The sequence below is a fragment of the Lysobacter enzymogenes genome (assembly GCF_023617245.1).
Taxonomy (GTDB): Bacteria; Pseudomonadota; Gammaproteobacteria; order Xanthomonadales; family Xanthomonadaceae; genus Lysobacter; species Lysobacter yananisis.
In genome coordinates this window covers 5,208,319-5,323,661 of sequence record NZ_CP067396.1, presented here as the reverse complement: position 1 = coordinate 5,323,661, position 115,343 = coordinate 5,208,319, and the positions used below count along the sequence as shown (strand labels likewise).

Annotated in this window: 93 protein-coding genes and 1 riboswitch (2 of these 94 only partly in view); of the genes, 46 read left to right on the top strand and 47 right to left on the bottom strand. The window is 71.1% G+C overall.

The window, feature by feature from the left end:
* Positions 1-145, top strand: partial view of an OmpA family protein gene (locus JHW41_RS22000; protein ID WP_250447190.1) — the 3' end only. It extends 515 nt beyond the left edge of the window; 145 of the gene's 660 nt are visible here — the last part of the coding sequence; its start codon lies beyond the left edge, outside the window; it ends in the stop codon at positions 143-145.
* On the top strand, positions 142-888 hold the full coding sequence (locus JHW41_RS21995) for a DUF2894 domain-containing protein (protein WP_250447173.1): 747 nt from the start codon (positions 142-144) through the stop codon (positions 886-888). The genes JHW41_RS22000 and JHW41_RS21995 overlap by 4 nt, the downstream gene beginning before the upstream one ends.
* Positions 889-933: 45 nt before the next feature.
* On the opposite strand, the gene JHW41_RS21990 is transcribed toward JHW41_RS21995, so the two are convergent.
* On the bottom strand, positions 934-1,566 hold the full coding sequence (locus JHW41_RS21990) for a TetR family transcriptional regulator (protein WP_057946096.1): 633 nt from the start codon (positions 1,564-1,566) through the stop codon (positions 934-936).
* Between the two features lie 95 nt (positions 1,567-1,661).
* Here JHW41_RS21990 and JHW41_RS21985 point away from each other — a divergent pair, with 95 nt between their 5' ends.
* A complete protein-coding gene (locus tag JHW41_RS21985; RefSeq protein ID WP_250447170.1) occupies positions 1,662-2,357 on the top strand; it encodes an O-methyltransferase in 696 nt (231 codons plus the stop codon).
* A gap of 25 nt (positions 2,358-2,382) precedes the next feature.
* Here JHW41_RS21985 and JHW41_RS21980 read toward each other — a convergent pair whose 3' ends face one another.
* The 3 genes from JHW41_RS21980 to JHW41_RS21970 are packed head-to-tail and all read right to left on the bottom strand — an operon-like array spanning position 2,383 to position 5,644.
* Positions 2,383-3,753: an FAD-binding oxidoreductase gene (locus tag JHW41_RS21980; RefSeq protein WP_250447167.1), complete on the bottom strand. Its 1,371-nt coding sequence runs from the start codon at positions 3,751-3,753 to the stop codon at positions 2,383-2,385.
* A 13-nt stretch (positions 3,754-3,766) separates the two neighbouring features.
* Complete coding sequence (locus JHW41_RS21975; RefSeq protein WP_250447149.1) at positions 3,767-4,837, bottom strand: GNAT family N-acetyltransferase; 1,071 nt, start codon at positions 4,835-4,837, stop codon at positions 3,767-3,769.
* Positions 4,838-4,897: 60 nt separating this feature from the next.
* Positions 4,898-5,644, bottom strand: a complete 747-nt coding sequence (locus JHW41_RS21970; RefSeq protein ID WP_057946100.1) for a class I SAM-dependent methyltransferase — start codon at positions 5,642-5,644, stop codon at positions 4,898-4,900.
* Positions 5,645-6,029: 385 nt separating this feature from the next.
* Here JHW41_RS21970 and JHW41_RS21965 point away from each other — a divergent pair, with 385 nt between their 5' ends.
* Entirely contained in the window at positions 6,030-6,638 is a 609-nt protein-coding gene (locus JHW41_RS21965; protein WP_250447145.1) for a hypothetical protein, read from the top strand.
* Positions 6,639-6,674: 36 nt separating this feature from the next.
* On the opposite strand, the gene JHW41_RS21960 is transcribed toward JHW41_RS21965, so the two are convergent.
* Positions 6,675-7,409 carry a hypothetical protein gene (locus JHW41_RS21960; RefSeq protein ID WP_250447142.1) on the bottom strand — a complete coding sequence of 245 codons (735 nt, stop codon included), beginning with the start codon at positions 7,407-7,409 and terminating at the stop codon, positions 6,675-6,677.
* Positions 7,410-7,748: 339 nt separating this feature from the next.
* Here JHW41_RS21960 and fabV point away from each other — a divergent pair, with 339 nt between their 5' ends.
* The gene (gene fabV / locus JHW41_RS21955) at positions 7,749-8,957 is read left to right on the top strand and encodes an enoyl-ACP reductase FabV (protein WP_250447139.1); all 1,209 of its coding nucleotides are present in this window, start codon (positions 7,749-7,751) and stop codon (positions 8,955-8,957) included.
* A gap of 157 nt (positions 8,958-9,114) precedes the next feature.
* Here fabV and JHW41_RS21950 read toward each other — a convergent pair whose 3' ends face one another.
* The 9 genes from JHW41_RS21950 to JHW41_RS21910 all read right to left on the bottom strand — a co-directional run bounded on the left by JHW41_RS21950 (position 9,115) and on the right by JHW41_RS21910 (position 21,998).
* Entirely contained in the window at positions 9,115-10,395 is a 1,281-nt protein-coding gene (locus JHW41_RS21950) for an acyltransferase family protein (RefSeq protein WP_250447123.1), read from the bottom strand.
* A 234-nt stretch (positions 10,396-10,629) separates the two neighbouring features.
* A complete protein-coding gene (locus tag JHW41_RS21945; RefSeq protein ID WP_138884609.1) occupies positions 10,630-12,852 on the bottom strand; it encodes a carbohydrate binding family 9 domain-containing protein in 2,223 nt (740 codons plus the stop codon).
* A complete protein-coding gene (locus tag JHW41_RS21940) occupies positions 12,842-14,455 on the bottom strand; it encodes a glycosyltransferase family 87 protein (RefSeq protein ID WP_250447120.1) in 1,614 nt (537 codons plus the stop codon). The genes JHW41_RS21945 and JHW41_RS21940 overlap by 11 nt, the downstream gene beginning before the upstream one ends.
* 86 nt (positions 14,456-14,541) lie before the next feature.
* Positions 14,542-15,318, bottom strand: a complete 777-nt coding sequence (locus JHW41_RS21935) for an HAD family hydrolase (RefSeq protein ID WP_078997694.1) — start codon at positions 15,316-15,318, stop codon at positions 14,542-14,544.
* Positions 15,315-17,423: a hypothetical protein gene (locus tag JHW41_RS21930; RefSeq protein WP_250447117.1), complete on the bottom strand. Its 2,109-nt coding sequence runs from the start codon at positions 17,421-17,423 to the stop codon at positions 15,315-15,317. Before JHW41_RS21930 ends, JHW41_RS21935 begins: the two co-directional genes overlap by 4 nt.
* The gene (locus tag JHW41_RS21925) at positions 17,420-18,007 is read right to left on the bottom strand and encodes a phosphatidylinositol-specific phospholipase C/glycerophosphodiester phosphodiesterase family protein (RefSeq protein WP_250447114.1); all 588 of its coding nucleotides are present in this window, start codon (positions 18,005-18,007) and stop codon (positions 17,420-17,422) included. Before JHW41_RS21925 ends, JHW41_RS21930 begins: the two co-directional genes overlap by 4 nt.
* Positions 18,004-19,197, bottom strand: a complete 1,194-nt coding sequence (locus tag JHW41_RS21920; protein WP_250447111.1) for a glycosyltransferase — start codon at positions 19,195-19,197, stop codon at positions 18,004-18,006. Before JHW41_RS21920 ends, JHW41_RS21925 begins: the two co-directional genes overlap by 4 nt.
* On the bottom strand, positions 19,191-20,849 hold the full coding sequence (locus tag JHW41_RS21915; protein ID WP_250447108.1) for an NTP transferase domain-containing protein: 1,659 nt from the start codon (positions 20,847-20,849) through the stop codon (positions 19,191-19,193). Before JHW41_RS21915 ends, JHW41_RS21920 begins: the two co-directional genes overlap by 7 nt.
* A 48-nt stretch (positions 20,850-20,897) precedes the next feature.
* Complete coding sequence (locus tag JHW41_RS21910; protein ID WP_284499508.1) at positions 20,898-21,998, bottom strand: class II aldolase/adducin family protein; 1,101 nt, start codon at positions 21,996-21,998, stop codon at positions 20,898-20,900.
* A 351-nt stretch (positions 21,999-22,349) separates the two neighbouring features.
* Between JHW41_RS21910 and JHW41_RS21905 the strand changes: the two genes are divergently transcribed.
* The 10 genes from JHW41_RS21905 (at position 22,350) to JHW41_RS21860 (ending at position 41,431) form a co-directional block, all read left to right on the top strand.
* Positions 22,350-25,706, top strand: a complete 3,357-nt coding sequence (locus tag JHW41_RS21905; RefSeq protein ID WP_250447074.1) for a non-ribosomal peptide synthetase — start codon at positions 22,350-22,352, stop codon at positions 25,704-25,706.
* Positions 25,703-29,044 (top strand): non-ribosomal peptide synthetase, encoded by a 3,342-nt coding sequence (locus tag JHW41_RS21900; RefSeq protein WP_250447071.1) that lies wholly within the window; start codon positions 25,703-25,705, stop codon positions 29,042-29,044. The genes JHW41_RS21905 and JHW41_RS21900 overlap by 4 nt, the downstream gene beginning before the upstream one ends.
* Before the next feature lie 208 nt (positions 29,045-29,252).
* Positions 29,253-33,773, top strand: a complete 4,521-nt coding sequence (locus JHW41_RS21895; protein ID WP_250447068.1) for a non-ribosomal peptide synthetase — start codon at positions 29,253-29,255, stop codon at positions 33,771-33,773.
* On the top strand, positions 33,770-35,137 hold the full coding sequence (locus JHW41_RS21890; protein WP_078997702.1) for an MFS transporter: 1,368 nt from the start codon (positions 33,770-33,772) through the stop codon (positions 35,135-35,137). Before JHW41_RS21895 ends, JHW41_RS21890 begins: the two co-directional genes overlap by 4 nt.
* Before the next feature lie 301 nt (positions 35,138-35,438).
* Positions 35,439-36,227, top strand: coding sequence for a DUF6875 domain-containing protein (locus JHW41_RS21885; protein ID WP_057946117.1), 789 nt, complete (start codon positions 35,439-35,441; stop codon positions 36,225-36,227).
* A 9-nt stretch (positions 36,228-36,236) separates the two neighbouring features.
* A complete protein-coding gene (locus JHW41_RS21880; RefSeq protein ID WP_057946118.1) occupies positions 36,237-37,586 on the top strand; it encodes an FAD-dependent oxidoreductase in 1,350 nt (449 codons plus the stop codon).
* A 72-nt stretch (positions 37,587-37,658) separates the two neighbouring features.
* Positions 37,659-37,910: a hypothetical protein gene (locus JHW41_RS21875; protein WP_250447065.1), complete on the top strand. Its 252-nt coding sequence runs from the start codon at positions 37,659-37,661 to the stop codon at positions 37,908-37,910.
* Positions 37,911-38,055: 145 nt separating this feature from the next.
* Positions 38,056-38,949 (top strand): alpha/beta hydrolase, encoded by an 894-nt coding sequence (locus JHW41_RS21870; RefSeq protein ID WP_250447062.1) that lies wholly within the window; start codon positions 38,056-38,058, stop codon positions 38,947-38,949.
* Positions 38,950-39,065: 116 nt separating this feature from the next.
* Positions 39,066-39,809, top strand: coding sequence for an AraC family transcriptional regulator (locus JHW41_RS21865; protein WP_250447060.1), 744 nt, complete (start codon positions 39,066-39,068; stop codon positions 39,807-39,809).
* A gap of 110 nt (positions 39,810-39,919) precedes the next feature.
* Positions 39,920-41,431 carry a S41 family peptidase gene (locus tag JHW41_RS21860; protein WP_250447056.1) on the top strand — a complete coding sequence of 504 codons (1,512 nt, stop codon included), beginning with the start codon at positions 39,920-39,922 and terminating at the stop codon, positions 41,429-41,431.
* Between the two features lie 20 nt (positions 41,432-41,451).
* On the opposite strand, the gene JHW41_RS21855 is transcribed toward JHW41_RS21860, so the two are convergent.
* A complete protein-coding gene (locus JHW41_RS21855; protein WP_250447053.1) occupies positions 41,452-43,086 on the bottom strand; it encodes an ABC-F family ATP-binding cassette domain-containing protein in 1,635 nt (544 codons plus the stop codon).
* A gap of 269 nt (positions 43,087-43,355) precedes the next feature.
* Between JHW41_RS21855 and JHW41_RS21850 the strand changes: the two genes are divergently transcribed.
* Positions 43,356-43,703, top strand: coding sequence for a DUF6678 family protein (locus JHW41_RS21850; RefSeq protein ID WP_250447036.1), 348 nt, complete (start codon positions 43,356-43,358; stop codon positions 43,701-43,703).
* A gap of 662 nt (positions 43,704-44,365) precedes the next feature.
* Here the strand turns inward: JHW41_RS21850 and JHW41_RS21845 are convergent.
* Positions 44,366-47,230, bottom strand: a complete 2,865-nt coding sequence (locus JHW41_RS21845) for a type 2 lanthipeptide synthetase LanM family protein (protein WP_250447033.1) — start codon at positions 47,228-47,230, stop codon at positions 44,366-44,368.
* A 150-nt stretch (positions 47,231-47,380) separates the two neighbouring features.
* On the bottom strand, positions 47,381-47,989 hold the full coding sequence (locus JHW41_RS21840; protein ID WP_250447031.1) for a DUF6229 family protein: 609 nt from the start codon (positions 47,987-47,989) through the stop codon (positions 47,381-47,383).
* Between JHW41_RS21840 and JHW41_RS21835 the strand changes: the two genes are divergently transcribed.
* The 4 genes from JHW41_RS21835 to JHW41_RS21820 all read left to right on the top strand — a co-directional run bounded on the left by JHW41_RS21835 (position 47,988) and on the right by JHW41_RS21820 (position 52,473).
* Entirely contained in the window at positions 47,988-48,401 is a 414-nt protein-coding gene (locus tag JHW41_RS21835; protein WP_250447028.1) for a hypothetical protein, read from the top strand. The genes JHW41_RS21840 and JHW41_RS21835 overlap by 2 nt on opposite strands.
* Positions 48,402-48,571: 170 nt before the next feature.
* On the top strand, positions 48,572-50,242 hold the full coding sequence (locus tag JHW41_RS21830) for an AMP-binding protein (protein ID WP_250447024.1): 1,671 nt from the start codon (positions 48,572-48,574) through the stop codon (positions 50,240-50,242).
* Between the two features lie 66 nt (positions 50,243-50,308).
* On the top strand, positions 50,309-51,025 hold the full coding sequence (locus JHW41_RS21825) for a GNAT family N-acetyltransferase (RefSeq protein WP_250447020.1): 717 nt from the start codon (positions 50,309-50,311) through the stop codon (positions 51,023-51,025).
* Positions 51,026-51,078: 53 nt separating this feature from the next.
* Positions 51,079-52,473 carry an aspartate aminotransferase family protein gene (locus tag JHW41_RS21820; protein WP_250447017.1) on the top strand — a complete coding sequence of 465 codons (1,395 nt, stop codon included), beginning with the start codon at positions 51,079-51,081 and terminating at the stop codon, positions 52,471-52,473.
* An 81-nt stretch (positions 52,474-52,554) separates the two neighbouring features.
* On the opposite strand, the gene JHW41_RS21815 is transcribed toward JHW41_RS21820, so the two are convergent.
* The 3 genes from JHW41_RS21815 to JHW41_RS21805 all read right to left on the bottom strand — a co-directional run bounded on the left by JHW41_RS21815 (position 52,555) and on the right by JHW41_RS21805 (position 55,987).
* A complete protein-coding gene (locus JHW41_RS21815) occupies positions 52,555-53,856 on the bottom strand; it encodes an iron-containing redox enzyme family protein (RefSeq protein WP_250447014.1) in 1,302 nt (433 codons plus the stop codon).
* A 504-nt stretch (positions 53,857-54,360) separates the two neighbouring features.
* On the bottom strand, positions 54,361-55,191 hold the full coding sequence (locus JHW41_RS21810; protein ID WP_250447011.1) for an alpha/beta fold hydrolase: 831 nt from the start codon (positions 55,189-55,191) through the stop codon (positions 54,361-54,363).
* 94 nt (positions 55,192-55,285) lie between these two features.
* The gene (locus JHW41_RS21805; protein WP_057946130.1) at positions 55,286-55,987 is read right to left on the bottom strand and encodes a pirin family protein; all 702 of its coding nucleotides are present in this window, start codon (positions 55,985-55,987) and stop codon (positions 55,286-55,288) included.
* 111 nt (positions 55,988-56,098) lie between these two features.
* Here JHW41_RS21805 and JHW41_RS21800 point away from each other — a divergent pair, with 111 nt between their 5' ends.
* Complete coding sequence (locus JHW41_RS21800; RefSeq protein WP_057946131.1) at positions 56,099-57,019, top strand: LysR family transcriptional regulator; 921 nt, start codon at positions 56,099-56,101, stop codon at positions 57,017-57,019.
* A gap of 60 nt (positions 57,020-57,079) precedes the next feature.
* Here JHW41_RS21800 and JHW41_RS21795 read toward each other — a convergent pair whose 3' ends face one another.
* On the bottom strand, positions 57,080-57,694 hold the full coding sequence (locus tag JHW41_RS21795) for a response regulator (protein WP_158229877.1): 615 nt from the start codon (positions 57,692-57,694) through the stop codon (positions 57,080-57,082).
* Between the two features lie 250 nt (positions 57,695-57,944).
* On the opposite strand from JHW41_RS21795, the gene JHW41_RS21790 reads away from it, so the two are divergent.
* A complete protein-coding gene (locus tag JHW41_RS21790) occupies positions 57,945-58,208 on the top strand; it encodes a DUF2188 domain-containing protein (protein WP_057946133.1) in 264 nt (87 codons plus the stop codon).
* A gap of 314 nt (positions 58,209-58,522) precedes the next feature.
* On the opposite strand, the gene JHW41_RS21785 is transcribed toward JHW41_RS21790, so the two are convergent.
* Complete coding sequence (locus JHW41_RS21785; protein ID WP_250447008.1) at positions 58,523-59,737, bottom strand: M23 family metallopeptidase; 1,215 nt, start codon at positions 59,735-59,737, stop codon at positions 58,523-58,525.
* A gap of 379 nt (positions 59,738-60,116) precedes the next feature.
* A riboswitch (cobalamin riboswitch) is annotated at positions 60,117-60,336 on the top strand.
* 172 nt (positions 60,337-60,508) lie between these two features.
* Here JHW41_RS21785 and JHW41_RS21780 point away from each other — a divergent pair.
* The 7 genes from JHW41_RS21780 (at position 60,509) to JHW41_RS21750 (ending at position 67,428) form a co-directional block, all read left to right on the top strand.
* Positions 60,509-62,023 (top strand): CoA-acylating methylmalonate-semialdehyde dehydrogenase, encoded by a 1,515-nt coding sequence (locus tag JHW41_RS21780; protein WP_250451174.1) that lies wholly within the window; start codon positions 60,509-60,511, stop codon positions 62,021-62,023.
* Positions 62,024-62,034: 11 nt separating this feature from the next.
* Positions 62,035-63,213: an acyl-CoA dehydrogenase family protein gene (locus JHW41_RS21775; RefSeq protein ID WP_428995414.1), complete on the top strand. Its 1,179-nt coding sequence runs from the start codon at positions 62,035-62,037 to the stop codon at positions 63,211-63,213.
* The gene (locus JHW41_RS21770; RefSeq protein ID WP_250447005.1) at positions 63,210-64,004 is read left to right on the top strand and encodes an enoyl-CoA hydratase; all 795 of its coding nucleotides are present in this window, start codon (positions 63,210-63,212) and stop codon (positions 64,002-64,004) included. The genes JHW41_RS21775 and JHW41_RS21770 overlap by 4 nt, the downstream gene beginning before the upstream one ends.
* On the top strand, positions 64,001-65,218 hold the full coding sequence (locus tag JHW41_RS21765) for an enoyl-CoA hydratase/isomerase family protein (protein WP_250447002.1): 1,218 nt from the start codon (positions 64,001-64,003) through the stop codon (positions 65,216-65,218). Before JHW41_RS21770 ends, JHW41_RS21765 begins: the two co-directional genes overlap by 4 nt.
* Positions 65,215-66,114 carry a 3-hydroxyisobutyrate dehydrogenase gene (gene mmsB / locus JHW41_RS21760; protein ID WP_250446999.1) on the top strand — a complete coding sequence of 300 codons (900 nt, stop codon included), beginning with the start codon at positions 65,215-65,217 and terminating at the stop codon, positions 66,112-66,114. The genes JHW41_RS21765 and mmsB overlap by 4 nt, the downstream gene beginning before the upstream one ends.
* Positions 66,111-66,803, top strand: coding sequence for an epoxyqueuosine reductase QueH (locus JHW41_RS21755; RefSeq protein WP_250446982.1), 693 nt, complete (start codon positions 66,111-66,113; stop codon positions 66,801-66,803). The genes mmsB and JHW41_RS21755 overlap by 4 nt, the downstream gene beginning before the upstream one ends.
* A 91-nt stretch (positions 66,804-66,894) precedes the next feature.
* Positions 66,895-67,428 (top strand): GrpB family protein, encoded by a 534-nt coding sequence (locus JHW41_RS21750; RefSeq protein WP_057946140.1) that lies wholly within the window; start codon positions 66,895-66,897, stop codon positions 67,426-67,428.
* A 39-nt stretch (positions 67,429-67,467) separates the two neighbouring features.
* On the opposite strand, the gene JHW41_RS21745 is transcribed toward JHW41_RS21750, so the two are convergent.
* Entirely contained in the window at positions 67,468-67,893 is a 426-nt protein-coding gene (locus JHW41_RS21745; RefSeq protein ID WP_057946141.1) for a hypothetical protein, read from the bottom strand.
* Positions 67,894-67,901: 8 nt separating this feature from the next.
* A complete protein-coding gene (locus tag JHW41_RS21740; protein WP_250446965.1) occupies positions 67,902-68,297 on the bottom strand; it encodes a hypothetical protein in 396 nt (131 codons plus the stop codon).
* 320 nt (positions 68,298-68,617) lie between these two features.
* Between JHW41_RS21740 and JHW41_RS21735 the strand changes: the two genes are divergently transcribed.
* Together JHW41_RS21735 and JHW41_RS21730 are read left to right on the top strand one after the other, a co-directional pair.
* Complete coding sequence (locus JHW41_RS21735; protein ID WP_250446962.1) at positions 68,618-69,091, top strand: hypothetical protein; 474 nt, start codon at positions 68,618-68,620, stop codon at positions 69,089-69,091.
* Positions 69,092-69,221: 130 nt separating this feature from the next.
* On the top strand, positions 69,222-70,409 hold the full coding sequence (locus JHW41_RS21730; RefSeq protein WP_250446959.1) for a hypothetical protein: 1,188 nt from the start codon (positions 69,222-69,224) through the stop codon (positions 70,407-70,409).
* Positions 70,410-70,502: 93 nt separating this feature from the next.
* On the opposite strand, the gene JHW41_RS21725 is transcribed toward JHW41_RS21730, so the two are convergent.
* From JHW41_RS21725 to JHW41_RS21675, 11 genes are all read right to left on the bottom strand, one after another.
* On the bottom strand, positions 70,503-71,432 hold the full coding sequence (locus JHW41_RS21725) for a lysylphosphatidylglycerol synthase domain-containing protein (RefSeq protein WP_250446956.1): 930 nt from the start codon (positions 71,430-71,432) through the stop codon (positions 70,503-70,505).
* Positions 71,419-72,618 carry a glycosyltransferase family 4 protein gene (locus JHW41_RS21720; protein WP_250446937.1) on the bottom strand — a complete coding sequence of 400 codons (1,200 nt, stop codon included), beginning with the start codon at positions 72,616-72,618 and terminating at the stop codon, positions 71,419-71,421. Before JHW41_RS21720 ends, JHW41_RS21725 begins: the two co-directional genes overlap by 14 nt.
* 5 nt (positions 72,619-72,623) lie before the next feature.
* Positions 72,624-73,676: a glycosyltransferase family 2 protein gene (locus JHW41_RS21715; protein ID WP_250446934.1), complete on the bottom strand. Its 1,053-nt coding sequence runs from the start codon at positions 73,674-73,676 to the stop codon at positions 72,624-72,626.
* 97 nt (positions 73,677-73,773) lie between these two features.
* A complete protein-coding gene (locus JHW41_RS21710) occupies positions 73,774-75,837 on the bottom strand; it encodes a hypothetical protein (RefSeq protein WP_250446931.1) in 2,064 nt (687 codons plus the stop codon).
* 313 nt (positions 75,838-76,150) lie between these two features.
* The gene (locus JHW41_RS21705; RefSeq protein WP_250446928.1) at positions 76,151-76,489 is read right to left on the bottom strand and encodes a sensor histidine kinase; all 339 of its coding nucleotides are present in this window, start codon (positions 76,487-76,489) and stop codon (positions 76,151-76,153) included.
* 70 nt (positions 76,490-76,559) lie between these two features.
* A complete protein-coding gene (locus JHW41_RS21700) occupies positions 76,560-76,952 on the bottom strand; it encodes a hypothetical protein (protein ID WP_198944632.1) in 393 nt (130 codons plus the stop codon).
* A gap of 33 nt (positions 76,953-76,985) precedes the next feature.
* Entirely contained in the window at positions 76,986-80,219 is a 3,234-nt protein-coding gene (locus JHW41_RS21695; RefSeq protein ID WP_250446924.1) for a winged helix-turn-helix domain-containing protein, read from the bottom strand.
* A gap of 285 nt (positions 80,220-80,504) precedes the next feature.
* Entirely contained in the window at positions 80,505-80,828 is a 324-nt protein-coding gene (locus JHW41_RS21690) for a hypothetical protein (RefSeq protein ID WP_250446885.1), read from the bottom strand.
* A gap of 1 nt (position 80,829) precedes the next feature.
* A complete protein-coding gene (locus JHW41_RS21685) occupies positions 80,830-81,627 on the bottom strand; it encodes an ETX/MTX2 family pore-forming toxin (protein ID WP_158229880.1) in 798 nt (265 codons plus the stop codon).
* Between the two features lie 206 nt (positions 81,628-81,833).
* Positions 81,834-83,084 carry an MFS transporter gene (locus JHW41_RS21680; RefSeq protein ID WP_250446882.1) on the bottom strand — a complete coding sequence of 417 codons (1,251 nt, stop codon included), beginning with the start codon at positions 83,082-83,084 and terminating at the stop codon, positions 81,834-81,836.
* Entirely contained in the window at positions 83,081-83,539 is a 459-nt protein-coding gene (locus JHW41_RS21675; RefSeq protein ID WP_250446879.1) for a hypothetical protein, read from the bottom strand. Before JHW41_RS21675 ends, JHW41_RS21680 begins: the two co-directional genes overlap by 4 nt.
* Before the next feature lie 17 nt (positions 83,540-83,556).
* On the opposite strand from JHW41_RS21675, the gene JHW41_RS21670 reads away from it, so the two are divergent.
* From JHW41_RS21670 to JHW41_RS21605, 14 genes are all read left to right on the top strand, one after another.
* Positions 83,557-84,201 (top strand): hypothetical protein, encoded by a 645-nt coding sequence (locus JHW41_RS21670; protein WP_078997732.1) that lies wholly within the window; start codon positions 83,557-83,559, stop codon positions 84,199-84,201.
* The gene (locus JHW41_RS21665) at positions 84,173-85,522 is read left to right on the top strand and encodes an XVIPCD domain-containing protein (protein ID WP_250446876.1); all 1,350 of its coding nucleotides are present in this window, start codon (positions 84,173-84,175) and stop codon (positions 85,520-85,522) included. The genes JHW41_RS21670 and JHW41_RS21665 overlap by 29 nt, the downstream gene beginning before the upstream one ends.
* 614 nt (positions 85,523-86,136) lie before the next feature.
* A complete protein-coding gene (locus tag JHW41_RS21660) occupies positions 86,137-86,943 on the top strand; it encodes a TetR/AcrR family transcriptional regulator (protein ID WP_082644286.1) in 807 nt (268 codons plus the stop codon).
* A 225-nt stretch (positions 86,944-87,168) separates the two neighbouring features.
* Entirely contained in the window at positions 87,169-87,741 is a 573-nt protein-coding gene (locus JHW41_RS21655) for an RNA polymerase sigma factor (protein WP_057946152.1), read from the top strand.
* Between the two features lie 141 nt (positions 87,742-87,882).
* Positions 87,883-88,977, top strand: a complete 1,095-nt coding sequence (locus JHW41_RS21650; RefSeq protein ID WP_250446873.1) for a FecR family protein — start codon at positions 87,883-87,885, stop codon at positions 88,975-88,977.
* A gap of 278 nt (positions 88,978-89,255) precedes the next feature.
* Complete coding sequence (locus JHW41_RS21645) at positions 89,256-92,669, top strand: TonB-dependent receptor domain-containing protein (protein WP_250446842.1); 3,414 nt, start codon at positions 89,256-89,258, stop codon at positions 92,667-92,669.
* Between the two features lie 168 nt (positions 92,670-92,837).
* On the top strand, positions 92,838-93,419 hold the full coding sequence (locus tag JHW41_RS21640; RefSeq protein ID WP_057946154.1) for a hypothetical protein: 582 nt from the start codon (positions 92,838-92,840) through the stop codon (positions 93,417-93,419).
* A gap of 215 nt (positions 93,420-93,634) precedes the next feature.
* Positions 93,635-94,549 (top strand): hypothetical protein, encoded by a 915-nt coding sequence (locus JHW41_RS21635; protein ID WP_250446838.1) that lies wholly within the window; start codon positions 93,635-93,637, stop codon positions 94,547-94,549.
* Between the two features lie 56 nt (positions 94,550-94,605).
* The gene (locus JHW41_RS21630) at positions 94,606-95,589 is read left to right on the top strand and encodes a hypothetical protein (RefSeq protein ID WP_250446835.1); all 984 of its coding nucleotides are present in this window, start codon (positions 94,606-94,608) and stop codon (positions 95,587-95,589) included.
* On the top strand, positions 95,586-96,599 hold the full coding sequence (locus JHW41_RS21625; protein ID WP_250446832.1) for a hypothetical protein: 1,014 nt from the start codon (positions 95,586-95,588) through the stop codon (positions 96,597-96,599). The genes JHW41_RS21630 and JHW41_RS21625 overlap by 4 nt, the downstream gene beginning before the upstream one ends.
* A gap of 364 nt (positions 96,600-96,963) precedes the next feature.
* On the top strand, positions 96,964-97,428 hold the full coding sequence (locus JHW41_RS21620; protein ID WP_057946158.1) for a roadblock/LC7 domain-containing protein: 465 nt from the start codon (positions 96,964-96,966) through the stop codon (positions 97,426-97,428).
* 109 nt (positions 97,429-97,537) lie between these two features.
* On the top strand, positions 97,538-97,897 hold the full coding sequence (locus tag JHW41_RS21615; RefSeq protein WP_250446829.1) for a roadblock/LC7 domain-containing protein: 360 nt from the start codon (positions 97,538-97,540) through the stop codon (positions 97,895-97,897).
* A gap of 163 nt (positions 97,898-98,060) precedes the next feature.
* Complete coding sequence (locus JHW41_RS21610; RefSeq protein ID WP_250446812.1) at positions 98,061-99,017, top strand: hypothetical protein; 957 nt, start codon at positions 98,061-98,063, stop codon at positions 99,015-99,017.
* Positions 99,014-99,562, top strand: coding sequence for a GTP-binding protein (locus JHW41_RS21605; protein WP_123645481.1), 549 nt, complete (start codon positions 99,014-99,016; stop codon positions 99,560-99,562). The genes JHW41_RS21610 and JHW41_RS21605 overlap by 4 nt, the downstream gene beginning before the upstream one ends.
* A 91-nt stretch (positions 99,563-99,653) precedes the next feature.
* Here the strand turns inward: JHW41_RS21605 and JHW41_RS21600 are convergent, their stop codons facing one another.
* The 12 genes from JHW41_RS21600 to JHW41_RS21545 form a co-directional block, all read right to left on the bottom strand.
* On the bottom strand, positions 99,654-100,676 hold the full coding sequence (locus tag JHW41_RS21600; protein WP_250446809.1) for a DUF2268 domain-containing protein: 1,023 nt from the start codon (positions 100,674-100,676) through the stop codon (positions 99,654-99,656).
* 76 nt (positions 100,677-100,752) lie between these two features.
* Entirely contained in the window at positions 100,753-102,405 is a 1,653-nt protein-coding gene (locus JHW41_RS21595; RefSeq protein ID WP_250446806.1) for an FAD-dependent oxidoreductase, read from the bottom strand.
* On the bottom strand, positions 102,402-102,809 hold the full coding sequence (locus JHW41_RS21590; RefSeq protein WP_057946163.1) for a hypothetical protein: 408 nt from the start codon (positions 102,807-102,809) through the stop codon (positions 102,402-102,404). Before JHW41_RS21590 ends, JHW41_RS21595 begins: the two co-directional genes overlap by 4 nt.
* 123 nt (positions 102,810-102,932) lie before the next feature.
* The gene (locus JHW41_RS21585) at positions 102,933-103,760 is read right to left on the bottom strand and encodes an energy transducer TonB family protein (protein WP_250446803.1); all 828 of its coding nucleotides are present in this window, start codon (positions 103,758-103,760) and stop codon (positions 102,933-102,935) included.
* Positions 103,757-105,265, bottom strand: coding sequence for a surface lipoprotein assembly modifier (locus tag JHW41_RS21580; RefSeq protein ID WP_250446800.1), 1,509 nt, complete (start codon positions 105,263-105,265; stop codon positions 103,757-103,759). Before JHW41_RS21580 ends, JHW41_RS21585 begins: the two co-directional genes overlap by 4 nt.
* Before the next feature lie 92 nt (positions 105,266-105,357).
* The gene (locus JHW41_RS21575) at positions 105,358-106,098 is read right to left on the bottom strand and encodes a Slam-dependent surface lipoprotein (RefSeq protein ID WP_057946165.1); all 741 of its coding nucleotides are present in this window, start codon (positions 106,096-106,098) and stop codon (positions 105,358-105,360) included.
* A 148-nt stretch (positions 106,099-106,246) separates the two neighbouring features.
* Positions 106,247-109,294 (bottom strand): TonB-dependent receptor, encoded by a 3,048-nt coding sequence (locus tag JHW41_RS21570; RefSeq protein ID WP_250446798.1) that lies wholly within the window; start codon positions 109,292-109,294, stop codon positions 106,247-106,249.
* A gap of 225 nt (positions 109,295-109,519) precedes the next feature.
* Positions 109,520-110,530 carry a FecR family protein gene (locus JHW41_RS21565; RefSeq protein WP_250446795.1) on the bottom strand — a complete coding sequence of 337 codons (1,011 nt, stop codon included), beginning with the start codon at positions 110,528-110,530 and terminating at the stop codon, positions 109,520-109,522.
* Positions 110,531-110,611: 81 nt separating this feature from the next.
* Positions 110,612-111,112, bottom strand: a complete 501-nt coding sequence (locus tag JHW41_RS21560; protein ID WP_250446792.1) for a sigma-70 family RNA polymerase sigma factor — start codon at positions 111,110-111,112, stop codon at positions 110,612-110,614.
* 138 nt (positions 111,113-111,250) lie between these two features.
* A complete protein-coding gene (locus tag JHW41_RS21555) occupies positions 111,251-111,574 on the bottom strand; it encodes a hypothetical protein (RefSeq protein ID WP_057946168.1) in 324 nt (107 codons plus the stop codon).
* Between the two features lie 76 nt (positions 111,575-111,650).
* Positions 111,651-112,571 (bottom strand): NAD(P)/FAD-dependent oxidoreductase, encoded by a 921-nt coding sequence (locus tag JHW41_RS21550; RefSeq protein WP_250446789.1) that lies wholly within the window; start codon positions 112,569-112,571, stop codon positions 111,651-111,653.
* Positions 112,564-113,025 carry an Rrf2 family transcriptional regulator gene (locus tag JHW41_RS21545; RefSeq protein ID WP_057946170.1) on the bottom strand — a complete coding sequence of 154 codons (462 nt, stop codon included), beginning with the start codon at positions 113,023-113,025 and terminating at the stop codon, positions 112,564-112,566. Before JHW41_RS21545 ends, JHW41_RS21550 begins: the two co-directional genes overlap by 8 nt.
* 351 nt (positions 113,026-113,376) lie before the next feature.
* Between JHW41_RS21545 and JHW41_RS21540 the strand changes: the two genes are divergently transcribed.
* Positions 113,377-115,343 carry the 5' end (the start) of an isopeptide-forming domain-containing fimbrial protein gene (locus tag JHW41_RS21540; protein ID WP_250446786.1) on the top strand. The gene runs 10,039 nt beyond the window's last position, so only the first 1,967 of its 12,006 coding nucleotides appear in the window; its start codon is at positions 113,377-113,379; the stop codon falls past the right edge of the window.

Here is a 115,343-nt window from a genome sequence, read left to right as displayed (position 1 = left end):
GGCGGTGTTCGCCGCCGCGTTCGGTTCCCAGCAGCCGGTGGATTCCAACGCCGAGGAAGCCGGCCGCGCGCGCAACCGGCGCGTGGAGATCGCGCCGATGCCGCGCCCGGCCCAGGCCGCCGCGGCGCCGCGCGGATCGCGATGAGTCCCGTCCCGGCGAGCGCGGACGCGGCCGATCCGCGGACGACGCTGGAGGGCTGGCGCGCGCGCGGCGACGACCGCTGCGATCGCGCCGGCTTCGCCCGCATCGACGCGCTGGAGCGCCGCGCCGCGGCGCAGGACGGCGAGCTGCGGCGGGTGCTGGACGCGCGGGTGCGCGAGTTGATCGGCGTCTACGCCGGGGCACTGGAGCGCAGGCACGCGCAGGCGAGCGAAACGGCCGCGCGCGAGGCCGGCGCGCAGGCGAGCGCGGTCGATGCGGCGACGGCCGCCGCCGCGCCCGCCAAGCGCGCCGCGCGCAAGGGCGCGAAGCGCAAATCCGGGACGAGCGCGGAAACCGCGGCGCCGGCGCCGACCCTGATCGAACTGACCCAGCGCCTGCAAGCGACGGCGGCGACGCGCGAGGCGGGCGACGGCGATGCGCCGCGGGCCGCGTTCCCGCAACTGGCCGCGCTCGACGAGTTCCGCATGCGCTTCTCGCGCCTGCGCATGGACCGCCAGCTGCGCGAGTCGCTGGAACCCTCGTCCACCGACGCCGGTCCGCTCAATTCCGGCCGGCTCGTGCACCGCGCGCTGAGCACCATGCAGGCGCTGGCGCCGGAGTACCTGCAGCAGTTCATGGCTTATGTCGACGCGCTGGCGTGGATGGAGCGGCTCGGCGCCGGCGCCGGCGAGGCCGAGGAACCGGCCGCGGCCGCCGGCAAGCGCGGCCGCAAGCGCCGCGAATAGCGCCGGCGAAAGCATCGCCGCGCGCGCGGCGGGCGCTGCGGCCTGTCAGCGCCGCCCGACCGAACGCAGGTAGGCGCAGAACATGTCGGCCATGGCCTGCGCGTAGGTCTCGATCTCCTGCGCCGTGCGCGGCGTCTCCGAGAATTCCTTGCCGACCTGCGACAGCGTGGTGATGACCAGGTCGCCGGCGACCGTGCGCGCCGCGTCGTCGGCGCGCGGCAGCGCTTCGCGCATGAACGCTTCGAACGCGCGCTCGCTGGCGCTGTGGGCCTGGCGCGCCTCGGGCGCGTCGCGGTACAGCGGCGCGGCGTCGGCCAGCGCCACCCGCATCGCCGCCTCCTCGCATTCCGAACGCACGAACGCATGCACCAACTCGCGCAGCCGGCGCAGCGGCGGCTTGCGCGCGTCTTGCAGGATCGCGCACAGCAGCGCGGTGGTCTGGCCCCATTCTTCGGTCTGCAGGCGGAACAGGATCGCCGCCTTGTTGGGGAAGTACTGGTACAGCGAGCCGACGCTGACGCCGGCGCGCTCGGCCACGCGCGCGGTGGTGAAGCGCTGCGCGCCTTCCTTGGCCAAAACCTGAGCGGCGGCCTCCAGGATCACCGCGACCGAGTCGCTGGAGCGCGCCTGCTTGGGCTGTTTTCGCTGGGAAATCTGCGGTTTCTTGGGGTCGGTCATGGGGGCGGCGCCAATGCGAATAGCGAACATGACGAATCAGTCGCATTCTGATTCTACCCCCCAACGACGCCCGCATACGGGCCGGAGACGCCGCAATGAATACCTCCGCTGCAAGCCATGGCGCGGCCAGCACGCTCACCGCCGCGCCGCTGTCGGCGCTGATCCAGCGCTTGTTCGACGAAGCCGACGCGACCTCGCCGATGGACCTGCCCGAAGTGGCCGCGATGCCGCGCGACGAACACGAGCGGCTGATGCGCAGCACCACCGAATACCTGGATTTCTACGGCCGGCTCAAGGACATGCCGCTGGCGGTCTCGCGCGAGACCGGCATCCTGCTGTACCAGCTGGCGCGCAGCACCGGCGCGCGCAGCATCGTCGAGTTCGGCACTTCGTTCGGCATCTCGACCCTGCACCTGGCGGCGGCGCTGCGCGACAACGGCGGCGGCCGCCTGATCAGCAGCGAGTTCGAGCCGTCCAAGGTCGAGCGCGCGCGCGCCAATCTCGCCGCCGGCGGCCTCGCCGACCTGGTCGAGATCCGCGAGGGCGATGCGCTGCGCACCTTCGCCGCCGACCTGCCCGAATGGATCGACCTGGTCCTGCTCGACGGCGCCAAGGCGCTGTACCCGCAGGTGCTGGACCTGCTGGAGCCCAGGCTGCGCCCCGGCGCGCTGATCGTCGCCGACAACGCCGACTACAGCCCCGACTACCTGCAGCGCGTGCGCTCGCCGCAGCGCGGCTACCTGTCGGTGCCGTTCGGCGACGACGTGGAACTGTCGATGCGCCTGGGCTGAGCGGCGCCGCATCGGCCGGCGCGGGTCAGCGCCGGCCGATGCGCACGTCGTGGAACACGCCGTCGGGATCGCAGCGGCGGCGCAGTTCGCGCAGCCGCGCCCAATTCGCCGGGGCGAAGCAGCGCTCGACCCGGTCCGAGCGTTCTTCCAGGTCGAACTCGTTGATGTAAGCGCCGCTCGCGACGCCGGCCAGTTCGTCGTACAGCGCCTTGAGCCAGCGCCGGTTGGCCTCGTCGTCGCGTTCGGCGTCCCATTGCGCGTAGGTCGAGACGAACCAGCGGCCGCGCGCCGAGAACGCCGCGTCGGGCAGTCGCGGTTCGCCGCGCCAGATCAGCAACGGCACGGTCGCCGGCGACGGCCGCGCGGGCAGGTGCGCGGCGAGGATGCGCGCGGCCTCGCCGGCGCGGTCGGTGAGGATGTTGTCGCTGCGGTAGCGGCGCGAGACCAGCATCGCCTCGCTCTGGCGGTAGATCGCTTCGAAACCGCTGGGCTGGTCCTGCGCCGGCGGTTCGAGCAGTCCCGCCGGCAGGCGCGCGAACAGCGAGGCGTGCAGCGCCTGCGCCTGGCGCGGCGTGTCGGCGAAGGCGAGCGCGCTCAGCGATGCCTGCAGGCCGTCGCCGTCGGGCACCACCGCGACCATGACCTGCAGCGCCGGCTCCGGGTCGGCGCGTTCGATCGCCTGCAGCAGTTCGCCGAGCCGGTCCAGGCCGGTGCGCGCGCTCGTCGAGGTGATGCAGCGCGGCAGCGGCCGGCAGTCGAGATAGAACTTCACCACCACGAAGCCCAGTCCGGGGCCGCCGCCGCGCGCGGCCCAGAACAGCTCGGGGTGGTGTTCGGCGTCGGCGTGCAGCAAGTCTCCGTCGGCGCCGATCAGGTCGATCGCGCGGACATTGAACGCGCTCATCCCGCCCCAGGCGCGGACGTTGATGCCGAGCCCGCCGCCGAGCAGGAAACCGCTGAGCCCGACGTCGCCGCCGTGGCCGGTCGGAAACGCCAGCCCGTGCGGCGCCAGCGCCTGGGCCAGTTGCCGGCTGCTCGCGCCGGGTTGCACCGCGGCCAGGCGCGCGGCCGCGTCGACGTCGATCCGGTCCAGCGCGGCCAGATCCAGCAACAGGCCGTCGTCGCGCAGGAAGCAGCCGGCGTAGCTGTGGCCGCGGCCGCGCACGCTCACCGGCAAGCGGTGGCGGCGGGCGAAGTCGATGCTGTGGGCGACGTCGGCGACCGACTGCGCGCGCACGATGTACTCGGGGAAGCGCTCGAAGCGGCGGCCGTTCCAGCAGGCGCTGCGGTGCCAGCCGGCGTATTCGGCGTGATGGCGCGAGCGCGCCTTGCCGTCGAGGTGGCGCGGGAAGATGCGGAAATCGTCGGCGTCGATGGGATCGCGGCGCGGGTCCATGGCGGAGCTCCTGTCAGTCGAGGGCGGCGGAGGCGGGCACGCGCGCGGGCGGCGGGGCGGTTCGCGGCAGCGGCGCGAGACGGGCGATCGCGCATTGCAGCGGCACGGGCGACAGGCCCAGGCGCCGCTTGATCCGTTCGTTGAGGCGGCCGCCTTCGAAACGCTGCAGGCCGTGGGCGAAGGCGTGGCGAAAGGCGGCGGCGAAGCAGATCGTGTACGGGCTGAAGTCGCTTTGGTCGTAGGTCACGCCGGCCGACCACAGGCAGAACGTGTCGCGCCGTTGCCAGCCGATCATGCCGCTGATCACGCGCCCCTGCGCCTGGATCAGCACCAGCCGCGCCAGGTCGCCGCACAGGCGCACGAAGCGCGCCAGCGGCGCGGCCGGGAAATAGTGCGGGGTGCCGCGGCGGGCGGTGGTGCGGAAGCACAGCTCGCAGACCTGCTCCAGACGGTCGTCGAACGGCGGCGCCAGCACCTGCGCGCTCGCGCCGCTGGCCTCGAACTTGCGCAGCTGGCGCCGCATTTCCGCGCGTCCGTCGCTCGGCAGCGCGCGCACGTAGTGATCGAAGTCGTCGAACGGGCCCAACTGCGCGTCGTAGCGTTCGACCAGCGGGTGCAGTCGCAGGCGGCTGCCACCCGCCCGCGCCGCTTCGCCGAGATTGAGCAGGCCTGCATAGGCGGCGCCCTCGCGCGCGGCGACGTCCAGCAGCGCGTCGAGCAAGGCCTCGCGCACGCCGCCGGCGGTTTCCAGGCAGGGCACGCTGCTGTCCCAGCAATGCATCATGTGGCTGAACAGACCCGATTCCCCGCCGGCATCGCGAACCTGCGCGGCGCGCGCCAGCAAGCCCAGCGGGTCCACCGCCGCCAGGCGCTGCAGATAGGCGGGCAGGCATCCGGCCAGTTCGTCGCCGTCGTACGCGCACAGGTACAGGGTCTTCTGCGTCGGCAGCAGCGGCGAGCGCTCGGCGGCGAGCAGGAAACGCCAGTCGTAGAACAGCGACGCGCGGCTGGCGTCGTGCAGGGTCTGGTAACTGCGCCGGTCGATCCGCTCCAGCGAGTCGAACACCTCGATCCTCGGTTTCACCACGGCCTCCTCGCGCGCGAACGGGCCTGCGCCGGCCGCGGCCGGCGGCGTTGCGGCGCGTCAGCCGCGCCGGCACTCGACGATGGCGGCGTGCGGCCGGCGCACATAGGCCTGCAGCTCCGGCGGCGCGTCCGCCGGCGCGTGCAGCTGCGGCGGGTGCCAACGCACCGCCGTGGCGCCGGCGCGGTGCAGCGCGGTTTCGATCGCGCTGCGGCTCCAGTACCAGGCGTGCACGCTGGCGTCGTAGCGCTGCTGATAGAACAGGTCCAGGCGCAGGCGCGCGCCGTCGCGATGCGGCTCGCGCGGATCGTCGGGCGTCATGCGGAAGCCGAACGGCTCGTAGTACGACGGCGCGGGTTCGTAATCGGGATGGATCGGCAGCGCGATCAGGCGTCCGCCCGGGCGCAACGGCGCGAGCATCTGGAAGCACATGCGCTCCAGGTCAGGAAGCGCCTGCGCATACGGCAACACGTACACCGCCAGCACCAGGTCGAAGCGGCCGGCCTGGTCGGGCCCGAGCGCGGATACGAACTCCACGTCCAGGCGCTCGGCCGCGGCGCGGCGGCGGGCGCTGGCCAGCATGCCTTCGGCGAGGTCGTAGCCGACTACGCGGCGCGCGCCGGCGCGCTTGAACATCCGCGCATACGTGCCGGCGCCGCAGCCGAAGTCGAGCACGTCGGCGCCGGCGACATCGCCGATGCGCGCGAGCACGCTCGGCGTCTCGATGTATTTGCGGAACGGCCAGTCGCTGATGTCCTCGTACAGATCGGCCAGGGCTTCGAACTGGGCGGCGTTGTGCTGGGTCATCGGTCGGGTCCTCGACGAAAGCGGGCGATGCGGCGGACGCGGCGGTGCGACGGCTTGCGCGGCGACGCGTGCGGACGCGTTCGCCGATGCGGATGGAGTGCGCGCGTCTTCCCCGGCGTGCGGCGGTACTAGTACGTCCGAAGCCGCCCGCGCGAACGTGATGGCGAATGCACAAATGCGGCCGTTAACGCACGCTCACGCGCGTGCGGCGCGCGCGGTCACAGCGCGGGGGCGAGGGTGATGGAGCGTGAGCCGTTTTCGCCGCGCCCTGCGAGTGCATCGATGGGCGGCCCGCTCTCCCGGCGCGACCGCATCGCCGCCGCCCGCACCACGCAGGCATTGGCGCCACGTCGGGATTCACCTGTCTTTCGAAGGGATATCGATCATGAAACTCAAGTCGTTCGCGACACTCTCGCTGTCGGCCTCGCTGCCGGCGCTGGCCTTGCTGGCCGCGTCGCTTCCCGCCGCGGCCGGCTCGGTGACGGTGTCGCCGGCCGGTTCGACCACGCTGGCCGGCGATGCCACCATCACCGTGATGGGCCTGGACGGCCGGCTCGAGCGCCAGGTGCGCTGCGCGCTGAGCCTGAGCATCGCGCTCGCCGGCAACGGCGCTTTCAGCGTCGGCGCGATGGAGTTTTCGCCGCAGTGCCAAGACCAGACCGGCACGCCGTTCAGCGCGGTCGCGCAGAACCTGCCGCAATGGCGTGGCACCACGTCGGCCTACGACGCCCGTTCGGCGCAGTCGGCGCTGACCAATCCGTGGATCGTGCTGATGGAGGACAGCGGCCTGGGGCCGCCGTACTACGCCGAGTGCCGCGGTCCCTCGTTGAAGGGTTTGTACTGGGTCGGCCTCGCCGGCGGTCCGCCGACGCCGGCCACGCGCCTGTACACGCCGGGCAACCAGTCGATCGGCGCGACCTCGAGCGGGCGCAAGTGCTACATCGACCTGGACCTGCGGCCGGCGTCTTACCAGTATTTCAACTACCGGCCCTGAGCCGCGCGCCCGCCGCACGCGCGGCGGGCGCATTCCTCAGTGCGCGGCGAGCCAGACGGGCCACCACAGGATCAGGCCTTCGCCGGCCTGCCATGGCTTGCGGGCCAGAACCCCATTGCGCAGATGCACCAGCGTCCAGCCTGCATGGGGCATGGGAAAGCTGTGCGTTCCGCCGCCTTCGACCGAGACCGTCGCCTGGCGTCCGTCGAAGACCAGGACGAACCGCGACAGCGACGGCTTCGGCGAGAGATCGGCGACGGCAAGGGCCTGGGTTTCGCCCAAATCGTCGGATGGACCGGCCAGCGACCAGTCCGGTCGCCCGGGCGCGTACAACTGCGCGAGTACCCGGGTCGGCCCGGCCCCTGCGTCCTTGCTGTCGTCGCTTCGCCACAGGCTGAGGACGAGCAAGCGCAACTCGCCGGTCTTGCTCGACTCGAACGTCCATTCGATCAGGGCCTCGCCATCGACGAAGTTCTGCGGCCCCACATCCACCTCCAGACGGACCGGAGCGGCCGTTGTAGCGGGCGGCCGGCGCAACGTGTCCCATTGCAGATCGTGCAGGCGCAAGCCGCCGGCGGGATCGAGCGGACTGGGGCGGTCGCGGAGCAGATCGACCTGGCAGCGGCCGCCGGCATAGTCGTCGCCGGACCGGGTCAGCAACGGGACCTCGACGATGCCGTCGCAGAAGTCGTTGCCGCCCGCGGCGACGGCTGGGAGGGCGGGGCCGGCGCAAAGCAGGCCGGCGAGGGCGAGGGAAGACAGACGATGCATGCGACCTCCTTGTTGAGCAGACCGCGCAGCGGGCACGATGCCCGGATGCGCTGGCGTCGGGGGATATGCGCGCCGTTACCGGCGAGCAGGGTTGGCGGCGAAGCGGCCCCGCCGCCGGCGCGAGCGGGCGCCGGCGGCGAATCAGTCTGCCATCGGCGGCGCATGCCATCCGCGGGGATCCGCGGCGCTTGCGGCGCCGATGCCGGATACTCGCGATCCAGCCCCGAAACGGCTCACGCTCGTGGCTGAATGCGCCCATTCGTGCCCGTACGGCGCCGGGATTTCAGCATCGGCGCGGCAGCGCCTAAAATGCGTGGCCCCAGCCGACGAGATTCGACATTGATCATCCATCCCAAGGTCCGCGGTTTCATCTGCATCACCACCCACCCCGTGGGCTGCGAGCTCAACGTGCGCGACCAGATCGCCGTCGCCCGCGCGCACGGCGTGCGCAAGGACGGCCCGAAGAAGGTGTTGGTGATCGGCGCGTCCAGCGGCTACGGGCTAGCCGCGCGCATCGGCGCCGCGTTCGGCTTCGGCGCCGATACGCTGGGCGTGTTCTTCGAGAAGCCCGGCAGCGAGAAGAAGCCCGGCACCGCCGGCTGGTACAACGCCGCCGCGTTCGACAAGTTCGCCAAGGCCGAGGGACTGTACGCGCGCTCGATCAACGGCGACGCGTTCTCCGACGAGGTCCGCGCTAAGGCGATCGAGCTGATCAAGAACGAGATGGGCGGGCAGGTCGACCTGGTGATCTATTCGCTGGCGTCGCCGGTGCGCAAGCTGCCGTCGACCGGCGAGGTCAAGCGCTCGGCGCTCAAGCCGATCGGCGCGGCGTACACCTCCTCGGCGATCGACACCAACAAGGACCAGATCGTGCAGGCCACGATCGAGCCGGCCACCGAGCAGGAGATCGAGGACACGGTCACGGTGATGGGCGGCCAGGACTGGGAGCTGTGGATCGACGCGCTCGAGCGCGCCGACGCGTTGGCTCCGGGCGCGCGCACCGTCGCCTTCAGTTACATCGGCACCGAAATCACCTGGCCGATCTACTGGCACGGCGCGCTGGGCCGGGCCAAGGCCGACCTCGACGCGACCGCGCTGCGCCTGGACGCGCGCCTGCGCGCGCACGGCGGCGGCACGGCCAACGTGGCGGTGCTCAAGTCGGTGGTGACCCAGGCCAGCTCGGCGATCCCGGTGCTGCCGCTGTACATCTCGCTGGTGTTCAAGGTGATGAAGGAAAAGGGCCTGCACGAAGGCCCGATCGAACAGCTCGACCGCATGTACCGCGAGCGCATGTACCGCCAGGACGGCCAGCCCGCGCAGACCGACGAGCAAGGCCGCCTGCGCCTGGACGACTGGGAACTGCGCGAGGACGTGCAGGCGCAATGCAGCGCGCTGTGGCCGCAGGTGACCAGCGAAAACCTATTCGCGCTCAGCGACTATGCCGGCTACAAGCACGAGTTCCTGAAGCTGTTCGGCTTCGACCGCGACGACGTCGACTACGACGCCGACGTCGACCCGGACGTGAAGTTCGATTGCATCGAAATGTGATCGCGAAAGGCCGGCGCAAGCCGGCCTTTTCGTTTCCAGCCGCCGCGGAAATCCGGGCGCCCCCTGTAGGAGCGGCGCGAGCCGCGACCATGAAACCTCGCTTGCGTCGTCAGCGCGATGTCGCGGCTCGCGCCGCTCCTGCAGTCGGGAATCCGGTTTACGAATCCGCGGCCACCGCCAGTGGCGCCACGGCGGCGCGGCGCGCGCGCAGCCGCTCGGTCAGGCGCTTGCCGGCGCGGATGCCGGGCTCTTCGATCCAGCGGTAGCTCAGCAGCGAGCCCGCGCACAGCGCCAGCGCGCAGCCGATGTTGACGATCCAGAACGGCAGCGTGCCGCTGAGCGCGTAGGCCTTCACCCCGGGAATCGCGAACACCGCCACCAGCGCCAGCCCCTGCGCCAGGTAGATGCTGTAGCTCATCGCGCTGAGCCGGCGCGAAGCCGGCCACGACAGCGCGCCGAACAGGTCGTTGCCCGAGCACAGCACGAACAGGAACGTGCCCAGCAGCGGGCAGAACGCCAGCAACTGCAGCATGCCGACATCGCGCGCGCCCAGCATCGCCGCGAACGCCAGCGCGATCGCCAGCAGCGCCAGCGCGCCCCAGCGCGCCTCGTGCAGGCGCACGCGTTCGCCGATGCGTTCGTGCAGCAGCGAGGCGACCAGCATGCCGGTGGCGAGCGTCGCGATCAGCTCGGCCAGCACCGCCAGCAACAGCGCCGGCCGCGGCTTGACCCCGGGCACGAAGCCGCCGTTCCAGGTGCCGGCGAGGATGACCAGCAGACAGGCCGCGACCACGCCGGCGCTGAACGCCAGGTGCCGTCCGCGCCGCACGAACAACGCCCACAGCGGCAGCGAGAAATAGAACAGCCACTCGAACAGCAAGGTCCAGGTGACGCCAGCGAGGATGGTGCCGGTGTCGGCGTAGCCGTTGATCGCCGGCGGCGGCGGCAGGATGCCCAGCGCCAGCCACGCCAGCGCCTGGCCGATCACCTGCAGCGGCGGCTGCCGCCATTGGAAGCCGGTGCGGTAGGCGACGATGGCGATCATCGTCGCCACCACCGCCACGTACATGGGCCCCAGCCGGAACACGCGGCCGATGTAGAGCGCCTTCCAGTCGGGCCGGCCGCCGGCCTTGAGCAGCTTGTTCCAGAACAGGAAGCCGGTGAGCATGAAGAACAGCGCCACCGAGATCACCGCGGCGACGTTGTAGAAGCGCGCGGACGATGGCTTCCACACGCCGCTGAGCAGATAGTCGTAGTGCACGACCGCGTGCACCGCGAACACGCCCAGTGCCAGGAAGCCGCGCAAGCCGTCGAGGGTGTCGGTGCGCCGGCCGCTGCCGCCGCCGGCGTCGGCGCCGCGGAACGCGGGCAGCGCGGCCAGCCCCAGGCAGGCCAGCAGGATCGCGAAATACGGCCATACCGTGTGGATATCGACCATAACGCTGCGCGCCGCGGGAGTGGGGTGGCAGCAGGCTAGCGGCCCGGCCGCGCGGCTTCTGCCGTCGGGATCACGCTTCCCGGGCGACGCCGGCGGGCAAACGTGGACTGGGTTGGCTTTCCGGTTTTTTCCGCACGTCGCAGCCGGGACGGGCGGCCCCGGTCCGAGCGCCGCGGATACGACGAAGGCCGGCTTGCGCCGGCCTTCGTGGACGTTGCTCTGGCCGCGCCGCGGTCAGAAGTTGAACAGATAGCTGAACTTCATGAAAAGCTGCTTGCCCGTATGCATGTCCAGCCCGCGCGTGGGCACGACGATGTTCGGGTTCTCGTTGATGCGCAGGTTCTCCTGCTGGTCGGTGTAGCCCAGGTAGAACGCGGTACCCGGGTTGGGCGAATAGCTCACCAGCAGGTCGGTGACCAGCTTCTTGCCGCGCGGGATCGCGAACAGGTTCTGGTTGGAGTCCAGCGCGCGGTAGTCGAAGATCACGTGCGCGGCCCAGAAGCGGCTGAACTGGTACTTGATCTTGGTGCGCGACTGGGTGGTGCTGAATACCCGCGAATCCGAATCCTGGCCGGCCAGCGAATGCTGGGTGCGCAGTTCGTCCCAGATGAAGGACTGGTCGATGCGCAGCTGCGCGAACGGGCTGATGGTCAGTTTGATGATCGCCAGGCGCTGGTCGCCCATGAACGGCTCCAGCCCGGCCGCAGGCGTGTAGTTGATCTTGTCGCGCACGGTGATCTTCGCTTCGGCGGTCAGCCACCTCCACCACTCGGTGCTGGCGCCGATGGTGAAGCCGCTCATGTAGAAGTCCTTGCCGGCGAAGGTCTCGTAGTTGCGGATCAGGTTGCCTTCGAACTTGGTCTGCAGCAGGCCGTTGACCACGAAGCCCGGCTCGACGCTCCAGTCCTGCACGTCGTTGCCCTGGTCGACGGTGTACTGCGCCGTCAGGGTCGGGCCCATGCTGATCAGCCACGGCGCCTCGGGGAACTGCTTGAGGTAGGACGACTTCTGGTAGAGCTGGCGGATGTCCACGCGCGGCAGGTAGGCCAGTTCGGCCTCGAAGTCCTTGCTGGCGTCGAAGTACTGGCCGTCGAAGTTGAAGTTGCGGCCGCCGCGGATCGCCTGCAGGAAGAACAGGCGGCCGTCGCGCTTGTAGCCTTCGGCTTCCTCGGAGTTGCTGTGCGCGGCCTGGGCGTTGAGGCTCCAGCTGTCGTTGAGCTTCATGCGCGAATCGACGCTGAAGACGCGGTTGTACTGGTCGCCGACGCTGCGGTCGGACAGGAACACGCCGAGGTTGGACTGCTGGCCGATGTCGCGCTGGACGCGGGCGATGCCGATCTTGCCGGTCTTGCCGGCGTCGTCGCCGCCGACGGTCGCGCCGGCGTACTCGTCGTCCATCAGCAGGCCGCCGACGGCCCAGCGGCCGAGCCGGCCGGACACGCGCGCGCCGTACTGCGGGTTGACGATGCGGCGCGAGTAGAACATCGACACCGGCGAGGTGAAGATGCCGCTGTTCTCCAGGAAGAACGGTCGCTTCTCCAGGATGTTCTGCTCGTAGCGCTCGTTGACGATGACCTGCGGCTCGTCGGTCTCGACCTCGCCGAAGTCGGGATTGACGGTCAGGTCGACCGCGATCGAATCCTTGATCACGAACTTGGCGTCCACGCCGAGCTCGCTGCGGCGGTGGCCGCGCATGTCCGGGCGGCCGGCCGAGTCGACGCCCAGGGTCTGCGCGTCGCGGTAGGTCATGTGCGGAATGACCTGGATGTTGCGGCCCGGACGCAGGTCGTCGTCGATGCGCGCGGTGGCGAACTGGGCGACGAAGCCCTCCTTGCGCTCGGTGATGTAGGGCCAGTACACGAACTCGTTGGTGCGCGGGACGATGCGGTTGACGGCGATGCCCCAGTCCTGCTTGGAGCCGCGTTCGAAGCGCAGGCTCTTGAACGGGATCTGCATCATCGTGACGTAGCCGTCGTCGGTGATCTGGCCGTCGGAGACCCACTGGGTGTCGAAGTTGAAGTCGTAGCCCGGGCCTTCGGTGTAGCGGCTGTCCATCTGCGCGCCGTAGGGGTTCACCGTGAACACGAACGCGCGCTGCTTGTCGTGGTAGGTGTCGAGCATCAGCTGCACGCCGTCGTCGCCGAACACCGCGTCGCGGCGGGCGATGCGCGCGCGCACCTGCTTGGGATCGTCCTTGCATACGAACACCACGTACAGGTTGTGGTCGTCGTACGACAGGTAGGCGCGGGTCTCCAGGGTCGAGGGCACGCCGTCGCCGGGTTTGTTCTGGCGGAAGTCCTTGACCTCCGCGCCCGCATTGGCGGGGATCTTGCCGATGTAGTCCTCGAGCCGCGGCGCATGCTCGGTGCGCGGAATGTCGAGAACGTCTTGAGCGTGGGAGCAGAACGAAGCGCTCAACAGCCCCAGCATCGCCAACCACAGAGATTTACGCCGCATCGCTAACCACCTTCGTATTGAGAAAAAAGGATTCCTTTCCGGCGGCCGCGGCGGCTGCCGAATCGTCGTTGCTCCAAGAACTCTTGCCGTGGCCCGCGCCTGCGCGCAGCGCGTGCGGCTTGCGCAGCACCGCCCACACGCACAGCCCCAGCGCCACCGCCTGGATCGCGCTGGCCAGCAGGATCCGCGCGTGCAGTTCCGGCAGTTCCACCCCGCCGACCGGCATCACCGCCGTGCACGCCAGCCAGCCCAGCGCCAGCAGGGCCAGGTTGCGCGCCGACGGCAGCGCGGCCGCGGCGATCAGGCTCCACAGCCACATCGGCGCGATCAGGCCGCTGTGGTCGGGCAGGAACGGGCTGCGCATGGTCGCCAGGCCCAGCACCGCCACCCACACCGCGGCGCGTTCCAGCCGCGTCATCGAGGCGTTGCGCGCGGCCGCGACCAGCGTCAGCGCGATCGCCAACGCGGTCCACACCCACGACACCGTCCCCATCACCGCGCGGGTCATGCCGTCCAGGCCCAGCGCCTTGGCCTTGAGCACCGCGCCGGGCACCGACTGGTTGAGCGCGCTGACCCACTCCAGCCCGGGGATTTCCAGGAACGCCCAGGCGTCGCCGCTGGCGATGCGCGGCGCCTGGTAATGCAGGAAGGCCTCGAACGGCGCCTTGCCGAACCAGGCCAGCGCCACCAGGCTGTAGAAGACCGAGAACGCGAAGGTCCAGATCGCCGCGCGCCAGCGCTTGGTCGCCAGCAGGTAGATGCCGAGCAGGCCCGGGAACAGCTTGAAGATCGCGAAGCCGAGCATGGCCCCGCCGGCGACGTTGCGGCCGCGTTCGAACTGGATCATCGCCAGCACCGACAGCGAGATCGCGGCGAGCTGGAAATTGCCGACCTGCAGAGTCACCACGATCGGGCTGGACACCATCACCAGCGGCATCAGCAGCCAGGCGCGGCGGCCCGCGCCCTGGCCGATGTAGGCCGCCAGCGCCCACAGCCCGGCCAGCACGATCGCCGCCTCCACGCCGAACCAGGCCGCGCGCAGGCTGTAGAAGTCGCCGCCGAGCAGCAGGCCGAGTTCCGGCAGCAGCACGAACTGCGGCAGGTACATGAACTCGTCGAGCTTGAAGTGATCGACCGAGCCGGTGTACAGCGCCACGTCGTAGAGATTGGCCGCGCCCTCGCGCGCCAGTTCCGCCGCCTGCCAATAGGCCGAGTAGCAGCTGTGGCCGATGTAGAACGGATCGAACCAGAACGCGGAGAACTGCGACTGGCTGGCGTCGGCCATGTACAAGGCGACGCCGAGCAGGCGGGCGATGGCGAGCAGCGCGGCGAGCGCCAGCAGCGCGAACGCCAGGCCGTGGCCGCGGCGGCGGCCGTCCCACTGCGCCGGCAGGCGCCGCGCCAGCGGATGCCACAGCAGCGCCAGCGGCAACGCCGCCAACGCCAGCGACAGCGCGAACGGCAGGCCGCCGGCGCGCGCGCCCAGGCCGACGCCGGCGACGACGGTGGCCAGCATCGGCCAGACCAGGCCCAGCGCCAGCGCCGCGGCGAGCGCGCGCTCGGCCGAGAGTTTCGTGGACGGTGTTGCAGTATTCGCGTTCATCGCGGTGCGCGCTCCTTGCGCGGCACGATGCGCGCGGCGGTGTCCTGGTTCATTGCGTTCTCCCCCTGCTTGGATGGGCGCGCCGCTCAGCGCGCGTGCGCGCCGGCGAACTGGCTCACTCCGTCGACCTTCCCCGAGAAGAAGAACTGGTGCAGTTCGGTGAAATCGTCGAATTCCACGTCGCAGCCGGCGTCGCGGCCTTCATGGTTGCGGTCCACCCGCAGCAGCGTGCTGATCCCGAACGGGCGCGCGCCGGCGATGTCGTTGACCGGATGGTCGCCGATCATCCAGATCCGCGCCGGGTCGATGCCGAGCTTGTCGATGGCGAGCCGGAACGGCGCTTCCTGCGGCTTGTCGGCGCCGGCCTCCTCGGACGTGACCACGTAGTCGAAGCAGTCGTCCAGGCCGAAGTAGATGATCTTGCGGAACTGGATCTGCGAGGTCAGGTCGGTGATGATCGCCGTGCCGATGCCGCTGCTGCGCAGCGCCTGCAGGAACTCGCGCACGCCCGGGAACAGCTCGCAGTGCGAGAGGAAGGTGCGCCAGTAGGTCTGCTCCAGGTCGAGCGTGATCACCAGCTGGGTCTTGCGCCCGAGGATCTCGATGCCGCGCTGGAAGTACAGCAGCCGGCTGTGCGAACTGGCGGTCTTGCCGAGCTGGCGCTTGACGTCCTCTCTCGCGCGCGCGAACGCGCCGCTGACCTCGTCCGCGGCGACGCCGAGCAGCTTGGCCGCCTTGCGTTCGGCCGCCGCCAGCGCCTGGCTGTGCGGCCGGTCGTAGGCGTACAAGGTGTTGTCGGTGTCGAAAATGATCGCCTGCGGCGCGCGCAGGACCTTGTCGTTGTTGTGGATTCTCAGCGTCATCGGATGCGGCTCTTCAACGATTCTTCGATCTGGATCAGCACGAGCAACTGCATGATTCCGCTCATGCCCCCTTCCCACTGCGGGCGGATGTCGAGCATCTCCTCCAGCCCGGGCACCAGCGTGTGCGCGGCCATGGCGATGTCGTCGGCGTCGACTTCCCCCTCGATGCTCATTTCCACCTCGCTGCCGTCCTCGCTGGACTGCACGTCCAGGTGCAGGCCGCAGATGCCGATCAGGATCCGCGCCAGGCGTTCGTGCGAGGTGCCGTTGCGGATCAGCGCGACCAGCTTCAGCCGCACGTGCTCGAGCGCGTCGCCGGTCTCCAGCTGGCGCGCGTTGACCGGCTCCAGCCGCAGCACCAGCCGCGCCAGACCGCGCTGCGGATGGATGTGCAGGCGCGAGTCGGCCATGCGCTTCTCGATCGAGGCCAGCACGGTGGCCAACGGGTGGCCGCGCTGGTGCACGTCGCGCTCGATCTTCCAGGCCCGGCGCAAGCGCTCGTCGAGGTCGAGGAACACCGACACGTCGAAGCGCTCGCGCAGTCCGCGCATGTGCAGCGCGTGCAGGCCCGAGGCGATCACCACGTCGTTCTTGTCGATCCGGGTCGGCGCGGTGAAGCGGCCGGCGCCGTGGTCGTAGTGGCGGCACAGGATCGGCTTGCCGTCCATCAGCGCCAGCACGTCGTTGTTGAAGCGTTGCAGGTCGTTGGCGCGCGGATTGAGATGGGTCAGGCCCTTCCACATCGGCGCGTAGCGGTCCCAGACGTGGTAGTCGTCGCCGGAGACGTGCACCACCGAGTGCTCGCCGAAGATTCCGGCGAGCGCGCGGCTGAGGGTGTCCTTGCCCGAGCCCGAATCGCCGGCGATGCCGAGCGTGACCGGCTTCTGCGCGATGCGGTAGTAGTCGTTGCGCGCGACCCGCTCGCGCAGCATCTGCACCAGCAGCACCAGCCCGGCGGCGACGATCAGGGTGTAGGCCAGCGAATGCAGATGCGGGCTCAGCGCGCCGCCGAGTTCGGCCAGGCGCGCGGCCGGGTCGAGTCCGGTCCAAGGCAGCGAAGCGCCGCTGGAATAGACCAGGTGCATGGCGATCAACAGGGCCGAGAACACTCCGGTCAGCACCCGTGCGCCGCGATCGCTGTGCAACTGATGGGCGACCAAGAACGGCACCAGCCACAGGTACCAGCCCGGCGGCGCGGGCGTAGCCAGCACCACCAGGAAGAACGCCAGCCCGGTCGCGGCGACCAGCAGCTCGAAGCTGATCCGGCGCAGCCGCCACAGGCCGTAGACCGCCAGCAGGTACAGCAACGGGGTCAGGTAGACGCGCAAGTCGTGGCCCAGCGGCAGGGCGAGATCGAACAGGCGCAGCGATTCGGGCGTGCCGAACACCATGCGCACGAAGCCCGGCGAGGCCAGCCACGGCGCCAGCGACAGCAACGCGGTGATCGCGAAGCCCTGTGCGAACGGCCGCAGCAGCCCGCGCAGGCGCTTGTTGCGCCACAGGTAAATCGCCAGCACCGGCGCCGCCAGCAACATGCTGAACTTGGCGGCGAACGCCAGCCCCAGGGCGACGCCGCCGCGCTGCACCCGGTATTCGCGCAGGCACAGCAGCGCCCACAGCAGCAACGCCACCGGCACGATGTCGGTCTGGCCGTTCCAGTAGGTCACGTACAACGCGATCGGCGACCACCAGTACAGCCACAGCAGCATGCGCGGACGCTGCGGCCACAGCCGCAGCAGCAGGTACAAGGTGGCGATGTCGAAACCGAGCAGGCCCAGGCGGAAGCCGATGCCGGTCAGTTCCGGAATCCCCGCCAGCGTCGCCGCGAGCAAGCCCAGCGCGGTGCCGGGCAGGTGCGCGATCAGCATCGCCGGGCCGTAGGGATAGGCCATCGGGTCGCCGCCGGCGGCGAGGAACGCCGACCACGGGTCCAGCGCCGGATGGGCGACGGCGTGGGCGACGAACGGCACGAACCACTGCTGCTGGATCTGCGGCGCCAGCAGCACCGCCAGCGCCAGCTTCAACAGCAGGCCGAACCGGAACACCGGGTCGCGCCAGATCCTGTTCGCCCAGATCTTGTCGGTCCCAACCCGGTCCGCGCTCATCGCCACAGCTCCGGTTCCTTGGTGCACACCGCTTCGGCGACGATGCCCTCGCGCGCCAGCAGCGCGCGCAGGGCCGGGATTCCGCTGCCGGCATCGCGGCCCTGCAGCTCGGGCGAGACCAGGCACAGCTTGAATCCGGCGTCCCGCAGCCGGCGCGCCTGCGCGGCGTCGAGCGGGAAGCGGGTGAAGCAGTCGACCCACACCCACTGGATGCGCCCGGCCAGGCTCAGCGCGGTGTCGATGGATTCGAACTCCGACACCCGCACCGCGCAGCGCGATTCGCCGCGGTGGGCGGTGCGCACCAGGAACGGGAAGGACTGGTCGAGGAAGAAATAGTCCTCGATGCCGCGTTCGCGCATCAGCGCGATCAGGCGGTCCTCCAGGCCTTCTTCCTTGACGTTGAGGATCAAGGTTCGATGACGGAAGCCGGTCAGCCAATCCTCGAAGCGCTCGCCGTCGGCGAAGGCGTCGTGGTGGATGATCAACTCCTCGCCGCGGCTGCGCAGGTCGAGCTCGATGCCCAGGTCCGCGGGCGTGGCCTGCAGTTCGGCCAGGGTGTTGCGGCGATGGCGGATCACGATCATGCCGGGCGTCCTCGCAGTTCGCGGCGCAGGCGCAGGCTGAAGTCGACGGTGCGCTTGATGAAGCGCAGCTTGGCCCGCCAGTTCACGTTCCAATGCGAGTGGCCGTGCGCGCGTTCGCCGAAACGCACCGGAAAGCGCTGCACGCGCAGGCCTTGATGCAGCGCCTGGTGATAGGCGTACAGGTCCAGGGCGAAATCCTGCGGCGGCTCGTGCCAGGTCTCGAAGAAAGCGCGCGGGAACAGGGTCGGCTGGGCATTGATGTCCCACATGCGCCGGCCCAGCAGCACCGTTTCGAACGCCGACATGCCGACGGTGAAGGCGACGTCGCCGAGCGGGCGGCCGTGGCGGCGGCCCTTGACGAACAGGCGCCGCGGATCGGCGTCGGCGTCGAACAGCTGCAGCCCGCGCAGCGCGTCGAACGGGTCGGTCTGCATGTCGGCGTGGGTCCAGCCGATCACCTCGCCGCGCGCCGCGCGCAGGCCGGCGAGGATGCCGTGGCCGTAGCCCCGATTGACTTCGACCCGCACGCTGCGGATGCGCGACTGGCCTTCGAGCAGGCGCGCCAGCACCGCCGGGCTGTCGTCGCTGGAACCGTTGTCGACCAGCACCGCCTCGACCCGCTCGTCGCGGAAGGTCTCGCGCAGGCGCGCCACCAGCAGCGGCAGGTTGGCCGCTTCGTTGTAGCAAGGAATCACCAGCGACAGGGTGGTGCGCGCGCCGGCGCTGTCGCCCGCAGCCGCACCCGCGTGCGGCGCCGCGGCCGGCGCGGCGTCGGAGCCGAATACGAACAGCTTCAGTCCGATGAAATTCATCGCCGCCGATACCCCGGTGGCGGCGACGAAGGCCAGCGCCAGCGCGATCTCGCCGCGGCCAAGCACCGCCAGCGCCAGCGCGTTCACCGCCACGTTGGCCGCCAGCGCGACCGCGTAGACGGCGAGGAAGCCGAGCAGTTCCCGCGGGTGCCAGCGCGCGCCGACCCGGAAGGTGAAGGCGCGGTTGGCGAAGTAGCCGAACGCCGCACCGGCGACGTAACCCGCGGTCTTGGCCGGATGCACGTCCAGCGCCAGCCACAACAGGCCGCGATAGACCGCGAAGTCGATCGCCACCGCGGTGAAGCCGACCAGCAGGAAACGCGCGAGTTCGCCGCGCAGGCGCGAGGACGCGGCGGGCGCGGGCAGGGCGTTCACCATGTCGCGCGCTCCGGTTGGCGCATGCGGTAGCGCTGCTCCAGCGCCGCGCGCGCCGGTTCGGCCACGCGCGGATCGCGTTCGAGCCGGTACGGATGCGCCGGCCACTTGTGGAAGCACGACTGCCAGTATTCGTAGGTGCGCAGGTCGTCCGGCGTGCCCCAGCAAAGATAGTGCGAGACCTCGAAGGTCTTGCAGCGCAGGCCCAGCGCCAGCGCGTCGTTGATGCAGGTATCGACGTAGAACTCGCCGTTGACCCGGCCGTCGCGCGCGATCATCGCCTGCGCGGCGGCGACGAAGTCCGCGGCGCGGCGGAAAGTGAAGGTGCCGAGCACGATCGGGTCGTTGGCCGGGTCGGCCAGCGGCTGCTTGACCGAGACTGCGCGCACCGCGCCGTCGTTCTCGTCGACCCAGCCGTAGTGCTGCGGACGTCGTGCCGCGCCGGGATAGCCGCGCGCCGTCCACACCAGCACGTCGGCCGAATCGTCGGCCAGCGCGAGCGCCAGCGCGTCGGCGTCGAACACCGCGCCGTTGTCGCAGGCGCCGATGGTCAGCGGCTGTTCGAGATCGATCCCGTCCAGGCCGAGCAGGCAGGTACGCGCCTGGCCGTCGGTGACCCGCTCCAGATCGACCTGGGCGCTGCCGGGGAAGCGTTCGCTCAGCGCCGCGCCGATGCGCTCGCGCCCGGGGATGTCGCGGCGCTGCACGAACACGCGTTGCGCCGGTTGCGGCAGGTCCCGCGCGGCTTGCACCACCATCGCCTCGCCGGAGACTTCGATCAGCGGCTTGGGATCGGCGTAGCCCTCGGCGGCGAAGCGCGAACCCAGCCCGGCCATCGGCACCATCACCGCGCCGCGCTGGGCCGGCGGCGGCAGCGCGCGCGCGGGATCGGCGATGCGGCGGAACGCGTCGGACCAGTAGCGGTATTCCTCCAGGTCCTGCGGCGTGCCCCACTGCATGAAGTGGTTGAGTTCGTACACCGCGATGCGGCGGCCGTCCTCGAGCAAGGGCTTGTAGGCCAGGCTGACGTAGCGTTCGCCGCCCAACTCCAGGTCCGGCCGCGCCATGGTCCGCTCGAACGCATCGCGCATCAGCGCGCCGGAGGCGAAGTAGTAGCTGCCGCTGGAGGCGTACTCGCCGCGCGGTTGGTCGGTGTAGGGCTTCTTTTCCTGGATGTCGAGCACGCGCCCGCGCTCGCTGCGCACGTAGGCGTAGTTGGTCGAGCCCATCATGTGCGGGTGGAAGCCGGTATAGCAGGGGATCGCGCCGTCGCAACCGCTTTCGAGCACCGCGCGCTTGAAGTCGGCGTAGTCCCAGCTGCAGGCGAAGTCGCAGTAGTTCACCAGCGTCGGCGCATCCGGATCGAGGTAGTCGATCGCCTGCAGCACCGCGTTGACCGGGCCCAGCTTGTGCGGCGCGATCGCGACCACGCGCCCGCTCGGGCAGTACTGCGCGAGCAGATCGGCCATGCGGTAGGACGGTTCTTCCAGGTGATCGCGGTTGCAGACGAACACGAACTCGGTTTCGCCCGGGAACATGTCGACCACGTGGGCGACGATGGGCTTGCCCTCGACTTCGATCAACGGCTTGGGCACGCGGTATCCGGCGCGCCTGAAGCGCTCTCCGAAGCCCGACATGGGAACTACGATCTGCATGGATTCCTTCCGTGGATCAGTTCGCGATGGGTTGGACGCGGCGGTGGATCAGTTCGGTGTCCGCATCAGCGAACGGCGGTACTTCTCGGCTTCCCAATCGATCAGCTCGGCGACGTCGGACTCGCCGAGCTCGGCCAATGCGGCCTCGCCGTCGAGCCGCAGCGCCACCAGCGCCAGGCAATGCAGCATCGCGTGCGCGCCGTCGGACAAGTCCGGCGCGGTCAGCACGCCGGCGCCCGGCACCAGCGCGAAACACGGCGCCGCGCCGCATTCGGCGGCGGTGCGCGCGAGCGCCGCCGACAGGCATTCGCCGTCGTTCACCACCGCCGCGCGCGGCCCCAGGAACACCGCGTGATCCGGATACAGCACGCCGCCGGCGGCGATGCGCAGCGCTTGCGCATCGGTCGCCAGCGCGTGCACCAACTCCAGCGGCGCCGGCGCCCAGTGCAGATCATTGACCTGCGCCAGTCGCTGCGGCTGCGACGATGGCGCGTCGCGTTGGGGAAGACGCAAACGGCGCTCGACCTCGGCCAACAAGGCTTCGGCGCCGGCGCGATCGGCCGCGCCGACCACCAGGCCGTGATTGCCGAGCACCAGTACGTCGGGCGTGCGCGTATTCAGTATTCCGGCCACGACTTGGGTCAGGCGATGACCGGGACGGCGATACGGCACCCACGCCCAATTCAGTCCGTTCAGACGCTGCGCAAGTTGCGTTTGCGCATCGCGACGCACCGCCCAGGCGATGGTGGCGACGCTGTGCACGTGCACCACCAACGCATGCGGCAGCAACGCATGCAGCGACGTCTCGATCGACGGACGCAGCGCCAGCCCTTGGCTCAGCAGGTTCACGCGCGTTTCGCCGTCGTCGTGGCGCAACGCGTCGCGCACCTGCGCCAACGGCAGCGATACGAAAATGTCGCGTTCGTGCGCGTGCGCAAGCCAGGTGCCGGATGCTTTCACCCACAGCGCGTCGCCACGCTTGAGCGAGGTGTTGCCGCCACCGCCCTGCACCAGCGACGGGTCCGCGCCGATACGCGCAGACAGTGCGATTAGATCGTTTAAAAAGTCAGCATTGACCACATCACCCACCCCTGGGCAATGGTTGCCGACCGCACCTGCGGTGCCCCATTCAACTGCCGATCCATGCATTGGGCCCCCCCGGGCCAAAAACTCCTGACGCTCGCAAAAACCCCTATTCCTATCGGGAAATGGAAACGAAACCCTTCACCGCCCGTTCCCCAATCGTGTACCGCTCGTCGGCACTGCTTCGGGTCCCCAGCCTGGCACTGGCGTGCCGGCAACCGAATGTGGTCCGCTTTGCGCCCGAACCCCGTTATGTGCATAGGATATATACGGGGGGCACGACTGACTGCACACCAAGGATGACAGCGACCACCGGTCGCGTGCAACAACATCTCAGGTTCTGCGAAGAGTACGTGCCATTAAAGCGCCGACAGGGTAGGTCGGCTGACGATGTTTCGTCACATGGAAGGTAAAGGGATGAGCGAGATCGATCATCGCATCGCTGGGTTGTCCCCGGCGAAGCGCGAGCTTTTGCGTCAGATCGCGGCGCGCCAGCGCGCTGCGCAGAACCGGATTCAAGCGCGGCCGCGCCCCGAGCGCATCCCGCTGACGTTCGGCCAGCGCCGCTTGTGGTGGCTGGACCGTTTCACTCCCGGCATGACGGCGTACAACTCGCCGGCCGCGCTGTGGTTGCGCGGCGAGTTGAACGTGCCGGCCTTGCGCGAATGCGTGCAGGCGCTGGTCGATCGCCACGAGGCGCTGCGTACCGTGTATCGCACGCACGACGGCGAGCCGCACCAGCACATCCTCGAACAGCTGCAGGCACCGTGGCGCGAGGCGCGCGCGCACGGCGACGATGCCGACGCGCGCAGCGCCGATGCGTTGCGCCTGGCGCGCGAGGACATCCGCGTCTCGTTCGACCTGAGCCGCGACGCGATGCTGCGCGCGCTGTTGATCGAGGCCGAGCCGAAGTCGCATCTGCTGGTGCTGACCTTCCACCACATCGCCATCGACGGCTGGTCGATCAGCAAGCTGCTCGACGAGCTGTACCTGCTCTACAACGCGCGCGTGCGCGGCGAGCAGGCGACGCTGGAAGAACTGCCGCTGCAGATCGCCGACATCGCGCTGTGGCAGGACGAAACCCTCGGCGGCGAAGGCCTGCAGCCGCAGCTGGACTACTGGCGCGAACGGCTGACCGGCGCGGCGACCACGCTCGACCTGCCCGCCGATCGCGCGCGCCCGGCCGCGCAGAGCTTCCGCGGCGCGCTGCATCGCCTGCAGATTCCCGATGCGCTCAACCAGCGCATCGAAGCCTTCGCGCGCGAGCGCAACGCGACGCTGTCGATGGTGTTCCTGGCCGCGTACCAGGCGCTGCTGTCGCGCTACACCGGCCAGGACGACATCACCGTGGCGATGGGCGTGGCCGGGCGCAACCGGGTCGAGCTCGAATCGGTGGTCGGTTTCTTCGTCAACACCCTGGCGATGCGCACCCGCCTGGACGGCGAGCCGAGCTTCGCCGAACTGGTCGAGCGCGTGCGCGAAAGCGTGCTCGGCGCGATGGAGAACGCCGACGCGCCGCTGGACAAGGTGCTGGAAACCCTGCGCCTGCCGCGCTCGCCGAGCCACACGCCGCTGGCGCAGGTGATGTTCTTCTTCCAGAACTACCCGGCCCAGGACGTCGAACTGGAAGGGCTCACGGTCGATCCGCTGCAGCTCGACGAACTGCAGCCCGGCAACGCCCAGGGCGATCTGAGCTTGTTCGTGAGCCAGGACTCGCGCCGCGAGCTCGTGCTGGAGTACAGCACCGACCTGTTCGATGCGGTGCGCATCCAGCGCCTGGCCGCGCACTTGCTGACCCTGCTCGATCACGCCGTCGCCGAACCCGACGCGCGCGTGTCGGCGCTGCGGTTGATGGGCGCGGACGAAACGGCCGAACTGGCGCGGTGGAACGACACCGCGCGCGAACTGCCCGCGCAGCGCACCCTGGCGACGCTGGTGCAGGCGCAGGTGGAGCGCTCGCCCGATGCGATCGCGCTGAGCTTCGGTACGCGCCACATCGCTTATCGCGAACTCGACCGTCGCGCCAACGCGCTCGCGCATCAGCTGCGCGCGGCCGGAGTGAAGGCCGGCGAACTGGTCGGCCTGTACGTCGATCGCACGCCGGAGATGCTGATCGGCCTGCTCGGGATCCTCAAGGCCGGCGGCGGCTACGTGCCGCTGGACCCGACCTATCCCAGCGACCGTCTGGCCTACATGCTGGAGACCTCGGCTTCGCGCGTGCTGGTGACCCAGCGCGAACTCGCGGCGACGCCGCCGGCCGCGGTCGAATCGGTGGTGATCGCCGATGCCGACGCCGTACTCGACGCCAGCGCAGACGCGCCGCCGGCCGATGGTGCCGGCGAGGACGATTTGGCCTATGTGATCTTCACCTCCGGTTCGACCGGAAAGCCCAAGGGCGTGGAGATCCGCAACCGCTCGGCAGTCAACCTGCTGCGCTCGGTCGCGCGCGAACCGGGCCTGGCCGCGGGCCAGACGCTGTGCGCGATCAGCACGCTGTCGTTCGACATCGCCCTGTTCGAATTGGTGCTGCCGCTGACCGTCGGCGCGCACATCGTGCTGGTCGACCGCGACACCGCGCGCGACGGCATCCGCCTGCGCCGGTTGGTCGACGAAGCCCGACTCGACGTCATGCAGGCTACGCCGGCGACCTGGCGCATGCTGCTGGAGGTGGGCTGGCGCGGCAACGACGCGATCAAGATCATCTCCACCGGCGAAGCGCTGCCGCGCGAACTCGCCGACCGCCTGCTGCCGTGCTGCGGCGAGCTGTGGAACCTGTACGGCCCGACCGAGACCACGGTGTATTCGGCGCTGTGCCGGGTGTTGCCGGGCGAAGGCCCGATCTTGGTCGGCAAGCCGGTCGACAACACCCAGATCCACATCGTCGACCGCAACATGCAGCTGCTGCCGGCCGGCGTGCCGGGCGAACTGTTGATCGGCGGCGATGGCCTCGCCGCCGGTTATCGCGGCCGCCCGGACCTGACCGAAGAGAAGTTCATCGCCGATCCGTTCGCGGCCGCGCCGGGCAGCCGCCTGTACCGCACCGGCGACCTCGCGTTCTGGCGCTACGACGGCACGTTGGAAGTCATCGGCCGCATCGATCACCAGATCAAGCTGCGCGGTTTCCGCATCGAGCTGGGCGAGATCGAATCGGTGCTGGCGCAGTTCGCCGGGGTGACCCAGGCGGTGGTGCATTGCCGCGAGGACCGTCCGGGCGACAAGCGCTTGGTCGCCTACGTCACCGCCGACGGCGCCGCGCCCGCGGCGACCGCGCTGCGCGACCACCTGCGCGCGGCGTTGCCGGACTACATGGTGCCCAGCGCGTTCCTCGTGCTCGAACGTTTCCCGCTCACGCCCAACGGCAAGGTCGACCGGCGCGCGTTGCCGGCGCCGGAAGACGTGGCCGGCGGCGAGGATGGCGGCGAAGACGACATCGCGCCGCGCACGCCCGAGGAAGAAACCATGGTCGAGCTGTGGAAGCAGTTGCTCAACGTGCGCCGGGTCGGCGTGCGCGACAACTTCTTCGACCTCGGCGGCCATTCGCTGCTGGCCACGCGCCTGCTGGCGCGCATCGACCAGCACTTCGGCATCGAGCTGCCGCTGCGCGCGATGTTCGAGGCGCCGACCCTGGAACAGCTGGCCGCGCGCGTCGCGGTGGCGCGCGAGCAGATCGACGGCGCCGACCTGGAAGCGCTGTTGGCGAGCCTGGAAAACCTCAGCGACGAAGAAGCCGCGGCCCGCTTGAGCCAGGCCACGGGAGGCGGAGAGCCGTCATGAGCGAGTTGGACGCGCGTTTGGCCGGTTTGTCGCCGGAACGCCGGGCCCTGGTGCTGCGCCAACTGGCGCAGCGCAAGGCCGCCGCGGCGCGGCCCGGCGTGGTGCGGCGCGAGCGTCCCGCGCGCCTGCCGCTGTCGTTCGCGCAGCAGCGCCTGTGGATCCTCGACCAGTTCGAGCCGGGTTCGGCGGTGTACAACGTGCCGCTGTCGCAGTGGATCGACGGCCCGCTGCGGCGCGAGCCGCTGCAGCGCGCGCTCGACGAAGTCGCGCGCCGCCACGAAAGCCTGCGCACGGTCACCCGCAGCGACGCCGACGGCCCGTACCAGCACATCCTGGCGCCGGCGCAGGTGCCGTTGGGCTATGCCGATCTCAGCGACCTGCCGGCCGCCGAGCGCGACGCGCAGGCGATCGAGCTGGCGCGCAAGGAAGCGGCGATCGGTTTCGACCTGAGCCACGGCCCGATCCTGCGCGCGCTGCTGGTGCGCACCGGGCCGCAGCGCCATCTGCTGGTGCTCAACGCCCACCACATCGCCATCGACGGCTGGTCGCTCGGCGTGATCCTGGAAGAGCTGCATGCGCTGTACCAGGCCTTCGACGCCGGTCAGCCCTCGCCGCTGGCGGACCCGCAGCTGCAATACGTCGATTACGCGCTGTGGCAGCGCGACGAGTTCGAGCACGGCACCCTGGCCAAGCAACTGGAGTACTGGAAAGAGCGTCTGTCCGGGCGCCTGCCAGTGCTGGAGCTGCCCGGCGACCGGCCGCGTCCGCCGCGGCAGAGCCCGCACGGCGCGGTGCTGCGCGCGGTGCTGCCGGAAGACGCGTACGAGCGCGTGCGGCAGATGGCGCGGCGCGAGGACGCCACCGCCTTCATGGTGTTGGTGGCGGCGTTCCAGACCCTGCTGATGCGCTACTCCGGGCAGACCGACCAGGTGCTCGGCGTCGGCGTGGCCAACCGCGGCCGGCCCGAGCTGGAGTCGATGGTCGGCTTCTTCGTCAACATGCTGGCGTTGCGCAACGACCTGTCCGGCGATCCCAGCTTCCGCGAACTGCTGGCGCAGGTGAAGGAAACCACCCTGGGCGCGTATTCGAACCAGGACCTGCCGATCGAGCGACTGATCGAAGAGCTCGACCTGGACCGCGCGCAGAGCCACACGCCTTTGTTCCAGTCGATGCTGTTCTTCCAGAACTTCCCCGGCGAGTCGCGCACCGAATCGGGCCTGCGCCTGAACACGGTGGCCTTCGACACGGTCAACCAGGGCACTTCGCGCACCGACTTGTCGCTGTTCGCGGTGGAAGACCGCGGCCAGCTGGTGATGATGTTCGAGTATTCGACCGCGCTGTTCGACGAGGCCACCATCGCCGCGTTCGCCGGCCAGCTGCAGCGCCTGCTCGCGGCGGCGGCCGAAGACCCGGCGCGCACGCTCGGCGAACTCGACATCCTCTCGCCGCTGGAACGCCGGCAACTGCTGCGCGACTGGAACGACACCGCGGCCGACACGCCGGCGTTGCCGCTGCACGGGCTGTTCGAAGCCCAGGCCGCGCGCACGCCCGCGGCGATCGCGGTCGAATCCGGCGATCAGCGGCTGAGCTACGCCGAGCTCGACGCGCAAGCCGAAGCGGTGGCGCGCGCGCTGGCCGCGCGCGGCGTCGGCGCGGGCGATCTGGTCGGCCTGTACCTGGAGCGTTCGCCGGCGATGCTGGCGGCGCTGCTGGGCACGCTCAAGGCCGGCGCGGCGTACGTGCCGATGGACCCGAGCTATCCCGCGCAGCGCCTGGGCTATATGCTCGAGGACGCGTCGATGCGGCTGGTGCTCGGCGACCGCGACCTGATCGCGAATCTGCCCGCAGGGCAGGCCTCGCTGAGCCTCAAGGACGCGCTCGCCGACGCCGGCGCTGCGCGCGCGCCGGTCGCGGTCGGCGCGTGCGATCCGGCCTATGTGATCTTCACTTCCGGCTCGACCGGCCGGCCCAAGGGCGTGCGCGTACCGCACGGCGCGGCGGCCAACTTCCTCGCCTCGATGGCGCGCGAGCCGGGCCTGGGCGAAACCGACGCGCTGTGCGCGGTGACCACGCTGTCGTTCGACATCGCCCTGCTGGAATTGATGCTGCCGCTGAGCGTCGGCGCGCGCGTGGTGCTGGCCGACCGCGACACCGCCGGCGACGCGATGGCGCTGGCGCGCTTGATCGAGCGCTCGCGCAGCACCGTGGTCCAGGCGACCCCGGCGACCTGGCGCATGCTGCTCGACGCCGGCTGGCACGGCCGCGCCGACCTGCGCCTGCTGTGCGGCGGCGAAGCGCTGCCGCGCGAGCTGGCCGACCGCCTGCTGGAGCGTTGCGGCGAATTGTGGAACATGTACGGCCCGACCGAGACCACGGTGTGGTCGACGCTGGAGCGCGTGCGCCGCGACGGCGCGATCTGCATCGGCAAGCCGATCGCCAACACCCGCGTCTACGTGGTCGACCGCGCGCTGCGGCCGCTGCCGGCCGGGGTGCCGGGCGAGCTGCTGATCGGCGGCGACGGCGTCGCCCTAGGCTATCTCGACCGGCCCGAGCTGACCGCCGAGAAGTTCGTGCCCGATCCTTACGCCGCTTCGCCGGACGCGCGCCTGTACCGCACCGGCGACCTCGCGCGTTGGCGCCGCGACGGCCGGCTGGAAGTCATCGGCCGCATCGATCACCAGGTCAAGCTGCGCGGTTTCCGCATCGAGCTGGGCGAGATCGAATCGGTGCTGGCGCAGTTGCCCGGCGTCGGCCAGGCGGTCGTGCATTGCCGCGAGGACCGTCCCGGCGACAAGCGCCTGGTCGCGTATGTCGTCGCCGACGGCGATGCGCCGGCGGCCGGCGCGATGCGCGAACACCTGCGCGCGAGCCTGCCCGACTACATGGTGCCTAGCGCGTTCGCGACGCTCGAGCGTTTCCCGCTCACGCCCAACGGCAAGGTCGACCGCAACGCATTGCCGGCGCCGGACAACGGCGCCGACAGCGAGCGTTACGTCGCCCCCCGCAACGACGACGAGGCGCGGTTGGCGGAGATCTGGGCGCAGACGCTGGGAATCGAGCGGGTCGGCATCGACGACGACTTCTTCGACCTCGGCGGCCATTCGCTGCTGGCGACCCAGTTGCTCAGCCGCATCAACCAGGCCTTCGCCTGCGATGCGCGGCTGCGCACGGTGTTCGAGGCGCCGACCGTGGCCGGCTTCGGCCAGTGGCTGCAGGCGCAGTACGCGCAGATGTTGCACGACGACGACGGGCTGGCCGGGATGCTCGACAACCTGGAAGGCCTCAGCGACGAGGAGATCCAGGCGCTGCTGTCCGAACAGGTCGCGACTGGAACCTGAGCGAGCGGCCGCGGCGGCGCGGGGGCGCCGGCCGCGGCCGAACGTTGCGTTCGCGCAACGCGGGTGGAAACACCGGTTTTTTCGGGAATTGCGTTAACGCAGTGGATGTACCCGGGCCGCCGTCGGGAGCGGCGGCCCGCGAGCGGTTCGCGGCGCTTGGCTGGGGCCAGCGCCTCCTGCAACGGTAGTCAAGGATGAAGCAGCACGCATGAGTTCGTCTCCGCCTCCTTCACAAGGCAACGGTGCGCACGACGCCACCGCCGAGCGCCTGGCGCGGTTGAGCCCGCAGCAGCGCGAGCTGTTGTTGCGGCAACTGGCCGCGCGCAAGAGCGCGGGCGCGGCGGCGCAACCGATCCGGCCGCGCGCGCTCGAACCGGGCGCGCCGCTGCCGCTGTCGGCGGCGCAGCAGCGCATGTGGTTCTTCGAGCGCCTGCAGCCGGGCACCGGCGCGTACCACGTGTACGCGCACCTGCGCCTGCGCGGCGCGCTCGACGCCGGCGCGGTGCAGCGCGCGTTCGCCGCGGTGATCGCGCGCCACGAATCGCTGCGCACCGGCTTCGGCGAAGTCGCCGGCGAGCCGCGCCAGACGGTGGCCGCGCAGGTCGGCTTCGCGGTGCCGACGATCGACCTGAGCGACCTCGACCCGCAGCGCCGCGAGGCCGAGCTGCAGCGCCGCGCCGACGAAGAGACCGTGCGTCCGTTCGACCTGGCCCGGCCGCCGCTGCTGCGCGCGACCCTGGTCCGGCTGGACCGCGACGATCACGCGCTGTTGGTGGTGCTGCACCACATCGTCTCCGACGCCTGGTCGCTGGGCGTGCTGTTCGACGAGTTCAATCGTTTCTATGCCGCCGAGATCGGCGCCGCCGACGTCGCGCTGGCGCCGCCGGCGCTGCAGTTCGGCGATTGCGTGTTGTGGCAGCGCGAGCCCGCGCACGAACAAACCCAGGCGCGGCAGCTGGCGTTCTGGCGCGATGCGCTGGCCGGCACCGGCGGCCTGCTCGATCTGCCCACCGACCGGCCGCGTTCGAGCGCGCCGCTGGGCCGCGGCGCGCGCTACGCGATGTACCTGCCGCCGGAACTGGTGCGCGCCGCCGGCGATTTCGCCAAGGGCGAGAACGCGACCTTGTTCATGCTGTTGCTGGCCGCGTTCCAGACCGTGCTGGCGCGCAACAGCGGCCAGGACGACGTGGTCGTCGGCTCGCCGGTGGCCAACCGCGGCGAGCCGGGCACCGCGCCGCTGATCGGCCTGTTCGTCAACACCCTGCCGTTGCGCGGCGACCTCTCCGGCGAGCCGAGCCTGCGCGAACTGCTGCGCCGCACCCGCGGCCATGTGCTCGACGCGATGAGCCATGCCGACGCGCCGCTGGAGCGGGTGATCGACGAGCTCAAGATCGAGCGCGCGCCCGGGCGCACGCCGCTGTTCCAGACCTTGTTCGTGCTGCAGAACGCGGTCGCCGAACCGCTGCGCCTGCACGGCCTGGACACCCGCGTGTTCGAGTCGCAGGAGATGGCGGCGCGTTTCGAGATCACCCTGACCCTCGGCGCGGCCAGCGACGGCGGCCTGGTCGGCAGCTTCGACTACGACCGCGACCTGTTCGACGCCGACACCATCGTGCGCCTGGAGCAGCAGCTGGAAACCCTGCTGCGCAATGCGCTGGCCGCGCCGGACCGGCCGCTGGCGCAGCTGTCGCTGCTGCCGGCGGCGCAGCGCGCGCAGTTGCTCGCGCTGGGCGACGGCGGCGCGCCCGCGCCGTGCGCGCACAACGATCTGTATTCGCTGTTCGCCGCCCAGGCCGCGCGCACGCCCGACGCGCCGGCGCTGGTCGAGCCCGGCCGCGCGCTGAGCTACCGCGAACTGCTGCATCGCGCCAACGGCCTGGGCCGGCGCCTGCGCGAACTCGGCGCTGGCCGCGAGAGCCGGGTCGCGGTGCTGACCGACCGCTCTATCGAGGCGCTGGTGGCGGTGCTCGGCGTGCTCGCCGCGGGCGCGGCGTATGTGCCGCTGGACCCGGCGCATCCGGACGATCGCCTGCAGTTCCTGCTCGAAGACACCGCGGCCAAGGCGTTGCTGGCGCCGCCGCAGTGGCGCGCGCGCGCGCAGGAGCTCGGCACGGACGTACCGCTGCTCGGCAGCGACGAAACCGCGCCGTCGCCGCAGCGCCCCTGCGACGACATCGCCGCCGACGACGCGGCCTACGTCATCTATACCTCCGGTTCGACCGGCCAGCCCAAGGGCGTGACCGTCGAGCATCGCGGCGCGGTCAACCTGACCCTGGGCTTCATGGCCGGCCACGATTTCGCCGGACAGCGCCTGCTGATGATCCCGCCGTTGGTGTTCGACGCCTCGGTCGGCGACGTGTTCCCGGCGCTGGCCAGCGGTTCGGCGCTGGTGCTGCATCCCAATCCGACCGAGCTCGGCCCGTTCGAGCTGGAAGCGTTCTGCGCCGAGCACCACGTCAGCGCGATCGACGCGCCGGCGGCGCTGTGGCGGCGCTGGAGCGAGGGTTGGGCGGCGCGCAAGCGCGATGGCGCGCTGTTGCCGCAGCTGCGGCTGATGATGATCGGCGGCGAGAGCGTCGGCGTCGAACAGGTGCGCCGTTTCGCCGCGATCACCGACGGTCGGGTGGCGCTGAGCAATCACTACGGGCCGACCGAGACTTCGGTGTGCGCGGCGATGCTGAGCACCCGCGACGGCGCCGAGTTCGCCGCGCGCGAGCTGCCGATCGGGCGGCCGCTGCCGGGCGTGCGCCTGTACGTGGTCGACGCGCACGGCGAACTGGCGCCGCGCGGCGCCGCCGGCGAGCTGTGCATCGGCGGCGCCGGCGTGGCGCGCGGTTATCTCAACCGGCCGGAGCAAAGCGCGGAAGCCTTCCCGCCGGATCCGTTCGCGCCGGGCGGGCGGCTGTACCGCACCGGCGATCTCGCCCGTTGGAACGCCGACGGCACCCTGCAATTCCTCGGCCGCCGCGACCACCAGGTCAAGCTGCGCGGTTTCCGCATCGAGCTGGGCGAAATCGAGAGCGCGCTGGAAGCGCATCCGCAGGTCGAGGCCGCGGCGGTGCTGCTGCGCGAGGATCGTCCCGGCGACAAGCGCCTGGTCGCCTATCTGGTCGCCGACCCAGGCAGCGGCCCGGCGCAGTGGCGCGAACACCTCGCGCGCAGCTTGCCCGAGGCCTTGCTGCCGTCGGCGTATGTGCGGCTCGAGGCCATGCCGCTCAATCGCAACGGCAAGATCGACCGCAAGGCGCTGCCCGAACCGAGCGAGGAACTGCTGGAACAGCGGCCCTTGGTCGAGCCCTCGACCGACACCGAACGCGCGGTGCTGGCGGTGTGGCGCGAGGTGCTGGGCCGCGAGCGGATCAGCGCCGACGACGATTTCTTCGCCATCGGCGGCGATTCGCTGATGACCCTGCCGCTGGTGTTCAAGCTGCATGCCGCGCTCGCCGTGGAGGTGCCGTTGGCGACGGTGTTCGCCGCGCCGACCCTGGCCGCGCTGGCGCGGCGCATCGACGAACTGCGCGCCGGCGGCGGCGAGGACGAGTTCGACCTCGCCGCGCAGGTGCGGCTGAACGACGACATCCATCCGCGCAACGCCGCGTTGCCCGCGGCCTCGCGCGCGCATCCGCGTTCGGTGCTGATCACCGGCGCCACCGGCTTCCTCGGCGCCTACATGGTGCGCGAGCTGCTCGACGTCAGCGACGCCGAGATCCTGTGCCTGGTGCGCGCCGGCAGCGACGAGGACGGGCTCGCGCGCATCCGCAACAACCTGCGCGGCTACGAGCTGTGGCGCGAGGGCGACGAAGCGCGCCTGCGGATCGTGCCGGGCGATCTGGCGCTGCCGCGCCTGGGCCTGGACGAAGCCGCGTTCGATGCGCTGGCGCAGCGCGCCGAGGCGATCTTCCACAACGGCGGCCAGGTCAACTTCCTCGCCCCGTACGAGCACCTGGAAGCGGCCAACGTCGGCGGTACCCGCGAAGTGCTGCGGCTGGCGACCCGCCATCGGGTCAAGCCGGTGCATCTGGTGTCCACGCTCGGCGTCTGCCTGACTGCGTCGAACCTGGACCGCACCGTGCGCGAGTCCGATCCGCCGCCGCGCGCCGACGAACAATACGGCGGTTACAACCAGAGCAAGTGGGTCGGCGAACAGCTGGCGCTGCTGGCGCGCGAACGCGGCCTGCCGGTGGCGATCTACCGCCCGGCGCGCATCACCGGCGACAGCCACACCGGCGCCAGCAACGCCGGCGACTACTTCAACGCCTGGATCAGGGGCTGCGTGCAGCTCGGCCGCGCGCCGCACTTGCCCGACGAAGCCTTCGACATGGCGCCGGTGGATTATGTGGGCCGCGCGATCGTGCGCATCGCCCTCGGCGCGGGCGAGGCCAACGGCACCTTCCACTTCTACAACCGCCGCCGGCTGGCGATTCCCGACGCGGTGCGGGCGATGCGCGAGGCCGGCCTGCAGGTCGAGGAGATCGATTATCCGCAGTGGCGGCGCGAGCTGTTGGCGCAGGCCGCGGTCTCGCGCGAGAACCCGCTGGCGCCGTTCGCCGGCCTGTTCCCCGAGCATCCCAACCCGCGCGAGCCGCAGTTCGATTGCAGCGCCAGCACCCGCGCGGTCGAGCCGCTGGGACTGATCTGCCCGCCGGCCGACACCGCGTTGATGCGGCTGTACCTGCGCTTCCTGCAAGCGCGCGGCGTGCTGCCGGCGCCGGCGGAGGCCGAAGCATGAGCCGCTGGTCGGGACTGCGCGATTTCCTGCTGATCTGGTTCGGCCAGTTGGTCTCCGGCGTGGGTTCGCGCCTGACCACGTTCGCGCTCGGCGTGTGGGTGCTGCAGACCACCGGTTCGACCACGCGCTTCGCCCTGGTGTTCGTGTCGATGGCGGTGCCGGCGCTGCTGATCTCGCCGTTCGCCGGCGCCCTGGTCGACCGCTGGGACCGCCGCCGCACCATGATCGTGTGCGAGGCGATCTCGGCCGCGACCATGCTGGCGCTGGCGGGATTGCTGGCGAGCGGGCATCTGGCGATGTGGCATATCTATGTCGGCGTCGGCGCGGTCGCGTTGTCGAACGCGTTCCTGCAACCAGCGTACGCGGCCAGCATTCCGCTGTTGGCCAGCGCCGACCAGCTGACCCGGGTCAACGGCCTGGTCCAGACCGGTTTCGCCGTGGCCCAGGTCGGCGGGCCGCTGCTGGCCGGCGTGCTGGTCAGCACGATCTCGCTGCAGGGCGTGCTGGTGGTCGATGCGCTGACCTTCGTGATCGGCCTGCTGGCGCTGTGCCTGGCCAAGGTGCCGCGGCTGGCGCGCGATCCGCAGGCGCCGCAACAGGGCCTGTGGCAGGAAGCCTCGACCGGCTTCGCCTACGTGCGCGAGCGGCGCGGGCTGATGGGGCTGCTGATCGTGTTCGGGCTGAGCAACTTCATGTTCGGCATCGCCAGCATCGCGATCACGCCGCTGATCCTGTCGGTCGCCGATCCGGCGCTGCTGGGCGTGCAGATGGCCATCGGCGGCAGCGGCCTGCTGTTCGGCGGATTGTTGATGAGCACCTGGGGCGGGCCGCGCCGGCGCGTGGTCGGCGTGCTCGGCTTCTCGATGCTGGCCGGGCTGTTCCTGGCCGCGCACGGCCTGCGCCCGTCGTTCCCGCTGCTGGTGGTGGCCGGCTTCGCATTCTTCCTCAGCGTGCCGGTGATCAACGCCTGCAACGCGACGCTGTGGCAGAGCAAGGTGCCGGCGGAACTGCAGGGCCGCTGCTTCGCGATCCAGCGCGTGCTGGCCGAATCGGCGATGCCGCTGGCGTTCTGCCTGGCCGGCCCGCTGGCCGAGCACGTGTTCGAGCCGCTGATGGCGGCCGACGGCGCGCTGGCCGGTTCGCTCGGCTTGCTGATCGGGGTCGGGCCGGGGCGCGGGCTGGGGCTGATGTTCCTGGTGCTGGGCGCGGCGATGATGACCATCGCCGCGGTGGCGTGGTCGCGGCGCGCGATCCGCGAGGTCGAGAACGACCTGCCCGACGCACTGGCTGCGCCGGCGGTGGCGCATGCTGACTCCGAGGCGCCCGCCGGCGCCGCCCAGGGAGACGCCCGATGCGCAGTCTGATCCGCGGCCCGGCCGGGCGCACCCTGCGCGAACCGCCGCTTCGCGCTGGATGCCGCGCATCGGCGCGGAGGAGCGAGCGGCGGCGAAGACGACGGAAAACGCCCCCGGATTGCGATCTATCCAGATCGGGGCAGGAAAAAACAAGCCAGGAAAAAACGCCAGGAGCGGGACGATTCCCGATCGCGACGCTTTCGACCGGAAACACACGCAGCCTCGCCGCCACCGGCGAAGCGCACACGGACCGCCGCGCTGAGCGCTGCGTGGGTTCGAACCAAGCCAAGTATGCAGGGATGAAACGGCAATGATTCCAGACAACGATTCCACTCCGGTCATCGAAACCGACCGCCTGATGATGCAGGCGCAGACCGTGGTCGAGACCCCGATCGCCGCGGCCCGCGGCAAGCTGATGCAGGCGTCCACGGTCGAACGCGACCAGCCGGCCGACGCGCCGCTGCCGCGCACGGTGGCGTGGATCCGCAACTTCCTCGCCCGCCCGCATCCGGACGTGGGCCGTCCCGGGCCGGTGTGCCCGTTCACCCCGACCGCGCTGGCGCTGGACACGATCTGGCTGGCCGAGATCCAGGACCGCGACGTCAGCCTCGACCGCATCGTCGAACTGATCAGCGTGTACCGCGACCTGTTCGGCGAGATCGAACCGCGCACCGGTCAGGTGGCGATCAACAAGACCGTGCTGATCGTGTTCCCGCACCTGGGCGACGACGCGGCCGCGTTCGTCGACGAAGTGCAGCAGCAGCTCAAGCCGAGCTTCGTCGACCTCGGGCTGATGCTCGGCGAGTTCCACGCCAGCAACGAGAGCCCCGGCCTGCGCAACCCGGACTTCCGTCCGCTGCGCAGCCCGGTGCCGATGCTGGCGATCCGGCAGATGGTCGAGACCGATCTGCCGTTCCTGCGCCGTTCGCTCGATACCGCGCAGGTGCGCAGCCAGTTCCTGCGCTCGTACCTGCGCCGGCTCGGCGGCACGGTGCGGCGCAACTACTTCGACCAGGCGGTGAAGGCGCTGGTGGAGGCGGAGATCGAACTGCAGGCGCAGTCCGCCGCCGCGGCCAAGCCCACCACCGCCAGCGCCTGAGGCCCCGCGATGACCGAGCAGAACAACGCGGCGGGCCGCGTGGCGATCGTCGGCGGCGGCCTGGCCGGTTCGCTGCTGGCGCTGTCGCTGGCACGCCAGGGCATCGGCGTGGACGTGTACGAGCGCCGCAGCGATCCGCGCGTCGACCAATCCGGCGGCGGGCGTTCGATCAACCTGGGCCTGTCCAAGCGCGGCATCCAGGCATTGAGCGAGGTGGGCCTGCTCGACGAAGTGATGCCGCTGACCGTGGCGATGGCCGGACGGGTGATCCACGCGCCCGACGGCAGCACCCGCTTCCAGCCCTACGGCAAGGACCGCGGCGAGGTCCTGCATTCGATCGACCGCAACGAACTCAACCGCCTGTTGCTCGACCACGCGCAGCGCCATCCGCAGGTGCGCCTGCACTTCGAGCACCGGCTGGCGCGGATCGACAAGGACGCGCGCGAGCTGGAGTTCGAGCACGGCGAACAGCGGGTACGGGTGCAGCCGGCCTGGACCGTTGGCGCCGACGGCGCGTTCTCGCGCGCGCGCCGCGAAATGCAGCGCGGCGAGCGCGCCGACTACCACCAGGAATACCTGGAATGGGGCTACAAGGAACTGAGCCTCGCGGCGCTGCCCGACGGCGGTTCGCGGATCCAGCTGGAAGCGCTGCACGTGTGGCCGCGCGTGCATTGCTTCTTCGTCTCCCATCCCAACCGCGACGGCTCGCACACGCTGACCCTGTTCCTGCCGCACGAAGGCCCGGACAGCTTCGCCACCACGCGCGAGCCGGCGCAGATCCGCGCGCTGTTCGACAAGTACTTCCCCGATCTGGTGCCGCTGTTGCCGACCCTGGTGGACGACTGGAACCGTCATCCGACCGGCTCGCTGATCACCACCCGCACCGCGCCGTGGAGCCTGGACGAGTGGATCGTGCTGGTCGGCGACGCCTGCCACGCGGTGTATCCGTTCTACGGCCAGGGCATGAACTCCGCGTTCGAGGACTGCTCGGCGCTGATGGCCGCGCTCGGACGCCATCCAGGCGACCGCCGCGCCGCGTTCGCCGACTACGAGCGCACGCGCCGGCCGCATACCGACACCTTGGCCGAACTGTCCAAGGCCAACTTCGTCGAGCTCAAGCAGAAGGTGCAGTCGTTCTGGTTCCTGGCGCGCAAGCGCATCGACGTGGCGCTGAACCGGCTGCTGCCGCGTACCTGGCTGCCGCTGTACACGATGATCGCCCACACCACCATGCCCTACGGCGATGCGCTGCAGCGCGCGCGCAAGCAGGACAAGATCCTGGTCGGTGCGGCCTCGGCGGCGGCGGTCGCGGCGGTGGCGGCGCTGGCGTTCGGCGCATGGGCGACGCATTTGATCTGATCCGATCGGAGCGATGCGCGCACGGGCGCGCCGATGTCTGCGGCGCGGGGGCGCCAGGGGAGCGGGACCGACATGAACGAAGCAGGGCAGGCAGACGGCGCCGCGGCGCCGGGCTGGGACAACGGCGATCTCAGCCGCGAGGAGCGCAGCGTGCTGCTGCGTGTGTTCGGCATCGATGCGCGGGTGACGCCGTTGAGCGCGGTGGCGGTCGAGTTCATCCGCACGCGGCGGCGGATCCGGATCAACCAGGAGCGCAGCCAGCGCGCCCGCGCCGATTCGACCGGCGATGCCGACGAGCGCGCGCACCGCGAAACCGTCGACTAGAGCGTCGGCGCGGACCGGACAACGCTGGCTCTTGCGGCGAATCGACACGTCTGGCGCGCCGCGCCGGAGTCCGCCGCCGATGGCGCGCGTCCTGCTACGATCGCGCCGACGCGCGGCCCGGTCGTTCGCGCGACGGAGCCGAACCTTGAAGATCCATCGTCGCGGCGCGCGCGCCGCGCTGCTGTCGCTGGCCGTGGCCTGCGCCGTCGCCGTCGCGCCGGCTTACGCGCAAGCGCCCGCGCAGACAGCACCTGCCGCGCCGACCGCGCCGACCGCGGCCAAGCTGTACGACAGCTTCACCCTGGACTCGAAGATCCTCGGCGAGACCCGCCGCATCAACGTCTACGCGCCGCCGGGCTACGCCGCCCGCGGTCGCGACCGGCATCCGGTGCTGTACATGCCCGACGGCGGCCTGCAGGAAGATTTCCCGCACGTCGCCGACGCGGTCGACCGCGCCATCGCCGACGGCGCGATCGCGCCGATGTTCGTGGTCGGGATCGAGAACACCCAGCGCAAGCGCGACATGACCGGGCCGACCGAGGTCGCCGAAGAGCTCGAGCTGGCGCCGACGCTGGGCGGCTCGGCGCGGTTCCGCGCCTTCATCCGCGACGAGTTGATCCCGCAAGTCGAGCGCCGCCTGCGCACCGATGCGCGTCGCGGCATCGTCGGCGAATCGCTGGCCGGGCTGTTCGTGGCCGAGACCTTCCTGCGCGAGCCGCGCTTGTTCGACGTCTACATCGCGATCAGCCCGAGCCTGTGGTGGAACCGCGACGCGCTGCTGGCGCAGGCGCCGGCGTTGCTGCGCGAGAACCTCAAGGCGTTGCCGCGCCGGACCCTGCGGCTGTACTCGGCCGACGAGGACAACATCGCCCCGCAGACCCAGCGCCTGGCCGACCTGCTGCGCGCGCAGTCGCCGGCCGGTTTGACCTGGGGCTACTGGCCGCGGCCGGACCTGACCCACGGCACCATCTATCGCGCAGTCGAGGACGAGTCCATCCGCGCCGCGTTCGCCGCGCCGGTGCGGGCCCCGCGCAAGTAAGCCGTCGACAGCGCGGCGGCGCCCGCCGCGCTGTCGCCGCCGCCGGCAAACTCGTGGTGCCGGCGGCGTACTATGCTCGGCCTATGCGAGCCGCGAGCGCACCCCAGCCGACCTGGATGCAGTCGATCCGTTGCAAGGCCTATGCGCCGGCCTCGGCCATGCCCGCGCATCGCCACGACGAACCCTCGCTGTGCCTGGTGGTGTCGGGACGCTATGAGGAAACCCAGCGCGGCCGCGCGGTCGCGCACGGCCCGGGCCATCTGTTGTATTGCGCCGCCGGCGAGCCGCATTCGCAGCGCTTCGCCGGCGAAGGCGCGCGCAAGTTGCTGTTGCGTCCCGCGCCGGCGGCGCTGGAATTCCTGGATGCGCGCGGCGCGCTGGAACCGGGCCGGCACGTGGCCGCGCCGCGGCTGGCGGCGCTGGCGCGCGAACTGGCGGCCGAGCTGGACGCGCGCGACGACTGCGCGGCGATGGTGGTCGAGGGCCTGGTGCTGGAGCTGCTGGGCCTGTTCGGCCGCGGCGGCGAGGAGCGCGGGCGCGCGGCCTGGCTGCAGCGCGTGCGCGACTATCTGCACGAACACCAGGCCGGGGAACTGGCGCTGGAAGGCGTGGCGCGCGAAGTCGGCCGCCATCCCACCCATGTCGCGCGCGAGTTCAAGCGCGCCTTCGGCGTCTCGGTCGGCGGTTACCTGCGCGAGATCCGGGTGCAGCGCGCCGAGCGCCTGCTCGACGGCGAGCGCGCGTCGCTGGCGCAGATCGCCATCGCTTGCGGCTTCTGCGATCAGGCCCATATGAGCCGGGTGTTCCGCGCCCTGCGCGGCACCACGCCGGCGGCGCGCCGGCGCGTGCGCCGCGGTTAGCGCGGCGCACGCGCGCTAGCGCCGTACCCGACGCTAGCGGCGTCCAAGAACCGGCCCGCGCCGGCGCCGATACTGGCCGCCCACCCGTCCATTGCCGCCGGAATCCGCCGATGCGCGCCTGTCGCCTGTCCCTTCTCGTCGCCGCCGCGCTGTCCGTCGCGGCCTCGCCCTGCGCCGCCGCCGCTTTCGATCCCGCGCCATGGCGGCAGGACTACGCCCAACTCAAGCAGGCGCTGGAGCGCGAATACGCCAACCTGGCCTGGTTCGCCTCGCCGCAGGGCGGGGTCGATCTGCCCGCGCTCGATCGCGCCACCGTGCGTGCGCTCGACGGCGCCGAGAACGACGCCCAGGCCGAACGCGCGCTGCGCGACTTCGTCGCCGGTTTCGGCGACGGCCATTTCTCGTTCGTACCGAGCCTGCAGCCACCCGCGGCTGAGCCGGTCGCGGCGCCGCCGCCCGTGGACGCGCGCCGCCTGGACCCGGCCGCCGGCTGCGCCGCGTTGGGCTACGACGGCGGCGATGCGCGGGTGCCGTTCTCGCTGCCGTTCGAATCCTTGCCCGGTTTCCGCCTGCTCGACGACGGCATCGCCGGGCCGTTCCGGTCCGGGCTGATGGTCACGGCGCAGGGCGCGCGCATCGGCGTGGTGCGGCTCAAGGAATTCAGCCGCGAAAGCTATCCGTCGCTGTGCCTGGCGGCGTGGGCCGACCCCGAGGTGGTCGGCGCCGGCGACGCGCAGGCGTGGCGTTCGCGCTTGCGCGCGCGGATCGACGACGATTGGTACGGCGCACTGGAGGCCCAGCTCAAGCGATTGGCGGCGCTCGGCGCGCAGGCGTTGATCGTCGATGTCGGCCGCAACGGCGGCGGCGACGACAGCGGCGACATCGCCACCCGCCTGTTCACCCGCAAGCCGCTGCATTCCTCGCCGCTGCTGGTCTCGCAATCGCCGACCGCGGCCGGCTACCTCGACGAGCAACTCGACAACCTCGCCCAGGCGCGCGGCTTCGGCCCGGATGCGCAAGCGACCCAGGCGCTGGACCGGCAGACCGAGCGCTTGCGCGCGGCGCGCACCGACGCGCGCGAAGGCCGCTGCGACCTGTCCTGGGTCTGGCGCGAGCGCCGCGACTGGAACGGCGGGCACTGCCGGCGGCTGGTCGAGGCCGGTTCCGCCGGCGGCCCGCTGGACAACTTGCCCGCCGGCGCCTACGGCAACGCGCGCGTGGCCAAGCGCCTGCATTGGCCGATCCAGATGGACGACCATTGGGGCGCGTGGGACGGCCCGCTGTACGTGCTGACCGATGCGCGCACGTTCTCGGCCGCGGAGATGTTCGCCGCGACCCTGCGCAACAACGGCGTCGCGCGCACGCTCGGCCAGCGCACCGGCGGCGACGGCTGCGGTTTCATGCTCTCGGTCGAGCCCTTGACCCTGCAGCGTTCGCGCCTGCGTCTGCGCATGCCCAACTGCGTGCGTCTGCGCAGCGACGGCAGCGACGAAGTCGCCGGGATCGCCCCGGACCTGCCGTTGCCGCCGCGCGAGGGCGAGAACGCGCGCGCCCGCGCGCAGCGCGCGATCGCGGCGGTGGTCGCGGACTGGCCGGCCCGGTTCGGCGGCGCCGGCCGATAGCCCGGCGATCGACCCGGCGATCAAGGCGCTTCGCGCAGGCGCCCATCGACCAGTTCCAGCCGCCGCGTCGGCGCAAGTGCGGCGATGAAGGCCTCGTCGTGGCTCACCGCGACCAGCGCGCCGCGATAGGCGCGCAGCGCGCGTTCGAGTTCGCCCAGCGCGTCCAGGTCGAGGTGGTTGCTGGGTTCGTCGAGCAACAACAGCTGCGGCGCGGGTTCGGCGTGCAGCACGCAGGCCAGCACCGCGCGCAGGCGCTCGCCGCCGGACAACGCGGCCAGCGGCAACTGCGCGCGCGCGCCGCGCAGCAACCAGCGCGCGAGCAGGTTGGCGCGCGCGGTATCGTCGAGCCGCGGCGCCACGGCGCGCAAGTGGTCGGCCGCGCTGCGCGCCGGATCGAGCAGGTCGAGCCCTTGCGGCAGATAGGCGATGCGTCCTTCGCCGTGCTGCAGTTCGCCCGCGTCGGCCGCGCGCTCGCCGCCGAGCAGGCGCAGCAATGTCGATTTGCCGGCGCCGTTGGCGCCGGCGAGGACGATGCGCTCGGGGCCGCGGATGTCCAGGTCCAGGCCCGGCGGCGCGAACGCGTCGACGCCGTCGTGCCGCGCCTGCAGGCCGCGCGCGCGCAGCAGCATGCGGCCGCCGGGCACGTGCGTGTCCGGCAGTTCCAGGTCCAGCTCGGGCGCGTCGCGCAAGGCCTGCGCCGCCTCGCTCGCGCGTGCGCGCGCCGCGTCGCTGCGCGCGGCGTGCACGGCTGCGGCCTTGGCCGCCGACACCTGCGCGGCGCGCGCGCGATTGCCGGCGACGATCCGCGGCAGGCCCGCGTCCGGCGCCGCCCGCTGCGCCCGCCCGGCGCGTCGCTGCGCGCGTTCGTGCGACTGCTGGCGTTCGCGTTGTTCGCGCTTGGCCTGTTGCCGCAACTGGCGCAGGTCTTGTTCGGCCGCGGCGCGTTCGGTTTGCGCGGCGTGGCGATAGAACGAGTAACCGCCGCCATGGACGCGCAGCGCGTCCGGCGCCAATTCGCCGATGCGGTCCATGCGTTCGAGCAGGGCGCGATCGTGGCTGGCCGCGATCAGGCAGCCCGGCCAGTCGTCGATCAGGCGATACAGGCGCTCGCGCGCGGCGCGGTCGAGGTGGTTGCTGGGTTCGTCCAGCAACAGCACGTCCGGCCGCTGCAGCAGCCGCGCGGCCAACTGCAACGCGGTGCGTTCGCCGCCGCTGAGGCGATCGAGCCGACGCTGCAGCGGCAGGCCGTCCAGGCCCATGCGCGCGAGCGCGGCGGCGCTGCGTTCGGCCAGGTCCCAGTCCTCGCCGACCGCGTCGAACAGCGCCGGATCGCACGCGCCGGCGGCGATCGCATCGAGCGCGCGCAGCCGCGCCGACACGCCCAACGCATCGGCGACGCACGCGGCGCCCGGCAGCGTCGCCTGCTGCGGCAGGTAGGCGAGCGCGCCGCGCACCTCGATCCGGCCCGAGGTTGGTTGCAGCTCGCCGGCGATGAGGCGCAGCAGGGTGCTCTTGCCGGCGCCGTTGGGCGCGACCAGGCCGGTGCGTCCGGGACCCAGCAACAGCGAGAGATCGGTGAACACCGGACTGCCGTCCGGCCAGGAAAAACACAAAGCGGTGATGCGAACGAAACGTTCGGCCATACGTTCGGCCATGAGGGGGCGCTCCTTCGGGGCCGCGGCGCGTTGCGCGCCTGCGCGGCGATCGACCCGGGCCTGCGGCCGCGTGGCGCGGCAGCGTGGGGCCCGTGCGGGGTCTGAGCGAGGGGGCGTGTCGATCACATGTCCTGGGCGGGTCTCCATCGTGCGGCGCCGATGATAGCGCGGCCGCGCGGAACGGATGCGAAACCGGCGCGCGAGTGTGTACTCTCCCCGATCCTGCCGCGGCGTCGGTCGTCGCGGCGTGCGGACTGCAAGGAGGGGGCATGCAGTGGGATGCAATCGTAGCGGTGGTGCGCGAACTACGGCTGAAGGCGCGAGTCAAGCCGCGCGGTTCGCCGCCGCCGCCGGAGTGGACCACCTTCCTGATCGTGCCGGTGCCCGGCTATGTCGAATCGTCCGGCTGCGGGCCGTTGCCGTTTCGCGAAGTGGAGTGGATCGAGATCGATCCGGTGCGGGTCACCGAACGCGGCCGTCTGCTGGCGCCTGCGGTGGAGAACCTCGCCGGAGAGCTGCTGTCGCGCCTGACGGCGCTGGGCCTGCAAGCCCAGGGCGGGGAGGGCGCCAAGGTGCGGGTGACGGCCGGCCAGCCGAATGCGCGGCCTGCCGCGTGAGCGGGACGCCTGTCGATTCTTGGCCCGCCGATTCAATCCGTGCATCCGGCGAAAGTCGCGGCGGCTGCATGGCGGCTGCGGTGAAAGTTTCGTCGTAGCTGCGTTGGCGCGGTCGCGGCTTGCGCCGCTCCTACAGTCGGAAACGCAACTTCACTGCAGGCATTCCAATTTTGCTGTTGCTGTTGCTGTTGCTGTTGCTTGTGCACGCCCCCGAGCGCGATGCAGTGGTCCCGCAGCCCCGGAGGGCGTGCGCATGGATGCGCACGCGCGCCATGGGGCAGGATGCCCCTTATGGCGCGGCCCCGCGCCCCTTTCGAGCCCTAGTGGCTCTTGATCCGAAAAAACAAGGCCTTTTCTTTGGTTACTTTCTTTGTGGCTTAAGACAAAGAAAGTGACCCGGCCGCTTGCGGACGGAAGCTTTTGATCGTGGCTTGTCGACACCCGTTGCGACAGAAAAGACAGAAGCAACAGCGAGTCAAAATGGATTCCGGCTTGCGCCGGAATGACGGGCAAAGGGCCGCCCAGTTTGCCTTTTGATCGGTGCGTGCAACGCGGGCGGCGGATCGGAAAGCGTTGGGCCTGAAGGCCCTCCCACGGTCGAGAACCACCAGCCCTGAAGGCCCTCCCAGGGCCCAGAACCACCAACCTCCAACCGCCAGCGACTACGCCCCCACTCGCCGCTCCAACAACAACGGCGAAGCCAACGTCGAGCCCGGATGCAGCCGGTTGAGCCCATGGATCGCCCCCGCCAGCCCCGTCATCAACCCCGGCGTGAACGCCGCCCGGGTCAGCCCGCCGACCATCCCGCGATGCTCCTCGATCGCCGAAACGATCTGCGCCGCGCTCTCGTCCGGATCGCCGCCGCATCCCTGCGGATCCAGTTCGGCGGCGCGCGCGAACAACTCGTGCAGCGACATGTCGCCGTGGCAGAGCGTGTGGCTGGAACCCCATTGCCCGCGCGCGGAAGCGACCGCGCGGCGCATCGTGCGCAAGTGGCGGGCCTCGCCGGTGCGCGCGTACAGGTCGCAGGCGCACAGGCCGATGCCGACGCTGCCGTGGCACCAGGTCGGGGAATGGCGGCCGCCGTCGCTCTCGCGCGCGTCGCGCCAGTCGCCCGCGGCCTCTTCGTAGTACGACTCCTGGAATCCGAACGCGGCATCGGCCAGCGCGCTCCAGCGCGCGCGCTGGGCGGCGTCACCGGCACCGGCCAGGACCAGCCGCGACAGCGCCCAGGCGACGCCGGTGGCGCCGTGGGAAAAACCGTTCGACGGCACCGCGCTTTCGACTCCGGCCCAGCGCGCGCCGGCTTCGTCGACGATCGCGGTCGCTTCCAGCCGCTGCGCCGCGCGCACCGCCAATGCGCGCCAGCGCGCATCGCCGCTGGCTTCGGCCAGCGCCAGCAGCGGCACGATCGCGCCGGCCGAGCCGTCGATCACGTCGAGGTAGTCGTCGTCTTCGAAGCCGCGCGCTTCCAGCGCGCGCGCGCAGGCCAGCGCGTCGTCGAGCAGTTCGGGGCGCCGCAGCAGGTCGTGCAGGCTCAGCCAGGTCCACACCTGCGAGGCATGGCCGGTGAACGCGCCGACGGTGTCCGGCGTCTCCAGCGCCTGCATCGTGCGCAGGGTGCTCACGGCGCCTTCCATCGCCGCCTCCAGCCCTTCGACCGGATCGGCGCGGCCGTGGCCGACTTCGTGCAGGTAGCCGGCCAGCGCGAGCGCGATCCCGCCGAGGCCGAAATACAGGTCCGGACGCACCGGTTGCACCAGCCAGCCCTGGCGGCTGATTTCCGGGGTGATCCAGACGGTCGAGCCGTCGTCGCCGCGCACCGCCAGGCGCAGCAGCCGCGCCGTCGCCTCGGCGGCGAGCCTGCGCCGGCGCGCGTCGAGGTCGCGCGCGTGCGGCGCCTGCGCGGCGTAGCGGCGGCCGCCGCGTTCTTCTTCGCGATAACGCATGCGCAGGTTGAGGTCGGTGGCGACCAGGGCGCTGCGGATGGTCAGTTCTTCCAGGTCCAGGCGCATCGCCCGCCAGTCGTCGAGCGCGGCGTCGATGCGCGCGGCCTGCAGCGGCGCGACGAAGATCGGCACGTCGCCGTAGCGCAGCGCGTCGATCTCGGCCTGGATGTCGGCGCGCAGTTGCGGATCGTCGCGCTCTTCGCCGCCGGCCGCGCCGTCGCCGCCGGCCAGCATCGCCGAGTTGCGCGCGAACAGGTCGCGCGCGCGCTCGATCGCCTCGTCTTCCTTGTGCAGCGAGGCCGGGTGCCAGAGCATGCGGCCGATCTCGACGTAGGCGCGGGTGGGGCGGCGGATCTCGCGCACCCGGCAGCCGGCGAAGCGCGCCAGCAGCGGCGCCAGCGCGCCGTCGCGGTCGAGCGCGCGCAACTGTGCGGTCAGTTCGAGGAAACCGTCGCTGATGCAATCCCAGTAGCGCGACACGTCCGGGTTCGGGCTCGGATGGTTCTGCGCCGTCGCCATCTCGATCTCGACCAGGGCCAGCCGCGCGCGCGGCGTGCCTTCCTCGGCGATGATCGGGGTGCGCACCTTGGGCTGCTGGTCCGGCAGCGAGCCGGCGGCGGAAATGTCCACGCCCTCCATGCCCAGCGCCTGGGTGCGGAACGGGACGATGCCGGTGCGCAGCACCGAGTTGCGGATCAGCGCCTGGGCGAAGTCGTAGGCCTGGCCGTAGCCGCTGGCCTGCAGCGGCGGGACGATCTCGAACAGGCTTTCCACATCGATCACGACCGGCACCGGGCCGGCCGCGATCAGGTTTTCCAGGTGGATGTCGGTGCCGCCGAGCAGGCGCAGCGCGGCCAGCCAATGGCCCAGGCCGCGGTAGAAGCGCGCCAGTTCGGCGTCGCCGTCGCAGTAGCGGTGGGCGACGAACGCGGCCCAGCCGTAGTCGCCGCGGTCGAGCACGGCCGGTACCCGCACACGTTGCGGATCGTCGGGAAACAGCGCGGCGAGGAAGCCGTCGAGCGCGGCGTCGATGCGCAGCGAGCGCGGTTTGTACATGACGTTGCCGGCGTCGAACTGCAGCCGCGCCACGGTCTGGCCGCCTTCGTGCAGGTCGCCCTGGCCGAGCGCGAGCGCGCGCAGCGGCCCGGCCGGCGCGCCGAGCAGCCCGGCCAGCGCGTCGCGGTCGGCGACGAAGCGCTGCATCAGCCGCTGCAGCGCCGCCGATTGCAGCTCCAGCGCGCGCAACAGGCGCGGGCGCAGCGGCGGATAGCGCTGGTCCAGGTGCGGGTCGAACTGCGGTTGCAGCGCCAGTTCGACGAACTGGGCGAAACGTTCGGCGTCGTCGTCGGCGTCGAGCTGGCCGGCGCGGCGCGCCGCGTGCAGTTCCAGCAGCAGCACCCGGTTGAGCTTGAGCCGGGCGTTGCCGCGCAAGGCTTCGTCGGCGGCGGCCTGGGCCAGCGCGGCTTCGTCGCGATCCAGCGGCAGCGACGCCAGGCAGTCGGCGAAGGCCGCGCGCGAGGCGGCGACGTAACGATCGACGATGCGGCCGAAGGCATCGGGCGGAGCGGGTTCGCTCATCGTGCGGGTTCGATCCTTCGAGGCGGCCGGCGCGCGCGGGCGCGGGCTCGCGGGAGACAGCGCGCGAACGCGGCGCGCGCGGGTGCCGCTACCGGGTTATCGGCGCGCAGCCGCGGCCGGGGCCGGGCTGCGCGTCGCCCGCATGCGGGATCAGCAGCAGAGGCAGCCGCCGTTGTAGCTGCAGCTGGTGCCGCCGAGCGTGCCGCAAGCGCCCAGGGTGGCGCGCATGCCGGTGCCGGTCATCGCGGCTTCCGCCGCGGCCTGGCCTTCGATGAAGAGCGAGCCGGCCGGATTGTCCTGGCCGTCGACACTGTCGGAACCGTTCAACCAGCCAGAGACGACGTCGTCATTCTGTTGCATGGTGCTGTCCTCCATTTCGGGTTCTGTGGATGAAGCGCGAATCCCTTCGCGGCCGCCGCGTGCCTGCGGCGGTCCGATCCGGGTGTGGCGTTTGCGGCGCCTGTGGGCTTGGACGATGCGCGAGTCCGGTCGGGCCCGCGCGCCGGCGCCCCCCGACGCCGCCTGCATACGCTGCGCGCGCGCACGGACCGCCGTCAACAGGCGCGTGCGCCAAACGGTCGCCTGAATGCGATGGCCGTCGCAGGCCCTCCACGCACGACCGTGCATGCCGCTTTGCAGCATGGCGCTAAGCTGGCGCGTGTCGGCGCGTGTCGGCGCGTGTCGGCGCGTGTCGGCGCGTGGCCGGATCGCAGGTCGGTTCGCGTTGCCTTCGCATTCCCGCGCGGTGGACACAGGCATGGCGGTTTACGCGATCAAGACCGAGGTCAGCGACACCGCCGCGCGCGCGTTCGCGTTCGCGGCGCAGAAGACCATGTACGGCGGCAAGCGCATCGCCGCCGGCGATACGGTCTATCTGTTCGCCAGCGAGAACGCCGGCGGCGCCGGCCTGTTCGCGCGCGGCACCGTGGTCGCGGCCGAGGCGGTGGCGCCGCGGCCGGGCGTGGCGCGGCAGACACCGCGGGTGAGCGTGCGCATCCGCCGCACCGCGACCGCGCGGCGGCCGCTCGGCCGCGCCGAGCTCAAGCCGCATGCGCAGTGGGACGACGGCCGGCCGCAGACCGAACTCAACTTCAAGCTCTATCGCCAGGCCACCGACAAGGTCGTCGGCCTGTCGGATGCGGCGGCGGCGTTCCTCGACGCGCATTTCTGAGCGCGCAGCGTCTGCGCACGCACGCTCCATACCGCAATCGCGGTCAAAGAATGGATCGCGCCCGCTTGGCTTCCGGCCCGGCTGGGCAAGGCGGCCGGACCGCCCGCGGGCTGCCGGTGGAGCGCGCCGGCTTGCTATCGTGGGCGCTCGTATCCGGAGCGCGCATTCCCATGGATTCTTCCCCTTCCTGGTTCGCCAGCTACCCGTCCGACGTGCCCACGCGGATCGATCCCGACGCGCTGGGCACCATCAACGACGTGTTGCGCAAGACCGTGGCCGAGTTCGGCGCGCGGCCGGCGTACAGCAATTTCGGCAAGATCCTGAGCTTCGCCGAGCTCGACGCGCTCAGCCGCCGCTTCGCCGCCTACCTGAGCTACGAGCTCGAACTCAAGAAGGGCGACCGCGTCGCGATCATGCTGCCCAACTGCCTGCAGTACCCGGTGGCGCTGTTCGGCGCGCTGCGCGCGGGGCTGGTGGTGGTCAACATCAATCCGATGTACACCGCGCGCGAGCTGGCCCACCAGATCCACGACAGCGGCGCCAAGGCGCTGATCGTGGTCGACAACTTCGGCGCCACGGTCGAGGCCGCGGGCGTGGCGAAGCAGCTGGCCGGGGTGATCACCACCGCGCTCGGCGACCTGTTCGATCCGCCCAAGCGCGCGCTGTTCAATTTCGCGCTCAAGTACGTCAAGCGGATGGTGCCGGACTACCGCATCGAAGGCGCGGTGCGCTTGCGCGACGCGCTCGCGGCCGGCGCTCGGCGCGAATGGAACGACGTCCACGTCGAATCCGGCGACCTCGCGTTCCTGCAGTACACCGGCGGCACCACCGGCCTGTCCAAGGGCGCGATGCTGACCCATCGCAACATGGTCGCCAACCTGCAGCAGGTCTCGGCCTGGTTCGGCGCGCGCATCCGCCCCGGCCAGGAAATCATCGTCACCGCGCTGCCGCTCTATCACGTGTTCGCGTTGACCTGCAATTGCCTGTTGTTCCTCAACGCCGGCGGCCACAGCGTGCTGATCACCAATCCGCGCGACATGCCCGGCTTCGTCAAGGAACTGCGCAAGACCCCGTTCACCGCGATCACCGGCGTCAACACCTTGTTCAGCGGTTTGCTCAACACGCCCGGCTTCGACCAGGTCGACTTCTCGCAATTGCGGATGTGCTTCGGCGGCGGCACCGCGGTGCAGCGCGCGGTGGCCGAGCGCTGGAAACAGGTGACCGGCAAGGCGCTGGTGGAAGGCTACGGCCTGACCGAAAGCTCGCCGGTGGCGGTGGTCAATCCGATCGTCGAGCACATGGAGTTCAGCGGCGCCATCGGCGTGCCGCTGCCCTCGACCCTGGCCTGCGTGATGAACGATGCCGGCGAGCGCCTGCCGGTGGGCGAAGCCGGCGAACTGTGCCTGCGGGGGCCGCAGGTGATGAAAGGCTATTGGCGCCAGCCGGAGGAAACCGCGCGCACCATCGACCGCGACGGCTGGCTGCACACCGGCGACATCGCCCGCGTCGACGAGCGCGGCTTCATTTTCCTGGTCGACCGCAAGAAGGACATGATCCTGGTGTCCGGCTTCAACGTGTATCCCAACGAAGTCGAGGACGTGATGGCGGCGATGCCCGGCATCCGCGAATCCGCGGCGGTGGGCGTGCCGAGCGAGAAGTCCGGCGAGGCGGTCAAGCTGGTGGTGGTGCGCTCGGATCCGGCGCTGACGGCCGAGCAGATCAAGGCGTATGCGCGGGCCAATCTCACCGGTTACAAGGTGCCGCATGTGATCGAGTTCCGCGATGAGCTGCCCAAGAGCAATGTAGGCAAGATCCTGCGGCGGGAGTTGCGCGGGGGCTGAGGCGCGCGGCGGGCGCAGCGTGCACAATGACGGCCGGTCGCCGACTCCGGTTATATGCGCATGTCCATGTTCTCCGCCCTCGTCGAAACCCATTGGCAGCAGGCTTTCGCTGGCGAAGCGACGCGTTGGCGCGAGTCGGCGCTGACGGTCACGATCGACATCCGGGCGCACGCCCGATTCCGCGCGATCCTGTTGGAGACCGAGGCCGGTGCGCGCGCGATGCTGGATCCCGCGCTCGCCGACGCGCTGGTCGCGGCGGTCGGCGCGCCGCTGGAACCGGACGAGTTGCGGCCGGCGCTGGCGCAGGCGGGTGCGCCGTTGTACGGCGCCGATCACTTGTTCTATTTCACGTTGCGCGATCAGGCCGGAGTGCTCGCCGAACCGCCCGCGGCCCACGTGCGCGCGCTGGGTCCGGACGATGCCGCGGCGTTCGCAATGTTCGAATCCGAGGCCAGCGAACAGGACCGCGACGACGCCTACGTCGCGCTCGATCACGACGCCGCGTTCGGCGCCTTCGCCGACGGCCGGCTGGTATGCGCGGCGAGCATGTACCGCTGGGATGAATCCCGGCTGATGGATCTGGGCGTACTGACCCTGGCCGCGCATCGCGGCCGCGGCCACGCCCGCGCGGTGGTGCGGGCGATCGCGCGCCATGCGTTGGCGCAGGGCTGGGAGCCGCAGTACCGCTGCCAGCTCGACAATGCGGCGTCGGTGGCATTGGCCGCGGCGGCGGGGCTGTCGGGATACGGACGCTGGGACGTGGCGCCGTCGTCGCCGCAATGACGGGCGCCGACGATGCGATGATGCGGATCCGTCGGCAAACAGGAGAGACGCGAATGAACCGTATCGACGAAACAGGCCAGTCGCCCGCGTCGAACCGGGCCGGCGCCACCGACGCGCGCTCCGCCGCGTGGCGCGACGACCGCCGCCATGTGCTGCATTCGTGGTCGGCGCAGGCGCTGATCGATCCGGTGGTGGTGGCCGGCGCGCAGGGCTCGTGGTTCTGGGACGAGCACGGGACGCGCTGGCTGGATTTCTCCAGCCAGCTGGTCAACGTCAACCTCGGCCACCAGCATCCTGCCTTGGTCGAGGCGATCCGCGAACAGGCCGCGACGCTGTGCACGATCGCGCCGTACCACGCCAACGAAGCCACCGCGCGGGCCGCGCGGATGATCGCCGAGGTCGCGCCGGGCGATCTGGACCGGGTGTTCTTCACCAACGGCGGCGCCGAGGCGGTCGAGAACGCGGTGCGCATCGCCCGCCAGCACACCGGCCGGCACAAGCTGATGTCGATGTACCGCAGCTACCACGGCGCCACCGCCGGCGCGATCGCGCTGACTGGCGATCCGCGCCGCTGGAACGCCGAGCCCGGCCCGCCCGGGGTGGTGCGGTTCTGGGGGCCGTACGCCTACCGCTCCAGTTTCCATGCGCGCGACGAAGCCGAGGAAGGCGAGCGCGCGCTGGCGCATCTGCAGCAGACCCTGGAGCTGGAAGGGCCGCACACGGTGGCGGCGATCCTGCTCGAATCGGTGGTCGGCGGCAACGGCATCCTGGTGCCGCCGGACGGTTATCTGCAGGGAGTGCGCGATTTGTGCGACCGCCACGGCATCGTGCTGATCGCCGACGAGGTGATGGCCGGTTTCGGCCGTTGCGGCGAGTGGTTCGCGATCGACCGCTGGGGCGTGGTGCCGGACCTGATCACCTTCGCCAAGGGCGTGAACTGCGGTTACGTGCCGCTGGGCGGGGTGATCGTCAGCGAACGCATCGCCCAGGCCTACCAGCAGCGGCCGTTCCCGGGCGGGCTGACGTACTCGGGCCATCCGCTGGCCTGCGCGGCGGCGGTGGCCTGCATCGGCGTGTACCGCAGCGAAGGCTTGATCGAGCGCGCGCGCCGCATCGGTGCGCAGATCATCGGGCCGGCGTTGGCGGCGATGCGCGAGCGCCATGCCAGCGTCGGCGAGGTGCGCGGCCTGGGCGCGTTCTGGGCGATCGAACTGGTGCGCGACCGCGCCACGCGCGCGCCGCTGGTGCCGTTCAACGCCGCCGGCGCGGCCAATGCGCCGATGGCCGAACTGGTGGCGGCGTGCAAGCGCGGCGGGGTGTGGCCGTTCGCCGCCGGCAACCGGCTGCACATCGTGCCGCCGTTGAACATCGACGAAGCGGATCTGCGCCACGGGCTGGCGGCGATCGACGAAGCGTTGTCGGTCGCCGATCGCTACGCCGCGGACTGAGCGCGTAGCCGCGGCGCGGCGTGGTTGCGGCGCGGCCGGCGAGGCCCGCGACCGGCGCGTCGCGCCGGCCGCGGGCGCGGTTCACGCCGCCGCGGCTTTCTTCACCAGTCCGTCCAGGCTGTCGGTGTCGCGCGTGTGCGGCGAAAAGATCGTCGCGAACACCTCGGCGTGGTTGCGGAAGGCCTTGAATTCCAGGGCGTTGCCGCTGGGGTCGGCGAGGAACATGGTCGCGTGTTCGCCGGGCAGGGCGCGCATGCGCACGTGCGGCGGGTCGATGAAGCCGTAGCCGCGGCTCTTGATCCGCTCGGCCAGCGCGCTCCAGTCGCGCCAGTTCAGGTTCATGCCGAAGTGCGGCACCTTGACCGTCTCGCCGTAGAAGGCCGAGCCGAACGCGTTGTCGCCGGTGGATTCGCGCGGCGCCTGGTGGATCACCAGGTGGTGGCCGTAGAAATCCAGATCGACCAGGTTGCGGGTCGAGCGGCCCTGCTTGGCGCCGAGCACGTCGCAATAGAACGCGCGCGCCTGCTGCAGGTCGTGCACGCCGATGGCGAGGTGGAACTGGGCGATGGGCGCTTCGCCGGCGCCGGCGCAATCGCCCGGGCCGCGCGCGTGCGCGTGCGGGTCCGGCGCGGTCGCCGCGGCATGGATATGGCTCCAGAACGACTGCCACGCCGCCATGCTGTCGCGGTAGCCGCGTTCCAGCTCGGCCACGCTGCCCGCGTCCATGCCGCCGATCTGCTCGCCGATCAGCGCGCGCAGTTTCTCGCGGTGGGCGATGTCGTGTTCGCCGACGTGCAGGTCCCAGAAGATCCAGTCGATGCGGTCGTGGTGTTCGCGGATGTAGGGATTGCGCACCAGGTGCTCGTGCAGCCGGGCCAGGTAGACCTGGCAGACGCATTCGCCGCCCATGCCGCGCAGGCCGACGCCGTAGGCCGCGCTCGCGCCCGGCGCGACCAGGGCGGCGCGCGCGGCGTCGAGCAGGGCGAGGTTGGCGGCGAGCGGCAGACGGTCGTGCGGCGCGTGCTCGATGCGCAGGCTGGCGAGGAAATCGTCGTAGAGCTGCGGATGCGCCTGCGTCGCGTCGCCGCTGCCGAGTTCGTCGAACAGGATGTCGGCGAGGAAGCTGCGCATGCGCCCTGGCGGCAGCCGCGCGATCAGCAGGGCGATGTCGGCGATGTAGTAGTCGGTGAAGCTGCGGTACTGCGCCAGCAGCGAGAACAGGCGCGGCGGGCTGGCGGTTTCCACGAACGCGAACAAGGCGCCGGCGTGGTCGACGGTCTGCCGTTGCAGGTCGTCGGCCAGGGTCCAGAACGCGTGCAGGTCGTGGCGGGAGGGCGAGGGCGCCGGGGGCGCGGAAGCGTTGCTTGCCGAAGCGGTGTTCATGGCGATGGTCCGTCCTATCGTCGAGGTGGACTGAAGGACGCCGGCGGCGGGCGCCGACGCGTTTGCCGCGATGGCGCTCGTTGCTGTTGCGTGCTGCGGCGGGGCACGCGGTGTTGCCGCGGCCAATCGATCACGGATGCGCGCGCGTGCCGGTTGCGGCGATCACGAAAGAGAAGATTGCAGACAAATTCATGCGAAACGCATACGCGGTTGTGCGGCGCAGCGCGGAGTTTCCCGCGGGCGCTTCGGGCAGGTCGGCGCGGCGCGCGCTCAGGGGCGAGGGCGATGCGGCGTGCGGCTTCGACGGGCGGCGTAGGCCGGAAACGATGCCGGGAGGCGAGGGCGCCGGATGGAATGTGGGAACGGCGCGAGCCGCGACCGCGAAAACGCGACTGCGACGGAAGCTTCGGCGCAGTCGCGTTTTCGCGGCCGCGGCTCGCGCCGCTGCTGCAGGATGCTTCTTGGCGAAGCCCCCGCGGCGGTCGCCGCGGGGGCCTGGCGCGGTCAGGACTTCAGGAAGTCGAGCAGGTCCTGGTTGAGCTTGTCCTTGTGGGTATCGGTCAGGCCGTGCGGCGCGCCGGGGTACACGATCAGCTTGCTGTCCTTCACCAGCGCGGCCGAGGCGCGGCCGGCGGCGTCGATGGGGACGATCTGGTCGTCGTCGCCGTGCACGATCAGGGTCGGCACGTCGAACTTCGCCAGATCCGCGCGGAAGTCGGTGGCCGAGAACGCGGCGATGGAGTCGTAGGTGCTCTTGTGGCCGCCCCACATGCCCTGCATCCAGAACGAGTCGATCATGCCCTGCGAGGGTGTCGCGCCTTCGCGGTTGAAGCCGAAGAACGGGCCGCTGGCGATGTCCTTGTACAACTGCGAGCGGTCCTTGATCGAACCCTCGCGCAGCCCGTCGAACACCTCCAGGGGCAGGCCGCCCGGATTGTCGGCGGTCTTGAGCATCAGCGGCGGCACCGCCGAGATCAGGCCGGCCTTCTTGACCCGCGCGGTGCCGTGGCGGCCGATGTAGCGGGCCACTTCGCCGCCGCCGGTGGAGAAGCCGAACAGCGCGGCGCCGCGGATGTCGAGGTGTTCGAGCAACTGCGCCAGGTCGTCGGCGTAATGGTCCATGTCGTTGCCGTCCCAGGGCTGGCTGGAACGGCCGTGGCCGCGGCGGTCGTGGGCGACGACGCGATAGCCATGCGCGGCGAGGAAGAACATCTGCGATTCCCAGCTGTCCGAACTCAGCGGCCAGCCGTGGCTGAAGACGACGGGTTCGCCGTCGCGCGGGCCCCAGTCCTTGAAGTAGATCTGCACGTCGTCGCGGGTGGTGAAGGTGGCCATGGGAGCTCCGGAGCGGTGGGGAAGGGACGTAAGGGGAAGCGCGCCGCCGCGGGAGGCGGCGCGGGTGGAGCACACGAGCATGCGGCGGCGCGGGTTACGGGGCGGTGTCGACCAGCACCACTTCGGCGTCTTCCAGCGCGGTCACGCGGATGCGCGCCTCGCCGCGGATGGCGGCGCCGTCGCGGGCGTTCACCGTCACCCCGTTGACCTCGATCGCGCCCTTGGCGGGAACCAGATAGCCGTAGCGCTCGCCGTCGAAGCCGTATTCGGCCGATTCGCCGGCGGCCAGGGTCAGGCCCAGCACGCGCGCGGCGGCGCGGATCGGCAGCGCGTCCTCGTCGCCTTCGATGCCGCTGGCCAGGACCACGAAGCGGCCGCCGCGGTCGTCCTTGGGAAAGGGCTTGGCGCCCCAGGTCGGCGCGCCGCCGCGGGCGTCGGGAATGATCCAGATCTGGAAGATGCGGGTGGTGCCCGGCTCCAGGTTGTATTCGGCGTGCTGGATGCCGCTGCCCGCGCTCATCACCTGCACGTCGCCGGCTTCGGTGCGGCCGCGGTTGCCGAGGTTGTCCTGGTGGGTGATGGCGCCATCGCGGACGTAGGTAATGATCTCCATGTCGGCGTGCGAGTGCGGCGGGAAGCCGGTGTTGGCGGCGATGGTGTCGTCGTTCCAGACCCGCAGCGCGCCCCAGCCCATGCGCGCGGCGTCGCGGTAGCCGGCGAAGGAGAAGTGGTGCTTGGCGTCGAGCCAGCCGTGGTTTTCGCCGCCGAGGCTGGAATAGGGGCGCAGTTCGATCATGTCGGCGTTTCCTTGTGTGTGCGGTCGATGGGGAAACGATAGGCCTGCGCGATCGGGTTTAGAATAGAAACGATAGAAAGACATCGTTTCCAAAAGTGGTGTAATGACCGCATGACCCGACTCCCCGACCTGGAAGCCTGGGCGATCTTCGCCAAGGTCGCCGAACTGGGCTCCTTCGCTCGCGCGGCGGAGGAACTGCGCCTGTCGCAGGCGACCGTGTCCAAGGCCGTCTCGCGCCTGGAAACCCGGCTCAAGACGACGTTGCTGCACCGGACTTCGCGGCGCATCTCGCTGACCGAGAGCGGCCGCGGCGCGCTCGAACGCGCCGGCCGCATCCTGGCCGAAGGCGAGGCGGTGGAGGCCGAGGTCACCGCCCAGGCGCGCAGTCCGCGCGGACGGGTGCGGCTGGCCGCGCCGATGTCGTTCGGCGTCGCCCACCTGGCGCCGTTGCTGCCGCAGTTCATGCAGCGCTATCCGGAGATCGCGCTGGACATCGACTTCGACGACGGCGTCACCGACCTGGTCGGCGGCGGCTACGACCTCGCCCTGCGCATCTCGGCGCTGGCCGATTCGAGCCTGCTGGCGCGGCGCCTGTGCGGCGTGCGCATCGTGCTGGTGGCGGCGCCGGCGTACCTGGACGCGCGCGGGCGGCCGACCCATCCGCGCGAACTCGCCGGCCACAGCGCGCTGGCCTACGCGTACTCGCGTTTCGGCAACGCCTGGCGCTTCCACCATGCGCGCCACGGCGACTTCTCGTTGAGCGTGCCGGCGCCGTTGCGGGTCAACAACGCCGAGGCGCTCAATCCCGCGTTGCTGGCGGGGCTGGGGCTGGCGCTGCAGCCGGAGTTCCTGGTCTGGCGCGAACTGCGCAGCGGCGCGCTGGAGATCGTGATGCCGCAGTGGGCGCCGCCGCCGATCGCCTTGCACGTGGTGACCCCGCCGGGGCGCGAGCGGCCGGCGCGGGTGCAGGCCCTGATCGAGTACCTGGCGCAGCAGTTCGAACGCGCGCCGTGGGCCGATCCGCAGGGGTGAGCGGGCGTGAGCGGATCGCCGGCGGCTCCGCCAGCATCGCGCGCCCGGCGCCATGGCGTTTCATCCCCCGCGCGCGACCCACCCATGGTCGATCGCCAACCGCATCAACGCCCCTTCGCCGCGCACGTCCAACTTCCCCAGCGCGCGCGAACGCAGCGTGCGCACGGTCGATTCGGCCACGCGCAGGGCCAGCGCGATCTCGTGGTTGCGCCGGCCCTCGACCATCAGCCGGGTCACCTCCAACTCGCGCGGGCTGAGCCGGTCGAACGGCGAGGATTCGAACAGGATGCGGCCGCCGAGCGAGTCGTCGATGAAACGACGGCCCGCGGCGACTTCGCGCAGCGCGCGCACCACCACCGCGGCGTCGCGTGTCTTGGACACGTAGCCCAGCGCGCCGGCGGCGAGCAGGCGGCGCGGCATCGGCCCGTCGCCGACCACCGACACGATCAGGATGCGCAGCGCGGGATCGTGCCGCAGCAGCCGCTGCACCAGGCCCAGGCCGTCGTCGTCGGGCAGGTTGAAGCCGCACAAGGCCACGTCCGCCGCGGACTGGTCCAATCGCTGGACCGCCTCGTGCGGATCGCCGGCTTCGCCGACCACGTCGATGTCGCTGTGCGCGCCCAGGATCCAGCGCAGTCCGTGACGGACCAATGGCTGGTCATCGACGATGAACACCCGGATCATTTCCTTATCGCTCCGTAGATGATGCGAGCGAATGTCCAGGCCGTTTCCGAGGTCCGCAACTCGCCCGCGGGCAAAGTGCGGTGCGCCGACGCGAACGTCGGCGGATGACTACGTTACGTAACCGGGTGTCTACGCTTGTGTAGACGCATGCCGACGGTGAATCGGGGTTTTCCTACATTCATCACGTTTGGGCTTTGTTAGCGTGGCGCCACCCCGCATCGCCGGACCGCATGGAGTGCCGATGTCCACGCTGGTGACGATCTACGAAGTCGTATCCCACGCGCAGCGGTTCTGGCGCCTGCGCATCAACGGTTCGCAAGAGATCGCGTTCCCCACCCGCGACATCGCCAGCGCCGCGGCGCGGGTGCGCGCGCGCCGGCAGAACCAGGACACCGGCGGCCACACCGAGGTCTGGGTGCAGCGCCTGGACGGGCGCATGGACCGCGAAGCGGTGTTCCTCGGCGGCACGGCCGGCGCGATGTGCGCGGAGTGGCGGCGGCAGTAAGGCCGCGGCGGTAGCGACCGCGCCAAGCGTCGCGGACGAGGGTAGGGCCGCGTGCGTTCACGCGATCAACCTTGCGCGGCCGAGCGCTTGCAACGGCCGCGTCGCTGGTTCGGATCGCGCGGAAGGATCGCCGCCGGCCCAGCCATCGCACCGTCGAAGCGCAAGCGCGCACCGGGCTGGCGCGCCGCGACGGCGACGCACGCGAACGCAAGCGCTGCTCGTGCCCCGCCGCGGCGATGCGTGCGGCTATCGCCGCCGCACCGCCGACGGCCCGGCACCGCCACCGGCGGCGCCGAGCCTGGAACGCCCAGCGATCAGGGCGACAAGGTGAAGTTCTTGCTGTAGGTCGTGCCGTTGTAGGCGACCTCGAAGCGCCAGACGCCCGCCGGCCCGCTCGGCGCGAAACTGCTCCAGGTCCAGTTCCACCACGACGAGGCGTAATGCGGCGCCGGGCCGTTGTGCGTCCACGAGGCGAACACCGTGCCGTTCGGCCGCAGGATTCGGTACTGGCTCTGCTGGCCGTTGAGCTGGTCGCGGTAGAACGCGCTGAACGAGGCCTGCTGGCCGTAGCGCAGCGCGGTGTTCTCGTTCGGACTCTCCGCGTTCGGGCACGACGCGAACGCCGGTTGGGCGTTGCCGACGATCAGCTTGTTGATCGCCGAGTCGTAGTACGGCCGCTGCGCGGCCCAGGCCGAGGACAGATTCAGGCCGTTGCACGAGCCGGCGTAAGGATCGATGAGGTTGGCGTTGGTGTCGTAGACCTCGAAGTGCAGATGCGGCTCGGTGGAGCTGCCGGAACTGCCGACGATGCCGAGGTACTCGCCCTGCGCCACGCTCGCGCCGACGCCCTTGGCGGTGACCGAGCCGTTCTTCATGTGGCCGTACCAGGCGACCGAGCCGTCGGCGTGCTGGACGTAGACGGCGTTCCAGTTGTTGTTGTTGACCGAACAGCTGCGGTCGAAATTGCCGTCGTAGCGGCCGACGATGGTGCCCGCCGCCGCGGCGATCACCTTCACCTGATTGTTGTCCATCTTGTACCAGGAGAACGGCCACAGGTAATAGTCGGTGCCTCGATGGCCGTCGTAGCTGCGCGCGCCGCAGCTGTAGTCGAGGACCTGGCCGGCGCCGGCCTGGTCGACGTAGTTCGAGATCGCGTGATAGCCCGGATCGGCCAGGCCGTTGTTGAGCGCCAGCGGCCAGGCGAAGCCGCCGAGCGAACGCGCCGAGGATCGCGGCGCGGCGGCGAGCTTGAGCTTGCGCGCGTTGTCGCGGATGTCGTTCCAGGCGCGCTGGCGGAACTGCGGCGACAGATGCTCGCCGTGTTCGGCCACCGCATAAGCGCCGCCGGCGCTGGCATCGGGCGCCGTGCCGCTTACATCGCGCGGCGCGGCGTCGTCGGCTGCCGACGCCGGGAGCGACGAAGCGGCGAGCGCGAGGGCCAGGCACAGCGCCGGCGCGCCGCGCGCGCGGCGGGCATTCGCGTTGTTCGAGGCGCGGTGGTGTTCGGGCATGCGGTTCTTCCTGAGCATGTGGTTCTCCTTGAGCAGGCCGCGACGCGGCGTGATTCGCGCTGTGGGCCGGCGGCGCGCGGACGAGCGCGGACGTCCCGGTGTTGCCTGCAATCAGGCCGCCTGAGGCCCTTATACGCGCCTTCGCGCGCAGCCGGGCGCGGCGTCGATCCCGCCGATCGGCCAAGTCGCGGCGGCGGTGCGATGTGCAATTCAGGTGGATGAAATGGCGCTCGCCGGGCGCGCGGTCCATCGCGTCGCGAACGCGCATTCGCCGTGTCGCAGCGCCGCGCGCGTCGGTCGCGGCGCGATGCCCGCCGCGCGTCGCCGACGGCGCGAACGAAGGCGCCGGCCGGCGACCATACCGCGGCGCAGCTTGTGGCTGTCGCCGCCGAACCACTACACTGCGCGCGCCACAGGTGTCCTGCCGCCCGCTCCAGCGAGCGCGCAGGGTGAAACGGGAAGCCGGTGCGGACGCGAGTCCCATTCCGGCACTGCCCCCGCAACGGTAGGCGAGTTACAGCCGGCATCGGCCACTGCGCGAACGCGCGGGAAGGCGCCGGCGGGACGCATCCGCGTCGCTCGCGAGTCCGGAGACCGGCCTGTGGCGGACGTCGGGACGGCGCACGCGGCTTTGCCGCGGCCCGCGCCGCGGCGTTCTCCTCGGGCGTTGCGGCGGGCGACCTGACGAGCGGATGCGGTGCGGCGCGCGTGCGCCCGCCTTTCGCCCGGTCTTCGTTCGCGCAGCGCCTGCCTTCGCGGGTGTGCGATCCGGAGACCAACATGAACGACATGCACGCAGTCGCGACCGACGTCGCGACCGTCAAGCTGCTGATCGACGGCGAGTTCGTCGACTCCTCCACCGCGCACTGGCGCGACGTGGTCAATCCCGCCACCCAGGCCGTGCTCGCGCGCGTGCCGATGGCGACGCCGGCGGAAATCGACGCCGCCGTCGCCGCCGCGCAGCGCGCGTTCAAGACCTGGCGCAAGACGCCGATCGGCGCGCGCGCGCGGATCTTCCTCAAGTACCAGCAGCTGATCCGCGAGCACATGGGCGAACTGGCGGCGATCCTCACCGCCGAACAGGGCAAGACCCTGCCCGACGCGGAAGGCGATGTGTTCCGCGGCCTGGAAGTGGTCGAGCACGCCGCGGCGATCGGCAACCTGCAGCTGGGCGAACTGGCCAACAACGTCGCCGGCGGCGTCGACACCTACACCCTGCTGCAGCCGCTGGGCGTGTGCGCCGGCATCACCCCGTTCAACTTCCCGGCGATGATCCCGCTGTGGATGTTCCCGATGGCCATCGCCACCGGCAACACCTTCGTGCTCAAGCCGTCCGAGCAGGACCCGCTGGTGACCATGCGCCTGTGCGAGCTGGCGTTGCAGGCGGGCATTCCCAAGGGCGTGCTCAACGTCGTCCACGGCGGCGAAACCGCGGTCAATGCGATCTGCGACCACCCCGACATCAAGGCGGTGTCGTTCGTGGGTTCGACCAAGGTCGGCACCCACGTCTACCAGCGCGCCTCGCTCGCCGGCAAGCGCGTGCAATGCATGATGGGCGCGAAGAACCACGCGGTGGTGCTGCCCGATGCGAACAAGGAGCAGACGCTCAACGCGCTCGCCGGCGCCGCGTTCGGCGCGGCCGGGCAGCGCTGCATGGCGGCCTCGACCGCGGTGCTGGTCGGCTCGGCCAACGACTGGATCGCCGACCTGGTGGCCAAGGCGAAGACGCTCAAGGTCAACGCCGGCACCGAGGCCGGCACCGACGTCGGCCCGGTGATCTCCTGCGCCGCGCGCGAGCGGGTGGAGGGCCTGATCGCCTCCGGCGTCGAGCAGGGCGCCACGCTCGAACTCGACGGCCGCGCGCCGGCGGTGCCGGGTTTCGAACGCGGCAACTTCGTCGGCCCGACGATCTTCTCCGGCGCGGCGCCCGGCATGCGCATCTACGACGAGGAAATCTTCGGCCCGGTGCTGGTGATCCTGCGCGCGGAGACGCTCGAAGAAGCGATCGAGCTGGTCAACGCCAATCCCAACGGCAACGGCACCGCGATCTTCACCCAGTCCGGCGCGGCCGCGCGGCGTTTCCAGGAGGACATCGACGTCGGCCAGGTCGGCATCAACGTGCCGATCCCGGTGCCGGTGCCGCTGTTTTCCTTCAGCGGCTCGCGCGCGTCCAAGCTCGGCGACCTCGGCCCGTACGGCAAACAGGCGGTGACCTTCTACACCCAGACCAAGACGGTCACCGCGCGCTGGTTCGACGACGACACGCTGGGCCACGGCGTCAACACCACGATCAGCCTCAAGTGATGGCCGCGGTCATGGACTGGCAGGTTCATCCGGCCGCGCCGACCGGGCTCAGCGAAGAACAGGCGGCCTACCGCGAGGCCGCGCGCGATTTCGCCCGCGCCGAACTCGCGCCGCATGCGGCGCACTGGGACGCGCACAGCGTGTTCCCGCGCGAAGCCATCGCCCAGGCCGGCGAACTGGGCTTCTGCGGCCTGTACGTGGACGAGGCGGCCGGCGGCTCCGGCCTGACCCGTCTGGACGCGGCGATCGTGTTCGAGGAACTGGCCGCGGCCGATCCCTCCACCGCCGCCTTCATCAGCATCCACAACATGGCCACCTGGATGTTCGCCGCGCACGCCGCCCCGGCGCTGCGCGCGCGCTGGGGCGCGGAACTGGCCAGCGGGCGCAAGCTGGCTTCGTACTGCCTGACCGAGCCCGGCGCGGGCTCGGACGCGGCCTCGCTGCGCACGCGCGCGCGGCGCGACGGCGGCGACTACGTCATCGACGGCGCCAAGGCCTTCATCTCCGGCGCCGGCTCGACCGACCTGCTGGTGGTGATGGCGCGCACCGGCGGCGACGGCGCGCGCGGCATCAGCGCGTTCGCGGTGCCGGCCGACGCGGCCGGCATCGTCTACGGGCGCAAGGAAGAGAAGATGGGCTGGAACAGCCAGCCCACCCGCGGCATCTCGTTCGAAGGCGTGCGCGTGCCGGCCGACCACTTGCTCGGCGCGGAAGGCGACGGCTTCAAGATCGCGATGAAGGGCCTCGACGGCGGCCGCCTCAACATCGCCAGCTGCTCGCTCGGCGCGGCCCAGGGCGCGCTCGACGCGGCCCGGCGCTACATGGGCGAGCGCCGCCAGTTCGGCAAGAAGCTGGCCGAATTCCAGGCGCTGCAGTTCAAGCTCGCCGACATGGCCACGCAGCTGGTGGCGGCGCGGCAGATGGTCCACACCGCCGCGCGCAAGGTCGATGCCGGCGCCGGCGACGCCACCGTGTGGTGCGCGATGGCCAAGCGCTTCGCCACCGACGCGGGCTTCTCGATCTGCAACGAAGCGCTGCAGATCCACGGCGGCTACGGCTACATCCGCGAGTACCCGATCGAGCGGCTGCTGCGCGACTGCCGCGTGCACCAGATCCTGGAAGGCACCAACGAGATCATGCGCGTGATCATCGCGCGCCACCTGCTCAACAGCGAAGAGGAATTGCGATGAGTTCGACCGCCAAGACCTATGCGGGGCTGCAGCTGCGCATCGACGGCCACACCGCGGTGGTGACGTTGAGCAACCCGCCGGCCAACACCTGGACCCGCGACAGCCTGGCCGCACTGCGCGATCTGGTCCGCGACCTCGACGCCGACCGCGAGGTCTACGCGCTGGTGATCGTCGGCGAAGGCGAGAAGTTCTTCAGCGCCGGCGCCGACCTCAAGCAGTTCGCCGGCGGCGACAAGGCGCTCGCGCGCGAGGCCGCGCGTCGCTTCGGCGAGGCCTTCGAGACGCTCAGCGCGTTCCGCGGCGTGTCGATCGCCGCGATCAACGGCTACGCCATGGGCGGCGGCCTGGAATGCGCGCTGGCCTGCGACCTGCGCATCGCCGAGGAACAGGCGCAGCTGGCGCTGCCGGAGGCCACCGTCGGCCTGCTGCCCTGCGCCGGCGGCACCCAGAACCTGCCGCGGCTGGTCGGCGAGGGCTGGGCCAAGCGCATGATCCTGCTCGGCGAACGCATCGACGCGGCGACCGCGCTGCGCATCGGCCTGGTCGAGGAGGTGGTGCCCAAGGGCCAGGCGCTGGCGCGCGCGCTGGAATGGGCGAAGCAGGCCGAAAAGCAGAGCCCGACCAGCGTGGCCGCGTGCAAGGCGCTGGTCCAGGCCACCCGCAGCCAGCCGCACGCGACCGCGTTGGTGCGCGAGCGCGAGGCCTTCGTCGATCTGTTCGACAGCGCCGATCAGGTCGAGGGCGTGGCCGCGTTCCTGGAAAAGCGCGCGCCGCAATGGAAGAACGCATGAACGCGCATCTCAAGGACGCTGACGCGCGGGGTTCGGCGCAGGACTCGGCGCAGCCGGCGCCGGTGCTGTTCGAAGAGCGCCAGGGTGCGCACGGCCGCATCGGCATCGCCACGCTCAACGCGCCGGCCACGCTCAACGGCCTGTCGCTGGAGATGGCGCGCCTGCTCGACGCGCAGTTGCAGCGCTGGGCGCAGGACCCGGCGCTGGCGATGGTGTGGCTGCAGGGCGCGGGCGAGAAGGCGTTTTGCGCCGGCGGCGACCTGCACGGGCTGTACCGCGGCATGCGCGAGCAACGCGCGCGCGGCCGCTGGGACGGCGACGACTTCGCCGACCCGCGCGGCAACGTCCACGCCGAGGCCTTCTTCGAAACCGAGTACCGCCTCGACTACCGCATCCACACCTATCCCAAGCCGCTGCTGTGCTGGGGCCACGGCATCGTCATGGGCGGCGGCATCGGCCTGATGGCCGGCGCCAGCCACCGCGTGGTGAGCGAGCGCTCGAAGCTGGCGTTCCCGGAGATCACCGTCGGCCTGTACCCCGATGTCGGCGGCAGCTGGCTGCTGGCGCGCGTGCCCGAACGCGCCGGCCTGTTCCTGGCGCTGACCGGCGCGCCGCTCAACGCCGGCGACGCGATCCGCGCGCGGCTGGCCGATCACCACCTGCCCGAGGCGCGTCGCGCCGATGCGCTGCAGGCCGCGATCGACGCGCCGTGGAGCTTCGACGCCGCGCGCGACCGCGCCACCCTGACGGTGCTGCTGCAAGGTCTGGCCGAACCCGCGCCGGCGGGGCCGTTGCAGCAACACGCCGCGACGGTCGCCGACCTGTGCGCGGCCGATTCGCTGGAAGCGATGGTCGCGCGGCTCGATGCGCTCGAATCCGACGACCCGTGGCTGCAAACCGCGCGCAAGACCTTCGCCGCCGGCGCGCCCGGCTCGGCGCGCTTGGGCTATGAGCTGCAGCGCCGGGCCGCGGCGCTGTCGCTGGCCGACACCTTCCGCCTGGAATACTGGACTTCGCTGCATTGCGCCGCGCACGGCGACTTCGCCGAAGGCATCCGCGCGCTGCTGATCGACAAGGACCGCAACCCCCGTTGGAACCCGGCGACCCTGGCCCAGGCCACGGCGTCGTGGGCCGAATCCTTCTTCCGCGCCCCTGACGCCGCGCAGCCGCATCCGCTCGCCGACCTGGGCGCCGCCACGGAGCCGCGCGCATGAGCCGCATCGCCTTCATCGGACTGGGCCACATGGGCGGGCCGATGGCCGCCAACCTGCTCAAGGCCGGGCACGAACTGCAGGTGTTCGACCTGGTGCCGGCGGCGGTCGAGGCCGCCGTCGCGCTCGGCGCGCGCGCGGCCGCGAGCGCGGCCGAAGCGGTCGACGGCGCCGAAGTCGCGATCTCGATGTTGCCGGCCAGCCGCCATGTCGAGGGGCTGTACCTCGGCGCGGACGGCCTGCTGGCGCGGCTCGCGCCGCAAGCGCTGGCGATCGATTGCAGCACCATCGCGCCGGCCAGCGCGCAGAAGGTCGCCGCCGCGGCCGCCGCGCGCGGCGTGGCGATGATCGACGCGCCGGTGTCCGGCGGCACCGCCGGCGCCGCCGCCGGCACCCTGACCTTCATCGTCGGCGGCGAAGCCGCGGCGCTGGAGCGCGCGCGCCCGCTGCTGCAGGCGATGGGCCGCAACGTCTTCCACATGGGCGCCAGCGGCGCCGGCCAGGTCGCCAAGCTGTGCAACAACATGGCCCTGGGCGTGATCATGGCCGCGACCGGCGAAGCGCTCGCGCTCGGCGCCGCGCACGGTCTGGACCCGGCCGCGCTGTCGCAGATGATGGCGGTCAGCACCGGCCGCAGCTGGGCCACCGAGGTGTGCAATCCGTGGCCGGGCGTGCTGGAGAACGCGCCGGCCTCGCGCGGCTACAGCGGCGGCTTCGGCAGCGACCTGATGCTCAAGGACCTGGGCCTGGCCGCGGAGGCGGCGATGGGCGTGGGTTCGCCGATCCCGCTGGGCGAACTGGCGCGCAACCTCTACGCGCTCAACGCCCGCGCCGGCCGCGGCGGGCTGGATTTCTCCAGCGTGATCCAGTTGCTGGCGAAGCCGGCCGCCAGCGCGTGAGCGCGCCGCGGCCGCCGCTGAGCCTGCCCGACGGCGCGCAACGCCTGCTGCTGCACTCGTGCTGCGCGCCGTGCTCGGGCGAGGTCATGGAAGCGCTGCTGGCCGCCGGCATCGACTACACGATCTTCTTCTACAACCCCAACATCCACCCGGTGAAGGAATACGAGCTGCGCAAGGACGAGAACGTCCGCTTCGCCGACAAGCACGGCGTGCCCTTCGTCGATGCCGACTACGACACCGACAATTGGTTCGCCCGCGCCCGCGGCATGGAGAACGAGCCCGAGCGCGGCATCCGCTGCACCATGTGCTTCGACATGCGCTTCGAGCGCACCGCGCTGTACGCGTACGAACACGGCTTCGCCGCGATCAGCAGTTCGCTGGGGATCTCGCGCTGGAAGAACATGGAGCAGATCAACGACTGCGGCCATCGCGCCGCGGCGCGCTATCCGGGGCTGTCGTACTGGGATTACAACTGGCGCAAGGGCGGCGGCTCCCAGCGCATGGTCGAGATCAGCAAGCGCGAGCGCTTCTACCAGCAGGAGTACTGCGGCTGCGTGTATTCGCTGCGCGACACCAACCGCCAGCGCAAGGCGCAGGGGCGCGGGCGGATCAAGATCGGCCTGGTCTATTACGGCGACGAAGCCGCGGCGTCCGCGCCGGCCGACCGGAGCGATCCGGCGGACACCTGAGCGCGTCCGCGCCGCCGTCGCGGCGGCGCTATTGACCCGGGCGCCGCGCGCCTTTGAAATCGTCGCTCCACCGCCGCGCAGGAGCGCGCCCATGCCGCCGCCGATCCGGGTCGAACTGGTCCCGCACGACCCGCGCTGGGCGCAGGCCGCGCGCGAGCGCGCGCTGGCGCTGGCGGCGGCGATCGGGCCGACGCTGGTCGACGTGCATCACATCGGTTCGACCGCGATCGCCGGCATCCGCGCCAAGCCGGTGCTCGACCTGATGCCGGTGGTGCGCGCGCTGGATGCGCTGGATGCGCGCCGCGGCGAGGTCGAGGCGCTGGGATACCGCTGGTGGGGCGAGTACGGCCTGCCGGGACGGCGCTACTGCACGTTGAGCGACGCCGCCGGCGAGCGGCGCCTGGTGCAGGCGCATTGCTATGAGGCCGGGTCGGCCGAAGCCGAACGCCATCTGGCGTTCCGCGACTACCTGCGCGCGCACGCCGAGGTCGCCGCCGAGTACGACGCGGTCAAATCGCGCTGCCTCGCATGCCATCGCGAGGATTCGCACGCTTACAGCGATTGCAAGCACGAGTGGATACAGCGCGCGCAGGCGCAGGCGTTGCGCTGGCGCGCCGGCCGCTGACGGCGCGCCGGTCAGCCCGGGCGCGCGCCGAAGTCGCGCTTACTTCAACGGCGCCAGGCCGGCCGCGGTGTACAGCTCGTTCTGCGCCTTCTTCGCCATCGAGCGCGGCACCTTGACCAGGAAGCCGTCGCCGGACAGGCCGACGTCGCCTTGCACCACCAGGCCGTTGACGCGCACGTAGCTCTTGAACGACCAGCGGCCGTCGTTGCGGTCGATCTCCAGGAACATCGGCGCGGTCAGGAAGCCGGTGCCTTTCTGGTAGACGCGCAGGCCGCCTTCGCTGCGCTTGAGCGCGTAGCCGTTGCGGCCGGCCCAACCCTGGGCGAGCGCGTAGACGTCCTGTTCGGAATCGAACTGGACGTAGTCGAACTGGTGTTTGCCGTTCTTGGCGACCAGGGCCATGACGGCGAGGAAACCCAGGCCGCAGAGGCCGCCGAAGATGCCCATGACGATGATGGAAAGCATGTCTGTCCTTAGATCGGGCGGACGCCGAAGCCGGCGTGCGTGCCGTGTTGCGCCGCGCGGATGGCGGCGGGGGGAAGCCGGCGTACGCGGGGCGGCCGGGCGCGGGATGCTAGCAAGGTGGCGAGATCGCCGCAATCTCGGCGCTTGTTGGGATTCGATCCGACGCCGGTCGCATCGTCGATCGTCGCGTTGCGGCCATGGATGCTCGCGCGGCGGCGGCATCGCGCCTGGCGATGCGCATCGATGCGCGAATGGCTATCGCGCAACACGCGGTCGGCGAAGGCCGGCGACATCGCGCGGTCCGACGATGCCTCGCATGCGCTTCGGTGCCGGCACGGACGCGCGATGCGTTCGTCCAGCGCATCAAACAATTCCCAACGCAAACCAAGCGCGTTCGCGGACATCGACGGGAATCGATTATTCGAGGCGTTTTTCGCTGGATTTTCCGCTTCGCTCACCTTCGCTCACGGTCGATTGCATCGGACTAACGAGCCCGCGCGAACGTCTGCCCACTTCCGATGAGTTGCGGGTTGCAGTAAGCGAATCCCTGGGTTTTTCGCGGCCGCTTTGTCGCCCCTTGTCACGTTATTGACGGTTAGGAAGCGATACAAAGCTTGAAAATACCGAGGCGAACATCTGCGATGATCGCCACGTCGAAGCGGGTTCCAACGCGCGCCGACGACGTCATCCGAGCGAGAAATCGACAAACAGAACAGGGGGATTCATGGCCGCGTCTTCGCGCCTTCCCGTGGCGCTGCTGGGCAGCGCCGTCTTGATCCTCGGCGTGCTGATCTGGAAACCGTGGAGCGCGCCGCGCGACCCGGCGCCGTCCGCGGCCGGCACCGCGAGCGCCGACGCGCTCGGCGCAGCGCCGCGATCGGCGCAGCCGCTGGGCGAAGCGCCGCAACTCAGCGGGCCGCAGCGCCAGGCCGCGCTGGCCGAGACCGTGCGCAGCGCCGCGCCGCAGGCGCAGCCGCCGCAAAGCTACAAGGGCCCCGACGGAAAACAGCACGAGATCGTCTACAACCAGGGTCTGGCGCTGTCGCCGGGCGCGCGCGAGGAACTCAAGCGCCAGCGCCTGCAGCAGATGCGCGACCAGCCCGAGGCGATTTCCAAGATCTACGGCATCGGCAGGGACGAGATCGCCGCCGTCCTCGCCGGCACGCAACCTTTCCCCGACCGGCTGATCGACCAGTAGCGCCGGCCGCCGCGCAGCAAAAGCAACGCATCGTGCGTTGTCCCGGTTCCGGCCCCCAGCGAAACGGGCCGGAGCGTACGCCCATGGGCGCGCGCCCAGGGCCTTGATATGGACGAGAGAGGACTCTGCTATGAAAGCCCGTCGTATGTACTGCCTGTTGGCCGCGGCGTTGCTGAGCGGCAATGCCCTGGCGCAAAGCGCCGATGGCTACGGCACCATCCTGCGCCTTCCGCTGGTGGTGAACAGCTCCACCTACTCCTCCACGATCTTCGTGCGCAACGCCGGAACCGCGACGGCGAGCGTCAAGGTCACCTACTACGGCGCGCCCGGCACTCCGTTCGCCGGCGAGCGTCCTTGCACCACCCTCAGCGTCGCGCCCAACGCGGTGGCGTCGGGCACCCTGGCCGACCTGTGCGCGGTGCCGGCGGACGCGGCCAGCAACTACGGCCAGATCGCCCTGGTCGAGCAGAGCGCGGCCAACATCCCGGTCACGGCCTATAGCCGCATCCAGTCCTTCGCCGGCGTCGGCTTCTCGGTGGAAGGCTTCAAGATCGGCTCGCTCGGCAGCGGCGCCAACGACTCGATCGTCACCGGCCTGCGCCGGCAGGCGGCCGCGCCGGGCTACCAGAGCAACTGCTTCGTCGCGTCGATCAACGAGCCGGTGCAGGTGACCTGGCAGCTGCGCGACGCCTCGGGCTCGCAGTTGGGCAACCAGCAGGTGACCAACCTCAGCGCCAACGAAACCGTGCGCATCCTCGACGTGTTCACCGCGGCCGGCGCGCCGGCCGGCGACTACAGCAACGTGCAGGCGACCTTCCGCGGCACCACGCCGACCGCCAACCCGGCGTTCGCGGCGTACTGCACCACGCAGGAGAACGCGACCTTCGACGGCGACTTCCGCATCGCCAAGACCGCCGATCCGCAGGACGACCGTTCCAAGAAGATCGGCACCTCCAGCTCCAGCGCGCTGGGCACCTTGCTCGGCCTGCTCAGCGGCCAGGACCGTTTCGGCCTGTACCTGCAGGCGCCGGACTACGTCAGCTGCCGCCTCGACGGCACCGGCGCGCCGCAGCTGGAAATGCGCCTGGAGGACCCGCAGGGCAACGTCATCGCCGGCGGCAACAACATCAGTTCGTTCCAGAAGGTCTACCTGGGCGAGCGCAGCACCCACAACAACGGGGTCAACGGGCTGTACGTGCTCAAGGTCGAGTCGCGCAACCTGCTGTCGTTGATGATCAACTACGGCGTGACCTGCGAGACCGGCAACGGCGCCAACCCGCCGTTGTTCATCGGCCACGCGATCGCCGAGGAGTTCTGATCGCGGCATAGCGGCGCGCAGCGCCGGCGATGCCAGAGCCGCGTCCGCGCAAGCGGGCGCGGCTTTTCGTTGCGCGTCGCATCGTCGCGGCGTTCAGCGCCGGCGCAGCGCGCCCAGGGCGAAGCTGGCGGCGGCGAAGGCCGCTTCGCCGGCGGTGATCGCCAGGCGCCAGGCCAGCGCCAGCATCGCCGCGTTGCCGGCGCCGACCAGCGGCGCCAGGCACCAGAACAGGCCGGCCTCGCGCACGCCGAGCCCGGCCGGCACCAACACCGCCAGCACGCCGGCCAGGCCGGCCAGGCACAGCGCGGCCGAGGACCGCGCCAGGTCGAGTTCCAGGCCGAAGCCGCGCACCAACACGGCGAAGGCCGCGCACATCGCCGCGTAGGCCAGCCATTGCAGCAGCCACACCCGCGCCAGCACCGCGCGCGCGGGCAGGCCTTCGTTCCAGCCGGCCAGCGCCGCCGGCAGCCGCGCGGCCACGACGGCGGGCACGCGCCGCCACAGCGCGGCCGCGCTGACCGCGACGGCGAAGGCGAGCAGGGCGAACTGGAGCGCGAGACCGGCGCGCGGCGACAGCGCGGCCGGCGCCGCCAGCGCGGCGATCGCCGCGCCGATGCCCAGCGACAGCAACTGTTCGCGCACGAACAACACGAAGGTCAGCGCAGCGCGGCGTTCGCCGGCGTACAACGCGCTGCGCGCCACGCCTTGCCAGATCTTGCCGGGCAGGTACTTGGCCGGCAGGCTCTGGCCCCAGCGCAGCAGATCGGCATACGCCTGCGCGCGCACCCAGCGGCCGTGCGCGAACAAATGCCAGGCCAGGCCGAAGGCGACCTGCATCGCCAGGCACAGCGCCAGCGCCAGGGCGATGTCGGCCGCGTCCAGGCGTTGCCACAGCGGCTGCCACTGCGCGCGCCGCACCCAGGCTTGCTGCGCGACCAAGGCCAGCGCGGCCAGGCCGAGCAGCCAGCCGGCGGCGCGGCCGCCGCGGCGCCATCCGCCGGACGCCGGCTCAGGCGAACGCATCGAGCCGTTCGGCGTAGCGTTGCGCCATGTCGCGCCAAGTGCAGTGCGCGGCGGCATGCGCGCGCGCGGCGCGGCCGCGCTCGCGCAGCGCGGCGCGATCGGCGAGCAGTTCGAGGATCGCCGCGGACCACAGGGCCGGGTCGGCCCGCTCCGGCAGCAGCCGGCCCAGCGCCGGATCGGCGAGCGCGTCGCGCAGGCCCTCCAGGTCGGCGGCGAGCACGTAGCGCCCGCTCATCGCCGCTTCCAGCGCGACCAGGCCGAAACCTTCCGGGTCGCCGGGCACGCGCCGGTTCGGCATCAGCGCCAGGTCGCAGGCGTCGAGCCGGCGCGCCTTTTCGGCGTCGTCGACCTCGCCCCACAGCCGCACCCGCGCGTGCAAGCCTTCGCGTTCGATCGCGCGTTCGATCGCGGCGCGGTCGGGGCCTTCGCCGACGATGTCCAGGACGATCCCGCGCGGGTCCGCGCGCAGCTTCGGCATCACGTGTTCGACGAACCACAGCGCGCCCTTGCGCCGCACCAGCCGGCCCAGGATCAGCAGGCGCGGCTCGGCCGCCGGCGGCACCCGCGGCGACGGCGCCGTCGCGGCCACGCCGGGATGGACCAGCGCGCAGCGCGCCGGATCGACGCCGCCCTCGCCGAGCCGGTCGCGGACGTAGCGGCTGATGCAGAAATAGACGTCGCAGCGGTTCCAGAAGAACCGCCGCAGATAGGCGCGGTAGCCGCGGTGCGGCCAATCGATGTCGAGCCCGTGCACCACCACTGCCACCGGCACGCCGGCCCAGCGCGCCGGCAGCGCCAGCGCCGCCAGCACCGGATCGCCGAGCAACAGCACCCGCACGCGCCCGCGCAGCAGGCCGACGAGCAGGCGCGCCAGCGCCCACGGCAGGAACAGCGGCAGGCCCCACTGGCCGCGGCCCCACCGCACCAGGGTCAGCGGCCGCAGCGCCGACAGTTCGCCGGCGATGCGCGCGCTGAGCTGCTGCATGCCGCCGCGCGAGGGCGGGAACTTGCGGGTGAGGTACCAGATCGAGCGCGCGTCGGTGGCGTGCGCGCTGCGGTCGGGAAACGGATCGCGCGCGTGCGCGCCGTTCGAATGCGAGTCGCCCGCCTGCGCGTCGCTGCGGTCCGCGCGCTCGGGTTGCGCGTCCTTGCGATGTCCACTCCCGTCGCGCGCGTCCCGGGCCATCGGACTCAAGCCGGCGGCCGCCATTCCGCGCGGCGGCGGCTCTGCTGCTGTTCCTCCAGCAGGCGCCGGTTGACCACCATCTGGTTGGCCAGCAGGCCCACCGCCGCGCCGACCGTGCCGACCACGATCAACAGCGCCGACAGGATCAGCGACTGCACGTGGCCGTCGCCGTCGCCCTGGGCGAAGGCGTAGAGGAAGCGCGCGCCGATCAGCGCGCCCAGGCTCATGCACAGGCCCGAGGGCACCAGGAAGAACTCCAGCGGGCGGTAGGTCAGGAACGAACGCACGATGGTCAGCATCGAGCGGCCGAGGTACTGCGGCACGCTGCGGATCAGCCGCGACGGCCGGGTCGGCGGGTTCACCCCGACCGGCATGCCTTCCACGCGCAGGCCCGACTGGCCGGCCTGGATCAGCGTTTCCAGGGTGTAGGTGTAGCTCGAATACACGTTCAGGCGCATCGCCGCATCGCGGCTGTAAGCGCGGAAGCCGCTGGTGGCGTCGTCCACGCGCACGCTGGCGGCGGCGCGCACGACCGCGCTGCCGAGCCGCTGCAGGCGCTTCTTCCACCACGGGAAATGGGCGATGCGCTCGATCGGGCGGCAGCCCACCACGATGTCGGCGCGGCCGGCGAGCACGCGCGCGACCAACTCGGGGATCGCCGCGGCGTCGTACTGGTTGTCGCCGTCGACATTGACGATGACGTCGGCGCCGCGCCGGCAGGCCGCTTCCAGGCCGGCGCAGAACGCGCGCGCCAGGCCGCGGTTGTGCGGCAGGCGCAGCACCGCGTGGGCGCCGTGGGCGATGGCGACGTCGGCGGTGTCGTCGCTGGAGCCGTCGTCGATCACCAGCCATTCGACCTCGTCCACGCCGGGCAGGCGCCGCGGCAGCGCGGCCAGGGTCGCCGGCAGTTGTTCGGCCTCGTCGCGGCAGGGCAGCTGGATCACCACCTTGATCGGCTTGCGCGCATAGCGCGCGTCGCGCGCGGGCACGGCGTTGGGGCGCAACGGCCCGCCGGCGAAGACGGGCCCCTCGGCGCGGAGCGACCTGCGTGCGTTCATCGGGCGGTCTCCTCAGGGATGCGGCGGTCGGCCGCCGCAAGCGTTCGTTCGTGGATCCGGCGAGGCAGCGTCGGTACGGTTCGCATCGCGGCGGGCCTCAGCGCGCGATCCGGGTGACGCGCCATAGGCCGGCTTCCTGATAGGTGCCGTGCGCGAGCGGCTCCACAGAAGTAACGCGACGCAGCCGCCGCAGCGGCAAATCCGCGACCGCGACCGCGCCTGCGACGGCGATCGGCTGGACCGTGGGGTGGTGCACCACCCAGCACTCGCCGTGGGTCGGGCAGAATCGCGCCGGATCGTTCCAGGTCTCCGGCGGCGGCTGCACGGCCGGCACGCCGAAGCCGTTGAGCAGGGCGCTGGCCAGTTGCGGCTGGCCCAGCACGTAGCTGCGGCGGTCGCTCGGCAGCTGCGCGGCGATGGCGCCGATCTGCGCGAGCATGCCCGCGTCCTCGCGCAGGCGCAGGGTGTCGCGCTGCTGCCACAGCAGATGGCCGCCGAGCGCCAGCGCCAGCGCCGCCGCCAGCGCCTGGGCGCCGGTTCGCGACAGACGCCGGCCCAAGCCGGCGGCGGCGAACGCGGCCAGCACGATGACGGCCGGGAACACCGCCGGCAGCCAGCGCCGCGCGGCCCAGATATGGTCGGGCGATACCATCGGCCGCCACAGGTAGACCACGGTCGGCACCAGCAGGAACGCCAGGACCCAGGCCCGCGCCGGGCTCAGCCGGCGCGCCAGCATCGCGCGCACTGCCAGCGCCGCGCCGAGGCCGGCGGCCAGCACCACCGGCCACGACAGATACGCGGCGACGTTGCTCAGGCTGGCTTCGCGATAGTCGCGCTGGCCGTTCAACTGCGGCACCAGCCTGGATTCGATCAGCGCGTACGGCGGCAGGTGCGGGCGGATCCACAGCGCATAGACGAACAGCGCCGCGACCGCCGCCGCCGCCGGCCACGCCAGGCGCGCCGCCGCGGCTTCGCCCAGGCGCAAGGCCGACGCGCGCGCGGCCACGCGCGCGGCGAACGCGCACAGCACCGTCGCCACCGCCGCGGCCACCACCAGTTCGGACAGGCCGATCAGGTACGGCTGCACGCACGCCAGGAAATAGCCCATCGCCAACGCGGCGACCAGATAGCAGCCCAGCGCGGTTTCGCCCAGCGCCGCCGCCGCGCGCGGTTGCCGGGCGTCGCGGCCGAGCGCGGCGGCGGCAAGCGCGGCGGCGGCCGCGGCCAGGGCGAACACGATCGCGTCGATGCGCACGAAGCAGCCCATTGCGATCAGCGCGCCGGCGAGCAGGCCGAGCCGGCGCGAACGCCGGGCCGCGCCGAGGCTGGCGGCGTACAGGCCGGTGGCGAGGAACCACGCGCACAGGGGTTCGCTGAGCGAGTTGCGCGACACCCACACTTGCGCGGGCTGCAGCGCGAACACCGCCAGCGCCGGCACCGCCCAGGCGCGCGCGCCGGCCGGAAGCAGGCGCCGCGCCAGCACGAAGAAGGCGACGCAGTTGAGCGCGCCGATCAGCGCGTTGAAGCGGAAGATGCCCTGCGGGCCGAGCGGCGCGGCGAGCATCGCCATCCACACCGGCGTCGCGGCGGAGAACTGGAACGTCCAGCGCGCGCCGGTGGGATACAGGCCGGGCAGCTCCGGGGCCTTGCCCTGGGCGATGGCTTCGATGCCCGGATCGCCGGCGATGCCGATCGCGGCCAGGTCGATCGCCGAGCCGCCGCTGCGCAGCAGGTGCAGGGCGTGCTGGGCGTAGAGGCCTTCGTCGCGTTCGCCGAGCAGGCTTTCCTTGGGATACATCGCATACAAGAAGAACGCGGCGACGACGATCGCGGCCGCGGCGGACGCGGCGCGGCCGTGCCGGCGCGCGTGCAGGCGCAACCACGCCAGCGCCGGGCCGATGCGCGTCCACGCGCGCTCGCGCCAGCACCACGCGGCGAGCACGGCCCAGCCGGCCAGGCCGATCGCGGCCGGGACGAACGCGCCGGCCCAGGCCAACGCCATCAGCAACAACGTCGCCACCGCGCTGCCGGTGGCGAGCGCGAGCAGGGGATGGAAGCGAAGACGATGGGCGGACCCGCCGACGACGGCCAACGCGCTCGCGCCCAGGGGATAGATCGCAGGCCACACGCCGAGCGACGCCAGTGCCTTCAGATATTCCATCGAATGCCCTCGCTAGGGTTTCGAGTCTACTGAGCGCGTTTTTTATGTACTGCGCATTGGGTCATTCTTACATGCGATTTTTCCGCGGTTCGCGCGCGCGGAAAAAAATTTGCGGCGCGCTTGCCGGTGCGGGCGTGGCGCAAAACGCAATGCGAAATCGATGGCGGACACGCTTTGTCGCGGAGCGATGCGAAGTTGCGACGCAGTTGGCGCCCGCATGCGGCGCGAGCGTGAGCGAAGGTGAGTGAGCAAGCGTGAGCGAAGAAGAGCGAGCAAGAGCGAGCAAGAGCGAGCGAAGAAGAGCGAGGACGGATCAGCCGCGCGCGGCGGGCGCACTGGCGGCGGGCAGGGCGACGCTGACCCGCAGGCCGCTGGGATGCTGCGATGCGGCCAGCGTGAGCGCGCCGCCATGCAGCGCGGCGATCTCGCGCGCGATCGCCAGGCCCAGGCCGCTGCCCTGCGAATCGGCCTTGCTGCCGCGCACGAACCGTTCGACCACGCGTTCGCGCTCGGACTCGGCGATGCCGGGGCCGTCGTCGGCGACCGCGAAACGCACTGCCGCGCCGTCGCGCCGCGCTTCGACCTCGATGCGGCCGCCGGGCGGGGTGCAGCGGATCGCGTTGTCGATCGGATTGGCCAGCAGCTCGTGCAACAACCGGCGGTCGGCGTGCAGCGGCGGCAGGTCGGGGTCGATGCCGACCTGCGTCGCGCGGCCGGTCCGATCACTCCGGCACGTTGAGCACCTGCGGATCGCAGATGACCATTTCCGGTCCGGATCGGGCGATCGGGGTGTTGTCGCGCACGACGAACGCCAGGTTGAGCAGTTCGCGCGCGATGCAGTGGTTGACGATGGTGACGCAGCTGTCTTCGCATTCCCGAGGGATCTGCAGTTGTCCGGCCGAGGCGCTGCCGACCACGTAGTCCAGCACCAATCCGGGCGAACAGGTCTCGCTGAGCTTGTAGTGCAGATAAGTCGGCTCGCGGATCAGCACGATGTTCGGGCGGAAGCTGAAGAAGTAGCGGCCGCCGCCGGTGTTGCCGCCGCCTTCGACGCGTACGACGGTCAGCTCGATGGGGCGGGTCGGGTACAGCGGAGTCTGCGCGGTGGCGTTCATGGCTGGTCCTTGCGTTGGGTGGAGGAGAGACGTTCAGCGCGCGGCCGCGACGGCCTCGCGCGCGGCGGACAAGGCATCGAGGCGACGCCGCGCATCGGCGGTCTCGCGATCGTCGCCGGCCGGATCGCCGAGCCAGCGCGCGGCTTCGGCGAGGGCGAGGTCGGCGCCAGCGGGGTCGTCGCTGCGCGCGATCTGCGCGCGCAGCATCCGCAACTGCGCGCGCAGCACCCGGTCCTTCTGCGCCAGCGGCGCGGTTGGGTCGGCGGTCGCGCCGGCCAGGGTTTCGGCCGCGGCCAGGGGCGCGCGCGCGGCCTTCGCGCCGGCGTCGGCGAACTCCAGGCGCGCGCGGGCCAGCGCCGCGCGCAGGCGCAGGCGCGGCAGGTCCTGCACGCTGGCGTCCGCGGCCAGCAACGCTTGCAGCGCGTCGTCGGCGAACTCCAGGTGCGCGCGCGCCGCGGCGCCGCGGCCGTCGTGCAGTTCCAGTTCCGCCGCGGACAGGCGGCAGGCCAGCCGGTCGCGGGTCCAGTCGCTGCGCTCGGGCTGCTCGCCGCCGATGCGGTCGAGCAAGGCTGCGGCGGCTTCGAGTTCGGCGCGCGCGTCCGGCGTGCGTTGCAGGCTGGCGAGGATCTGGCCGTCGCTGCTGCGCAGGATCGCCTCGCGGTGCATCCATTCCGCGTCCAGCGGCGCCTGCCGGCGGACCTGGGCGATGGTCGCGATGGCCTGGGCGTAGCGCCGCTGTGCCTCGTCCAGGCGGCCGAGCCGGTCGAGGGTGCGCGCGCTCCAGGACAGGCTGTCGGCGAGGTCGGCGCGCAGGCGCAGGTCGTCGGGCTCGAACCGCAGCGCGCGCCGCTTGTACTGCTCGGAGCGCTCGAACAGCGCGAGCGCCTCGGCATGGCGTTCGCGCTTGCGGCTCAGCGTGCCGAGCGTATTGAGCGCGTAGGAGGTCTCGATCCAGGCGCGGGCGCGATCGGGTTCCAGCGCGGCGGCGCGTTCGGCGACGCGGCGGTAGCGCTGCCAGTGCGATTGCGCGGTGTCGTAGTCGGCGCGCAGGAACGCCAGGTAGCCGGACCAGTAGCTGGCTTCGCCGAGATTGAGCAGCATCTCGGCCGAGGCGGGGCTGTCCTCGACCAGGCCGGCGGCCAGCGCCAGCGATTCGGTCAGCGCGGCGCGCGCGTCGTCGGGCGCGCCGCGGGCGACGCGGATCTTGCCGATCTGGCGCAACACCCGCGAACGGTTGAGGCGGGTGTCGCGGCTTTGCTGTCCCGGCGCGCGCAGGTCTTCGAGGATGCGCTGGGCGGCGCCGTCGAGCAGGTCGAGCCGCCCGAGCCGTTCCAGGCGTTCGGTGAGGTCGCCGAGCATGTACTCCACCAGTCCTTGCGCGCGGGCGCGTTCCTGGTCGGCCTGCAGGCGCGCGCGATGGGCGAGCAATCCGCCGGCGGCGGCGACCGCGGCCAGCGCGCAGACGCTGCCGACCGCCGCGCGCCGCAGCCAGGTCAGGCGGGTTTCGCGGCGGACGGAATGCTCGATCAGCGTGGTCGCCGCCGGATCGAGCAGGTCGGGACGGCGGCGCGCCAGGTCCCGGGCCTCGTCGAGGCGGCGGCCGCGCGGCAGCAGCAGGTCGCGGCGGCGGCCTTCGGACTGCCACCGCGCCGCCGACTCGGCCAAGCGCGCGCGCAGGCGCAGGCCGTCGCGGCTTTCCTCCAGCCACGCCGCCGCGCGCGGCCACGCGCGCAGCAGGGCTTCGTGGGCGACGATCACCGCCGGCCGCGTGTCCTGCACCGTGTCCACCAGCAGGCGATGGCGGACCAGCGCTTCGATCAGTTCGCGTTCGTGCGGGTCGGCGAAGGACTCCATCGCCGCAGGGAGGCAACCCAGGCGTTCGCCGCTGGACGAGAGCCGGACCAGCCGCGCCAGCACCCGCGGCAGGCTGCGCTGCGCGGCCGCGGGCACCTCGGCCACCGCGCGTTCGGCGTGCTGGCGCAGCGCGCCGTCGAGCCCGTCGATGTCGCGATACGCGGCGAACGTCAGCCGCCCGCCCTGTTCGCGCCGCTGGTACAGCTGTTGCAGCGTGTGCTGCAGCAGCGGCAGGCATTGCGGCTGCGCGACTGCGGCATCGCGCAGGACGTCGTCGAGGCGTCCGTCGTCGCCGCTTTCGAAGCTCAGCGCGGCGATCTGCGCCGGGCGGCGGATCATCTCGGCGATCTCGGCCGCGCTCGGCGGCGCGAGGTCGACGTGGCCGTCGGGGTGCTTCAGCGCCAACAGGCCGGGGACCTCGGTCAGCGCCGGATAGGCGCTGCTGCGGCAGGCGGCGAGCACCGCGACGCGGCCGCAGCGCGCCAACGCGGCGAGCGTGCGCACGGTATGCGCTTGCTCCGCGGCGTCGTCGCCCTCGGCGAAGAAGTCTTCCAACTGATCGACGATCAGCGCCAGCACCGCATGCTCCGGGGCGCCGGCGCGGACCGCGGCGGCGTCCAGGCGCGCGCGCAGCTGCGTCGCCGCGGCCTCCGGCGAACGCGCCAGCGATTCCAGCCATTCGGCTTGGCTCGCGCCCGGCAGCAACGCCGGCGCCATGTCGCGGGTCAGCGCCTGGGCCAGCGCGGCATGGAAGGAGATCGCGCCGGGACCGCGCCCCGGGACCTGCGCGACCGCCAGGGTCGCCAGCGCATGCGTGCCCGGCGGCGCCAGCCGCGGCGCCGCGCCGGCGCGCAGCAGCGAAGTCTTGCCGCTGCCGCTGGCGCCGACCAGCAGCGCGAACGCGGTGCGGCTGCGCCATTGGGCTTCCAACGCGCGCAAGGTCGAGGCGATCGCCGCGTCGCGGCCGAAGAACACACCGGCATCGTGCGCACCGAAGGCATCGAGCCCGCGGAACGGCGAACCGTGCGGCCAGCCCGGCGCCGCAGGCGCCGCGGCGCCGCGATAGCCCGAAGGCAACACGACCGGCGCGATCAGGCGGTAGCCGCGCTTGCGGATGGTCTCGATGTAGCGCGGCGCCCCGGCCTGGTCGCCGAAGGCCTTGCGCAGGTGGGCGACGACCTTGTGCACCGGATTGTCGCCGACGCCGATGTTGGGCCAGCACTCGGCGAGCAGGCGCTCGGCCGGAACCACCTCGCCGGCGTGGTAGGCGAGGAACTCCAGCGCCTCCATCGTGCGCGGTTCCAGCGCGACGCGTTCCTCGCCGCGGACGATGGCGTTGTGTTTCGGATAGACGATCCAGTCGCCGATCCGGAAATGCTCCGGGGCCGGATGGGACGGTTCGGGCGTGATCACGTCGGCGTCCGTTGCCTCGGCTGCGTGCTGCGCGATGATCGTGGGCCGCCGGGGCGCGGATGCGCGGCGGCGATCGGTTCGCGGCGATGGTAGTGCAGCGCCTGCCGGCGCTTTGCGGGCCGCCGGCACAGTCGGCGCGGAGTTTGCGGCGAAAGTTTGCATACGCGACCGGAATCACAGGAAAGGTGACGTTGCGGGTCATGCGCGCGGACGCGCCGGCGTCGGCGCGTCCGCGTGCGGGTAGCCAGGGGCGGACGGCGCCGGCGACGCCGTCCGCGTTGCGGATCAGAGCGGGTGGCAGACGCCGTTGGCGCCATGCCAGCTCTCGCCGCCTTTCTGTTGGCAGGCCATGCCCGACTGGCCGCCGAGCACGCGTCCGCGGCAGGTCTTGCCGAGGCAGCATTGCTGGGTCTTGGACTTGACGTTGCAGTTGCCGCCGACGCGCGGCAGGCCCTTGCCGGCGTCGGCCGCGGTGGCGGGCGACGCCGCGGCGGGCGCGGCTTGCGGCGCCGAAGGCGACGCCGCGGGCGACTGCGCGTAGGCCGGGGCGGCCAGCGCCGCGGCGGCGGACAGGACGACGACGAGCAGGACGGTCTGGAGGCGTTTCATGTCAGGCGGCCTCCGGCATGGCGATCGGCGGATCGAGGCCGTCGTGGAGCCGCGTCTCGATCCGGCCCGAAGGGTCGCGGGTCTTCTCGCGCAGGTAGGTGTCGATGACGCCGACGCCGTGGAACTTCACCGGCACCCGGACTTCGACGTTGCCGCCGATCACCGTGATGTCGTTGCGCGCATTGAACTGGCGGGCAAGGTCGGCGACCGGGACGAACCAGAAGTAGTGCCCGTTCCAGCGGTTGTTCAGGCCGATGGCGATGCGGCCGCTCATCACCCCGCGCAGGTCGGCGACGGCGGTCGCGGTGGTCTGGTTCAGGACCATCTCCATGGTCGCGACCGTGTGCGGCTCCAGTTCGAAGTTGCGGGTCAGGGACCAGCTGTTGGTGCGCTGCTTCTGCTGGCTCTGGGTCGTCGACACCGACAGGTCCAGGGTCAGGCTGGCGTCGGCGCTGAACAGGTCCGGCACGCCGACCGAGACCGAGGTGGTCTGCGACACTCCGACGGTCTCGGTCACGCTCCATTCGAACGAATCGGTCTCGTCGTAGGTGTGGCTGAAGGTGATGTCGCTGCGGGTGTCGAACGGGCCGTACTCGGCGCTGTAGACCGAGACGGCCTTGGTGCTCTTGGACTGGATCGCGTAGTCGCCGAGGCTCCAGTCCAGGTTCACGCCGTAGCGGTCGGCGTACTTGCGGAAGATCGGATTGGTGCCGTCCCAGTCGTAGTTGTTGGCGCCGCCGCGCTCGCCGGCCCATTGCCGGGCCCAGCCTTCGAGAAAGTCGATCATGTTCACGTCCACGGTTCGTTCTCCTGTCAGCGATGGACTCCCGCCGCCGGGCATTGCCGTAGCGGCCGGAGCGCCAGGAGTTCCTGGCCGGTCCATTCCGGGCGCAAGCGCGCAGGCTCGCCTTCCGGAAACATTCCCGACCGCCGCAAGCGCCGCCGGCGCGCGTGCACGAACCTTCCGCCAAGCTTCCGACGCGCGAAATCGCCCCTCGACGGCGATCAATACTGCGAGGCGTGCCGCAGTTCGCCGCCGCCGCCGCGCTGGCGCGGCGCGCGCGGAAACGCCAGCGCGATCGCCGCGGCCGCCAGCCCGACCAGCATCGAGCCGATGTACAGCCAGGTGTAGCTGCCGTAGCGGTCGTACAGCCAGCCGCCGGCCACCGGGCCCAGCGCCATGCCCAGGCTCGACAGCAGGCTGGCCGCGCCGAGCACGCCGCCGAGGATGCGCGGGTCGAACGCGTCGCGCGCGAGCGAGGCGTACAGCGGCATGGTCCCGCCGTAGGCCAGGCCGAACACCAGCGCCACCGCGTAGAAACCGTCGAGCTGGTTCACCGCGAGGTAGCCGGCCGCGGCGACCGCCTGCACCAGCAGGCCGGCGACCAGGATCGGCTTGGCCCCGTAGCGGTCGGCCAGCGCGCCGAACAGCAGGCGCCCGCCGAGCCCGGCGGCGCCTTCCATGCTGTAGATGGTGACCGCCGCGGTCACCGGCAGGCCGCAGCCGATGGCGTAGCTGACGGTGTGGAAGATCGGTCCCGAGTGCGCGGCGCAGCAGGCGAAGAACGCCAGCCCCAGCACGATGAAGGGGCGCGAGCGCAGCGCCTGCGCCATCGTCGCCGGCGGCGCGCCGACCGCGGCCTGCGCCGGCGCCGGCGCCGCGGCGTGGGCGGCCGGCGCGGCGCGCACGAACCACGCCGCCGGCAGGGTCAGCGCCCAGGCCAGCGCGCCGACGATCAGCAGCGTGGTGCGCCAGTCGTATTGGCTGATCAGCCACGCCACCAGCGGCGACAGCGTCATCGGCGCCACCCCGACCCCGGCGGAGACCAGCGAGATCGCCAGGTTGCGTCGCCGCTCGAACGCCGCCGCGGTGGCCGCGATCACCGGCGCGAAGAACGCCGCCGCGGCCGCGCCGAGCAGCACGCCGTAGGCGAGCTGGAACTGCAGCAGGCTGCCGGCGCGGCTGGCCAGCACGCAGGCCAGGCCGAGCAGCAGCGAACCGGCCAGCGCCACCGCGCGCGGGCCGATGCGGTCGCTGAGCAGGCCCCAGCCGAACCCGGCCACGCCCATGCTGAGGAAGGCCAGGGTCATCGCCGCCGACAGGCCGGCGCGCGACCATCCCGTCGCCGCGCCCATCGGCTCCAGCAGCACCGCCAGCGCGAACACCGCGCCGATGGCGACGCAGCCGAGCACCGCGCCGGCGGCGACCAGCGCCCAGTTGCGGTCGAGCGCGGGGGGAGATGCGGGGAGGTTCATCGGCGGGATCCGGTGGGGGCTTGCCTATGCGACGAACGGAGCGGGGCGGGATCGACAAGCGATCCTTGCGATGCGGCGGACAGCACGGCCCGGTTCGTGGCTCCGCGCAACGTCGCCGGACCGGCCGCGATCTCGTTCTTACGCGGCTTGCCTGTCGTTTCCTGTCCGGCATCGCCGCGAACGCGCCAGTGGGAAATCGCCTGATTGCGACGTCGGAAAAATCCTACCCAATCGCGCAGGCACTTTTTCGGCGCGATCTTCGCTGTTCGCGACGCACCTGGAAAATCGCGGCGCCTGCGCGAAGGAATGCGGACGAGCGTGAATAAGAGTTTCGCATTGCGGCGCGCGACGAATCGGCCGGAATGGAAATTTTCCGCATCGACACGCAGGCGTCGGCGGCGCGACACTGTCGGCCCGGCTCGCATCGCCGCGATGGCCGGACATTCGAACGACACCGTAAGGAACCGCTGCGATGAAAACCGCAATCCTGCTGGCTGGCCTGACCGTCGTCGCGGCGACCGCCCTGGGCCTGTCCGCCTGCTCGAACGCGGTGAAGGACCCCAAGTACGAACGCAATCCGGATCCGAAGCGGAAGTATGTGGTGACGGCGAAGGTGGACGGGGCGCCTGGGCCGTTTCGGGATGCGGTGGCGGGCGTGCAGTACAGGATCGGCCCGGACCGGGCTTGCATGCCTCCCGCCGAACCGATTTCCGGAACGTTTCCCACGCAGTCCCGTGCTCAGGTGGAAGCCAAGGTCCGGAAGGAGTCGGGGTCCGAGTTCGAATTCGATGTCTATCTCGACGCGATGCTGGCTAAGGACTATTTCGGCCGGGGGGTGTGCAACTGGCAAGTCGAAATCGCCAGCCTGTCGCTTCGCCCGACGGGCGCGGAAAGCGAACGGAAGTTCGATGTGTCCTTCAGCGGATCAGCTCTCGAGGCAGGCCGGCCTCTGGTGCTTTACGCCCGTCGCGAGATGTACGCAGTGCCCTTCGAAGACTCCTACGACGCCTTCGAAACGGCGATTGAAAAAGAACACGCGCAAGCGCGATACGGAAGCGATCCGTCGAAATTTTTCACCATCACGTTGAGTGCCAGGGAATCAGGCCATGACTATTAGAAGTTTGCACTACGCTGAACTGAGCGAAGCCGCCTATACGCTCCCGGATATGATGCAGGATGGGACGCGGAAAGTGCTGATAAACGATGCGACATACAAGCTGCTGGAGGTCGCCGAGAACAAATCCTCGGGATACCAGGGCGCTGTTTTCCAAAAGGAAGATAGCGGCGAGATCGTCGTCGCCCACCGCGGAACCGAGTTCAAGGACGAGTTCATCGACGACGTCCTGCGCGCGGATGGCGGCATGGTCGCGACGCGGGCGAACCAGCAGACCAAGGACGCCTCGGCCCTGACCGAGCGCGCGATGGAGATCGCGCGAAAGCAGGGCGTCCCGGTCACGGTCACCGGCCACTCCCTCGGCGGCTGCCTCGCCCAGATCACCGCAGCCAAGTACGGACTGCACGGCGAGACCTTCAACGCCTACGGTGCGGCCAGCCTCAACCAACGCATCCCCGAAGGCGGCCGCGACGTGGTCAATCACGTCATGGCGGCCGACTTCGTCAGCTCCGCCAGCCATCATTACGGCGAGGTCAAGGTCTACGCGAGCCGGCACGACATCGCGACGCTGTCGGGCGCCGGTTACGGCAACAACGAGCGCGCCCTGGACCGGGGCAATCTGCCGGCCGCCATCGCGGTCGGCGCGATCTCGCACAGCCTGCACAACTTTCGCGACACCGACGGCGTCAAGGCGGACCTGTCGGTGCTGCGCGACCCCGAAACCCAGGTCAACGCGCATCGCTTCGAGGCGATGATCGGAAAATTCCGCGACGACGTCTGGGCCATGCGCGAAGGCGCGTCCATCGGCGGCGCGATCCTGCGCGGGCCGATCGGCGTCGCCGGGGAGATCGGCCGCCGGCTTCCGGAAAAGCCCGCGGAGAGTCCGTTCAAGGACGCCCACGGCGCGCTGCCGGCGGGCGATGCGCGGCCGTTCGATCCGCGCCATCCCGATCATCCCGGCCATTCGATGCATGGCACGGTGCAGGCGGGCGTCGAACGGATCTACGCGCAGCACGGACGGCCTTACGGCGAGGACGGCGAGCGGGCCGCCGCAGCGCTGTTCGTCGATGCGCGGCTGAAGGGGCTCGATCAGGTCGACCATGTCGTCGCCGGCCGCGGCGACGGCGCCGGCATCGACGTGTTCGCGGTACAGGGAGGGCTGACCGATCCGGCGCACAAGCGCGCCCAGGTCAATACCGAGACGGCGGCGCAGGTTCCGGTCGAGACCTCCTTCGGCCAGCTCGCCCAGGCCGAGCAGAAGGCGGCCGCGCAGGAACCGGCGCAGCAGGAGCAGTTCCGCGCCCAGGCCGCGCGCACCGCCTGAGCCGCCGTCGTCGCCTGTCGCGGCGCGACCCGCACGCGACTCGAACCCAAACACCCGCACGGCGGCCGGCGACCGCGTGCGCAGCGGCGGCTGGGAACTCGAAGCGCTGAGCCTGGAGCGGCACCGGGTCGGGCGGGTGCGGTTGGCGCCGGCGTGAGCGCGCGATGGCGCGCGCGTCGTCGCGGTCGCGTCGGTGCCCGAGGCGGGGACGGGGTCGCGCATTACGGTGGAGCCGCCCGGCTTGGCGGGTCGGCGCGCCGCCGCGAAGCGTCTGCGGCGTAATCGAACCCGGCACGACAGGTTCGCCGAAATTTTCCGACGCCGGTCACATCCGCGCGCCGGGGCGCGGCGAGGGCGGCCGCGCCCGTCCTGCGCGCGGATAAGCACAGGCGTTCGCGCCGCCGTCCATTCCGCTGTCGAATCAATCTGTTATCGGGCACCGTCGCGGATGGCGCGGCGCCGGCCGCGCATTCATCCGACCGGCATATTGCGTTGCAGCGTGCACAGGGTAAATTCGCCTGCTTAGGCTAACAGCCGTTTCAATTCCGGTATTCAATCCGCGAGTTGGAGCAAACCTTCGAGTCGCCAGGCGGAGCCGTGTTGGGACATCGGCCGTGAACAATCCCCGAGCCAACTCGAGCGATACCCGCCGGCGCCTGCTCGAGGCGGCCGAAGCGTTGTTCATCCGCCACGGCTACGAAGGCATGCTGCTGCGCCAGATCACCAGCGAGGCCAAGGTCAACCTGGCCGCGGTGAACTACCACTTCGGCAGCAAGGAAGCCTTGGTCCAGGAGCTGCTGTCCTCGCGCCTGGACCGGCTCAACGCGGAACGCCTGCAGCTGCTTTCCCTGTGCGAGGAGCGCTTCGGCGCGGCCACGCTGGACGCGCCCACCGTGCTGGGCATCCTGTTCGTGCCGGCGGTGCGGCTCAGCCGCGACAGCGCCGGCGGCATTTCCTTCATGCGCCTGCTGGGGCGCGTCTACAGCGATCCTTCGCCGTTCGTGCGCGGCTTCCTGTACGAGCATTACCAGCCTATCTACGAACGCTTCTTCGAAGCCTTCGCGCGCGCGCTGCCCCACCAGTCGCGCAACGAGCTGGGCACCCGCCTGCACTTCGCCCTGAAGGCGTTGTCGGGCGTGCTGGCCGGCGAAAACATGGACGAGTTGATCGCGGCGATCTGCGTCGGCGAGGCGGTCAGCGATTCGCTGATGCTGGGCCGGCTGGTCGCCTTCGTCTCGCCGCTGCTGACCACGCCGTTCGACAATCTGGCCCAGGTGCGCCAGGTCGAGCAGGTGATGGGCCTGGCGCCGGCGGCGGCGCAGGCGGCCGATGCGACGTTGCGCGCCGACGGCGAGCCGGCCGCGGGGCGCAAGCCGCGCGGGATCCTGCCGCTGTGGGCGGAAAAGGTGGTGGGGGTGTGAGGACGCGTTCCGCAGCACCGTCGGGGGGCGCCGCGTCGCGGCCGCGGCCGCGGCCCGTCTAGGGCCGCGACCGGGGCCGCGAACGCGCGGCGCGGGCAAGTGCGCCATCGGAACCGTCGTCCGCGGCTGCGGGCGCGGCGCCCGTTCGGGCGTCGCCGCGCGGCCGTCGGCGCCGGCGCCATTCCATTGGGTACGGGTTGCATAGGGCATGGGAAGGACACAGCAATGACCGATCCGGCGTCATGGCCGCACGAGTCCGCGTCGCTCGCCGAATACGGCGAGGACGGCGCCAGCCAGTGGAACAACGTCTCGTTGCGCTACCGCCTGCCCCTGCGCGGCTTCTTCTCCAAGCGGGTCAAGGACGCGGCCGAGGTCGAGGACCTGACCCAGGAGGTGTTCCTGCACCTGATCCGGCGCGCCCGCGGCGGGCCGATCGAGCACGTCGAGCAGTACGTGTTCCAGGTCGCCGCCAACACCCTGCGCGACTGGGGCCGGCGCCGCCGGGCCCGCAACCAGGACGCGCACGAGTCCTTCGACGTCGAAGTGCACGATCCGGCTACGGATATTTCGCCCGAGCGCGTCTTACTGGGTAAGGAGCAGGTGCAACTGGTGGCCCAGGTGCTGCGGGCGCTGCCCGAACGCACCCGCGACGTGTTCGTGCTGCGGGTCATGGAGAAGAAGAAATACGCGGAAATCGCGGCGATGATGGCCATCTCCGTGCGCGCGGCCGAGAAGCACATGGCCAAGGCGCTGGCGCAGTTGGGAGGCATCGTCGATGGAATGGGAGTACAGGACTGAAGGGTCCGCGACGCCCGCGAGGGCGGGCGCAACCTGTGCGTCCGAACGCGTTCGGCCTGAGCGGGCCGTCACGGATCGGAACATCGGCGGCGCGGCGGTACCCGCGTGCGTCGGCCGGAGCTTGCTGAGAGGTCACACCCGATGAAATGCAAAATCGCGCTGGTGCGGGACGGGTCGGCGGAACCCGGGTCGCGGAGCATCGACGAGGACGCGGCGCGCTGGAGCGAGATCCTGCGCGAGCGCGACGACCCGACGATGCGCGAAGCGTTCCAGGCCTGGCAGGCGCAGTCGCCCGGCCATGCCGAGGCTTACGCGCGCGCCGAGGCGGCGCGGCGGCTGGCTGATCTGCTCGCCGACGAGCCCGAACTGCAGTCCCTGCGCAGCGAGACCCTGGGCCGGGTCGCGCGCCAGGGCCAGGCGCGGCGCGCGAGCCGGCGCAACTGGGCGATGGCCGCTTCGCTGACTGTCGCCGGCCTGCTCGGCGCGCTCGGGCTGAACCTGGGCGACTCCTGGCGGATGGTCGGCGACGCGCGCGACGCGCTGGCCGGCAACGTCTACCGCACCGGCGTCGGCCAGCGCGAGCGCTTCACCCTCGCCGACGGTTCGGTGATCACCCTCAATACCGACAGCCGGGTCAGCACCCATTACCGCGACGGCCTGCGCGCGGTGACGCTGGAACGCGGCCAGGCGCTGTTCAAGGTCGCCAAGGACCGCAGCCGCCCGTTCGTGGTCAGCGCCGGCGGCCGCCAGGTCACCGCGCTGGGCACCGAGTTCGACGTCTACCTGTCGCCGCGCGCGTTCGAAGTGACCTTGCTCGAAGGCCGGGTCACCGTGACCCGCACCGTCAAGCCCGCGGTGGTGGCCAGCGCTCGTCCGACCGCCGCCGCGACGGCGGCACTGGCCGAGCTGCGCCCGGGCGAGCAGTTCGTCGCCCTGGCCAAGGCCGCGCCGCAGGTGCGCGCGGCCGACGTGCGCCGGGTGGTGAGTTGGCGCAACGGCCAGATCGTGTTCGAGAACGAGCGCCTGGGCGACGCGGTGGCCGAGATCAACCGCTATTCGCAGCGCAAGATCGTGCTCGCCGACGCCACGCTCGCCTCGCTCAAGATCAGCGGCGCGTTCAACACCGGCGACACCGGCACTTTCGTCGAAGCGCTGACCGACTACTTCCCGATCGAGCGCGACACGCTCGACAACGACGACATCGTGCTCAAGCCGCGCGCGCCGCTGCGCGGCTGAGGCGCGCGGCGCCGCAGCGGCGCCGCGCCGTCGCCCATCCTCTGGCCTGCCTGTCTGTCCGCGCGCGCTACGTGCGCGCCGCGCCGACGCGTGGGCGCGCGCGATCGTCGCGGCGCGCGACGGTGTTGCGGCGCAAAACAAAACTCGTCGGTACAACAAGATGCGCGATGCAATTAATTCGCGTCGCGAGGTTCGGGTTTGCCGCGGGCGCGCGTCTGTACCTAGGTAACCAGGCAGCGGGCACACGCGGCCGGCCCACCGAACGAGGGGAGTAACGAATGCAATTGCGAGACCGGAAACAGGCGTTGCTGAGCGCATCGCGGCGTGGCGTGTTGTTCCTCGCGCTGCTGCCGTGCCTGGCGGCCTACGCCGGCGAGCGTTCCGCGGCGAACGCGCGCTTCGACATCCCGCCGCAGCGGCTCGACACCGCCCTGTCCGAGTACGCGCGCCAGAGCGGGACGCAATTGCTGTACGCGCCGGAGCTCGCCGCGGGCAAGACCGCGCGCGCGGTGCGCGGCGAGAAGAGCAACCACCAGGCGCTGGAGGAACTGCTCGACGGCACCGGCCTGAGCTACGCCACCAACGCCTCCGGCGCGATCCTGATCAGCAACACCGCCGCGGGCGGCGCAGCCGCGCAGGGCGCGGCGGTCGCGCCGGGCGCCGAGGAGAAGCAGGGAAACGCACCGGAGGCCGCCGAGATGGAGCCGGCGGCGGCCTCCCCGCAAGCGCAAGACGATCGACAGGCGCCGGTAACGACCGCAAACCCCGCTAGGAATCCCAACGCGACCACGCTCGACACCATCGTGGTGACCGCGCAGAAGAAGGTCGAGAACATCCAGAAGGTGCCGATCGCGATCAGCGCGTTCGGCGGCAAGGACCTGGGCGACCGCAAGATCGAGACCGGCGGCGACCTGGTCACCGCCACGCCCAACGTCACCTTCTCCAAGACCAACTTCGCCAGCTACAACTTCCAGATCCGCGGCATCGGCACCCAGGCCCTGTCGGTGACCACCGACCCGGCGGTGGCGGTGAGCTTCAACAGCACGCCGCTGATCCGCAACCGCCTGTTCGAGCAGGAGTACTTCGACGTCGAGCGGGTGGAAGTGCTGCGCGGCCCGCAGGGCACGCTGTACGGCCGCAACGCGACCGCCGGCGTGGTCAACATGATCCCCAGCCTGGCCAGCACCGACGGCTACGAAGCCAACGTCAAGGGCGAGGTCGGCAACTACAGCACCGCGCGCGTGACCGGCATGGTCAACGTGCCGCTGACCGACAGCTTCGCCTTCCGCCTGGCCGGCCAGTACACCAAGCGCGACGGCTACGACCACAACGAAGTGACCGGCCGCGACGTCAACGACCGCGACCTGCTGTCCACCCGCATGTCGTTCGCGTTCAAGCCCAGCGAGAAGTTCGACGCCAGCCTGGTGTGGGAGCACTTCCAGGAAGACGACCGCCGCGCGCGCACCGGCAAGCAGCTGTGCAACAACGATCCCGGCCCGGTCACGATCGGCTCGACCACGGTCTCGCGGATCGACCGCAACTACATGAGCCAGGGCTGCCAGGACGGCTCGCTGTACGGCGACAGCGCGTTCGGCGTGCCCAACGGCGCCAGCATCCCGTTCGTGCTCGGCGCGCAGAGCACCGCGATCGGCTACCTGCTGGACCCGAACGGCAACTTCATCGACACCGTCTCGATCATCAAGCCCGGCACCAACCCCTACGAGGGCGTGACCCAGTCGCACGACCTGCGCAAGATCGCCACCACCTACGATCCCAAGTTCGAAGCCAAGAACGACATCTTCCAGTTCAACCTGAGCTCGGACGTCGGCGACAACCTGCGCTTCGTTTCGCAGACCCTGTACACCCGAGACAAGTACTACTCGACCCAGGACTACGGCCGCTTCCAGTCCAACCCGATCTTCACCAACACCAACAGCGGCGTGTCGGTGTTCGGCCCGAACGGCCCGGAGCCCGCCTACAACGCGTTCCCCGACGGCAAGTATTGCGATCCGCAGCTGGGCTGCTCGGACCGGCTGCTGATCGTCGACGTGGTCGACTCCTACAGCAAGCAGTGGTCGCAGGAGTTCCGCCTGCAGTCGTCCTACGACGGCCCGTTCAACTTCAGCGTCGGCGCCAACTACCTGGAGTACAAGGTCGACGAGAGCTACTACGTCTTCAGCAACGGCTTCACCGCGCTGGCCGACCTGTTCTTCAACGGCAACGGCGCCGGCACGCGCCCGGGCGCCTGCTCGCCCTCGGGCACGCGCGTGGACCCGAACTTCGGCGAGACCGTGCCCTGCGTCTACATCGACCCCAGTCCGCTGGGCTCGATCAACGGCCAGGGCCACAACTACTTCCGCAGCCGCAACGTCGCCGAGACCAAGTCCGCGGCGATCTTCGGCGAAGGCTACTTCCAGCTGCGCGACAACCTGCGCCTGACCGCCGGCGTGCGCTTCACCAACGACCGCAAGATCACCACGCCGTATCCGACCCAGACCCTGCTGGCCGATTCCACCGGCACCGCCGGCGTGCCGCAGCTGTTCGGCGGCTATGTCGGCGCCGGCTATCCGGCGCTGGCGAAGATCCGCCAGACTTGGAACGAGCCGACCGGCCGGCTGGTGCTGGACTGGTCGCCGGACCTGTCGTGGACCGACAGCACGATGTTCTACGCCTCGGCCTCGCGCGGCTACAAGGCCGGCGGCACCAACTCGCCCGGCATCGGCGCCAACCCGGCCGCGCTGAGCTTCGAGCAGCGCGATCCCGAGTTCAAGCCCGAGTTCGTCAACGCCTTCGAACTGGGCATGAAGAACGTCATGGCCGGCGGCAAGTTCGTCCTCAACGGCACGCTGTTCTACAACGACTACAAGGACTACCAGGTCTCGCAGATCCAGGACCGCGCCACCCTCAACGAGAACTTCGACGCCAAGACCTGGGGCGCCGAGCTCGAAGCGGTGTGGCGGCCGACCGAGGCGTTCCAGCTCAGCGGCAACGTCGGCCTGCTGCGCACCCGGGTCGGTTCCAACCAGTACTCCATCGACGTGATGGACCGCACCGCCGGCAACGCCGATTGGGTCGTGGTCAAGCCGTGGCTGCAGCTGGCCTCGAACTGCGTCGCGCCGAAGGAACTGGTCGAAGCGGTGCTCAAGGCGCAGTACCAGCTGTCGGCGCCGTTCAACAACGCCGCCAACGTGCTCAACAGCTTCTGCTCGACCAACCTGCCGCTCAACGGCGCGGGTTTCTCGCCCGGCGGCCCGTACGACGGCGTGTTCGGCTTCACCTACGATCCGGCCAAGGACGCGCCCAACGGCGGCGCCGGCTTCGCCAAGAACGTCGGCGGCAACGAACTGCCCAACGCGCCGCACATCACCGCCAGCCTGAGCCCGCAGTACACCTTCATGACCGGCCACGGCGACCTGACCGTGCGCGCGGACCTGTACTACCAGGGGCCGAGCTGGGCGCGCATCTATCAAGACAAGATCGACCGGCTCAGCGACTGGGGCAACGTCAACGTGTCGGTCACCTGGCGCGACATCGAACGCGATCTGGCGGTGCAGCTGTACGTCAAGAACGCGCTCGGCGGCAAGGCCATCACCGGTACCTTCCTCAACAGCGACGACACCGGCCTGACCAGCAACGTGTTCATCCAGGACCCGCGCATCATCGGTTTGACGGTGAGCAAGGGCTTCTTCTGATCCAGCGCCGCCGCCCGCTCCGGCGGAGCGGCGGCGACGCAGTCGCCTGAAACGCTGCAGACAGGCACCGCAGCTCCCAGGCAGCGCAGCCACGGCGCCGCTTCATCCGTGACAGTCCCTGCGGGCCCGCACGCCCGCTTACTTCGACGCCTCACAGGAGACAACGCAATGTCCAAGCTCAAGTACTCGATCCTGGCCCTGGTTTCGGCCGCCGCCATCTGCGGCGCGACCTCGGCCGCGGCCGCGCCGGGCACCTTCCTGCTCTGGAACGGCACCTCGTGGGTCAACAACGGCCAGGTGACCTTCACCGGCCGCACCACCGCCAGCTACCTGCAGCTGCAGCTGCCGTGCGACCAGGCGACCTTCGTGGTCGACGTGGTCAACGGCAACGCCAAGGTCAGCGCGGCGACCTTCGCCGGTTCCTCGGCCTGCACCAAGATCGTCGCCCAGAACCTGCCGTGGTCGATGGTGCCCGACACCGTCTACACCGGTTCCAACCCGCCGTTCCCGGGCGCGCCGACCCTCAACGGCCCGCTGTACGGCGTGACCATCAGCGGCATCCGCATCTACCTGCCGCTGCCGCTCAACGTGACCTGCCCGAACGCCACCGGCTCGGGTTCGATCAGCGGCGCGCTCGACTCCTCGTTCCCGGCCAACCGCTTCGCGTTCCAGGGCGCCCTGGGCCCGTGCGGCGTGCAGACCCAGGCCGGCTACTACCTGAGCTCGAGCGTCCCGGTCACGGTGATCTGACCACCCGCCCGCGGCGCACCATCTACCGCGCCCGGCGCGGGCCGCCAGCCCGCCGCGCTTCATGCGTGGCGCGTGCGGGCCGACGGCCCGGCGATGCGCCGGACGCGGCATGAGCCGAGACGGACTTCGGCAAGGGGGAGGAGGCTTTCCTCCCCTTTTTGTCCCGCATCGCGCAGGGCGCGCGCCGGCCGCACCCATTTTCAGGAGGATTCCCAATGCGCAAGACCTCGCTTCGCACGGCCGCACTGGCGGCGGCGCTGACGCTCGCCAGCGCGTCGTCGGCCAACGCCGGCACGCCGTCGGGCCCGTATGCGATGTTCAAGTTCTGCCCGTACACCAACCCGTCGGTCGGCAGCTGCGTACTCAACACCACCACTTCGGGCACGCTCAAGATCGGCAGCACCACCATGCCGATCGACAAGCCCATCGTGATGCAGGGCGGCATCGAGAGCCTCGGCCCGTCGCCGTTCTACGCCGCGGTCGGCGGGCCGACGCTGCAGGCGCCTCCGGGCAAGGTCCCGGGCGGGCTGCTCGGCATCGTCAACCCGGCGCCGAACTGGCCGGGCCCGCTGTGGACCGCGTTCTGGGCCATCGTCGGCGCGGTCAACGACGTCAGCGCCACGATCGAACCGGTGCAGGCGGTGCAGACCAACTTCGGCAACGCGCTGTTCCCGCCGGAAGACGGCAGCGATCCGACCGTGGCCCGGCTGGCGGTGCGCGTGCACCTGCAGAACCCGTTCCTGGGCGGCGGCTGCTACATCGGTTCGGCGCAGGACCCGATCGTGCTCAAGCTGCAGACCGGCACCACCGCGCCGCCGCCGCCGAACCTGCCGATCTCCGGCAACACCGGCAACGCGTACACGGTGTGGACCGACGAGCCGAACTACATCGGCTACCTGCAGGTGGACGGCAACACCCTGGTCGACAACGCCTTCGCCGTGCCCAAGGCCGGCGGTTGCGGCAATATCGCGCTGGGCCTGCCGATCATCACCCAGGTGCTCGACGCGCTGGTCTCCGGCGCGGTCAACCTCAAGGTCGGCCTGCCGGCCGCCGCCGGCACCAACACCGCGATCATGAACGGCAAATCCTCGATCGCGTCGTCGCAGTACGTACTGAACAGCGAGCAGTAAGGGCCATTGGCGACGACACAGCGAACCGGACGCGTTGCGGATGAAGGATGGGACGCATGACCCGTCCTTCCTCCGTCCCGCTCAAGCGCGTGCGGATCGCGGCGGCCATTGCCCTCGCTCTGGCCGCCATCGTCGCCGTGTACCTCATGGGCCGCCACCAGGGACGACTGGCGTCGCATGAGGAAGCCGCGGGTCCGGTCGCCGCCGAAGGACGGGCGGCGACCGACACCCTTGCGCCGGCCGCGGGCGCGCCGTCCGGCGCCGCGCTGCCGCCGCCGGGCGCGCCGCTCAAGCGCGGCTTCGCCGCGCTGCAGGCGCGCGCCGACGCCGGCGATGCCGGCGCCGCGACCCGGCTGTATCGCGATCTCAGCCAATGCCGCCGGTTCGCGCGCCTGGAGCGCGATGTGCGGCGCTATTCCGATGAAGTGATGGCGGGCGGCGATGGCGCGGACGCGCGGTCGCGCCAGGGTTCGCGCGCCGCGCTGGAAGCGGCCGAGGCCAACGAACGCGTGCTCGACGCGCTGCGCGCGCAATGCCAGGGCGTGGACGCGGCCATGCTCGGCGCGCTCGTGCCGAATCTGCACAAGGCCGCCTTGCTCGGCGAGCCCTACGCGCGCGCCTGCTACCTCGCGCGCGGCCCCGGCCTCGACGCGGCCGGCCTGCTCGACCATCCCGAACGCCTGTCGGCCTATCGCGGCACCGCCCGCACGTTGATCGAACGCGGCATCGCCGACGGCGACTGGCGGGTGCTCGACCAACTGCGCGGCGCCTACGAGCCCGGCGCCGACAGCCTGCTGGCGGCCGCGGTCGGCGACGACGCGGCGCAGCGCTATCGTTACCTCAAGCTGTTCCGGCTCGGCGCGCCGTCGCAGCCGGGCGCCACCGACGAGGACCTGGCGACGGCCGCGGCCCGACTCGGCCCGACCCAGCTCGCCGACGCCGACGCCTGGGCGGCGCGCACCTTCAACCAGAACTTCCACGGTCGGCGCATCGACGCCGACGGCCCGCTGTGGGACCCCTGCGTGTTTCCTTCCGAATGAGCATCGAACCGTCTTCCCCGGCGCCGCGTCCGGGCTCCGCCCGGCGCCGCCTGCTGCTCGCCGCGGGCATCGCCGCGGCGCTGGCGGCGATCGTCGCCGCTTACTTCGCCGGCCGCGCCGGCGTCGGCGCCGGCGCGGCGCGGCCGGACTCGCACGTGCGCATCGCCGGCGAGAGCGCGGCCGGCAGCGACGCCGCCGCCGCGGCCGGGGCGTTGCCGACACCGATCAAGGGCGGGGTCCTGCCGGCGCCGGGCGCGCCGCTCAAGGACCACTTCGCCCAGCTGCAGGCGCGCGCCAACGCCGGCGATGCCGGCGCGGCGACCCGGCTGGTCCGCGACCTCGACCGCTGCGCGCGGCTGCGCAGCACCCAATGGCGCAACGCCGGCGCCACCGAGGACCTGACCCGGCGCTCCACCGAAGGCATGAGCGCGGCGCAGTTGCGCACCTATCAGGCGCTGCTCGAAGCGATGGAGCTGCGCCAGCAGGCCCAGCGCCAGGACCAGGCGACCTGCGCCGGCGTCGACGAGGCCATGCTCGCCAGCCTGGTGCCGAACATCGCCCAGGCCGCCCGGCTCGGCGACGAACAGGCGCGCGCGTGCTACCTGGAACGCGGGCCGCTGTACGACGCGCGCAGCCTGATCCGCCATCCCGACGGCCTGCGCGCGTACCGCGGCACCGCCGCCGCGTTGGTCGAGGCCGGGCTCGCCGCCGGCGACTGGCGCGTGGTCGACCTGCTGCAGCAGGCCTATGAGCCGGGCTCCAAGAGCCTGCTCGCCGGATTGCTCGGCGCCGATCCGCTGCAGCACTACCGCTATCTCAAGCTCTACCGCCTGGGCGCCGAAGCGCACCGCGCCGACCAGCTCGACCGGCAGCTGGCGGCGGTGGCCACCGGCTTGAGCCCGGCCCAGCTCGCCCAGGGCGATGCCTGGGCGCAGAACACCCTCGACGCCGGCTTCCAGGGCCGCTCGACCGACGGCACGCCGCCGGGCTGGGAAGCCTGCGACTTCTGAGCGCGCGGCCGCCCCGGCCCGCGCCGCGGCGATGGATCGGCCTGGGTTCCAAGGTCCGCTTCGATGGCGGCTGCGGCGACGCCCGCACGCGTATCGCGGCCCGATAGAGCAACTGTTCGCATCGCGCGCTCGCCCTGCGCGGCCCCGCCGCGCCTGCGATACCAGCCGCTTTTGCCGCCGCGTCCGCCCCCCAGCGGCCCCGCGACGATGCCAATGTGCCCGGCGATAGAACAGACCCTGTAAAAACTGCAACAAACATCACATAAAAAAACGGATATAGTGTGATCGAAGTCGTATTTCTTGGCCGGTCCCGGCGCCCGAAGGCGTTCTAGCGGGCCGGCGGGCCCAGGGGAGCGGAACTCGCATGCAGCGAACGACCATCGACATGTTGCTGGGCCGCCTCGACGCGGCCCCGTCCAGCGAAGGCGCGACACAGGACGTCCTGGCCGCGGAACTTCAGCGTTGCTGGGAACGGGTGCCCGGGGTGCGCGCGCTGTGCGTGTCGACCGCCGACGGCCGCGCCCTGGCCGAACGTCTCGACGGCGGCGCCGACGCCCGCCGGATCGCGGCGATGGCCAATTCCTTCCTTACCCTCGGCGAGACCCTGGCGCGCGAGATCGAACTGAGCCAGGCCGATTACGCCACCGTCTGCACCGCGCGCGGCAATCTGGTGCTGTTCCGCATCCACGCCGCCAAGCCGCTGACCCTGCTGGCGATGGCCGGCCCCGACACGCTCCTGGCCGCCTTGCTGGTCGGCGCGCGCGACTGCGCCGCGCGCATCGGCGCGGCCCTGTCCGAACCGCGGACGGCGGCGCTGGCCGAACGTTAGTCCCCCGATCCATCCGCCCGCCGCGCCCCGCGCGGGCGGCGCCGCGCCCGCGCGGCCGCTGCACCCTCACCGCGGTATCCACGCCGTATCCACGCTCAAGGAGCAAGAGATGTCGAAGTTGCAACTGGACGAACTCAACAACCTGGCCGGCTTCGTCGGCGCCGCGCTGGTCGACAGCGACAGCGGCATGTCGCTGGCCACCGTCGGCGGCGGCGGGCTGGACCTGGAAACGGCCGCGGCCGGCAATTCCGAAGTGATCCGCGCCAAGCGCCGCGTCGCCCAGCAACTCGGCCTCAACGACACCATCGAAGACATCCTGATCAGCCTGGGCAAGCAGTACCACCTGATCCGCCCGCTGGACAGCAACCCGACCCTGTTCCTGTACGTGGCCCTGGACCGTTCGCGCGCCAACCTGGCGATGGCCCGCCACGAGCTGAAGTCGTTCGAGAAGACCCTGGACTTCAAGTGATCGGACTGCAGGCGATCGGATCCGCGGCCGGGCGTCGCGCGGCCGCCGCGCGCGCGCCCGCGCCGCGGGCGATCGTTCTTCCATGACCCGGCTTTGCGCGGCCGCGCCGACGGCGCGGCCGCGTATGCCCGCGCCGCGCCGCCCCCGCGGCGAGGAGGCACTGGTGGCATTCAAGCAGCGCTACGTGGTCGCCAGCATCGACCTCGACAAATCCCGCGACGCGCGCCTGCAGGCCGCGGGCGAGTTGCTGGCCGGCGAGCGGTTCGAAGTCGAACTGCGCAAATGGGACGGCCAGCCCGCGCAGGTGCTGGTGGTCGGCACCGAGACCAGTGCCAGCCGCATGGCGGTCGATACCGCGCTGCGCAGCGGCGTTCCGGTGGTGCGCATCGGCCGGCTGCCGTGGGACCCCGAGACGGTGCGCTCGCTGGATTTGTACGCCGAGCCCGACGAACTGTCGGCCTGCCTGCGCGAACGCCTCGACGCGCTCGCGCCCGCGGACGCGCGCGCCGAGCCGGTCGACGCGGCCGCCGCGCCGTTCCTGCGGCAACTGCTGGCCGCGTCCGCCGACGGCGTGTGCCTGCTCGAACGCGGCCTGTTCCGGCTGGTGGTCGATTTCGCCGGCGCGCGCCTGCACATGCTGCGGCGCATGCCGTACCCGGCGCTGATCGCCGAGGCGCTGGCGCCGAACTGGTTCGTCACCCCGCTGTCGCCGCGCCGCTACAGCGAAGAGTTCGCCCAGGACGTGACCGCGAGCTATCCGCTCGAATCGGTGCTGTGGGACATCGCCCTGGCCCACGACGCGCCGATCGCCGACGTGCCGGCCGACCGCGCGCTGCGCCTGCGCGCCTGGCCGCTGCTGTCGGCCAACGCCTTGCCCACCCACTGGCTGTTGCCGCTGAGCTGCCTGCTCGAGCGCTCCTGGGCGCTGCCGCAACTGGCCCAGGCCACCGCGACCTCGGCGCTGGAACTCGAACGCATGTACGCTGCGGTGCTGGCCAGCGGCCTGGCCGACGCCGAGGCGGCCGCGCCCGAGCGGCGCCGCGCACACGACGCGCAGGCGCCCGGCTTGTTGCGCCGGCTGGCGCGGCGCTTCGGCTTGAACCTGGGACGCGGGCGATGAACGACCTGATCAAACTGGCCTTCGTCGGCAACATGGGCGCGGGCAAGACCACCGCGATCCGCGCGATCTCCGACGGCGAGCCGATCAGCACCGAGATGCCGATCAGCCACGCCGGCGAGGGCGGCAAGACCCACACCACGGTGGCGATGGACTACGCCACCATCGAGCTCGACGACGGCGAGCTGCTGCACGTCTACGGCGTGCCCGGCCAGCGCTACCTCGACTTCATGTGGCCGCTGGTGTGCGAAGGCGCGGTCGGCATCGTGGTGCTGGTCGCCGCCGACGATCCCGACATGATCGGCCAGGCCGACGCGCTGCTGCGCGAGTTCGCCCGCATCGCGCCGGCGGCCTCGTTCGCGGTCGGAGTGACCCGCGCCGACCTCAGCGACGATTTCGCCCTGCTCGAATTCCGCGACGCGCTCGGCCGCCGTGGCCACCGCCTGCCGATGGCGCGGCTGGACGCGCGCGATTCGGCGCAGGTCGAGACCTTGATCCGGATGCTGCTGTCGTACCGCTACGCCGAGTCGCGGATCAACGCGGCGTAGTTGCGCCGCCGCTGCGCGCCTGCGCCCGGTTCCAGGCGCGGGCGCAGGCGAGAGCGCGACGACGCCGGCGGCGGACGCCGGGCCCGCGCGCTCAGCGCGCGGGCGTCGCGGCCCGGGCGGCCTTAGCGGCGGCCCGCAGTTCGGCCTGGGAATAGAACCCCGAGCGCTGCACGAACGCGTCCACCGCGGCCTGGTCGGTGCAGTCCAGCTCGACGATCTCGCGCAGCGCGCGCTGCGGATCGGCGGCGCGCGCGTAGTAGTCGCGCACGATCGCATAGCCCATGTAGTAGCCCAGGTCGCGCACGCCGTAGCGCGGATCGGGCGCGTTGTAGAGCCACTTATCGTACCCGGCGTCGTACATCTCGGCGCGGAAGTCGCGCTTGAGCCGGGCCTCGTTGCGCGGGCCGTAGCTGGCGTAGTCCAGCGGCGGCAACTGGCCTGCGACGCGCTCGGCGACGAAATCGGCCGCGCCTTCGTACACCGCCTGCGCCAGCAGGGTCGGCCCAGGGCCTTTCTGCTGGGTGTGCACGTATTCGTGCACCAGCAGCAGCGGCAAGCCATCGCTGGGACGGGTGGCGAAGAAACGGCCCAGGTTGGTGCGGCGCGCCTCGGCCATCTCCGACACGTCGGTCTCGGGTCCGCCGCCGGCCAGTTCCGCGCCGATCAGCACCTTGTCGCCGAGCGTGGTGCCGCTGGAGTTGAGGCAACCGATGGCGAAATAGATCGTCGCCGGCCGCAGCGGCGGATACAGCGCGCGCAACGTCTCGATCCGCTGCGGCGCGTCGGCGGTCTTGCCGGCCAGCGCCAAGGTGCCGGCGCGGACCGAGGCCCAGAACTTCGGGTAGCGCTCGATCGCCTGCAGATAGCACTCCGGCGTATAGCCCTTGGCCTGCATGAACGCCTGCAGGCCGGGCGTGCCGGGCTCGATGTAGTCGCGCAGCAGGATGCGGCGCTTCTCGGCGGGATCGGCGCTGGCGCGGATCGCGTCGTAGGCGGTCCAGAAGCGCGGGATGTCGGAGGTTTCCAGCCGATCGGTCTGCGCGGCCGCGGTCGGCGCTGCGATCAATCCCGCGATCGCGCAGCACAGCGCGGCGCTCCACGTCCTGATGTTCATCGTTGCCTTTCGATCACGGGTAGGGCGATGGTGCCGGGTCGCGGTTGCGTGGGCAATCCTGGAGCGCTGCCGCAGTTCAAGGCATCGGGTCGGCCACCAGCGGATAGGCGATCGCGCCCAGGCAGGTACGCTCGGCGATCCGCTGCGTACTGAGGCCGACCATCTGCCGGCCGGGCCCCGCGGCGGCGCCGAGGCGTACCGAAACGCGGTCGAACTCCATCGCCGAATCCGGATGAGCAGGCTCGGAGAAGACATGAAATTTCTGCGGCCCCGTGCCGCCGGTGGCGGGTTGTTCCGCATAACCGTGGAACAGCCGTTGGCCGGGCAGCTTGCGGTAACCGACCTTGCCCGGGAATCGCGAATGCAGGGGTTGGCAGGCATGGATGAGGTGCAGCAGGAAGCGGTTGAGCAAGTAGGACTTGGTGAAATAGCGTTCGCGGAAGAGATGCACCACCTCGCCGTCGCCGTTGCGCAGGACGGACTCGACCGCTGCGGTTACCGGCGCCTGTCGGGCCAGCGCGCGCGCCAACTTCGCGCAGCGCAGATCCAGACGCCGGTCGACGTTCGCGCGGGCGAGTCTGGGCGAGGTCGCAGCCGCGGCCTGGTGCGCTTGGCTCCAGGTAGCGGCGAGTCGCGCCTCCTGTTCGAAGGCCAGCAGTCGCGGTTCCACCGCGGACAGCGCGGTTTGCGCGCCCGCCGTCCGGTACATTCGTTGCAACGTGCATAGCGGGTGTTTGTCGCCGGTCAGCGCGCGCAATGCGTCCTGCAGGGCGCCGTCGCCGCCGCCGAAAACGCCGACGCGGTCGTGGGCGCTGGCGTTCAGCCAGTCGTCCGAATCCCAGAAATCCCTACCGACGATGCGATGGCTGTCGTCTCGGACGCTTGGCGGAAGAGGCAGTTCCGTGCCTTCTTGGCCCAGGCCGCCGCCGAGAATGATGATGTCCACGTCCACGACGAATGGGGACTGGGTAAGGCTCGGCCACGAGCATCCCTGCGACTCGCGAACTTTTTGCCAAGGCTCGGCAAATACCCCGCGCACCGGCGCCGTACCGTGGCGGCGATAATGCTTGCCGCTGCGTTTGGCGAATTCGGTGACGAAGGCAGCGACTTTTGCCTTCTGGACACAGACTTGAATCTTCGGAGGCGAGGGGAGGGTGTTCAACAGCAAGGTCAAGCGGTCGCGCGCCCGTTGCGCCAGCAGCGGCGCCGGCAGCGGCGCGCCTCCTTGCGCTTCCCGCCACTCGCAGGCGCTGGGTGCGGACGCGATACCGAGCCGGCGATGGGCCTTCCTGTGCCAGCACTTGGACAGCACGGCCGGGTCGGCCGCGTCCCACAATCCAGCGAGAATGGAATCGTCTTCGACCCCGACTGGCCACTGCGGCGGATAGCGCTGATCGTCGGCGCCATGACTGGGCCACTCGTACATGAAGGGCGCGATGTAGCGGTCTTGGGCGGACGATTGCAGTTGGAACGGTTGGGAATTGACCTCGACCACGGTAACGGCGATGCCCGCCTTGGCCAGCGTCAGCGCCGCCGACACGCCGGCGAAGCCGGCCCCGACCACCAGCACCGAGCGCGGCGGTTGCGGCAACGCGGCCAGATCGCGCGCGAGCAGGCGCGCACGCACGACTTGGTCGCGGATGCTGGCGTGGCTCATGTCGGCGGACAAGTCGAACACGTTCGGCGCGCACTTGAGCGTGAGCAAGGCGAGGCTGTCGATCAGGGTCATTCGTAGCTCTCCAGCGAACGCGCCACGGCGGCCTGAAAGTCCTGTTCGGAGAGCGAGAACAAGACGGGATGCGCAAGCACTTCGCCGATGCCGGAGCCGCCATCGTCGGGGGCGGCCGGTCCGTCGCCGGGCGGAGGACCGGGCGGTTCGCCGTCGTCGCGCCAGACCGGTTCCGGCGGCGCGCCATCATGCGGCGGCCTGCCGCCGTCGCTGGCGCTGTAGCGCGGCGGGTCGCCGGAATGGACGCGCACCAGTCCCAGTTCGATGCAATCGGCGAGGATATCGTTGGCGAGCTCGCGCTGCTGGCGGGTCAGGGCGCGGCTTCGACGCTGGGTAGCGGTCGCGTTGTCGTACAGGGTCCGGAAATCCACCGGCGCAGCGCTTTCGCGCAGTTCCTGCAACATGCGTAGCGCAAGCCAGGCGCTCCAATCGGGCGAAGTCCTCAACGCCATACGGTCTCCTTCCTGGAAGATCGCGCAATGTTGCGGGCAAGCATACACAAACGCGCCCGAGCGGCGCCGACCGCTTCAACGCGCGATGTAGAACTCGATCGGCACCACCACCTCGACCGGATCGCCCAGTTCCGCCGGCGGCGCCGGCACCGGGCTGGCGCGCTGCGCGACCGCGAGGGCTTCTTCGTCCAGGCCGGGATAACCGCTGGAGGCTTCGATGCGGGCGGCGCGCACGCCGCCGTCGGCGGCGACGGACATGCGCAACTGGGCCACGCCTTGTTGATGCAGGCGGCGGGCCTGGCGCGGATAGCGCTTGAAGCGTTCCAGGTGGCCGAGCAGCAATTGCTGCCAGTGCCGCGGGACTTCGCGGCCCGCGCCGGCGGCGTCCTGGGCGGCGGCGTAGCGCGGCGCCGGGACGGCGGCGACGGCGGGCGGCGCCGATGCGCTGGCGGCGGCCTGTTCTTGCGCGGCGGTTGCTTCGACGGGCTCGCTGCGGGCGGCCGGTTGCGGCGCGCTGGCGGTGTCGCCCAGGGTTTGCGGCGGTTGCGGCAACGGCCGTTCGCGCGCGACGTCGCGCGGCGGCCGGGCGCGGCTGGCGGCGCGTTCGGGCTGCGCCGGTCCCGGCGGGAGGTCGAGCGCCGGCACCGGCGGCGCCTGCGGCAGCAACGACAGTTCCAGCACCACCGCGGCCGCGGGCGGGGTCGGCGGCGCGGGCGTGCGCAGTTGCAGCAACGCGACCAGCAGCGCCGCGTGCAGCGCCGCGGTGACCGCGACGCCGCCGAGCCAGGGCTCGCGCTCGCGCGCGGCCGGCCGCGGCGCGCGCGGCCGCGCGCGATGCAGCGTGCGCGAACAGGCGCGCATCGCCCGTGCGGCGGCGGTCGCCTGCAGCGCGGGCGCGCTCAAAACGCGCGCTCCAGTTTGAGGCTGACGCTGTCGCGGTCGTAGCCGTACAGCCAGTCGATCGAGCTGGCAGTGCGGTTGCGCTTGAAGGTCAGGCTCGGGGTGAAGCCGGCGAACGCCAGCCGCGGCAGGCGCACGATCGCGGTGGCGTTGAATTCGTCGTCGCGGCGGCGGGCCTGGAAAGTCGCGTTCCACTCGTCGTGGGTGCGTTTGCGCAGCGAGGCGAACAGCAGCAGCGACACGCCTGCATCGAACTGCTTGGACAGGCCCAGGCGCGCGCCGCGCTGCAGATAGGCCTCGGTGTCGCGGCGGGTCTCGCGCCGGGCCAGGTCGAGGCCGCCGAACAACAGCCAGCGCTGCGGCAGCGCGCGCCACACGGTGGCGTAGACCGCCGTGGTCGGGCCGTCGTAGCCGGCGAGGTCGCTGCGGCGGTAGCGCATGCGCTTGTGGTCGCCTTCCAGCTTGAACAGCCAGCGCGGCGAGATCGTCCAGGTCCAGTCCGCGCGCGCGCCCCAGGCGCCGTACAGGCTGCGGTTGCCGAACGCCGAATATTCGAACTGCGGCGCGGCGGTGAACGCGTGGCGCGCGCTGGCGTAGGAGTAGCCGACGCTCGCGCTCGCGGTGGTCTCGTTGTACGCGCTGTGGTCGCGGTACGAATAGCCGTACAGCAGCGAGCGCAGGTACAGGCCGTGATGGCCGCGCAGGGGGTGGCGCCGGGTCAAACCGGCGTCGAAGTCCAGGCCGCCGCCTTCGATCGCCGCCGGCAGGGTGCGCTCGATCGCGCACTGGCCGTCGGGCGCGGCCAGCAGGCAGGTGCGGCTGGCCGAGGATTGGTTGAGGTTGTCGTTCCAGGTCGGGCCGAGCGCGAAGCTGCCGTGCCAGCCGCGGCGGTTGCGCAGCGCGCGCAGGAAGGTCTCGACCGTGCGGCGCACGCCGGCGGTCTTGGCGTCGCCGGCGTCGAGCGCTGCGGCGATGGCCTGGAAGCGTTGCTCGGCTTCGCGGTCGAGCTGGTTCTCGAACAGCACCCGCGCCAGTTCCAACTGCGCGGGCAGGAAGTCGGCCTGCAGTTCGAGCAGGGCGCGGTAATCGCGCTCGGCGCCGCGCAGGTCGCCGTCGGCGCGGGCCAGCGCGCCTTGCGCATACAGTTCGAGCATGCGGTCGCGCTGCGGCAGCGCGCGATAGCGTTGCAGCAGGGGCCGCGCCTGGACCCAGCGGCGCGCGTTCACCGCCTGGTAGAGCGCGGCGGCGAGGGCGTTGGGGTCGTCGAGATCGACGTTCGCCAGCGTGGCCGCGTCGCCGCGCGCGGCGTTCTCCTCTTCGAGCAGGGCGCGCTCGCGTTCGGCCTGGCGTTGCTCCAGGCCGTGGTCCAGGCGCAGGCGGGTGTCGTCGCGGTCCTGGGCGGAGTTCTGCGCGGGCGCGGCGCAAGAAAACAGGCACAGCGCCAACCCGGCGGCGAGGCCGGCGGCGCGCGGAGCAATCGCGTTGGATACGGTTCGGTAAGGCTTCATCGTCGCCCGCCGGAACCGCGCCGCCGCCTCCCTGCGGCGACGCGGCGACCCGCGGCCGGCGAACCGGCCGCGGGCCTTCACCGGCGAATCCCTCAGGGATTCTTGGTGCCGCCGAAGGCGGTGTCGTACAGGCGGTCGTCGAAGCGGGTCACGCCGGCCAGGGCCGCCGCGTTGGCGCCGAAGAACTGGCCGCTGACGCCGCCGGTGGCGACGGTGGCGCCGCCGACCGTGGCGCTGGCGCCGCTGCCGCTGAAGCCGGTGCCGCTGATCGCGGCGGTGCCGATGTCGACGGTGACGGTGCCGTTGCTGAGGCTGCCGCTGAGCTGGCCGGCGCCGAAGTTGGCGTTGAAGGTGCCGTTGAGCTTGTTGGCGCCGTTGTACTGGTTCAGGCCGGCCACGGTGTAGGTGGCGGTGCCGGAGGCCGGCACGGTGGTGCCGGCGTTGTCGCCCGCGTAGTAGACGGTGTGGGTGCCGTCGGTCGGCGCGCTCTGCGACCACTCGCCGAAGTAGACGTTGTGGCCGGCGATCTTGGCGAAGTGGAACACGCCCATGCCGCTGTGGGTCGGCGGGGTGATCGGCGAGACCAGGCTGGAGACGCCGTTGGCGTCGGCCGGAGCGAAGGTCTGCAGGGCCTGGAAGTCGACCTTGCGGTCGGTGCCCATGGTGTAGACGCCGATGCCCGGACGGCCGGCGATGTGCGGGCCGGCGTTGACGGTGGACACGCCGGCTTCGACGTAGGTGTTGTCGCTCTGGTCGCCGACCACGGCGGCCTGGGCGGTGCCGGCCAGCGCGGCCAGGGCCAGGGCGGACAGAGTGAGGCTCATGCGCTTCATGTGGAACTCCTTTGAATGGATTGGAACAAGGGGATGAACTTTGGCTAGAGCGCGTGGCGCGCCCGGTCGCTCATCCATTGCTTCGTGCGCAACAGATCGGGGGTCGCGCCGTCCCTGGCGCGGGCGGTGCCGCGTCGGCGGCGCCGCTTCAGAACTTCGCGGTCAGGCTCAGCTTCAAGGTGCGGCCGGGCGCGGCCATCGCCGAGCGGGTCAGCGGATCGACGTAGTACAGGTCGCCCAGGTTGGTGCCGACCAGCTCCAGCGCCAGCGCGTCGCTGACGCGGTAATTGACGTAAGCGTCGTAGGTGGTGATGCGGTCCCAGGCCAGCGGCACGTTGAAGTACGCGCCCAGCCGCTGTTCCTGGTAGAGGTCGTAGTCGTCGTTCTCGTAGCCGCTGTGGTGGACCACGCGCGCGCCGACTTCCAGCCGGCGGTCGAGGAAACGGCCGCCGAGGGTCAAGTTCGCCGACAGTTCGGGCAGCGCCTGGGTGATCAGATAACCACCGACGAAGCCGGCCTGCACGCAGTCCGGCACGCCGATGCGGCCGGTGGGGTCGTTGATCGCCGCCACGCTTTCGTCGCAGACCCGGTTCTCCAGGTTGCGCGCCACGCTGAGGTCGCCGAAGAAGCGGCCGTTGTCGTAGCGGCCCTGGAACTCCAACCCGCGCAGGGTCTGCTTGTCGAGGTTGGAGAACTGCAGCTGGCCGCTGCGCTCGATCACGTTGCGGGTCTTGTGGTGGTAGTAGGTCAGCTTGATGTCGGCGTAGTCGGCGCCGAGCGCGCGGCTGAAGTCGTGCACATAGGCCAGCTCGTAGTTGTAGGCGTGCTCGGGCTTGAGCGGCGCCACCGGCAGCGCGGCGGAGAAGCCCAGCGTGCTTTCGAACATGCTCGGATAGCGCCGCGCCTGGCTGTGGCGGAAGTACAGCCGGGCGTGGTCGCTGAAGTTGAAGGTCGCCGCGACCGTCGGGGTCCAGCCGCTGCCGTCGTGGTGCTGCGCCTGCTGCTGCAGGAACAGCGGCTGCAGCGAGGCGCTGGCGCGGCCGTAGTCGATGCCGTCGAGGCTGCCGTTGAGGAACACGTTGTCGGCGCGGCGGAAGCGGCCGTCCGCGTCCGGGCGCCAGTCGGGGGCGACGTTGCGGACGGTGTAGGTCGCCTGTTCGATCTGGGTCGCCAGCACCTGCGGGGTCCAGCCGAAGCGCTCGGCGTTGCGGCGGATGGTGGCGATGCGCGCGTCCAGCACTGTCTGGCTCATGCGCGGATCGCGCGTGAAATAGGTCATCGCGTAGCGCTGCGGGAACAGCACCTGGCCCAGGCGGGTGTCGCCCTTCGCGAGCTGATCGGCGAGGAAGTCGTCGAAGGCCCAGTACGACTGATGGCGCGCGCCCGCGCTCAGGCTCAGCCGCTCGCTCGGACGCCAGTCCAGCTTGAGGCTGAAGTCGCGTTCCTCGCGCCGGCCGGCGCGCGGGAACATGCGCCAGCCGTCGGCGACGCCGTTGTATTCGTCGTCCGAGCGCAGCTTCTCGTGCTGGTAGTTGAAGCCGACGGTAAGGTCCAGGTCCGCGCGCAGCGCGCTCTTGTTGCTGAAGGTCAGGCCGTTGCGGTCGTGGTGGGCGTTGGCCAGCGCGGTGTTGCGCAGCAGCGGGTCGTCATAGGTCGCCCAGTTCGGAAAACCGCCGGCGCTGTAGGTGTCGCTGAGCGTGCGCGTGGTCCACAGGTTGGCGTAGACGTCGAACCAGCGACCGCCGGGCTGCCACTTGTATTCCAGGTTGTAGGCCTTGGCCTCGACCTTGCTCAGCGGCCACTGCGGCGCGCCGGTGTCGGTGGTGTCGCGCCAGGAGATGCGCGTGGGCAGGATCTCGCCGTAGTCCGAGCGGGTGTCGCGGAAGCCGAACTTCAGGGTCTGGTGTTCGCTGGCGCGCCAGGTGGCCTTGAACAGCCACGATTCCATCTCGCTGGAGGTGTTCGGCACCTCGTCGCCGGGATGGTAGAAGCGCGCCAGGCTGGTGATGTAGTTCAGGCTCTTGGCCGGGTCGTAGGGCCGGGCGTAGAAATCGCCGCCGTTCTCGCCGGAGAAGTGGTTGCCTTTCTTGCGGTAGGCGTAGGCGGCGAGCAGGTCGAAGCGGTCTTCGCGCAGGCCCAGCGCCAGGCGCATGGCGTGGTCGTCGCCGGCGATGAGGTCGTTGCCGCCGCTGCCGCGCACCGGCTTGTACAAAGTGGGGTCGTAGTAGGTCGCCTGCGGATTGCTCGGGAAGCCGGGAATGGTGCGGTAGTCCTGGCCGGTCGACAGCCGCGGCAGGCGCGGGTCGGTCGCGTTGTCGCTGCTCTCGGCCTTGAATTCGCCGCCGAAGCGCTCGCCCGGCTTGAGGATGTCGGCCACGTCGAGGGTGTTGACCACCACCGCGCCGCCGATCGAGCTGCTGACGTTGCGGGTGAGGTTCGGCCCCTTGATCACCTGGATGCCGCCGATCAGGTTGGGATCGATGTAGTTGCGGTTGTTGGCGCCGTTGTAGCCGCGCCAGACGGTCAGTGCCTGCTCGGTGCCGTCGATGGTCAGCGGCACCCGGCCCGGACCCTGGATGCCGCGGATGTTCGGGTCCAGCGCGCCGCTGTTGCGCGCATCGCCGCTGTAGACGTTGAGCATGCCCTTGAACACGTCGGCCGGCGCCGCGCCCTTGTAGCGCTCGATCTGCTCCTTGCCCGCGTAGACGGTGGACAGGTCGAGGTCGTAGACCTCGTCGTAGCCGCGCTCGTCGCGATGCGAGGCATCGTCGTAGGCGGCCGCGCCGACGGTGAGCGTGTCGGTCGTCAGCGGCGCATCGGCGCCCTGCGCGCGCGCCGCGGTCTTGCGCAGCACCACCGCGCCGGCACCGCTGCGCTGCGCGCCAAGCCCGGTGCCGGCGAGCAGCGCGCGCAGCGCCTGCGCATCGTCGTAGTCGCCGTGCAGCGGCGCCGAGCGCAGGCCTTCGCCTTCGGCGCTGTCGAACACCACTTGCACGCCGCTGACCCGGCTGTACTGGCGCAGGGCCGCGGCCAGCGGCTGCGCCGGGATGTCGTAACGGCGCGTGGCGGACGCCTCGCGCGCGGCCGGCGCCTGCGCGGCGGCGGGAACGCACAAGCCGGTCAGGGCCAGGTGGATGCAGGCCGCCAGCGCGAGGCGCGCGGACGGCCGCCGGCGGCGGGCCGGGGCGAAGGACATGCAACGAACTCCTCAAGTCGGATCGGAGCCCACCGCCGCGGCCGGAACGATCGGCGCGGCTGTGAGCGGCGTTTGGCTTGAGAAGCGATGCGCGTCTCGCGGCTACGAACTACAGGACGACGGCCGCGCGCGGTTACCCAACCCCGCGCCGGATTTTTTTCGAGCGCGAGTTGCGCGCAGGCGTGCGACGACCGGGCGCGGCCGATCGAACGGCCTCAATCGGCCTCAATCGGCCGGCGGCCGCACCAGCAAGGCGCCGCCCGGCAGGCGCTGCACGCGCAGGTTGGCGCGTTGCGCGACCGCGGCGATGGCCTCGTCGCTGCGGTCGGCGCGCAGGCTGGCGCTGATCCGCGGCGCGCGTTCGAACGAGCCCAGCGTCCACACCGGCGCGCTGCGGTAGCGGGCGATGCGGCGCAACGCCTCGTCCGCGCGCACCGCGTCGAACGACAGTTCGCCCTGGCGCCAGCCGGCGATGTCGGCCGTGGCGGTCGGCTGCGGCGCCGTCGGCGCGCCGCCTTGCGGGTAGCTCACCGCCTGGCCGGCGGCGACGCTGACCGGCGCGGCGCCGCCGGAATCGACTTCGACCAGACCCTCGCTGACCGCGGCGCGCACATAGGCGTCGTGCCGGCTCACTTCGAACGCGGTGCCGATGTCGCGCACGCTGCCGCCGAGCGCATCGACCCGGAACGGCCGCACGTCGCCGTGCGCGACCCGGAACCAGGCGTTGCCGCGCAGCAGTTCGATGCGGCGTTCGCGGCCGTCGAAGTCCACCGCGACCGCGGAGTCGGCATCCAGCGCGAGCATCGAGCCGTCGGCAAGGGTGTAGCGCGCCGCGGCGATGCCGGTGCGGTAATCCGCGCGCAGGTTCAGGGCAAGCGTCGGCGCGGCGGCGACGACGGCCGCCAGGCATGCGGCGCTCGCCAGTCCCCAGGCCGCGAGGCGCCGGCGCGCGCGGTGCGGGCGCGCCGCGAAGGCGGGGCGGGGCGAGGCGGCCTGCGGCGCCGGCGCGGATTCGAATGCGTCGCGCATCGTTCCCAGCGCGCGCCACAGCTCGCGTTGGCGCGCGAACGCCTGACGATGCGCCGGGACGCGCCGCCAGGCGTCGAACGCGGCCAGTTCGGCTTCGTCGATCTCGCCCGAGGCCAGTCGCGCCACCCAGGCGCGGGCCTGGCCGGCGGGGTCGTCGCTGCCGGGGTAGGGCGGGTCGGTCGGATCGGTGTGCGCGGACGGGGTCATGCGGTGGCGGAAGCTGCCTGGACTTGGATGAGGACGAACGCCGCGCGGCCTTACCCAACCCCCGCCGCGCCGCTGGCCGGATCAGTCGCCGGCGCGGGCCTGGTCGAGCAGGCGCAGCGCGCGCTGGATGTGTTTTTCCACGGTGGTCGAGGACACGCCCAACAATTGCGCGATCTCGCGTTGGGTCAGTCCCTCGAAGCGGTTGAGCATGAAGATGCGCTTGCTCGGTTCGGGCAGCTCGCGCGCCGCGCGCGCGACCCGCTCCAACTCGTCGCGCGCCAGCGCCACCCGCGCGGTGTCGGGCGTTTCGTCCTCTTCCAGGCAGGCTGCCGCGGCCTCGCGCAACTTGCGCCGGCGCGCCTCGCTACGGCCCTGGTCGACCGCGTGGTGGTGGGCGAGGCGATAGAGATAGTTGCGCGCATCGGCGATCGGCGGCTCGCCGGCCACCGCGATGACCTTGAAGTACATCGATTGCAGCGCGTCCTCGGCGGTGGCCCGGTCGAGGTAGCGGCCGAGGTAGCGCAACAGCCGCTCGCGCTCGGTGACCAGCAGCGAGGTGAGGACGGCGGCGTTGGAAGGCATCGTCTCGGCGCGCGGCCGTCGGGCGCGGCCCATCTGCAGGAAAGCGGAGTCGCGGCGACTCTAGCTCAAATGATAACGATTGTCATTTGCAGCTTTGGCCGGGCGGGTTTCCCGCACGCCGACCACGCGCGACCGGCGTCAGGCCGCCCGCGCCGCCGCGCTCCAGTCGACCGCGAGCTCGGCGCGTACCGCCTCGCCCTGGCCGCTGAGCCAGCGCGCCACCCAGCCCGCCGCGGCCGCGTCGGTGCGGAACGGCCGGCTGACGTGATCCTTGAGCCCGAGGTGGCGGCGGATCGTGGCGATCGCGCCGTGGCCGTCGCGGGCCGGGGTGACCGTGGCCAGCCAGGCCTCGCAGTCCTCGTCCGGCACCGCGACCAGGTGCGAGGGGAAGATCGAGCCGGCGAAGGGGGCCTCCCAGTGGAACCCGGGCGGCAGTTCGTGCAGGGGCGAGTGAGTGTCCATGGCGCGGACGCTAGAACGGCGGTGTCTCGCGAACTAAGACGCCGCCGCGCGCGCCGACGGCTTCGCTGTGCCGGCGTCACGCCGCCAGCGGCTGGAACACCAGCGCCTGGTGCGCCGACGCGCCGGCGGTGACGCCGTCGGACGCGGCCCAGGTCGCGTTGTGCATCGGCCGGGCGATGTCGCCGGCGGCGTACACGCCCGCGACCGTGGTCTGGCGGCTGTCGTCGGTGCGGATCACCGGCCCCAGCGGGCCGTCCTCGATCGCGCAGCCGAGCTGTTCGGCCAACGCGCTGTTCAAGCGCGTGCGGCTGGCGACGAACAAGGCATCGATGGCGGCTTCGCGGCCATCGGCCAGGCGCAGCGCCGACAGCGATTGTTCCGCGCCCAGCAGTTCGGCGATCGGCGCCGGCTCGATCGCCACGCCGCGCTGCGCCAACTGCGCGGCGAGCTGCGCATCCGGCGCCGGTTCGCCGTTGAGATAGAGCGTGGTCGGCCCCCAGTCGGCGACCAGCAGCGCCTTCTGCGCGGAGAAACTGGCCGACTGCAGCACGCCCAGGCGCTGGCCGGCGAATTCGTAGCCGTGGCAGTACGGACAGTGCAGCACGCTCTTGCCCCAGCGTTCGGCCGCGCCGGGCAGTTCGGGCAGGACGTCGTTGACGCCGAAGGCGAGCACCAGCTTGCGCGCGGCGAGAACGCCGCCGTCGCCGGCGACGACTTCGAACCCGCCCTCGATGGCGGATGCGCGGACCGCTTCGGCGGCGATGACGCGGGCCGAGGGATAGCGGCGCAGCTGCGCCTGCGCGGCGGCGACCAGGGTGCGCGGGTCCTCGCCGTCGCGGCTGAAGAACCCGTGCGCGGCGTCGGCGAAACGGTTGCGCGGGCGGCCGGCGTCGAGGATGCGTACCGAGCGGCGCGCGCGCGCCAGCTGCAGCGCGGCGGAGAGTCCGGCGAAACTGCCGCCGATCACGATGGCATCGAGCAGACGATCGTCAGTCATGGGCGTGCTCCAGGTCGATGGTGTGTCCGGCGGCGAGCATGCCGGCGTGGAAGTCGGCGCTCAGCGCGGCCAGGGTCACGGCGCCGAAGCGTTCCAGCAGCAGCGACTGGGCTGCGTCGAAGGCGCCGTCGAGGGCGTGGTTGACCGCTTTCTCGACCAGGCAGTGCGGGTTATCGCTGCGGTGGCCGAGCGCGAACAGGCCGGGCGCGCCGATGCCGCGGTAGATGTCGAGCAGGGTGATGGCGTCGAGCGGGCGGGCGATGCTCCAGCCGCCGCCGTGGCCTTTCTCCGAGCGCACCAGCCCGGCCTCGCGCAGGCCGGCCATGGTCCGGCGCACGACCACCGGGTTGGTGCGCATCGCCCGGGCCAGGACCTCCGAGGTGACCGGACGCGGCGATTCGGCCATGTGCAGCAGGACATGGAGGACGCCGGAGAGGGTGCCGTTCGATTTCATGGAACAAATATTGTTACATGATGGCCCTGGCTGTCAAACGTGCTTCCGCTTCCGCGCGAAGACGCTTTTTGGCACGCCGCAAGGGGCAGCGATGTGCCATCGCTGCCTCAGTTCGTAAGCGTCTTTTCGGCCTGCCGCATTGGGACGCGTCCCGAGCGGCGCCCTCGTTTTCGCCCATGGACGCCCCTTGGGTCGAGCTTTGTGACCGATTTCGCTTTTTGGTGTCCGCCCTCGTGTTCCGGCAGCGATTGGACAGGGGTGAGCGAATCAGGGGGCGTTTTCGTGGCGGGATTTCTTTCCAATTGTGCAGGTGTGGCGGGCGGCTTGACGCGCCGCCTGGTTCTGGCGGCCATGTTGCTGTCGGGCGCGGGTTCCGCGCTGGCACAGAACGCGATCAACAACGCCTCGGTCGCCCCTCCTGCCGGGGTGCGCAACACCGGCGCCGCTTGTGCCCAGGCCGGCGGTGTCTTCGACAACGCGACCGGGACCTGCACCGCGACCGACAGCGATCCGATCGTTTCGCCGGAAATCACCAGTAGCAAGTCGTCGACCCTGGCGACGGGCACGACGGTGAACCCGGGCGACACGATCACCTACACCCTGTCGACGACGATCACGACGGCGGCGCTGACCCAGGTCTACACCCTGACGGATACCCTGTCGGGCGATCAGACCTTCGGTTCGGTGACCAATGCCGGCGCGTACACCTGCACGGGCACCGGCCCGGTGGTGTGCACGCTGCCGGCGGGCACCGCCCCGGGCACCTACACGCTGACCTACACGACGACGGTCGACGCCGATGCGTCGGGCACGGTGGGTAACAGCGTCGCGGGCACCGGTGGCGGCGACCCGGACCCGGAGTGCACGAACTGCACGACGACGCACCCGGTGGCCCTGCCGGTCATCACCAGCAGCAAGTCGTCGACCCCGGCGACGGGCACGACGGTGAATCCGGGCGATACGATCACCTACACCCTGTCGACGACGATCACGACCGCGGCGCTGACCCAGGTCTACACCCTGACGGATACCCTGTCGGGCGATCAGACCTTTGGTTCGGTGACCAATGCGGGCGCGTACACCTGCACGGGCACCGGCCCGGTGGTGTGCACGCTGCCGGCGGGTACGGTCCCGGGCACGTACACGCTGACCTACACGACGACGGTTGATGCCGATGCGTCGGGCACGGTCGGTAACAGCGTGACCGGTACCGGCGGCGGCGACCCGGATCCGGAGTGCAGCAACTGCACGACCACGCACCCGGTCGCCCTGCCGGTCATCACCAGTAGCAAGTCGTCGACCCCGGCGACGGGCACGACGGTGAATCCGGGCGACACGATCACCTACACCCTGTCGACCACGATCGCGACGGCGGCGCTGACCCAGGTCTACACCCTGACCGACACCCTGTCGGGCCAGCAGACGTTCGGCAGCGTGACCAATGCCGGCGCGTACACCTGCACGGGCACCGGCCCGGTGGTGTGCACGCTGCCGGTTGGCACCGCGCCAGGCACGTACACCCTGACCTACACGACGACCGTCGACGCCGACGCGTCGGGCACGGTCGGTAACAGCGTCGCGGGCACGGGCGGCGGCGATCCGGACCCGGAGTGCAGCAACTGCACGACCACGCATCCGGTGGCCTTGCCGGTCATCACCAGCAGCAAGTCGTCGACCCCGGCGACGGGCACGACGGTGAACCCGGGCGACACGATCACCTACACCCTGTCGACGACGATCGCGACGGCGGCGCTGACCCAGGTCTATACGCTGACCGACACCTTGTCGGGCGATCAGACCTTTGGTTCGGTGACCAATGCGGGCGCGTACACCTGCACGGGCACCGGCCCGGTGGTGTGCACCCTGCCGGCGGGTACGGTCCCGGGTACGTACACGCTGACCTACACGACGACGGTTGATGCCGATGCGTCGGGCACGGTCGGTAACAGCGTCGCGGGCACCGGTGGCGGCGATCCGGATCCGGAGTGCACGAACTGCACGACCACGCATCCGGTGGCCCTGCCGGTCATCACCAGCAGCAAGTCGTCGACCCCGGCGACGGGCACGACGGTGAATCCGGGCGAGACGATCACCTACACCCTGTCGACCACGATCGCGACCGCGGCGCTGACCCAGGTCTACACCCTGACCGACACCTTGTCGGGCGATCAGACCTTCGGCAGCGTGACCAATGCCGGTGCGTACACCTGTAATGCTGGCGGTCCGCTTTCGTGCACGCTGCCGGCGGGTACGACTCCGGGCACCTACACGCTGACCTACACGACCACGGTCGACGACGACGCGTCGGGCACCGTGGG

Bases quoted from the DNA above. Each gene is read 5' to 3' on its own strand.
- JHW41_RS21995 (WP_250447173.1), top strand. From the start codon at position 142: ATGAGTCCCGTCCCGGCGAGCGCGGACGCGGCCGATCCGCGGACGACG.
- JHW41_RS21990 (WP_057946096.1), bottom strand. From the start codon at position 1,566: ATGACCGACCCCAAGAAACCGCAGATTTCCCAGCGAAAACAGCCCAAG.
- JHW41_RS21985 (WP_250447170.1), top strand. From the start codon at position 1,662: ATGAATACCTCCGCTGCAAGCCATGGCGCGGCCAGCACGCTCACCGCC.
- JHW41_RS21980 (WP_250447167.1), bottom strand. From the start codon at position 3,753: ATGGACCCGCGCCGCGATCCCATCGACGCCGACGATTTCCGCATCTTC.
- JHW41_RS21970 (WP_057946100.1), bottom strand. From the start codon at position 5,644: ATGACCCAGCACAACGCCGCCCAGTTCGAAGCCCTGGCCGATCTGTAC.
- JHW41_RS21965 (WP_250447145.1), top strand. From the start codon at position 6,030: ATGAAACTCAAGTCGTTCGCGACACTCTCGCTGTCGGCCTCGCTGCCG.
- JHW41_RS21960 (WP_250447142.1), bottom strand. From the start codon at position 7,409: ATGCATCGTCTGTCTTCCCTCGCCCTCGCCGGCCTGCTTTGCGCCGGC.
- JHW41_RS21950 (WP_250447123.1), bottom strand. From the start codon at position 10,395: ATGGTCGATATCCACACGGTATGGCCGTATTTCGCGATCCTGCTGGCC.
- JHW41_RS21945 (WP_138884609.1), bottom strand. From the start codon at position 12,852: ATGCGGCGTAAATCTCTGTGGTTGGCGATGCTGGGGCTGTTGAGCGCT.
- JHW41_RS21940 (WP_250447120.1), bottom strand. From the start codon at position 14,455: ATGAACGCGAATACTGCAACACCGTCCACGAAACTCTCGGCCGAGCGC.
- JHW41_RS21935 (WP_078997694.1), bottom strand. From the start codon at position 15,318: ATGACGCTGAGAATCCACAACAACGACAAGGTCCTGCGCGCGCCGCAG.
- JHW41_RS21930 (WP_250447117.1), bottom strand. From the start codon at position 17,423: ATGAGCGCGGACCGGGTTGGGACCGACAAGATCTGGGCGAACAGGATC.
- JHW41_RS21925 (WP_250447114.1), bottom strand. From the start codon at position 18,007: ATGATCGTGATCCGCCATCGCCGCAACACCCTGGCCGAACTGCAGGCC.
- JHW41_RS21920 (WP_250447111.1), bottom strand. From the start codon at position 19,197: ATGGTGAACGCCCTGCCCGCGCCCGCCGCGTCCTCGCGCCTGCGCGGC.
- JHW41_RS21915 (WP_250447108.1), bottom strand. From the start codon at position 20,849: ATGCAGATCGTAGTTCCCATGTCGGGCTTCGGAGAGCGCTTCAGGCGC.
- JHW41_RS21910 (WP_284499508.1), bottom strand. From the start codon at position 21,998: ATGCATGGATCGGCAGTTGAATGGGGCACCGCAGGTGCGGTCGGCAAC.
- JHW41_RS21905 (WP_250447074.1), top strand. From the start codon at position 22,350: ATGAGCGAGATCGATCATCGCATCGCTGGGTTGTCCCCGGCGAAGCGC.
- JHW41_RS21900 (WP_250447071.1), top strand. From the start codon at position 25,703: ATGAGCGAGTTGGACGCGCGTTTGGCCGGTTTGTCGCCGGAACGCCGG.
- JHW41_RS21895 (WP_250447068.1), top strand. From the start codon at position 29,253: ATGAGTTCGTCTCCGCCTCCTTCACAAGGCAACGGTGCGCACGACGCC.
- JHW41_RS21890 (WP_078997702.1), top strand. From the start codon at position 33,770: ATGAGCCGCTGGTCGGGACTGCGCGATTTCCTGCTGATCTGGTTCGGC.
- JHW41_RS21885 (WP_057946117.1), top strand. From the start codon at position 35,439: ATGATTCCAGACAACGATTCCACTCCGGTCATCGAAACCGACCGCCTG.
- JHW41_RS21880 (WP_057946118.1), top strand. From the start codon at position 36,237: ATGACCGAGCAGAACAACGCGGCGGGCCGCGTGGCGATCGTCGGCGGC.
- JHW41_RS21875 (WP_250447065.1), top strand. From the start codon at position 37,659: ATGAACGAAGCAGGGCAGGCAGACGGCGCCGCGGCGCCGGGCTGGGAC.
- JHW41_RS21865 (WP_250447060.1), top strand. From the start codon at position 39,066: ATGCAGTCGATCCGTTGCAAGGCCTATGCGCCGGCCTCGGCCATGCCC.
- JHW41_RS21860 (WP_250447056.1), top strand. From the start codon at position 39,920: ATGCGCGCCTGTCGCCTGTCCCTTCTCGTCGCCGCCGCGCTGTCCGTC.
- JHW41_RS21855 (WP_250447053.1), bottom strand. From the start codon at position 43,086: ATGGCCGAACGTATGGCCGAACGTTTCGTTCGCATCACCGCTTTGTGT.
- JHW41_RS21850 (WP_250447036.1), top strand. From the start codon at position 43,356: ATGCAGTGGGATGCAATCGTAGCGGTGGTGCGCGAACTACGGCTGAAG.
- JHW41_RS21845 (WP_250447033.1), bottom strand. From the start codon at position 47,230: ATGAGCGAACCCGCTCCGCCCGATGCCTTCGGCCGCATCGTCGATCGT.
- JHW41_RS21835 (WP_250447028.1), top strand. From the start codon at position 47,988: ATGGCGGTTTACGCGATCAAGACCGAGGTCAGCGACACCGCCGCGCGC.
- JHW41_RS21840 (WP_250447031.1), bottom strand. From the start codon at position 47,989: ATGCCTGTGTCCACCGCGCGGGAATGCGAAGGCAACGCGAACCGACCT.
- JHW41_RS21830 (WP_250447024.1), top strand. From the start codon at position 48,572: ATGGATTCTTCCCCTTCCTGGTTCGCCAGCTACCCGTCCGACGTGCCC.
- JHW41_RS21825 (WP_250447020.1), top strand. From the start codon at position 50,309: ATGTTCTCCGCCCTCGTCGAAACCCATTGGCAGCAGGCTTTCGCTGGC.
- JHW41_RS21820 (WP_250447017.1), top strand. From the start codon at position 51,079: ATGAACCGTATCGACGAAACAGGCCAGTCGCCCGCGTCGAACCGGGCC.
- JHW41_RS21815 (WP_250447014.1), bottom strand. From the start codon at position 53,856: ATGAACACCGCTTCGGCAAGCAACGCTTCCGCGCCCCCGGCGCCCTCG.
- JHW41_RS21810 (WP_250447011.1), bottom strand. From the start codon at position 55,191: ATGGCCACCTTCACCACCCGCGACGACGTGCAGATCTACTTCAAGGAC.
- JHW41_RS21805 (WP_057946130.1), bottom strand. From the start codon at position 55,987: ATGATCGAACTGCGCCCCTATTCCAGCCTCGGCGGCGAAAACCACGGC.
- JHW41_RS21800 (WP_057946131.1), top strand. From the start codon at position 56,099: ATGACCCGACTCCCCGACCTGGAAGCCTGGGCGATCTTCGCCAAGGTC.
- JHW41_RS21790 (WP_057946133.1), top strand. From the start codon at position 57,945: ATGTCCACGCTGGTGACGATCTACGAAGTCGTATCCCACGCGCAGCGG.
- JHW41_RS21785 (WP_250447008.1), bottom strand. From the start codon at position 59,737: ATGCTCAGGAAGAACCGCATGCCCGAACACCACCGCGCCTCGAACAAC.
- JHW41_RS21780 (WP_250451174.1), top strand. From the start codon at position 60,509: ATGCACGCAGTCGCGACCGACGTCGCGACCGTCAAGCTGCTGATCGAC.
- JHW41_RS21775 (WP_428995414.1), top strand. From the start codon at position 62,035: ATGGACTGGCAGGTTCATCCGGCCGCGCCGACCGGGCTCAGCGAAGAA.
- JHW41_RS21770 (WP_250447005.1), top strand. From the start codon at position 63,210: ATGAGTTCGACCGCCAAGACCTATGCGGGGCTGCAGCTGCGCATCGAC.
- JHW41_RS21765 (WP_250447002.1), top strand. From the start codon at position 64,001: ATGAACGCGCATCTCAAGGACGCTGACGCGCGGGGTTCGGCGCAGGAC.
- mmsB (WP_250446999.1), top strand. From the start codon at position 65,215: ATGAGCCGCATCGCCTTCATCGGACTGGGCCACATGGGCGGGCCGATG.
- JHW41_RS21750 (WP_057946140.1), top strand. From the start codon at position 66,895: ATGCCGCCGCCGATCCGGGTCGAACTGGTCCCGCACGACCCGCGCTGG.
- JHW41_RS21745 (WP_057946141.1), bottom strand. From the start codon at position 67,893: ATGCTTTCCATCATCGTCATGGGCATCTTCGGCGGCCTCTGCGGCCTG.
- JHW41_RS21740 (WP_250446965.1), bottom strand. From the start codon at position 68,297: ATGTCCGCGAACGCGCTTGGTTTGCGTTGGGAATTGTTTGATGCGCTG.
- JHW41_RS21735 (WP_250446962.1), top strand. From the start codon at position 68,618: ATGGCCGCGTCTTCGCGCCTTCCCGTGGCGCTGCTGGGCAGCGCCGTC.
- JHW41_RS21730 (WP_250446959.1), top strand. From the start codon at position 69,222: ATGAAAGCCCGTCGTATGTACTGCCTGTTGGCCGCGGCGTTGCTGAGC.
- JHW41_RS21725 (WP_250446956.1), bottom strand. From the start codon at position 71,432: ATGCGTTCGCCTGAGCCGGCGTCCGGCGGATGGCGCCGCGGCGGCCGC.
- JHW41_RS21720 (WP_250446937.1), bottom strand. From the start codon at position 72,618: ATGGCCCGGGACGCGCGCGACGGGAGTGGACATCGCAAGGACGCGCAA.
- JHW41_RS21715 (WP_250446934.1), bottom strand. From the start codon at position 73,676: ATGAACGCACGCAGGTCGCTCCGCGCCGAGGGGCCCGTCTTCGCCGGC.
- JHW41_RS21710 (WP_250446931.1), bottom strand. From the start codon at position 75,837: ATGGAATATCTGAAGGCACTGGCGTCGCTCGGCGTGTGGCCTGCGATC.
- JHW41_RS21700 (WP_198944632.1), bottom strand. From the start codon at position 76,952: ATGAACGCCACCGCGCAGACTCCGCTGTACCCGACCCGCCCCATCGAG.
- JHW41_RS21690 (WP_250446885.1), bottom strand. From the start codon at position 80,828: ATGAAACGCCTCCAGACCGTCCTGCTCGTCGTCGTCCTGTCCGCCGCC.
- JHW41_RS21680 (WP_250446882.1), bottom strand. From the start codon at position 83,084: ATGAACCTCCCCGCATCTCCCCCCGCGCTCGACCGCAACTGGGCGCTG.
- JHW41_RS21670 (WP_078997732.1), top strand. From the start codon at position 83,557: ATGAAAACCGCAATCCTGCTGGCTGGCCTGACCGTCGTCGCGGCGACC.
- JHW41_RS21655 (WP_057946152.1), top strand. From the start codon at position 87,169: ATGACCGATCCGGCGTCATGGCCGCACGAGTCCGCGTCGCTCGCCGAA.
- JHW41_RS21650 (WP_250446873.1), top strand. From the start codon at position 87,883: ATGAAATGCAAAATCGCGCTGGTGCGGGACGGGTCGGCGGAACCCGGG.
- JHW41_RS21645 (WP_250446842.1), top strand. From the start codon at position 89,256: ATGCAATTGCGAGACCGGAAACAGGCGTTGCTGAGCGCATCGCGGCGT.
- JHW41_RS21640 (WP_057946154.1), top strand. From the start codon at position 92,838: ATGTCCAAGCTCAAGTACTCGATCCTGGCCCTGGTTTCGGCCGCCGCC.
- JHW41_RS21635 (WP_250446838.1), top strand. From the start codon at position 93,635: ATGCGCAAGACCTCGCTTCGCACGGCCGCACTGGCGGCGGCGCTGACG.
- JHW41_RS21630 (WP_250446835.1), top strand. From the start codon at position 94,606: ATGACCCGTCCTTCCTCCGTCCCGCTCAAGCGCGTGCGGATCGCGGCG.
- JHW41_RS21625 (WP_250446832.1), top strand. From the start codon at position 95,586: ATGAGCATCGAACCGTCTTCCCCGGCGCCGCGTCCGGGCTCCGCCCGG.
- JHW41_RS21620 (WP_057946158.1), top strand. From the start codon at position 96,964: ATGCAGCGAACGACCATCGACATGTTGCTGGGCCGCCTCGACGCGGCC.
- JHW41_RS21615 (WP_250446829.1), top strand. From the start codon at position 97,538: ATGTCGAAGTTGCAACTGGACGAACTCAACAACCTGGCCGGCTTCGTC.
- JHW41_RS21605 (WP_123645481.1), top strand. From the start codon at position 99,014: ATGAACGACCTGATCAAACTGGCCTTCGTCGGCAACATGGGCGCGGGC.
- JHW41_RS21600 (WP_250446809.1), bottom strand. From the start codon at position 100,676: ATGAACATCAGGACGTGGAGCGCCGCGCTGTGCTGCGCGATCGCGGGA.
- JHW41_RS21595 (WP_250446806.1), bottom strand. From the start codon at position 102,405: ATGACCCTGATCGACAGCCTCGCCTTGCTCACGCTCAAGTGCGCGCCG.
- JHW41_RS21590 (WP_057946163.1), bottom strand. From the start codon at position 102,809: ATGTTGCAGGAACTGCGCGAAAGCGCTGCGCCGGTGGATTTCCGGACC.
- JHW41_RS21580 (WP_250446800.1), bottom strand. From the start codon at position 105,265: ATGAAGCCTTACCGAACCGTATCCAACGCGATTGCTCCGCGCGCCGCC.
- JHW41_RS21575 (WP_057946165.1), bottom strand. From the start codon at position 106,098: ATGAAGCGCATGAGCCTCACTCTGTCCGCCCTGGCCCTGGCCGCGCTG.
- JHW41_RS21570 (WP_250446798.1), bottom strand. From the start codon at position 109,294: ATGTCCTTCGCCCCGGCCCGCCGCCGGCGGCCGTCCGCGCGCCTCGCG.
- JHW41_RS21565 (WP_250446795.1), bottom strand. From the start codon at position 110,530: ATGACCCCGTCCGCGCACACCGATCCGACCGACCCGCCCTACCCCGGC.
- JHW41_RS21560 (WP_250446792.1), bottom strand. From the start codon at position 111,112: ATGCCTTCCAACGCCGCCGTCCTCACCTCGCTGCTGGTCACCGAGCGC.
- JHW41_RS21555 (WP_057946168.1), bottom strand. From the start codon at position 111,574: ATGGACACTCACTCGCCCCTGCACGAACTGCCGCCCGGGTTCCACTGG.
- JHW41_RS21550 (WP_250446789.1), bottom strand. From the start codon at position 112,571: ATGACTGACGATCGTCTGCTCGATGCCATCGTGATCGGCGGCAGTTTC.
- JHW41_RS21545 (WP_057946170.1), bottom strand. From the start codon at position 113,025: ATGAAATCGAACGGCACCCTCTCCGGCGTCCTCCATGTCCTGCTGCAC.